This is a genomic window from Ensifer sp. ENS06, from assembly GCF_014852205.1.
Lineage (GTDB): Bacteria > Pseudomonadota > Alphaproteobacteria > Rhizobiales > Rhizobiaceae > Ensifer > Ensifer adhaerens.
The window spans coordinates 113,018-228,360 of the sequence record NZ_JACVBC010000005.1; the positions used below are offsets into that span (position 1 = coordinate 113,018).

The 115,343-nt window shown below is 61.9% G+C and carries 94 protein-coding genes (1 of these 94 cut by a window edge); 43 read left to right on the top strand and 51 right to left on the bottom strand.

All coding sequences use genetic code 11. The annotated features are described in order from the left end of the window. On the bottom strand, positions 1 to 259 hold the 5' end (the start) of the coding sequence (locus IB279_RS19715) for an NUDIX domain-containing protein (protein WP_060610594.1). 353 nt of this gene lie to the left of the window's left edge; the window shows 259 of its 612 coding nt (coding positions 1-259); it begins with the start codon at positions 257 to 259; the stop codon falls past the left edge of the window. Between the two features lie 193 nt (positions 260 to 452). Then, positions 453 to 1,439, bottom strand: coding sequence for a cyclase family protein (locus IB279_RS19720; protein WP_060583494.1), 987 nt, complete (start codon positions 1,437 to 1,439; stop codon positions 453 to 455). A 116-nt stretch (positions 1,440 to 1,555) separates the two neighbouring features. Here IB279_RS19720 and IB279_RS19725 point away from each other — a divergent pair, with 116 nt between their 5' ends. From IB279_RS19725 to IB279_RS19740, 4 genes are all read left to right on the top strand, one after another. Continuing rightward, a complete protein-coding gene (locus IB279_RS19725) occupies positions 1,556 to 2,452 on the top strand; it encodes a LysR family transcriptional regulator (RefSeq protein WP_113187725.1) in 897 nt (298 codons plus the stop codon). 297 nt (positions 2,453 to 2,749) lie between these two features. After that, positions 2,750 to 3,952 (top strand): HlyD family secretion protein, encoded by a 1,203-nt coding sequence (locus tag IB279_RS19730; RefSeq protein WP_060583493.1) that lies wholly within the window; start codon positions 2,750 to 2,752, stop codon positions 3,950 to 3,952. A gap of 70 nt (positions 3,953 to 4,022) precedes the next feature. Further along, positions 4,023 to 5,615, top strand: coding sequence for a DHA2 family efflux MFS transporter permease subunit (locus IB279_RS19735; protein ID WP_089044888.1), 1,593 nt, complete (start codon positions 4,023 to 4,025; stop codon positions 5,613 to 5,615). Positions 5,616 to 5,645: 30 nt separating this feature from the next. Then, on the top strand, positions 5,646 to 6,107 hold the full coding sequence (locus IB279_RS19740; RefSeq protein WP_060583490.1) for a MaoC family dehydratase: 462 nt from the start codon (positions 5,646 to 5,648) through the stop codon (positions 6,105 to 6,107). A gap of 163 nt (positions 6,108 to 6,270) precedes the next feature. On the opposite strand, the gene IB279_RS37270 is transcribed toward IB279_RS19740, so the two are convergent. Continuing rightward, positions 6,271 to 6,417: a hypothetical protein gene (locus tag IB279_RS37270; RefSeq protein WP_246802048.1), complete on the bottom strand. Its 147-nt coding sequence runs from the start codon at positions 6,415 to 6,417 to the stop codon at positions 6,271 to 6,273. Here IB279_RS37270 and IB279_RS19745 point away from each other — a divergent pair. From IB279_RS19745 to IB279_RS19755, 3 genes are all read left to right on the top strand, one after another. Continuing rightward, the gene (locus IB279_RS19745) at positions 6,409 to 7,809 is read left to right on the top strand and encodes an ATP-binding protein (protein ID WP_309142303.1); all 1,401 of its coding nucleotides are present in this window, start codon (positions 6,409 to 6,411) and stop codon (positions 7,807 to 7,809) included. The genes IB279_RS37270 and IB279_RS19745 overlap by 9 nt on opposite strands. Next, the gene (locus tag IB279_RS19750) at positions 7,806 to 8,414 is read left to right on the top strand and encodes a response regulator transcription factor (RefSeq protein WP_034790631.1); all 609 of its coding nucleotides are present in this window, start codon (positions 7,806 to 7,808) and stop codon (positions 8,412 to 8,414) included. Before IB279_RS19745 ends, IB279_RS19750 begins: the two co-directional genes overlap by 4 nt. A gap of 88 nt (positions 8,415 to 8,502) precedes the next feature. Further along, positions 8,503 to 8,985: a heme-binding protein gene (locus IB279_RS19755; RefSeq protein ID WP_192339595.1), complete on the top strand. Its 483-nt coding sequence runs from the start codon at positions 8,503 to 8,505 to the stop codon at positions 8,983 to 8,985. A gap of 197 nt (positions 8,986 to 9,182) precedes the next feature. Here the strand turns inward: IB279_RS19755 and IB279_RS19760 are convergent, their stop codons facing one another. The 8 genes from IB279_RS19760 to cyoA all read right to left on the bottom strand — a co-directional run bounded on the left by IB279_RS19760 (position 9,183) and on the right by cyoA (position 23,996). Beyond that, entirely contained in the window at positions 9,183 to 11,387 is a 2,205-nt protein-coding gene (locus IB279_RS19760; RefSeq protein ID WP_192339597.1) for a TonB-dependent siderophore receptor, read from the bottom strand. A gap of 173 nt (positions 11,388 to 11,560) precedes the next feature. Continuing rightward, positions 11,561 to 12,445 (bottom strand): AraC family transcriptional regulator, encoded by an 885-nt coding sequence (locus tag IB279_RS19765; protein WP_034790688.1) that lies wholly within the window; start codon positions 12,443 to 12,445, stop codon positions 11,561 to 11,563. A gap of 210 nt (positions 12,446 to 12,655) precedes the next feature. Then, the gene (locus IB279_RS19770) at positions 12,656 to 18,598 is read right to left on the bottom strand and encodes a putative Ig domain-containing protein (protein WP_192339599.1); all 5,943 of its coding nucleotides are present in this window, start codon (positions 18,596 to 18,598) and stop codon (positions 12,656 to 12,658) included. 388 nt (positions 18,599 to 18,986) lie between these two features. After that, positions 18,987 to 19,745: an SURF1 family protein gene (locus tag IB279_RS19775; RefSeq protein WP_060521116.1), complete on the bottom strand. Its 759-nt coding sequence runs from the start codon at positions 19,743 to 19,745 to the stop codon at positions 18,987 to 18,989. A gap of 22 nt (positions 19,746 to 19,767) precedes the next feature. Further along, on the bottom strand, positions 19,768 to 20,172 hold the full coding sequence (gene cyoD, locus IB279_RS19780; RefSeq protein ID WP_034790693.1) for a cytochrome o ubiquinol oxidase subunit IV: 405 nt from the start codon (positions 20,170 to 20,172) through the stop codon (positions 19,768 to 19,770). Continuing rightward, positions 20,169 to 20,789 carry a cytochrome o ubiquinol oxidase subunit III gene (gene cyoC / locus IB279_RS19785; RefSeq protein ID WP_034790695.1) on the bottom strand — a complete coding sequence of 207 codons (621 nt, stop codon included), beginning with the start codon at positions 20,787 to 20,789 and terminating at the stop codon, positions 20,169 to 20,171. The genes cyoD and cyoC overlap by 4 nt, the downstream gene beginning before the upstream one ends. 4 nt (positions 20,790 to 20,793) lie before the next feature. After that, on the bottom strand, positions 20,794 to 22,797 hold the full coding sequence (gene cyoB / locus IB279_RS19790; RefSeq protein ID WP_060521115.1) for a cytochrome o ubiquinol oxidase subunit I: 2,004 nt from the start codon (positions 22,795 to 22,797) through the stop codon (positions 20,794 to 20,796). A gap of 80 nt (positions 22,798 to 22,877) precedes the next feature. Continuing rightward, the gene (cyoA, locus tag IB279_RS19795; protein ID WP_060529189.1) at positions 22,878 to 23,996 is read right to left on the bottom strand and encodes a ubiquinol oxidase subunit II; all 1,119 of its coding nucleotides are present in this window, start codon (positions 23,994 to 23,996) and stop codon (positions 22,878 to 22,880) included. A gap of 294 nt (positions 23,997 to 24,290) precedes the next feature. On the opposite strand from cyoA, the gene IB279_RS19800 reads away from it, so the two are divergent. Continuing rightward, positions 24,291 to 25,616, top strand: a complete 1,326-nt coding sequence (locus IB279_RS19800) for an MFS transporter (RefSeq protein ID WP_060521113.1) — start codon at positions 24,291 to 24,293, stop codon at positions 25,614 to 25,616. Positions 25,617 to 25,724: 108 nt separating this feature from the next. On the opposite strand, the gene IB279_RS19805 is transcribed toward IB279_RS19800, so the two are convergent. The 4 genes from IB279_RS19805 to cmoA all read right to left on the bottom strand — a co-directional run bounded on the left by IB279_RS19805 (position 25,725) and on the right by cmoA (position 29,351). Continuing rightward, positions 25,725 to 27,041, bottom strand: coding sequence for a HAMP domain-containing sensor histidine kinase (locus IB279_RS19805; RefSeq protein ID WP_090297263.1), 1,317 nt, complete (start codon positions 27,039 to 27,041; stop codon positions 25,725 to 25,727). A 4-nt stretch (positions 27,042 to 27,045) separates the two neighbouring features. After that, complete coding sequence (locus IB279_RS19810) at positions 27,046 to 27,699, bottom strand: response regulator transcription factor (RefSeq protein ID WP_060521322.1); 654 nt, start codon at positions 27,697 to 27,699, stop codon at positions 27,046 to 27,048. A gap of 137 nt (positions 27,700 to 27,836) precedes the next feature. Then, the gene (locus tag IB279_RS19815) at positions 27,837 to 28,571 is read right to left on the bottom strand and encodes an isoprenylcysteine carboxylmethyltransferase family protein (protein ID WP_192339601.1); all 735 of its coding nucleotides are present in this window, start codon (positions 28,569 to 28,571) and stop codon (positions 27,837 to 27,839) included. Between the two features lie 12 nt (positions 28,572 to 28,583). Further along, positions 28,584 to 29,351, bottom strand: coding sequence for a carboxy-S-adenosyl-L-methionine synthase CmoA (gene cmoA, locus IB279_RS19820; RefSeq protein ID WP_034790738.1), 768 nt, complete (start codon positions 29,349 to 29,351; stop codon positions 28,584 to 28,586). Between the two features lie 236 nt (positions 29,352 to 29,587). Between cmoA and IB279_RS19825 the strand changes: the two genes are divergently transcribed. Then, complete coding sequence (locus IB279_RS19825) at positions 29,588 to 30,886, top strand: S41 family peptidase (protein WP_192339603.1); 1,299 nt, start codon at positions 29,588 to 29,590, stop codon at positions 30,884 to 30,886. A 26-nt stretch (positions 30,887 to 30,912) separates the two neighbouring features. Here IB279_RS19825 and IB279_RS19830 read toward each other — a convergent pair whose 3' ends face one another. Both IB279_RS19830 and IB279_RS19835 read right to left on the bottom strand, forming a co-directional pair. Then, on the bottom strand, positions 30,913 to 32,391 hold the full coding sequence (locus IB279_RS19830) for an aspartate aminotransferase family protein (RefSeq protein ID WP_192339605.1): 1,479 nt from the start codon (positions 32,389 to 32,391) through the stop codon (positions 30,913 to 30,915). 31 nt (positions 32,392 to 32,422) lie between these two features. Continuing rightward, complete coding sequence (locus tag IB279_RS19835; RefSeq protein ID WP_192339607.1) at positions 32,423 to 33,271, bottom strand: class I SAM-dependent methyltransferase; 849 nt, start codon at positions 33,269 to 33,271, stop codon at positions 32,423 to 32,425. 236 nt (positions 33,272 to 33,507) lie between these two features. On the opposite strand from IB279_RS19835, the gene IB279_RS19840 reads away from it, so the two are divergent. Then, entirely contained in the window at positions 33,508 to 35,316 is a 1,809-nt protein-coding gene (locus IB279_RS19840) for an ABC transporter ATP-binding protein/permease (protein WP_034797910.1), read from the top strand. Between the two features lie 132 nt (positions 35,317 to 35,448). Here the strand turns inward: IB279_RS19840 and IB279_RS19845 are convergent, their stop codons facing one another. Together IB279_RS19845 and IB279_RS19850 are read right to left on the bottom strand one after the other, a co-directional pair. Then, positions 35,449 to 36,276 (bottom strand): bifunctional allantoicase/(S)-ureidoglycine aminohydrolase, encoded by an 828-nt coding sequence (locus tag IB279_RS19845; RefSeq protein ID WP_060521106.1) that lies wholly within the window; start codon positions 36,274 to 36,276, stop codon positions 35,449 to 35,451. Positions 36,277 to 36,345: 69 nt separating this feature from the next. Continuing rightward, positions 36,346 to 37,032 carry a GntR family transcriptional regulator gene (locus IB279_RS19850; protein ID WP_060521105.1) on the bottom strand — a complete coding sequence of 229 codons (687 nt, stop codon included), beginning with the start codon at positions 37,030 to 37,032 and terminating at the stop codon, positions 36,346 to 36,348. A gap of 192 nt (positions 37,033 to 37,224) precedes the next feature. On the opposite strand from IB279_RS19850, the gene IB279_RS19855 reads away from it, so the two are divergent. Continuing rightward, a complete protein-coding gene (locus IB279_RS19855) occupies positions 37,225 to 37,869 on the top strand; it encodes a flavin reductase family protein (RefSeq protein WP_034797914.1) in 645 nt (214 codons plus the stop codon). A gap of 3 nt (positions 37,870 to 37,872) precedes the next feature. After that, entirely contained in the window at positions 37,873 to 38,604 is a 732-nt protein-coding gene (locus tag IB279_RS19860; RefSeq protein ID WP_060521103.1) for an aspartate/glutamate racemase family protein, read from the top strand. A gap of 65 nt (positions 38,605 to 38,669) precedes the next feature. On the opposite strand, the gene IB279_RS19865 is transcribed toward IB279_RS19860, so the two are convergent. The 8 genes from IB279_RS19865 to IB279_RS19900 all read right to left on the bottom strand — a co-directional run bounded on the left by IB279_RS19865 (position 38,670) and on the right by IB279_RS19900 (position 47,792). Then, positions 38,670 to 39,317, bottom strand: a complete 648-nt coding sequence (locus tag IB279_RS19865; protein ID WP_060529198.1) for a YceH family protein — start codon at positions 39,315 to 39,317, stop codon at positions 38,670 to 38,672. Between the two features lie 283 nt (positions 39,318 to 39,600). Beyond that, positions 39,601 to 40,581 (bottom strand): ABC transporter ATP-binding protein, encoded by a 981-nt coding sequence (locus tag IB279_RS19870; RefSeq protein WP_234798773.1) that lies wholly within the window; start codon positions 40,579 to 40,581, stop codon positions 39,601 to 39,603. Continuing rightward, positions 40,578 to 41,564 carry an ABC transporter ATP-binding protein gene (locus tag IB279_RS19875; RefSeq protein WP_034797922.1) on the bottom strand — a complete coding sequence of 329 codons (987 nt, stop codon included), beginning with the start codon at positions 41,562 to 41,564 and terminating at the stop codon, positions 40,578 to 40,580. Before IB279_RS19875 ends, IB279_RS19870 begins: the two co-directional genes overlap by 4 nt. Beyond that, positions 41,561 to 43,045 (bottom strand): amidohydrolase family protein, encoded by a 1,485-nt coding sequence (locus tag IB279_RS19880; protein WP_192339609.1) that lies wholly within the window; start codon positions 43,043 to 43,045, stop codon positions 41,561 to 41,563. Before IB279_RS19880 ends, IB279_RS19875 begins: the two co-directional genes overlap by 4 nt. Beyond that, positions 43,042 to 44,235, bottom strand: coding sequence for an amidohydrolase family protein (locus IB279_RS19885; RefSeq protein ID WP_090297411.1), 1,194 nt, complete (start codon positions 44,233 to 44,235; stop codon positions 43,042 to 43,044). The genes IB279_RS19880 and IB279_RS19885 overlap by 4 nt, the downstream gene beginning before the upstream one ends. Before the next feature lie 3 nt (positions 44,236 to 44,238). Next, a complete protein-coding gene (locus IB279_RS19890) occupies positions 44,239 to 45,189 on the bottom strand; it encodes an ABC transporter permease (protein WP_060529200.1) in 951 nt (316 codons plus the stop codon). Between the two features lie 10 nt (positions 45,190 to 45,199). Then, positions 45,200 to 46,171, bottom strand: coding sequence for an ABC transporter permease (locus IB279_RS19895; RefSeq protein WP_034797927.1), 972 nt, complete (start codon positions 46,169 to 46,171; stop codon positions 45,200 to 45,202). A 58-nt stretch (positions 46,172 to 46,229) separates the two neighbouring features. Continuing rightward, the gene (locus tag IB279_RS19900; RefSeq protein WP_060539346.1) at positions 46,230 to 47,792 is read right to left on the bottom strand and encodes an ABC transporter substrate-binding protein; all 1,563 of its coding nucleotides are present in this window, start codon (positions 47,790 to 47,792) and stop codon (positions 46,230 to 46,232) included. Between the two features lie 663 nt (positions 47,793 to 48,455). Between IB279_RS19900 and IB279_RS19905 the strand changes: the two genes are divergently transcribed. Next, positions 48,456 to 49,031, top strand: coding sequence for a nucleoside 2-deoxyribosyltransferase (locus IB279_RS19905; protein ID WP_060521100.1), 576 nt, complete (start codon positions 48,456 to 48,458; stop codon positions 49,029 to 49,031). A gap of 32 nt (positions 49,032 to 49,063) precedes the next feature. Here IB279_RS19905 and IB279_RS19910 read toward each other — a convergent pair whose 3' ends face one another. Together IB279_RS19910 and IB279_RS19915 are read right to left on the bottom strand one after the other, a co-directional pair. After that, a complete protein-coding gene (locus IB279_RS19910) occupies positions 49,064 to 49,756 on the bottom strand; it encodes a pentapeptide repeat-containing protein (protein ID WP_090297408.1) in 693 nt (230 codons plus the stop codon). Between the two features lie 241 nt (positions 49,757 to 49,997). Further along, positions 49,998 to 50,951 carry a LysR substrate-binding domain-containing protein gene (locus tag IB279_RS19915; protein ID WP_244546774.1) on the bottom strand — a complete coding sequence of 318 codons (954 nt, stop codon included), beginning with the start codon at positions 50,949 to 50,951 and terminating at the stop codon, positions 49,998 to 50,000. Between the two features lie 40 nt (positions 50,952 to 50,991). Between IB279_RS19915 and IB279_RS19920 the strand changes: the two genes are divergently transcribed. From IB279_RS19920 to IB279_RS19935, 4 genes are all read left to right on the top strand, one after another. Further along, on the top strand, positions 50,992 to 51,609 hold the full coding sequence (locus IB279_RS19920) for a LysE family transporter (protein ID WP_113187720.1): 618 nt from the start codon (positions 50,992 to 50,994) through the stop codon (positions 51,607 to 51,609). A gap of 102 nt (positions 51,610 to 51,711) precedes the next feature. Beyond that, positions 51,712 to 53,109: a PLP-dependent aminotransferase family protein gene (locus IB279_RS19925; RefSeq protein WP_090297240.1), complete on the top strand. Its 1,398-nt coding sequence runs from the start codon at positions 51,712 to 51,714 to the stop codon at positions 53,107 to 53,109. Positions 53,110 to 53,287: 178 nt separating this feature from the next. Beyond that, on the top strand, positions 53,288 to 53,695 hold the full coding sequence (locus IB279_RS19930; RefSeq protein WP_060521096.1) for a DUF983 domain-containing protein: 408 nt from the start codon (positions 53,288 to 53,290) through the stop codon (positions 53,693 to 53,695). Positions 53,696 to 54,199: 504 nt separating this feature from the next. Beyond that, a complete protein-coding gene (locus tag IB279_RS19935) occupies positions 54,200 to 55,249 on the top strand; it encodes a porin (RefSeq protein WP_090297235.1) in 1,050 nt (349 codons plus the stop codon). A 328-nt stretch (positions 55,250 to 55,577) separates the two neighbouring features. Here the strand turns inward: IB279_RS19935 and IB279_RS19940 are convergent, their stop codons facing one another. The 7 genes from IB279_RS19940 to IB279_RS19970 form a co-directional block, all read right to left on the bottom strand. Continuing rightward, positions 55,578 to 56,180, bottom strand: coding sequence for an alkylhydroperoxidase domain protein (locus tag IB279_RS19940; protein ID WP_090297233.1), 603 nt, complete (start codon positions 56,178 to 56,180; stop codon positions 55,578 to 55,580). Between the two features lie 18 nt (positions 56,181 to 56,198). Then, positions 56,199 to 56,816 (bottom strand): CMD domain protein, encoded by a 618-nt coding sequence (locus IB279_RS19945; protein ID WP_192339611.1) that lies wholly within the window; start codon positions 56,814 to 56,816, stop codon positions 56,199 to 56,201. 39 nt (positions 56,817 to 56,855) lie between these two features. Beyond that, on the bottom strand, positions 56,856 to 57,902 hold the full coding sequence (locus tag IB279_RS19950; protein ID WP_090297227.1) for a putative FMN-dependent luciferase-like monooxygenase: 1,047 nt from the start codon (positions 57,900 to 57,902) through the stop codon (positions 56,856 to 56,858). Between the two features lie 27 nt (positions 57,903 to 57,929). Then, positions 57,930 to 59,570, bottom strand: coding sequence for an ABC transporter ATP-binding protein (locus IB279_RS19955; RefSeq protein ID WP_090297224.1), 1,641 nt, complete (start codon positions 59,568 to 59,570; stop codon positions 57,930 to 57,932). Then, a complete protein-coding gene (locus IB279_RS19960; RefSeq protein ID WP_090297221.1) occupies positions 59,567 to 60,448 on the bottom strand; it encodes an ABC transporter permease in 882 nt (293 codons plus the stop codon). Before IB279_RS19960 ends, IB279_RS19955 begins: the two co-directional genes overlap by 4 nt. Beyond that, on the bottom strand, positions 60,445 to 61,389 hold the full coding sequence (locus IB279_RS19965; RefSeq protein WP_090297219.1) for an ABC transporter permease: 945 nt from the start codon (positions 61,387 to 61,389) through the stop codon (positions 60,445 to 60,447). Before IB279_RS19965 ends, IB279_RS19960 begins: the two co-directional genes overlap by 4 nt. Before the next feature lie 66 nt (positions 61,390 to 61,455). Beyond that, positions 61,456 to 63,093, bottom strand: coding sequence for a TIGR04028 family ABC transporter substrate-binding protein (locus tag IB279_RS19970; protein ID WP_090297217.1), 1,638 nt, complete (start codon positions 63,091 to 63,093; stop codon positions 61,456 to 61,458). 331 nt (positions 63,094 to 63,424) lie between these two features. Between IB279_RS19970 and galE the strand changes: the two genes are divergently transcribed. Beyond that, complete coding sequence (gene galE / locus IB279_RS19975; protein WP_060521088.1) at positions 63,425 to 64,411, top strand: UDP-glucose 4-epimerase GalE; 987 nt, start codon at positions 63,425 to 63,427, stop codon at positions 64,409 to 64,411. Positions 64,412 to 64,466: 55 nt separating this feature from the next. On the opposite strand, the gene IB279_RS19980 is transcribed toward galE, so the two are convergent. The 4 genes from IB279_RS19980 to IB279_RS19995 form a co-directional block, all read right to left on the bottom strand. Continuing rightward, positions 64,467 to 65,483 (bottom strand): acyltransferase, encoded by a 1,017-nt coding sequence (locus IB279_RS19980; protein ID WP_192339613.1) that lies wholly within the window; start codon positions 65,481 to 65,483, stop codon positions 64,467 to 64,469. Then, complete coding sequence (locus tag IB279_RS19985; protein ID WP_192339615.1) at positions 65,480 to 66,763, bottom strand: O-antigen ligase; 1,284 nt, start codon at positions 66,761 to 66,763, stop codon at positions 65,480 to 65,482. Before IB279_RS19985 ends, IB279_RS19980 begins: the two co-directional genes overlap by 4 nt. Positions 66,764 to 66,771: 8 nt before the next feature. Beyond that, on the bottom strand, positions 66,772 to 68,043 hold the full coding sequence (locus tag IB279_RS19990; RefSeq protein WP_113504484.1) for a polysaccharide biosynthesis/export family protein: 1,272 nt from the start codon (positions 68,041 to 68,043) through the stop codon (positions 66,772 to 66,774). Between the two features lie 65 nt (positions 68,044 to 68,108). After that, the gene (locus IB279_RS19995) at positions 68,109 to 68,789 is read right to left on the bottom strand and encodes a sugar transferase (protein WP_034797965.1); all 681 of its coding nucleotides are present in this window, start codon (positions 68,787 to 68,789) and stop codon (positions 68,109 to 68,111) included. Positions 68,790 to 69,540: 751 nt separating this feature from the next. Here IB279_RS19995 and IB279_RS20000 point away from each other — a divergent pair. After that, the gene (locus tag IB279_RS20000; RefSeq protein WP_192339617.1) at positions 69,541 to 69,819 is read left to right on the top strand and encodes an exopolysaccharide production repressor protein; all 279 of its coding nucleotides are present in this window, start codon (positions 69,541 to 69,543) and stop codon (positions 69,817 to 69,819) included. Between the two features lie 232 nt (positions 69,820 to 70,051). Then, positions 70,052 to 71,068, top strand: coding sequence for a glycosyltransferase family 2 protein (locus tag IB279_RS20005; protein WP_060521084.1), 1,017 nt, complete (start codon positions 70,052 to 70,054; stop codon positions 71,066 to 71,068). Between the two features lie 88 nt (positions 71,069 to 71,156). Here the strand turns inward: IB279_RS20005 and IB279_RS20010 are convergent, their stop codons facing one another. Both IB279_RS20010 and IB279_RS20015 read right to left on the bottom strand, forming a co-directional pair. Further along, entirely contained in the window at positions 71,157 to 72,104 is a 948-nt protein-coding gene (locus IB279_RS20010; protein ID WP_060529216.1) for a polysaccharide pyruvyl transferase family protein, read from the bottom strand. Positions 72,105 to 72,190: 86 nt separating this feature from the next. Continuing rightward, on the bottom strand, positions 72,191 to 73,156 hold the full coding sequence (locus IB279_RS20015; protein ID WP_113504467.1) for a glycosyltransferase family 2 protein: 966 nt from the start codon (positions 73,154 to 73,156) through the stop codon (positions 72,191 to 72,193). A 121-nt stretch (positions 73,157 to 73,277) separates the two neighbouring features. On the opposite strand from IB279_RS20015, the gene IB279_RS20020 reads away from it, so the two are divergent. From IB279_RS20020 to IB279_RS20060, 9 genes are all read left to right on the top strand, one after another. Beyond that, positions 73,278 to 74,762, top strand: coding sequence for a lipopolysaccharide biosynthesis protein (locus IB279_RS20020; protein ID WP_110819099.1), 1,485 nt, complete (start codon positions 73,278 to 73,280; stop codon positions 74,760 to 74,762). Positions 74,763 to 75,170: 408 nt separating this feature from the next. Further along, complete coding sequence (locus tag IB279_RS20025) at positions 75,171 to 76,286, top strand: acyltransferase (RefSeq protein ID WP_113504483.1); 1,116 nt, start codon at positions 75,171 to 75,173, stop codon at positions 76,284 to 76,286. A gap of 2 nt (positions 76,287 to 76,288) precedes the next feature. After that, positions 76,289 to 77,071, top strand: coding sequence for a glycoside hydrolase family 16 protein (locus IB279_RS20030; protein ID WP_060644388.1), 783 nt, complete (start codon positions 76,289 to 76,291; stop codon positions 77,069 to 77,071). A gap of 99 nt (positions 77,072 to 77,170) precedes the next feature. Further along, a complete protein-coding gene (locus IB279_RS20035) occupies positions 77,171 to 78,394 on the top strand; it encodes a glycosyl transferase family 1 (RefSeq protein ID WP_112983636.1) in 1,224 nt (407 codons plus the stop codon). Further along, positions 78,391 to 79,371: a glycosyltransferase family 2 protein gene (locus IB279_RS20040; RefSeq protein ID WP_113504466.1), complete on the top strand. Its 981-nt coding sequence runs from the start codon at positions 78,391 to 78,393 to the stop codon at positions 79,369 to 79,371. The genes IB279_RS20035 and IB279_RS20040 overlap by 4 nt, the downstream gene beginning before the upstream one ends. Next, positions 79,368 to 80,294 carry a glycosyltransferase family 2 protein gene (locus IB279_RS20045; protein ID WP_113504465.1) on the top strand — a complete coding sequence of 309 codons (927 nt, stop codon included), beginning with the start codon at positions 79,368 to 79,370 and terminating at the stop codon, positions 80,292 to 80,294. The genes IB279_RS20040 and IB279_RS20045 overlap by 4 nt, the downstream gene beginning before the upstream one ends. Then, on the top strand, positions 80,294 to 81,310 hold the full coding sequence (locus tag IB279_RS20050) for a glycosyltransferase family 2 protein (RefSeq protein WP_192339618.1): 1,017 nt from the start codon (positions 80,294 to 80,296) through the stop codon (positions 81,308 to 81,310). Before IB279_RS20045 ends, IB279_RS20050 begins: the two co-directional genes overlap by 1 nt. Positions 81,311 to 81,314: 4 nt before the next feature. Beyond that, complete coding sequence (locus tag IB279_RS20055) at positions 81,315 to 82,220, top strand: UTP--glucose-1-phosphate uridylyltransferase (protein ID WP_060610494.1); 906 nt, start codon at positions 81,315 to 81,317, stop codon at positions 82,218 to 82,220. 73 nt (positions 82,221 to 82,293) lie between these two features. Then, entirely contained in the window at positions 82,294 to 84,654 is a 2,361-nt protein-coding gene (locus IB279_RS20060; RefSeq protein ID WP_110819094.1) for a polysaccharide biosynthesis tyrosine autokinase, read from the top strand. Positions 84,655 to 84,682: 28 nt separating this feature from the next. On the opposite strand, the gene IB279_RS20065 is transcribed toward IB279_RS20060, so the two are convergent. Next, complete coding sequence (locus tag IB279_RS20065) at positions 84,683 to 86,137, bottom strand: TrkH family potassium uptake protein (RefSeq protein ID WP_113187715.1); 1,455 nt, start codon at positions 86,135 to 86,137, stop codon at positions 84,683 to 84,685. A gap of 354 nt (positions 86,138 to 86,491) precedes the next feature. Between IB279_RS20065 and IB279_RS20070 the strand changes: the two genes are divergently transcribed. After that, positions 86,492 to 86,734, top strand: a complete 243-nt coding sequence (locus IB279_RS20070; RefSeq protein ID WP_034798024.1) for a hypothetical protein — start codon at positions 86,492 to 86,494, stop codon at positions 86,732 to 86,734. Positions 86,735 to 86,784: 50 nt separating this feature from the next. Here IB279_RS20070 and IB279_RS20075 read toward each other — a convergent pair whose 3' ends face one another. From IB279_RS20075 to IB279_RS20105, 7 genes are all read right to left on the bottom strand, one after another. Then, a complete protein-coding gene (locus tag IB279_RS20075) occupies positions 86,785 to 87,858 on the bottom strand; it encodes a glycoside hydrolase (protein ID WP_162741170.1) in 1,074 nt (357 codons plus the stop codon). Positions 87,859 to 87,904: 46 nt separating this feature from the next. Further along, positions 87,905 to 89,077 carry a polysaccharide pyruvyl transferase family protein gene (locus IB279_RS20080; protein ID WP_060529226.1) on the bottom strand — a complete coding sequence of 391 codons (1,173 nt, stop codon included), beginning with the start codon at positions 89,075 to 89,077 and terminating at the stop codon, positions 87,905 to 87,907. A 142-nt stretch (positions 89,078 to 89,219) separates the two neighbouring features. Continuing rightward, a complete protein-coding gene (locus tag IB279_RS20085; RefSeq protein WP_060521073.1) occupies positions 89,220 to 90,398 on the bottom strand; it encodes a polysaccharide pyruvyl transferase family protein in 1,179 nt (392 codons plus the stop codon). Positions 90,399 to 90,436: 38 nt separating this feature from the next. Beyond that, positions 90,437 to 93,118 carry a glycosyltransferase gene (locus IB279_RS20090; RefSeq protein WP_060610486.1) on the bottom strand — a complete coding sequence of 894 codons (2,682 nt, stop codon included), beginning with the start codon at positions 93,116 to 93,118 and terminating at the stop codon, positions 90,437 to 90,439. Next, entirely contained in the window at positions 93,105 to 94,577 is a 1,473-nt protein-coding gene (locus IB279_RS20095) for a DUF6212 domain-containing protein (RefSeq protein ID WP_162251902.1), read from the bottom strand. The genes IB279_RS20090 and IB279_RS20095 overlap by 14 nt, the downstream gene beginning before the upstream one ends. A gap of 174 nt (positions 94,578 to 94,751) precedes the next feature. Beyond that, positions 94,752 to 96,005, bottom strand: coding sequence for a glycosyltransferase family 4 protein (locus tag IB279_RS20100; protein WP_192339622.1), 1,254 nt, complete (start codon positions 96,003 to 96,005; stop codon positions 94,752 to 94,754). A 46-nt stretch (positions 96,006 to 96,051) separates the two neighbouring features. Then, entirely contained in the window at positions 96,052 to 96,573 is a 522-nt protein-coding gene (locus tag IB279_RS20105; protein ID WP_375292956.1) for a MarR family transcriptional regulator, read from the bottom strand. Between IB279_RS20105 and IB279_RS37970 the strand changes: the two genes are divergently transcribed. The 10 genes from IB279_RS37970 (at position 96,504) to IB279_RS20150 (ending at position 109,679) form a co-directional block, all read left to right on the top strand. Then, positions 96,504 to 96,860 carry a hypothetical protein gene (locus tag IB279_RS37970; protein WP_234852794.1) on the top strand — a complete coding sequence of 119 codons (357 nt, stop codon included), beginning with the start codon at positions 96,504 to 96,506 and terminating at the stop codon, positions 96,858 to 96,860. The two genes, IB279_RS20105 and IB279_RS37970, sit on opposite strands and share 70 nt — an antisense overlap. Continuing rightward, a complete protein-coding gene (locus tag IB279_RS20110) occupies positions 96,857 to 98,602 on the top strand; it encodes a type I secretion system permease/ATPase (RefSeq protein ID WP_034798037.1) in 1,746 nt (581 codons plus the stop codon). The genes IB279_RS37970 and IB279_RS20110 overlap by 4 nt, the downstream gene beginning before the upstream one ends. After that, positions 98,599 to 100,017 carry an HlyD family type I secretion periplasmic adaptor subunit gene (locus IB279_RS20115; protein WP_060521067.1) on the top strand — a complete coding sequence of 473 codons (1,419 nt, stop codon included), beginning with the start codon at positions 98,599 to 98,601 and terminating at the stop codon, positions 100,015 to 100,017. Before IB279_RS20110 ends, IB279_RS20115 begins: the two co-directional genes overlap by 4 nt. A 312-nt stretch (positions 100,018 to 100,329) precedes the next feature. Next, entirely contained in the window at positions 100,330 to 100,989 is a 660-nt protein-coding gene (locus IB279_RS20120; protein WP_060521066.1) for a calcium-binding protein, read from the top strand. A gap of 66 nt (positions 100,990 to 101,055) precedes the next feature. Continuing rightward, a complete protein-coding gene (locus IB279_RS20125; protein ID WP_113189756.1) occupies positions 101,056 to 103,308 on the top strand; it encodes a glycosyltransferase family 2 protein in 2,253 nt (750 codons plus the stop codon). Continuing rightward, positions 103,305 to 104,150: a class I SAM-dependent methyltransferase gene (locus IB279_RS20130; protein WP_113189757.1), complete on the top strand. Its 846-nt coding sequence runs from the start codon at positions 103,305 to 103,307 to the stop codon at positions 104,148 to 104,150. The genes IB279_RS20125 and IB279_RS20130 overlap by 4 nt, the downstream gene beginning before the upstream one ends. Beyond that, the gene (locus tag IB279_RS20135; RefSeq protein WP_192339624.1) at positions 104,147 to 105,409 is read left to right on the top strand and encodes a glycosyltransferase family 4 protein; all 1,263 of its coding nucleotides are present in this window, start codon (positions 104,147 to 104,149) and stop codon (positions 105,407 to 105,409) included. The genes IB279_RS20130 and IB279_RS20135 overlap by 4 nt, the downstream gene beginning before the upstream one ends. Before the next feature lie 10 nt (positions 105,410 to 105,419). Beyond that, complete coding sequence (locus IB279_RS20140) at positions 105,420 to 106,151, top strand: hypothetical protein (RefSeq protein WP_192339626.1); 732 nt, start codon at positions 105,420 to 105,422, stop codon at positions 106,149 to 106,151. 10 nt (positions 106,152 to 106,161) lie between these two features. Next, on the top strand, positions 106,162 to 108,381 hold the full coding sequence (locus IB279_RS20145; RefSeq protein WP_192339628.1) for a hypothetical protein: 2,220 nt from the start codon (positions 106,162 to 106,164) through the stop codon (positions 108,379 to 108,381). Beyond that, positions 108,378 to 109,679, top strand: coding sequence for a glycosyltransferase family 4 protein (locus IB279_RS20150; RefSeq protein ID WP_192339630.1), 1,302 nt, complete (start codon positions 108,378 to 108,380; stop codon positions 109,677 to 109,679). Before IB279_RS20145 ends, IB279_RS20150 begins: the two co-directional genes overlap by 4 nt. Before the next feature lie 23 nt (positions 109,680 to 109,702). Here the strand turns inward: IB279_RS20150 and thiD are convergent, their stop codons facing one another. Continuing rightward, complete coding sequence (thiD, locus tag IB279_RS20155) at positions 109,703 to 110,578, bottom strand: bifunctional hydroxymethylpyrimidine kinase/phosphomethylpyrimidine kinase (RefSeq protein WP_192339632.1); 876 nt, start codon at positions 110,576 to 110,578, stop codon at positions 109,703 to 109,705. A gap of 577 nt (positions 110,579 to 111,155) precedes the next feature. Here thiD and IB279_RS20160 point away from each other — a divergent pair. The 3 genes from IB279_RS20160 to IB279_RS20170 all read left to right on the top strand — a co-directional run bounded on the left by IB279_RS20160 (position 111,156) and on the right by IB279_RS20170 (position 114,911). Continuing rightward, on the top strand, positions 111,156 to 111,500 hold the full coding sequence (locus tag IB279_RS20160; protein ID WP_192339634.1) for a hypothetical protein: 345 nt from the start codon (positions 111,156 to 111,158) through the stop codon (positions 111,498 to 111,500). Positions 111,501 to 111,939: 439 nt separating this feature from the next. Then, the gene (locus tag IB279_RS20165; protein ID WP_192339636.1) at positions 111,940 to 113,607 is read left to right on the top strand and encodes a type I secretion system permease/ATPase; all 1,668 of its coding nucleotides are present in this window, start codon (positions 111,940 to 111,942) and stop codon (positions 113,605 to 113,607) included. Next, on the top strand, positions 113,604 to 114,911 hold the full coding sequence (locus IB279_RS20170) for an HlyD family type I secretion periplasmic adaptor subunit (RefSeq protein ID WP_192339638.1): 1,308 nt from the start codon (positions 113,604 to 113,606) through the stop codon (positions 114,909 to 114,911). Before IB279_RS20165 ends, IB279_RS20170 begins: the two co-directional genes overlap by 4 nt. Positions 114,912 to 115,343 lie beyond the last annotated feature (432 nt).

The following is a 115,343-nucleotide window of genomic DNA, read 5'->3' on the forward strand; positions in this document are numbered from 1 at the left end:
CCGCCGGCGCCTCGACGAGCAGATCGTCATGGCCGTTGACGAAGGCTGGGTAGCGAAACTGTCGGGTCAGGATCACGGTGCGGCGGACCGGATCGTAGAGCAGGATCGTCGCGCCGTTGCCGCGATCGTAGGTTTCCCGTGACTGCCGCTGCCAGCTCCCGTCGCCGCGCAGAAAGGAAAAGGTGGTCTTCTTCAGGACGTACCAATCGTCCGAGAGAATAGTGACGCCTTCCACTTGAATTCGGTGTGCAATGCTCATGCTGCCCTCCATTGATAATGGCTGTGATGCGGTCGGGCAATTTCGTGCATTTTCGTGCAATGTCAAGATTTTTCGTGTACGGACGTCGCCCTGCGGCAGGGATATCGGGCGGCGTTTGTTGCGGAAACGGCGAGTGCCGTGGGGTCAATCCCGCGGCACTCGGGTCAGCCGATTATGGTCTATCGGCATCCGCCTATCGCAACGGGAAGGCGACCGGCCGGATCGGAGCTGCGTCGGCGCCACGGAACTTCAACGACGCGCCGACGAAGGCAAACTCGTAGACCCTGTCCTTGGACAGTTGTTCGAGATTGATGAGCTCAATGATCGGAGCGCCTTGCTGCGCGAGCAGGTAGGTGTGAACGGGAATGTAGTTGTTTTCCGTTTCGGCCGGGAAGGCTTCGAAGCTCAGGTTATCTGCGCCCACCACCATGGCGCCGCCGTCCTCGACGAGGAACTTTGCCGCGTCGATGCTGAGGCCGGGAGGGTTGCTCATATAGGCGGACTTGTCTTCGTAGTTCTGCATGCGACCCGTGCGGATCAAGGCGACATCGCCCTCCGCCAGCGTCACGCCCTGGCTTTTCAGCGCGTCTTCGAGATCCTTGCGCGTGATCCGGTAGTTGTCGGGCAGCATCTGCATGCCTTTGGCTGCCGCGACGTCGATCATCACGCCGCGCGCGACGATCGGCGGCAGCTTTTCGGCGCCGGTGATGGTCCAACCCTGGTCCCCGAGGTGATCGGCAGCGGCATAGCCATTCCAGATCTTGCCGTTCAGGCCGAAGTGATTGAGCGCGTCAATGTGGGTACCCATGTGGGCATACATAGAAACCGCCGAGCCGGTGTAGCTGACATGGGCGTTCATCTCCTTGCCGACCTTCATCGGATCGGAGACCAGGGTGCCATTCGGCGTGTGCGTCATCCACATCTGGTAGGGCGGGTCCCCGGCCGCCTCCCAGCTGGGCATGCCGATGAAATACTCGACCGCGAGGTCGTAGGACTTGCTCCCCTCGATCCGCGACAAAATGGCGGCGCGGGAATCCGGCGTGATGAGGTTGAGGCGCCCGATCTCGTCCTTCGGCCCCCACGGGCTCTTGCCGACCTCCTGCGCGAAGGCCGGGCCGCCGACGAGGCTGGCGACGAGAGAAGCGACCAAGACACGCTCCAGGACTGCGGTGTTGAACATGATGAACTCCTTCTTCTGGTCTTCCCGCGATATCAGGAAGCTGGGCTCACCTTATTGCTGGCGCTGAAGAGAATAATCAGCGATGAATTGAAAATATAATTTACTCTGGAGAAAATATGGATCTGCTGGCCGCCATGCGTTCGTTCCGCCGCGTCATCGAACTTCAGAGCTTCAACAAGGCGGCGGAGGAGCTCGGACAGTCGAACGCGTCGATCAGCAAGCAGGTCCGGCAACTGGAAGAACGGCTCGGGGCCGTGCTCATCGTGCGCACGACCCGGCGCATGAGCCTGTCGGAAAACGGACGCGCCTATTTTTCCGAATGCTGCCGGCTTCTCGACGAGCTCGATCATCTGGAGCGCACCACCTCCGGCGAGGCCGGCGAGATCAACGGCCGGCTCCGGCTCAATGCGCCCCTCTCCTTCGGATTGACCGTGCTTGCGCCGATGCTCGCGCGCTTCATGACACTTCATCCGCGATTGAAGGTCGACATGACGCTCGACGACCACGTGCTCGACGTCGTTTCGGAAGGCTTTGACGTTTCCATCCGGGTGCGCGCGGCTCTGACGGATTCATCGCTGATCGCCCGGCGGCTCGGCGACATTGGCCAAGTCATCTGCGCCGCCCCGGCCTATCTCGCAGACAATGGCACGCCCGCGACCGTTGCCGATCTCAAGAGCCACCATTGCCTCACCTATCGCCTGGCCGACCAGCCCGGCAGCTGGAGGCTGGAAGGGCCTGACGGCGCCGTCATGATCGACCTGCCGGCACGTTTCGTCGCCGACAACAGCCTGATGCTCAGCGAAATGATTCAGGCGGGCATCGGCATTGGCGTGTTGCCCTCCTTCATCGCCACGCCGTTGCTTGCCGAGGGCAAGCTCTGCCAGGTGCTGCCTGGTCACAAGCTCGCCGAACGCGGCATCTACGCGGTCTATCCTACCAATCGGCTGTTGCTGCCGAAGGTGAAGGCCTTCACCGAGTTTCTGGCAAGCGAGATGCGACAGGCCGGGCTTTAAGGGCTCGGCGTGACAAATACCTCAGAACCGGGTCGTGAGGTTCACGCGGAATATGCGCCCCGGTAGCCGCATTGAGATAGCGGTCATGTTCGGCCAACTGAAGATGGCGCGGGCGCCGTCGATCGCGAACGCCTCGTAATCATGTTACCTGGGTGACAGCTCAGATTATGGAACGGCCAAACTTTCCAAATTCGTTTGACAGCAATCGGCGGCGCGAATATTTTGGAAAGCATAAAGTTTCCTTATTTGGCCAACCGTTCATTTCGACGCGCGCCGCACCGGTGAAAGGAACCGGAAATGAGCCAGCAGTCATTCAGCATCGAAAATGCCCAGCCTATGAAAACGATGGAGGCCGTGCCCGGCGTGGAGGCACAGCGGACGCTGCCTGTCATCCCGACTGTGATCGCCACGAACGCTATCGGAACCCGCAGGCGCTGGCTTCGCAATGTGCTTTTCGCATCCGTTGCCATCGCCGCCGTCGCCGGCGCGACCGATTTCGGTTGGGCCTACTGGACGACGGGTCGCTTCGAGGTGTCGACCGACGACGCCTATGTGAAGGCCGATAGCACGACCATTGCCCCAAAGGTCTCGGGCCATATCGCCGAGGTGCTGGTCACCGACAACCAGCAGGTCAAGGCCGGACAGGTTCTCGCCCGCATCGACGATCGGGACTTCACAGTCAGCCTCGAACAGACCAGGGCCGGCGTCGAAGCCGCCGAGGCCAATATCGCAAACAAGCAATCGGCCCTCATCGCACAGCAATCCGTGATCGATTCGGCCAAGGCGACGGTCGAGGCCGACAAGGCCGACCAAACCTTCGCCGAGCAGGACGACAGGCGCTATTCGGAGCTCGCAAGGCAAGGCTTCGGTACCCTGCAGAACGCGCAACAGGCGGCCTCACGCATTGCCGCCGCAAGGGCCGCGGTGACGCGCGACACGGCAGCGCTCGCAAGCGCGGTCAAGCAGCTCGACGTGATCAAAGCCGAAGTCGCACAAGCAAAGGCCGCGCTCGACAGCGCGAAGGCGGCCGATCATCAGGCCGAGCTCAACCTCTCCTACACCGCGCTCGCAGCACCGATCGACGGCGTGATCGGCAACCGCACCTTGCGCGTCGGTCAATATGTGCAGGCCGGGACACAGCTGATGGCAGTCGTGCCCACGCACGCGGCCTACATCGTTGCCAACTACAAGGAAACACAGCTTGCCGATGTCGTTCCCGGCCAGACCGTGGCGATAGAGGTGGACACCTTCCCGGGCCAGGTCTTCGAGGGCCACGTCGACAGCATCTCGCCGGCAAGCGGCCAGGAATTTGCGCTGCTGCCGCCCGACAATGCGACGGGAAACTTCACCAAGGTGGTGCAGCGCATCCCCGTCAAGATCGTGATCAATCGCGACAGTCCGCACGACGTGGTGCTGCGGCCCGGCATGTCCGTCTACCCGACGATCGACACCCGAACCGCAGGAACGGCGGTGGCCGCCGTGTCGGCAAGCATAAACTGAAGGACGCTCAGGCGCCGTTCCCAGCTTTAAGGGCTGGCAGGAGGATGCAATGTCCACCACCACGATGCCCATGGTTTCGCCCGGCGTGCGTGAGCCCGCAGCAACGTCGCCCGACAAGGCAAGTACGACGGCCTGGATTTCCGTTCTTGCCGGCCTGATCGGCGCCTTCATGGCGATCCTCAACATCCAGATCACCAACGCCTCACTGCTCGATATCGAAGGCGGCATCGGTACCGGCGTCGACAACGGCGCCTGGATATCGACCTCGTATCTCATCGGCGAAATCGTCGTGATCCCGCTCACCGATTATTTGAGCCGCGTGTTCTCGTTCCGGCGCTACATGCTGGCGAACGCCGTCCTGTTTCCGCTGTTTTCGGCGGCCTGTGCGTTTGCCCATGATCTAGGCTCGATGATTGCGCTGCGCGGTCTGCAGGGTTTTGCCGGCGGCGTGCTCATTCCGATGGCCTTCACCATGGTGTTGACCCGCCTGCCCAAAGCGCAGCAGCCGCTCGGCCTGGCGCTGTTTGCGCTCTCGGTCACCTTCGCCCCGGCGATTGGCCCGACGATCGGCGGCTATCTCACCGAGAATTATGGCTGGCAGTCGATCTTCTTCGTCAACGCCCCGCCGAGCCTGGTGATGGTAATTGCGCTCTACTTCACCCTTGAGAAGAAGCCGATGCAATTGTCCCTGCTCAAGGAGGGCGATTGGGCCGGCATTATTACCATGGCCATCGGCCTTTCGGCGCTGCAGACGGTTCTGGAGGAAGGCAACAAGGACGACTGGTTCCAATCGCCGTTCATCGTCAAGCTCGCTTTGACGGCGGCCGTGTTCCTGATCGCCTTCATCATCATAGAGCTCAAGGTCGAAAAGCCGCTGGTGCAATTGCGCCTGCTCAAGCAGCGCAATTTCGGGGTCGGCGTTCTCGTCAACGTGCTTGTCGGCGTCGCCCTGTTCGGCACGGTCTACATCCTGCCGCAGTATCTCGGCCAGGTGCAGCGCTACAATGCCGAGCAGATTGGCCTCGTGCTTGCCTGGACCGGGCTGCCGCAGCTTCTCATCATCCCGCTCGTGCCGGCGCTGATGAAGCGGTTCGACGTGCGCTATATCGGTTTCGTCGGCATCAGCATCTTCGCGGCCAGCTGTTTCATGAACACGACGCTGTCGCTCGACAGTGCCGGCGACCAGTTCTTCGTCCCGAATATCGTACGCGCCATCGGTCAGGCGCTGGTGCTGACGCCGATCACGGTGATCACCACCGCCCGTATCGCCCCGAACGACGCGGCAGCCGCCTCGGGCCTGTCGAACATGCTGCGCAATCTCGGCGGCGCCGTCGGCACGGCCACCCTTGCGACGGTGCTGACCAAGCGTGAGCAGTTTCACTCGAACATCATCGGCCAGTCGGTGACCGTCTATCGCGACGAAGTCCGCGACCGGATCGGCGATCTGACGCGGCATTTCATGGCCCATGGCGTCACCGATGCCGCCGTCGCACAGCACAAGGCGATCGCCGTGATCGGTGCTACGGTTCGCCGGCAGGCGCTGATCCTCGGTTTCAGTGATACCTTCGCGGTGATCGGGATCGTGCTGGCGCTTGCAGCCATCGCGCTGCTCTTCACCCGCAAGATCCAACTCGGCGGCGCCGGCGCGGGTGGCGCACACTAATTCGAAGATACGATGGAAGGAGGAAGGCCCATGCAAGGTTCCAGACCGGATCGTCTCTATCTGGAGGATCTTCACGTCGGACAACGCTTTACCAGCGCGACGCATACGGTCGACGAGGCGCAGATCAAGACTTTTGCCGCACAGTTCGACCCGCAGCCGTTTCATCTGGACGAGGCGGCCGCCAGTGACACGCTCTTCAAGGGCCTGGCCGCAAGCGGGTGGCACACGGCGGCGGTCACGATGCGGCTGAACGTGGAGACCGGCCTGCCTTTCGCCGGTGGCCTCATCGGCGCGGGCGGAGACATCACTTGGCCGGCCCCGACGCGGCCCGGCGATACCCTGCGTGTCGAAAGCGAGGTGGTCGAGATCATTCCCTCGCGCTCGAAACCGGACCGCGGCATCGCCGTCGTCGTCAGCCAGACGATCAACCAGCGCAACGAGGTCGTGCAGATCCTCAAGGCGAAGCTCGTGATCGCGCGCAAGCCGGGCTGAAACGGCCGGCCGTGCTTGGCGATCCTTCGGGGTAGCGCCGCGCGACGCGCTCTGGATTTTCTGTCGTCGGGACCGTATTTTCCCCGGCAGGCGCCCCGCGCAGCCGGACAGCAGCAATGGAAGGCTGTGCAAGAAAGCCTGCAAATGACAAGAATGATCAATGTTACCGAACAACCGTCCGTTTCTTGAGCGGCCCTTTTTTCTTGCTGCCCTCTGGTGTTTTCTCTTGCTTGTCGGGGCCGTGGCTCTCGGCGCTCGTGAGCGACAGTCCCTCGTTGCCGAACTGGAGCAGGAAAGTACCGTGCTCCATGGGCTGGCCTCCCAGCGCGCCGATCAGCACGATGCCCATTTGACGGCACTTTCGGCCGTGGCGGTTGCGTCCGAAGGGCGCCGGCACGATCTCTTCCTGGATGTCGCGCGCACGATTACCCGCTTCTATCCGCGCATTGATGAAGTCCAGCTTGTCTCGCTTGATCCGGAGACAGAGACGATCGGGACCGGTCCGCTGGATGCGGCGACGGCCAAGCGCATTCGTGCGGCGGCCAAAGCTTCCGACGGCCGGATTGCGCTTCTGCCGCATCCGCAGCGCCCCGATCATTACATGATGGTCAAGCGCAGCCCCAACACGAACGAGGCGCGCTACGGGTTGATGCTCGCCATCGATGCCGGCAAGCTGATCGGCGATGGCGGGCCTTTCTGGTCCCGATCGAGCACGGCCGTCCGGCTTTCGCTGCCGGACGGGCACAATCTGCTTCAGCCGGCCACGCTGCCCAATGCCATCCGCTTCTCCAGGCCGCTCAGCAGCGCGTCACAACCGCTCTTGCTCGAAACCGGTATGGATATCGGTCTCTCCGATATGTTTCCGCCCCTACAGACTGGCCTGACGTTCGTCGCCCTGACGCTCGCCTATCTCGCAGGCTTGGCGGCCTTGCGCCAACGGGCGCGAACCCGCGCGGCGGAACAGCAGGCACGGCTGAGCGCGCTCGATTCGCGGCTTAGCCATGCCTCACGGGTCAATGCGCTTGGAGAGATGGCAAGCGGCATGGCCCACGAGTTGAACCAACCCTTGACCGCAATCCTCGCGCAGGCTCAAGCCGGGCGTCGCCTCCTCAACCAGGGGAACCACGCTGCCCTCGCCTCCGTGCTCGACGATACCGTCAGTCAGGCGCGCCGGGCTTCCGGTATTCTGGAGCGGTTCCGCAACTGGTCGCAGCCGAATGCGGTACCTGTGAGTGCATTCGACCTGCGCCGAGCGCTCGGCAATGTCGAGGCGCTGCTGGAGCAGGACGCCCGGTCCCGCAGCATCCTGCTGGAGTTCCACCTGCCGGAAACGCCGGTGATCGTGACAGGCGACCCGGTCGAAATCGAGCAGGTAGCCTTCAATCTGGTGCGTAATGCGATGGAAGCACTTGACGGTCACGCAGGCGAAGCGCCCGGCGTGGTCGTGACCTTGAGGCAAGAAGACTCCATAGTGGTTTTCGATGTCGTCGACAATGGCCCAGGTATTCCCGAAGCCTTGCGCCCGCGCCTTTTCACCCCGTTCATGACGACGCGGGCGGGGGGCACGGGACTTGGCCTCGCCCTCAGCCAACGCCTGGTGGAACGCGTCGGCGGCGAGATTACATTGGTGGCCGGCGACGAGGGCGCCACCTTCCGGGTGACACTGCCCAAGGCGCGAGCCCGTCTGGAAGAGACACAATGACCGTTCCCGTCTATCTCGTCGACGACGACGATGCGGTCCGCCGCGCGCTCGGCCTGCTGCTCTCGACGGTCGGCATCAAGGTCATCCCCTTCGCCGATCCGCAGGCTTTTCTCGGGCAATTGTCGCGCCTTGAGCCGGGTTGCCTGATCCTCGACATCCGCATGCCGGCGATCTCCGGGCTGAAGCTGCAGGAAAAGCTCCGCGAAAATGGCGTGGACTGGCCGACAATCGTCATTTCCGGCCATGGCGATATCGAAGCTTGCCGGCGCGCCTTCCGCAACGGCGCCATCGACTTTCTCTCCAAGCCCATAGACGAAGAGGACCTGATCGACGCGATCCACAAGGGGCAGGAAATACTGGTGCGTACGATGCAGGCACGGGCGGAAAAGGCGGAAACTCTTGCTCTGTTGGCAGCGCTCACGCAGCGTGAGCGCGAGGTTCTCGATCGCATCGCTGCAGGTTTCACCACCCGCCAGATCGCCGAGGGGCTCGGGCTCTCGCCGCGAACGGTGGAAAGCCATCGCGCGGCGATCGGCGCCAAGCTCGGCAGCACCTCGCAGGCGGAGATGACCCGCATCTGGCTCGAAGGGACGCAAACTCCGTAGAACTACGGATGGTGATGGAAGAGCTACGAATATCGATGGGCGGCGTCCCGCAATAACCTTTCCATATCAACAGGAAAGGAACCCATTGATGATCCGCAATATCGTGCTTGCAGCAGCTCTTCTCGCTCCCGTTGCCGCCACCGCCCAGGAGCTTCCGACCGCCGCCTACCTGCCGCTCGACATGGCCGTCAAGGCGGCCGACGCAGCGCTGAAGGCATGCGCCGCCGAAGGCCACAATGTCAGCGTCGCGGTCGTTGCACGGGACGGTTCGACCAAGGTGCTGCTGAAGGCCGACAATTCCGGTCCGCACACCGGAAACAGCGCCCAGGGCAAGGCCTTCACCTCGGCGGCCATGGGGCGCGACACGGCTGGCCTCGGCGAATTCATCGCTTCCAAGCCCGCCAATGAAGGTCTCCGCGACATGGACGCACGCATGGTCATCCAGGCCGGCGGCGTGCCGATCAAGTTCGGCAAGGCGCTCGTCGGCGGCATCGGTGTCGGCGGTGCGCCGTCGGGCGACGTTGACGCAAACTGCGCGATATCAGGCCTTGCTGCAATCGGCGCGAAGTAATTCGCTCCAAGGGGGGCTCTCGCCCTTGAAAAGGCGGCGGGCCTCTCCATTTAAAGGCCACTACCCGTTTCGAGAGCTCTCAGCCGTCGGCGCCTTTTGGCGTGCGATAGCGGCACTCCGGGTTAAAAACAGGGCGCTCCCCGGCACGGGTCGAGCGCCCTGTTTGCTTTAGCAGGTCATCGATCAGCCGAACGATCTCACCAGGTCTTGCTGAGCTTCAACGTGACCGTACGCGCATCGCCATATCCGCAAACAAGCAGGCCATTGCAGCCGCTGACATAGTGCTTGTCGAACAGGTTGGTGACATTGAGGGCAGCGCCCCAGCCGTCCTTCTCGTAGCGCAGTGCTGCGTCGAAGACGGTCGACGCCGGCACCTTCGCGGTATTTTCCTTGTCCGCCCAGCTCTCGCCGCGATAGCGCACGCCGGCGCCGAGGCTGAGGCCTTCCAGCGCGCCCTGCTGCACCGTGTAGTCGAGCCACAGCGAAGCCTGCGTATCGGGGACGAGATAGGGCGACTTGCCGATCAGCGCACGGTTTGCGTCCTCGGTCACCTCGATATCCATGAAATCGAGGCCCGCAATCAGCTTCCAGCTTTCGTCGAGATTGACCTTGCCCTCAAACTCGATGCCGCGGGAACGCACTTCGCCGGTCTGGGTCGAGATGCTGGTCAGCGGATCGGTGACGAGAGCGTTGCGCTTGGTCAGCTGGTAGATGGACGCCGTCAGCACGCCATCAAAAAAGGTCGGTTCGTACTTGATCCCGGCCTCGAACTGCTCACCCTCTTCCGGCTTGGTGTTGCCGGTCACCGTTACCGCCACGACCGGATTGAAGAAGGTCGCGGCGCTGACGTAAGGGGTGAGGCCGTTGTCGAATTCATAGGCAAGGCCGGCGCGGCCGCTAAGCGCGCCTTCGCTGTAGTCGAAACTCGAATTCTGGGTCGGCGCCCAGAAGGTCGGCCCGTTGTCGGTCTTGGTGTCGACATAGTCGTAACGGCCGTTGAGCGTGACGAGCCAGCCGTCGCCAAAGCGGATCTGGTCCTGCGCGTAGACGCCGATCTGCTGCTGTGTGATCACCTGGTTGATGTAGATGGCGTTCGCGGGTTGCGGCGCGCCATAGACCGGATCAGTAGCGCTGATCGGCGTTCCCGCCGACGACGCCTGGACGTGGTCCAGCCGGAAGAACTTGTAGTCGAGGCCGACGAGCAGCGTATGCTCGAGCGCTCCCGTCTCGAACTCGCCTTCGAGCCGGTTGTCGACGGCGAACGTATCGACCTTCGACGTCGCCTCGAAGCCGAGGCGATAAAGCAGGTTGTCGGGGGTCGCCGGCGTGTTCGAAACCGGAAAAGGAAGGCTCGGATCGTAGTAGCCGTAGGTGTAAGGCCCGTTCTCGTGCTTGTAGAGATGACCGTAGCGAAGGTTCTGACTGAACTGCCAGCCGCTGTCGAACTCGTGCTTGAATTCGTAGCCGAGCATCTGCTGCACATAAGTTCCGGTATCGATGTCCGGCTCGCCAAAGAAGGCATTGCGGTCGATCTTGCCGAAGGGCGCATCGACGACCGAGCCGACATAGGGCAGGAAGCCGCCACCGGTATGAACCTGATCGAGCCCCTGCAGCAGGCCGTAGACGGTCAAGCTGGTCGCATCGTCGGGCTGATAGGTGATCTGCGGCAGGATGAAGCCGCGCAGATCCTCCGAATGGTCCACATAGTTGTCGCCACCTGAGATCTTGCCGGTGACGCGATAGTTGATTGCGTCGTCCAGCTGCCGGTTCACGTCAATCCCGAGGAAGGCATTGCCGTTGTTGTTGATGCCGGTCTCGACATAGGCGGAGTTTTCCCCCGTCGGCCGCTTGCTGATGAGGCTGACGATCCCGCCCGGATTGGCGCCGCCATAAAGCACCGAAGCCGGACCTTTCAGCACCTCGACACGTTCCAGCATGAAGGGATCGATCTGGAACCCGCCAAAGCCGTAGGAGAAGAGGTTGAGGCCGTCGAGGAACACGCCGGTTTGCGTCGCGTCGAAGCCGCGGATGTAGAACCAGTCGGTATCCGGATCGACGCCGAAGGGCTCGGCCATCACGCCCGGCGTGTAGCGCAGCGCTTCGTCGACCTTGTTGACGACGCCGCGGTCGTCAAGCTCCTCGCGTCCGACGACGGAAACGCTCTGCGGGATCTCAGCGATCGGAGTTGCGGATTTCGAGCCGGTCGTCGTCGCCTTGGCGACATAGCCGTCGACCGGACCTGTGGCGTCGTTCTCCGTCCTCGCGCCGGTCGCCTCGATCGTTTCCAGCCTTGTCGCCGGCGCATCCTGCGCCATTGCCGCGCCGGTGGCCAGAACCGCAATGGCGGCGACCCCGCTTGCCAGCCACTCCGTCAGCGGTACTGCCTTGCCTCTTACCATCATCTGTCTGCCATCTCACCCGAACCACCGCAGTGCCTTACAGGCGGCGCGGCTTACACCCTCTAATAAGATGAGTGTTTATATCAACTATTGCGGTGGCTCTTGTCGCGATCAGCGGAAATTGAACGTTTCTGGGCTATTTGATGCGAACAACCGCCCTTCAAGATGGAACTTGCTCAGCTCAATCGGCTGCGTTTCCAAGACGCAGGCGTCGCGCCCACGACCTTGCGGAAGACCCGGGTGAAGTGCGCCTGGTCGGAGAAGCCGGTCTCGGCCGCAACCGTCGTCAGCGACGCCTCGTTCTTCAGCAACAGTTGCTTGGCTCTCTCAACCCGCGCATTGGTCTGCCACTGGTGCGGTGCCATGCCGGTCGACGCCTTGAAGGCGTGACTGAAGTGCGACTGCGACAGTCCGGCAAGGGACGCCAGCTCCTCCAGGCGGATGTTGCGCCCCCAGTTCTCGTCGATGTATTCGACCGCCCGGCGGAGTTGCCAGGTGGCAAGCGCGCTGCGTTTGCGGGCATCGCTGCGATTAAGCTTCATCAGGTCGATGAACAATGCGACCGTCAGGCCATCGCCGTAGAGATCGTGCAAGGGCTGCGGATTGAGGCACTCGGCGGCGATCAGCTGTGCAAGCTGCAGGAAGCGTTCGTCGTAAAACATCAGCCGTGGCGTGTCGCATCGCCCCGCATCGAGCTCCTCCTCCAGCCGTCGGCCGAGAACCTCGAGATTGAAATGCAGGTCGAGGTGGCGGATACGCCTGACATCGACCATGTCCGCCCAGATTTCCATGCCCGCCGGGATATAGGAAAGCGCCTGCTGGCGCTCGTTCTCGACCGCGCCGCGCCCATCGGGCGAAAGTCTGACGTTGCAACGGCTACCGCCTTCAGCGTCGAGCACGATGAACATGCGCGGATCATCCGAGAGGTAGTGGCCACCTGCCCTCGCCTCGCATTCGACGTCCCAGACGTCGGCGATGATCCCGTTCCATTCCCGCCGGTGGAGCCCGCCGATCACCTTGAACCCGGAAATTTTGTTCTGCATCCGCGGTTGAAACGACATCTAGGCGTATCCAATGCTCTAGGACGAGGCGACGCCTCCGGCTAATTCCTTCCTCCATTACTCATCTTTAATGTTTGACGGAAGCCCGTAATCTTTCCAACGCGATTTAAACGGTCAGAACGCACATGGACCGGTGCATATCCGGGAGCGGAAAGGCAGCGGTGGAGCGCCGGTTCGGGCAGCCTGCCTGCCCGAACCGGTTGCGCGCGATCAGAACCGGACGCGGGCGCCGACCTTGGCACCGGCCGACTTCGAACCGTCGCCCTCGATGTTGAAGAGCAGCGAGAAGTCGAGGTCCCAGTTGTCGTTGTTGCTGAGCGCAAGCCCGGCCGACACCCGCCCGAACAGACCCTCGCCGTCAAGCGAGGCAAAGCCGACATCGGCGCCGACTGTCGGCGACAGGATCAGCCCGTTTTCTAGCTCCAGGGTGCGTTCGACGTCGAAGCCGATGCTGAGACGGGCCTGTTCCTCGATGAAGCCCTTGAGATCGATCACCTCGCCGAGCGGGTTCTTGACGGTGTAGTCCTCGGTCTCTTCATTGAAGTAGACGGCTCTCAGCTTCGGCATCAGCACCGTCGCCTCATCCAGTTGCCATTCGCCGGTCAGCTTGACGTCCGCCATCCAGCGGGTGGTGTCGAACGTGCCGGTGAAGATGCCGGTGTCGATGTCGTTGGACGAACCGCCATAGAGCAGGTTGGCGTCGAGGAAGACGCCCTGGCCGATCTCGAACGAGGCATAAGGACCGGCCAGCCAGCCGTTGCCTTTAAGCTCGGCATCCGCGTCGGTCGGATCGGTCATGTAGTCGTAGTGGAACGACAGGCCGATGAGCGCCCGATCGCTTAAGAGATAATCGGCGCCGAGCGAGAACAGGGCGAAATTGCCCCACTTGTCGTTTCTGTCGTCTTCATCCTTGTGGAACAGGAAACTGCCGTTCACCCAGATGTCGAACGGCCGGTCGGTCGCCACGAAGGTTTGACCGGTTGCTGCCGCATCGGCGGCATCGCGCGCCGCCTGGATCTGCGACAGGCTGGAGGAGAAGCCGAGGCGGGCACCCTTTTCCGACGGCGTCACCGCCGTCGTCACCGGATCGGTGCTCATCGCCGCCCGCCGCCGTTCGATCAGGCCGGGCACCTTGACCGTCGACGACAACAGGTTCTGGCGATTGCGCACAAAATCGCGCACCAGCCCGTCGATCTCTTCGCCGGCAGCCACCCGATCGAGCGCGATCTTGTAGGTGACGGAGCCAATATTGGACGAGCCTAGCGAGCTCCTGAGCGTATAACTGACCACCGCCGAGCCGGAATAGGACGGGTTCGGCGTGAACTTCAGATAGAAGCCGACCGGCGTGAAGCTGGTGGCAGCGGCAAGCTCGCCTTCGATGATTTCGGCCGTGCCGGCAAAGGGCGGCGAGACCGAGGCAACCGATGCGTCGGTGAACGGACCGCCGGTGGCGCCACCGTTGAGATAGACATCCTTCGGCGTCGAACCGGCCGGAACCTCGACGACGACATTGGGCACCGTCACCGCACGAGCGTTCAGTTTCAGCGTATAGGCGGCCGAACCGCTGGCGCCGCGGCTGTCAGTCACAGCAATGGTGAAGTGATAGCTGTCAGGCACCGCATCGTCCGCGAGCGGTCCGGTCAATTCGCCAGTGGAGATATTCAGCACCATGCCATTCGGCAGGGCGCCGCTCTTGAGGCTGTAGACCAGCGCGCCGGTGCCACCGGTCGCCGAGACGCGTTGGGAATAGGCTTCGCCGACCATCGCGTCGGGAAGCCCGCCGGCCGACGGGGTAAAGACGAAACTGGCGGAGGCAACGGCGATCTGATAGCTGGCCTGGCCTGTCGCGCCATTGGCATCGGTCGCCGTCACGGTGAAGGCGAAATCGCCATCGGCCGAAGGTCGTCCCGAGATCGTCCCGCTTGAGGCATCGAGCGACAGACCGCCCGGCAGAGCACCCGACGAGACCGCGTAGTTGTAGGGGGCCGTGCCGGCGCTGGCTGAGATGTTCTGGCTGTAGGAAACGCCGGGCACGCCGTTGGCAAGCGCCCCGCCTGCCGGCGACAACAACAGCATCGGCGGCGAGACCGTGACCGAAACGGTTGAAGGCGCCGACGTGCCGGTCGCGTTCGTTGCCGTATAGGTGAAGCTGTCAGCGCCCGAATAGCCGGCATCAGGCGTGTAGAGGATCGTTGTCCCCGTCGCCGTAGCTGTGCCATGCGCGGGCGCGGTGGCGATCGCCACAGATGTTGCCGCCCCGCCCGTCAGACTGAGGCTGATAGCATTTGGGCTGGAGTTCGCAGCAACAGTCGCTGCAACCGGACCGGCCGATGGCGCTTCGACGGCGACCGCGAGACTATAGTTCGCGGTGCCCGTCGCATTGTTCGCGTCGGTCGCCGTCACCGTGAACGTTGCCGCTCCATCGGCGGTCGGCGTTCCGGACAGGCGACCGTCGGCAGCAAGCGTCAAGCCGGCCGGAAGTGCACCACCGGTGACCGCGTAGGTGTAGGGAGCCGTTCCGTTGGCGGCGATGATCGTCAGGTCATAGGCGTCTGCAACGGTCACGCCGGCAAGCGCACCCGCAGCCGGCGTGAAGGCGAATGTCGGCGGAGACACCGTCACCGTGACCGTCGCTGCAGCGGATGTTCCGGTCGTATTCGCCGCCGTGTAGGTGAAGCTGTCGGCGCCGGAGAAGCCGGCCGCCGGCGTATAGCTGAATGTGTTACCCGCGACCGTGGCCGTACCGTGCGATGGGGGCGCTGCGATAGCGACCGAAGCGGCCGTGCCGCCCGTAAGGTTCGGCGTAATCCCGTTGGCCGACGAGTTGGCGGCAACGGTTGCCGTCGTGGCGTTGGCGATCGGCGCCTGGATGCGAACCTCCAGGCTATAGCTGCCGCTGGTTGCGGTCGCGCCATGGGTATCGGTCGCCTGAACCGTAAAGGTGAAGCTGCCGTCCGCCGTTGGCGTGCCGGACAGCGTACCGGCAGCGTCGAGCGAAAGTCCGGCGGGAAACGCGCCGCTGGCCAAGGCGTAGCTGTAGGCCGCCGTGCCGCCATTGGCCGTGAAGCTCTGGCTGTAGGTCGTTGCCACGGTTGCGGTCGGCAAAGCGCCGGCCGCCGGCGTGAAGGCGAATATCGGCGCGGAGACGAGGAAGGACTGGCTCACATTGGACGCGGCCAGGTAAGCGCTGTCACCGGCTTGCGAGACTTCGATGGTGCAGGTGCCGCCATTGCGGAATGTGACATCGCCGGTTGACGTGACGACGCAGACGGGCGTCGTCAGAGACTGGAACGTGACCGGCAGAGCGGAACTGGCGCTCGCCGAAAGGGTCACCGGCGTTGCATAGTCCTGCGGGCCGGGATTGGCGAAGGTGATCGTCTGTGGCGCCTTGGGCGTCACCGCGTTCGACGCACTGGAGCCCGGTCCCGTGCCGACAGCGTTGGTCGCCGTCACCGTGAACGTGTAGCTGGTGCCGTTGCTGAGGCTGCCGACCGTGACCGGGCTCGACGTGCCCGTTCCAACAAAACCACCGGGATTGGACGTGACCGTGTAGCCGGTGATCGATGCGCCGCCGGCGCTTACCGGCGCGGTAAAATTGACGGACACCTCGCCATCGCCAGCGATAGCCGTGCCCACCGTCGGGGCGTCCGGAACAACCGCGTTGACGGTAAAGCTCTGGGTGACCGTCGTCGCAGGCAGATAGGTGCCGTCGCCGCCCTGGTCGGCAGCAATCGCGCAGGTCCCCGCGCTGTGGAAGGTCATGCTGCCACCCGGCGTGATCGTGCACACGGCCGCGGTCGAGGATGTGAAGGCAACGGGCAAACTCGCGTCCGACGATGCCGTCAATGTCGGCGTGGTCCCGAACGTCTGCGCGCCCGGATTGGCAAAGGTGATCGTCTGGGTTGCGCGCGGCGTGACGGCGTTCGAGGCCGCCGACGCTGGCCCCGTGCCGGCACTGTTGGTTGCCGTCACCGTAAATGTATAGCTGGTCCCATTGCTGAGACCCGTCAACACGACCGGGCTTGACGACCCCGTCCCGGTGAAGCCACCCGGGTTCGACGTCACGGTGTAGCTAGAGATCGACGCTCCACCCGTGCTCGCCGGCGCCGTGAAGGCGACGGACGCCGAAGCGACATCGGCGGTTGCGGTTCCGATCGTCGGTGCGCCGGGTTCGACGGCATCGACCGTGAACGTCTGTGAGACCGTCGGTGCAGCCAGATACGTTCCGTTGCCCACCTGATCGGCTGCGATGGTGCAACTGCCGGCCTGATGGAAGGTCAAATCGCCCTCGGGCGTCACAGTGCACACGCCGGCAGTCGACGAGGTAAAGGCAACAGCCAGGCTGGAGCTTGCCGTCGCCGTCAATGTCGGCGACGTGCCGAACGCCTGCGTACCCGGATTGGCGAACGTGATCGTCTGTGCGGATCGCGGCGTAACCGCATTGGAGGCGGCCGACGCGGTGCTTGTCCCGGCGCTGTTGGTGGCGGTCACGGTGAACGTATAGCTCGTGCCGTTGGTCAGGCCAGTCACCCTGATCGGGCTCGTCGTATCCGTGGCCGTCATGCCGCCGGGGTTCGACGTCACGGTATAGCCCGTGATCGTCGCGCCGCCGTTCGACGCCGGGGCGGTGAACGACACGTCTGCATAGGCATCCCCCTCCACGGCCGCACCGATGGTGGGCGCGTCGGGCACGGTCGGCGCAACGTCGACAGTGAAGACTTGGCTGCCGGTCGCGCCATAGGCGTCCGTTGCCGTAACGGTAAAGGTGACGGCGCCACCGATCGATGCAGTGCCCGACAACACCCCGTTGTTCGCCAGCGTCATGCCAGCGGGCAAGGCATTCTGCGTGACGGCGAATGTGTAGGGGCTTGCGCCGCCTGATGCCGCCAGGGTTTGTGAATAGGCGGTGCCAGCGGTCGGATCAGGAAGCGTCGCCGGCGAGAGCGCGATCGTCGGCGCAGCGATGGTGATGGAGAATGCGCGCGAGGCGGTCGAGCCTTCGGGATCGGTCGCTGTCACTGTGAAATTGAACGGACCGCTTGCCGTTGGGGTGCCGGAGACGACGCCGCCGCTCGAGATCGCCATGCCGGCGGGCAGTGCACCGGAGGTCGTTGCGTAACTCAAGGTGCCCGATCCCCCGGTGGCACTTAGCGTTTGCGCCGCATAGGCCTGGTTGTAGACCGGGTTCGGCAGCGTTGTAGTCGAAATCGCGATCGGTGCGTAGGCAACCGAATTGTCGGTGCTGGTGGATAGGTCGTTTGTAAAGCCGGCCGCGCTCATGGCCTTGCCGGCGGGTATGGACGCCACGACCGTGCCTGCCTGCGTCATTCCGCTGACTGAAACGGTGTAATTGGCGCCCGATCCCGAAACACTCGCCGTCGTCGCGCCGGCCGTGCCTGAAATCTGGACGTCGCCAGCGGAAAAGCCGGTGACGGACTTGCTGAACACCACATCGAACGCAACGGATGTCTTGGCGCTGGGATCGGATTGCGAGCCTGCCTGGTTGATCGCGACCGTCGGTTTGGTGTCGACCCAGTGGCTGGCGCCGGTCGCAGTGCCGGTGCTGCAGCCGCTGCCGCCACCGTAGCTGGCGGAAACCGCGTGCTGTCCGAGGGGCAGCGTCGATGTCTGGAAGGTCGCAGACGATGCCGTGCTGACGGGCCCGGTCGGCGTCAACCCAAGGGTCGTCGACTGCGATCCGATCGTGATCGTCACGTTTCCAGGCGGAGACTGTCCGGCGTTACAGCCCATCGACGATACCGTTGCCGTCACCGAAACCTGTTCGCCCGGCAGCGACGGTCTCGGGGAAGATACGACATCAACGACAACCGGTCCCCCTGTGGCCGCCTTGACGACGATGTTGTTGCTGTTGGCGGTGTAGTTGCCGCCCGTGCGCGTGCCCGTGAATGTGACCCAATCGGAAAACTGGCCGGACATCGCATCGAGGGAATCGACCTGATAGGAGCCTGTGCAGGTTACGGAAGACGTCGTGCCGCCGCCCGGGATTGCCGGGCATGAAACGACGACGCCCTTGTTCGCGGTGGTCGCAGGCGCGATGCTGAGAATATTGTAGGATCCGGGGTTCAGCACATAGCTGAAATTGATCGTGTCGCCAGCCGCATTGAAGGTCGCCGGGTTCGCCGAAATCGTCACAACCTGCGCCGAGGCACCAATGGCAGAAGCCAGAAGAATGCCAATCGCTGCGAAAAATGTCCTGAAATACAAACCCTGGAATGCAGACGAAAAAATCTTCCCGCCCGCGACGCTTCCGCACCGCAGCCCCATAAATACCCCCAATATATGCCGAGAAAATTAGCCCCATCTCCCAGTCGAGGCAGCTAATAAAGTGGAAGGTACTGAGTCAATCGCACAACTCACCATTGCCGGAGAAAATGCGGTCGGCCGTTGCCATGTGGCTTATCGATCACACTTTTTGGCGTCGCCGCCGACTGAACTTCAGCTGCGCCGAGTGACGGCCCCAAGGTCAGCAACTGCAGGAGGAGTGCGCGAAAATGGCGGCCAGCCGTCGCGAAGAGAATCGTTATTCCGCGCTTGGCCTCTTCCGGCTTCGAAAGACGAGGTATGCGCCCCCCACACTCATGGCCGCCAGCGCGAACCAGGTCAGCGCGTAGACAAGATGGCTGTTGCGGAAGCTGACGACTGTGAGACCGCCGATCGGTAGGCCGCCTGGGTTTGGCGTCGCGTCCGCGTCGATGAAATAGGGCGCGACATCCGTCAGCTGTTGTGCTGCCGCGATTGCCGCGACATCGCGGGAAAACCAGCGATCGCTAGCCGGATCGTTGGAGCGAAGAAAGGCGCCGCCGGGTTCGCTGATGCGCAAGAGCCCGGTGATCCCGGTGGTGCCGGGCGTTTCGCCTGCGGCGCGGGCAGTCCGATCGCGCCGGTCGGCGGGCACGAAGCCGCGATTGACGAGAACCGTCGTGCCGTCTTCGCGGCGCATCGGCGTCAACACCCAGAACCCGGCGCCCCGCTCGGTTACCGCCTGCACCAGAACCGACTTGTCGTGGCTAAAGGTACCCGTTGCCGTGACGCGAAGGTATTCGTCGTTCTCTCGGGTGATGCCACCCCAGTCCGGCCGCGACGGGGCCGGGACGGCGTCAGCGTGCACACGCGCATCGACGCGAGCGATCAGATCGAGCTTCCAGAAGAGCCGCTGGATCTGCCAGGTCCCAAGCGCCACGAAGATGGCGCAAAGAAACAGGAGCGCGCCGGTCAGAAGGAACCTGGCGCGAGAGGACGCTTTCGCACCCTCCCCTTTCACGTCGCGGCCGCCGGTCATGTTCGCGTCTGCCCGCCCCTGATCAGGGCATGTTCTTCATCATCTCGTGGGTCATCGGCATCATGTTCGTATTGAGGTGATGCATGACCCAGAGCGAGCCAGCGAGCGCGATGCCGACGATGATGATCGTGAAGATCAGCGCCATCAGCGTCCAGCCACCTTCCGAACGGGCGTTCATGTGCAGGAAGTAGATGACGTGCACGACGATCTGGACGACGCCGATACCCATGACGAGCACGGCGGTCAGCAACTTGCTGTCGAGCGCGCCGCTCATGACCAGCCAGAACGGGATCGCCGTCAGGATGACCGACAGGATGAAGCCCGTCATGTAGCTCTTGAGCGAACCATGCCCGGCAGCGTCGCCCGGATGGCTGTGCGCGTGGTGAGGCTCGAACGCGCTTTCGTGGCCAGGATGCTGCGAACTCATCCGAGTACTCCCAACAGATAGACGAAGGAGAAGACGCCGATCCAGATGACGTCGAGGAAGTGCCAGAACATGGAGAGGCACATCAGGCGGCGGCGGTTTTCCGGGTTCAAGCCATGTTTTTTGACCTGCACCATCAGCGTGATCAGCCAGATGATGCCGAAGGTGACGTGCAGGCCGTGGGTGCCGACCAGCGTGAAGAACGAGGACAGGAACGCCGAACGCGTTGGACCGGCACCCTCGTGGATCAGGTGGTAGAATTCATAGAGCTCGAGCGCGAGGAAGATCGCGCCGAACACGCCGGTGACGCCGAGCCAGAACAGCGTCTCCATCTTGGCGTTGCGCTCCATCTGAAGCATGGCAAAGCCGTAGGTGATCGACGAGAACAGCAGCATCGCCGTGTTGATGGCGATCAGGTTGAGGTCGAACAGGTCGGCTGGTGCGGGACCTGCCGCGTAGTTGCGCCCGACCACACCGTGCGTGGCGAAGAGAACGGCGAAGATCAGGCAGTCGCTCATCAGGTAGAGCCAGAAGCCCAGCATGGTGCTGTGCTCCGGGTGGTGCTCTTCCTTCAGGTAGAACTGCGGCTTTTCTGTTTCTTGGACTTGGGTTTGGCTCATCGTTTCAGATCCGTTCCGCAAGCAGTTTCGAGCGTGCGTCTTCGGTCGCCGCGACAGTTTCCGCGGGAATGAAGAAATCACGGTTGTAGTTGAAGGTATGGCCGATGGAGACCGCAATCAGGGCGATGAAGGATACCGCCGCCAGCCACCAGATGTACCAGATCAACGCGAAGGCGAGAACGACGCTGATGCCGGAGAGAACGATGCCAGTGCCGGTGTTCTTCGGCATGTGGATCGGCTTGAAGCCTTCGAGCGGACGCTCGTAACCCCGGTTCTTCATGTCGTACCAGCTGTCATGGTCGTGAACGACGGGCGTGAAGGCGAAGTTGTAGTCCGGCGGCGGCGACGAGGTCGACCATTCGAGCGTGCGGCCATCCCAGGCATCGCCTGAGGTTTCACGCAGTTGGTCGCGACGCAGGAAGCTGACGACAAGCTGGATGATGAAGGACGCGATGCCGATGGCGATCAGGACCGCACCGAAGGCGGCGATGATGAACCAGATCTGCAGCGAGGGATCCTCGAACTGGCTGACACGCCGGGTGACCCCCATCAGGCCGAGCACGTAGAGCGGCATGAAGGCGAAGAAGAAGCCGATCTGCCAGAACCAGAAGCTCATCTTGCCCCAGAAGGGATCGAGCTTGTAGCCGAAGGCCTTCGGCCACCAGTAGACAAGGCCGGCCATCAGCCCGAACAGCACACCGCCGATGATGACGTTGTGGAAGTGGGCAATCAGGAACAGCGAGTTGTGCAGCACGAAGTCGGCCGGCGGGATCGCCAGCATGACGCCGGTCATGCCGCCGATGACGAAGGTCACCATGAAACCGATCGTCCACAGCATCGGCAGTTCGTAGCGGATACGGCCGCGATACATGGTGAAGAGCCAATTGAACATCTTCGCCCCGGTCGGGATCGAGATGATCATCGTGGTGATGCCAAAGAAGGCGTTCACCGAAGCACCCGAACCCATGGTGAAGAAGTGATGCAGCCACACCAGGTAGGAGAGGATCATGATCACGCAGGTGGCGTAGACCATCGACGTATAACCGAACAGGCGCTTGCCGCAGAAGGTCGCGACGACTTCGGAGAAGATGCCGAAGGCCGGCAGTACGAGAATGTAGACTTCCGGGTGGCCCCAGATCCAGATGAGGTTGATGTACATCATCGGATTGCCACCAAGGTCATTGGTGAAGAAGTTGAAGCCGAGGTAGCGGTCGAGCGACAACAGCGCAAGCGTCGCCGTCAGGATCGGGAAGGTCGCGACGATGAGGATGTTGGTGCACAGCGACGTCCAGGTGAAGACCGGCATCTTCATGAAGGTCATGCCCGGAGCGCGCATCTTCACGATCGTGGCGATCAGGTTGATGCCGGATAAGGTCGTCCCGACGCCCGCCACCTGTAAGCCCCATATGTAATAGTCGACGCCGACGCCGGGACTATAGTCGGCACCCGAGAGCGGCGGATAGGCGAGCCAGCCGGTGCGCGCGAATTCACCGACGAACAGCGACATCATGATGATGACCGCACCGCCCGTCGTCATCCAGAACGAGAAATTGTTGAGGAAGGGGAACGAGACGTCGCGCGCGCCGATCTGCAGCGGCACGACATAGTTCATGAAACCGGTGACGAAGGGCATCGCCACGAAGAAGATCATGATCACGCCGTGGGCAGTGAAGATCTGGTCGTAATGGTGCGGGTTGAGATAGCCTTCGTTGCCGTTGAAGGCGATCGCCTGCTGTATGCGCATCATGATCGCGTCGGCAAATCCGCGCAAAAGCATCACGATCGCCAGGATGATGTACATGATGCCGATCTTCTTGTGATCGACCGACGTGAACCACTCGTTCCAGAGATAGCCCCAGAGCTTGTACTTCGTGATCAGCGCGAGGATCGCCAGGCCGCCGACGGCCACGGCTGCGAAGGTCACGACAAGGATCGGCTCGTGGTATGGGATCGCTTCCCAGGTAAGCCGCCCGAAGATGAATTGCGTGAGGCTGGTGTCACCAAACATGGGTCTTCCAATATGTCTCGAATTGCGGCCCGAAGGGCCCTGGCGCTCGCTGGATCAAGGCCGGCGAGCGCGCGAAAGTCCTAGTGCGTCTTGTGCATGTCGTGGTTCATGGGCTCAGCCGCGGGCCGCTCTTCCTTGACGCCCTCGGCCGGTTCCTCGCTCTTGGCGGGGTTACCGGTTTCGGGGAAGGTCGCGGCCGGTGCGGCCGCTTCGGTCACTCCGCCCGTATGGCGGTTGTCATGCTCGAGTTTGGCGCGGTTCTCATGGCTTTCGACGCCGGCTCCGCCCATCATGTCGATGTGCATCATATCCTTCATGCACATCTGGCCTTCGCGCACGCACATGTTGAGAACGGCTTCATAGAGGCCGTTTTCGACGGAAGCGTAGTAGCGCACCGGCTCCTTCACGCTCGGTTTTTCGAGCTTCAGGTAGGCGTCGCGATTGAGCATCGTGCCGTTCTGCTTGACGCGGGCAACCCAGGCGTCAAAGCCCGCCTGGTCCACGCCGTGGAACTTGAAGCGCATGTGCGAGAAGCCGTCGCCGCTGTAGTTGGACGAAAGGCCCTCGTATTCGCCTGCCTTGTTGATAACGGCGTGCAGCTTGGTCTGCATGCCGGGCATGGCGTAGATCATGCCGGCGAGCGCCGGAACGTAGAACGAGTTCATCACCGACGAGGCAGTGATCTTGAAGTTGATCGGCACGTCGACCGGCGCCGCCATCTCGTTGACCGTGGCAATACCGTATTCCGGATAGAAGAACAGCCATTTCCAGTCGAGCGCGACGACTTCGACCGTGATCGGCTTCGTCTCTTCGGTCACCGGGCGCGCCGCATCGATCCGATCGAGCGGTCGATAGGGGTCGAGCTTGTGGGTGCTGACCCAGGTGATCGCGCCGAGCGCGATGATGATCGCGAGGGGAGCCGACCAGATGATGACTTCGAGGCCGGTGGAATGGTGCCATTCCGGATCATACTTGGCGGCCGTGTTCGACTGGCGATAGCGCCAGGCAAAGAACAGCGTCAGGAAAAGGACGGGAACGATGATCAACAGCATCAGGACCGTCGAAATAACGATCAGATCCCGCTGCTGCGCGGCGATATCACCGGAAGGCGACATGACCACCATGTTGCATCCCGAGAGAACGGAGAGCAACAGGACGGCAATCGTCGATCGTCCGGCTAAACTGTATGGCTTCGGCATTGCGGCCTCAACTTGCGTTTTGTCTAGTCGGCATTACTCGGGCATGATCGGGCATGGAAGTGAGGTCCATCGTCGCAGCGCAACATTTTGCCGCAGTGCAGTGACGACCGTATCGCTCTATGCGCGTTTGTACGGGCGCAAAGGCATATTGTCGGTTCGATGCCGGCTGTTCCAGCGAACGTTAGGCACGAACTCGAATGAGGCATGTGCGCAGGTACGTGCACGGCATTCTTGATATCAGACGCCAATTGGTCAACACTCTAACGACAAGACGTTCGATCGTCGGAGAAATTCATGGTTTCGGTCGCTAACCCAACATCGTCTGGTCTCGAGCGGGATGCACGTCGCATTCACGAGGACGACAAGCCTCTGTCCCCGGGCAGCATCGCCATCGGCGTGGTCATTGGACGAACCTCGGAATTCTTCGACTTCTTCGTCTACGGCCTCGGCTCGATCCTCGTTTTTCCGAAGCTGATTTTCCCGTTCGCGCCCAATGCGGTCACCGCGACGCTCATGTCCTTCGCGCTGTTCCCGCTCGCTTTCCTCGCCCGCCCGGTCGGCTCCTTCGTCTTCATGTGGGTCGACCGCAACTACGGGCGCGGCACGAAGCTGACGATCGCGCTCGTCATTCTCGGTGGCTCGACGGCGTCAATCGCCTTCCTGCCCGGCTATGACACGATCGGGTATTGGGCGGTAGCGCTATTGGCGCTGTTCCGGCTGGGCCAGGGCTTTGCGCTCGGCGGCGCCTGGGACGGCCTCGCATCGCTGCTGAACCTCAATGCGCCGCAAAATCACCGCGGCTGGTACGCGATGATCCCGCAGCTCGGCGCGCCGATCGGCTTTGCGCTTGCGAGCATCCTCTTCGGTTATTTCGTCAGCAACCTTTCGCAGGAAGATTTCCTCGCCTGGGGCTGGCGCTATCCGTTCTTCGTCGCCTTTGCGATCAACGTCGTGGCGCTTTTCGCGCGCCTGCGCATCGTCGCCAGCAAGGAGTTCGGCGCCGCCATGGAAGCCAAGGAGCTTGAGGCGCGGCCGATCTTCGAGATGCTGAGCAAGCACAGCATCGACGTCGTGCTCGGCGCCTTCGTGCCGCTCGCAAGCTTCGCAATGTTCCACCTCGTCACCATCTTCCCCTTGAGCTGGGTGACGCTCAATGGCGGCCAGTCGGCGGCTGAATTCCTGTGGGTTCAGGTGGCAGGTGCCGTCGTCGGCGCCATCGGCATCGTGCTTTCGGGCGTAATTGCCGACCGGGTCGGTCGCCGCAACCAGCTGATGATCGGTGCGATCCTGATCGCGATCTTCAGCTTCTCGGCCCCCTTCCTGCTCGATGCCGGCGGCAAGGGCCAGGACGCTTACATCCTGATCGGCTTCGCCATCCTTGGCCTTTCCTTCGGCCAGTCCTCGGGCGCCGTCTCCTCGCGCTTCACCCAGTACTATCGCTACACGGGTGCCGCTCTGACGTCGGACCTCGCCTGGCTCGTCGGCGCCGCTTTCGCGCCGCTCGTGGCACTCGGGCTGGCCAGCAGCTTTGGCATCATCTTCATCGGCGGCTACCTGATTTCGGGTGCGATCTGCACGATCGCGGCGCTGAGCCTCAGCCGCGCGCTCGACCAGCAGTAAGATCCAGAGGCAGGCGGGGCGACAGGCGTCCCGCTTGTTCGTCCTTTCCTCGCGTGACCTTGATTGCGAGGAACGGAAACGCGACCGGATTGACCGGTCCTGCAGCCGTCAAAGGCGGACTTCGACCTCAAACCCCTGCGTCTTGCCGCGCGCCGGCGAAGCGATGAGCAATTGGCCCTGCATCTGCGCGACCAGCCGCTCAACGATGGCAAGCCCGAGCCCGGAACCGGAGGCCTCGGTCGGCCCGCGGACGAAGCGCTTGGTCAGGTTGGCGCGGACGTCCTCGGCGACAACAGCGCTTTCGTTCGTGACGCGGATTCCCATTGGGTCGACATGGAGATCGACCCGGCTGCCCGGCGGACTGTGGATCAGGGCGTTTTCAAGAAGATTGCGCAAGACGATCGCAAAGGCGTCCACGCGGATCGGCCGTTCAAGTACGGTGCCCTTGGCGACCTGAACGTTCAGGCGGTTGGCGCCGAGCGCGGATCGCTCCAGATCCTGCATCACGACCATCAACACCGGCAGCAGATCGTGCTGCTCGTCCGAAATGGCAATCTCCGCTTCGGCGCGCGACATCTGCAGCAACTTCTCGGCAAGCCGGCTCAGATGCACGAGCGCGCGTTCAATCTGGGCGGTTCGCGGTTGGTATGCCGGCGGCACCTCGCGCGCCAGCCGTTGGGTTTGCGCGAGCGCACCGGCAATCGGGGTCCGCAGCTCATGGGCGCTGTTCGAGGTGAATTCCCTCTCCGCCTCTAGGCCCGCCTTCAGCCGCGCCAGAAGCAGGTTCACGGAACGCGCGATCGCCCGCAGTTCGCGCGGCAGCGTCGCCTCGTCGATCGGCGCCAGATTACCGCTGTCCTTGGTCAGGATATCGTCGCGCAGCTGCGACACGGGCGACAGCGTGCTGCGAACGACGAAGACGATCGCAAGGATGCTGCCCGGTATCAGCACGAGCAGCGGCAAAAGCAGCGCCGTTCCGCCTTCCATGAGCGCTTCTGTGCGATGTTCGATCGCATCGGCAACTTGCACATAGAGTGATCCGTCAGTCGTTCCGGCCGTGTAGATCCGATGGGTGGGGGTCTGCGAGAAGCCGGTCGCAAGGGGAACCGCGAAGGGCTCCGGCGCGCCGTCGTCAAAGAGAACGCGGCCGTCGCGGTCGCGCACCTGGTAGGTAAGGAATTGCGAATTGAGCGCGGGCGCCACAACCGACGCCTGGGCCAAGCCGCTGGGCGCGTCCCTCGTCGTCTCGTTAGCCACGATCTGCAACAATCGTTCGGCGGTTTCCTGCACGCCGCTGTCGAAGATTTCGGTGAACTCGTCCTGCATCACATAGACGCCAAGCCCGAGCGCAACAAACCAAAAGAGGGCGACGACGCTGGTGAGCGCAATGGCCAGTCTGCGGGTCATGCTCCTCTTGTCGGACATGCGATCACCTGAGGCAGTAGCCGAGGCCGCGCACGGTCTCGATCCGGTCAGGCCCGATCTTCTTGCGCAGGCGGCTGATATAGACCTCGACCGTATTGCTTTCGATCTCGGCACCGAAGGCGTAAAGCGCATCGTGCAACTGCGCTTTCGACACGAGGGCGCCGGGATGCGCGGCCAGCTTGTCCAAAACGGCCCATTCCCGAGCGCTCAGGCTCTGGCTGTCACCATTAACGGCGATCTTGCGGTGAACCTGGTCGATCTCGATGCCGGGCAGCTTGACCGTCGGCGTCGCGTTGCCCGTATAGCGCCTGGAAACGGCCAGCATGCGGGCCGTCAGTTCATTGAGATCGAAGGGCTTGACCAGATAGTCGTCCGCCCCGCTGTTGAGCCCCTCGATCCGGTCGGATATCTGGTCGTGCGCCGTCAGAATGATTACGGGCGTGCCATCGCCGCGCGCGCGGAGAGAGCGCAGGAGCGTCAGCCCTTCGCCATCGGGCAATCGCAGATCGAGCAGGATCAGTCCGTAGGTTACCGTATCGGTCGCCGCCACCGCATCGAGGATGCGCTTGAACCAATCGACCGCGTGGCCGGCGGCGGCGACATGGTCGCGCAGCGCCTCCCCCAGAACCTGATCGTCTTCGACTAGTAGGACTCTCAAGATATCACCGGACACTTGTTCGTCCTTGCCTAGGGTCGATCGGGGATGGCCGTCAAGTCCTTGAGCGCCCAAGCGGCGAAATGCGGTGAGGCTGCCCGTCTCGGCCGCCGCATACAGGGCGCAAGAATGGGAGGATTTCAGGAGGCGACGGGATCGCGAAAGGCCCCGCGCCTCTTCTTGTAGCTGATCACCGCCGTCGCGATCCCGACCAGAGCCATCGCGCCGCCAAGAACGGCCAGGACGCCAACATTCCGGCCTGATGGCTCGTAGGTCGCGAGCTTGTACATCTCTGTCGCGAGCACCGCGATCATGGCCGCCGAGACGGTCGAATAGTCCTTGCCGACGACACGTCTGATGTTGAACGCCATGCCTTCCGTGGATTGGCTGAAGTTTGAAAGGCGCAGCGCCCAGCGCGGCACGTCACGGCAATAGACCTGATAGGCTTCGCCGAAGGTGCGAAGAAGAAAAGCCTCCTCCGCACAGACAATGCATTGGTACATGAAGGCAAAGAGCCCGATGCCGATCACGATGAGCAGCGGGTTGCCGTGCAGCAGGAAAACGCCGCAGTAGAGCAGCATGTTGCCGACATAGAGCGGGTTCCGGCAAACGCCGAACATGCCCTCGGTTACCAGGTCCTTGGCGTAGACCCTCTTTTTCAGGCCGCCACGCTGGATGTACTTATAGCCGACGACCGTCGCGCGAAGCGCCAGGCCTGCCAGAATGACGAGGATCGCGACCGCATCCTTGGCCAGCGTCAGCAGCGGGTTGTCCAAGACCAATGCCGGCGGCGGCATCAGCAGGAACAACACCACGATGATCGCGGGAAAAAGCTGGTTGCGGAAGCGGAAGAGAAAATTGCCGATCGCGATCATGGTCGGTCCGTCCTACTTGATCGCGACAATGCCGCAGAAATTATACCAGCGGAAAAAGACCTCGACGCTGCGGAAACCCACTTCCTTCAGCAGCTGGAAATTTTCTTCCAGGCGGTACGGAATGAGGACGTTTTCAAGCGCCTCGCGCTTCCTGGCGATCTCGATCTCGGAATAGCCGTTGCGGCGCTTGTAGTCGTAGTAGTGCTCGATGAACAAGCGGTTGAACGTCGAGTCTTCGCTGGTCAGCTTCTCGACGAGCAGCAGAGCGCCGCGCTCGTTGAGGCCGTCATAGATCGAGCGCATGACGCGCTCGCGGTAGAGGGGGCGCACGAACTGCAAGGTCAGAAGCATCAGGACGACGCTGGCATTGTGGATTTCGATGCCGTGGTGCAGGTCGCCGCCCCTGAGATCAATCGCCCGGTTGGAATTTGCCTGGACGATCTTTTCCTTCGCCTTCTCGATCATGTCGGGAGCGTTGTCGATGCCGACGAAGCGCACGGCGGGATCAACCATGGCGTCGAGCCCGAGCAGCGTCGTCGCGGTCGAGCAACCGATGTCGTAGAGGTTGGTATCGGCTTCGGCAAAGTCGCTGGCGAGTTCGCAAACCATCCGCTGGATTTCGCCGTAGTAGGGAACCGATCGGCTGACCATGTCGTCGAAGACGGCGGCCACGGTTGCATTGAAGGCGAAGTCGCCGACATTCTGGTCTGGTGCGGCGAAAACCTCGTCCCGGCGGTGGCTGTTGTCGTGCACGTGTAGATGCGGGGCCTTGCCAACCATTCGCACTGTCCTTTCTTTTCCGGAGCACGCCAAAGGAGAGGGCAATCGCCTCTGTCCCCGGAGCGATTGATGCACCACACAAGCCACCCTAACCTGACACGAACCTGAAAGGTTTGGCCGCAGTGGGTTCGGCAGATCGGGGTGCCGGGCGGGGATCACGGCGTGATCACGCGATTTTGCCGGCAGGTGCGCGCGCTTTTGTCGATAATCGGCGGCGCGAAACCGGAGCAACGACCATGCGGCCGAGACTAAGGTGTACAGCGTTGATCGCCAGCCTCGTCATGTCGATGGCCGCTATGGCGTGGGCCGCGGAGCTGCCACGCTCCGGCGAGCCCACATTCGACCGGGTGATCGAACTCGTGAACGCGAACTTCTATGACGGCAAGGCGCTCGACCGTTTCAATACCACCGCCCAGGCTGAGATCACGGATCCCGTGGCGGCACTATCCAGGACGAGCCCGTCTTCCCGCGTCGATGCGGCGATCGCGTCCGTCCTTGCAAGTCTCGGGGTTTCTCATACCGGACGTTTCAAAGCCGACACGATCGACTATTTCGAGCTCGCCGACATTTTTCGCTTCGCCATCCGTGACGATATGCGGCGTCTTTTTCCGCCGGATGGCGCCGCGCGCTATCCCGGCATCGGCATGGTGACGACGGTTAAGAATGGGCAGCGGTTCGTCAGCGATGTTTATGACGGATCGGCTGCAAAGAAGGCGGGCCTCGTCGTTGGCGACCAGATCCTTTCGGTCGACGGGCAGGCTTATCATGAGATCGGATCCTTCGAAGACAAGGTCGGCCGCACGGTCGAACTTCGGCTCCGCCGCCACCGCGATGCGGAGCCATTGTCGCTGCAGGTTCCGGTCGAAAGCTTACGACCACTTCAAATGTTCGAGCGCGCGATCGAAGAAAGTGTCGCGCTCATCGAGACCGGCGGCCGGAAGGTCGGCTATGTGCGGCTCTGGACCCTTTCCACGCGAAACGGGCTCAATCTCGTCGCCGAGGCGCTTTCGAGCGGCCGCTTGAAGGATGCGGAAGGCCTCGTCGTCGACCTGCGCGGCCGCTGGGGCGGCGGGCCGGCAGACGCAGCCGAGTTTCTGGTCGGTGGTACGCCGACGTTCCGGCTGATTCCACGCCGGGGCGAAGCCACGCTTGCCAATTTCCGCTGGCAAAAGCCTGTGGTCGCGCTGATCGACAACGGAACCCGCAGCGGCCTCGAACTCTTTGCCTACACGCTGCGGCAACACGGGATCACGCTCGTCGGCGAGCGGACGGCCGGTGCTCTGCTTGCCGGCCGTGCTTATGTGCTACCGGACGACAGCCTCTTGGAAGTGGCGATTTCGGACGCGGTCATCGGCGACGAGCTAAGGCTTGAGGGGGTGGGCATCGCGCCGGATGTGCAGATGGCCTTTCCGCTTGCCTATGCGGCCGGCAAGGATCCGCAGCGGGAAGCCGCGATCGCTGAGATGGTTCGCGTGCTCCAAGCCACGCCGGCGCCAGAAACCCTGCCGGCGCAAGAACCGGCCGCAACCCGGTGACGCTTGGAGTCTCGCAGAACTATGTGTCAGCCGATGCCGCCGCCTGCGACAATCTCCCGTCCGAGTCTAACAACTTCGCGCACAAACAGGTCCAGGTCCTCCCGTCGCGTCCGGTGATTGTTGACTGCCACGCGCAGGCAATGCTCGCCGTGTACCGTCGTGTCGGAGATGACGGCGGTCCCCTCGTCCTGAAGCCGCAGCATGATTTCCGTGTTCACTGCCTTCAATCGCTCAGCCGTCATTTCCTCCGGATGGTAACGGAAGCAGACGATGTTGATGTTGGTCGGCGCCACGAGCTCGAGTTGGGGCTCTGCCTCGACGAGGCCGCTCAGATAATGGCCTTGAGCAACATTCTGGTCGACGAGGCGACCAAACTTCTCGATGCCGTGCTCCATCAGCGACATCCAGATTTTCAGGGCACGAAAACCACGCGACGTCTGCAGGCCATAGTCATAGAGCCAGGGCGCCGAAGCGAGACCCCGCACGGTCGACTCCAGATATTCCGGCGTAACGGCGAAGGTGCCGCGGTGTGCGGCCGCATCGCGAACGAGGACGCAGCCTGCCTCGAAGGGCGCATGCAGCCATTTATGCGGGTCCAGCGCGATGGAATCTGCCCTTTCGATGCCTGCGACACGCCAGGCATTCTCGGGCGCGATCCGGAGCAGAGCGCCGATGCAGCCGTCGACGTGGAACCAGAGGCCAAACTCTGCAGCCAGATCGGCGAGAGCCTGGATGTCATCGATGGCGCCGGTATTCACCGTTCCGGCATTGGCGATGATGCAGATGGGCAGCCGACCGGACGCGCGATCCTGCTCGATCGCACGGCGCAAGGCCGCGATATCGATGCGCAACTCGGCATCCGTCGCAACGCGCCGGAGGGCCCGGTCGCCGAGGCCGAACAGTTCCACCGCCTTGCGATGGCAACTGTGGCTCTGGTCCGAACCGTAGAAGCAGAGCGGCCGATCGCCGATGCCATGCGCACGCACATCGATCCCGGCTTTGACGTTGCGGGCAACCGTCAGGCCGACAATGTTGGCGACCGAGCCGCCGCTGACGAGCGTGCCGCTGGCCGTCGTCGGAAACCCCAGCATTTCCTTGCACCAATTGACGACCTGTTGGTCCATGAGTGCGGCGGCATGGTTGCCGCCGCCGACGTTCGACCCCTGGACGGCAGCAAGAAATTCGCCAAGCGCCCCGGTGAAGTTTCCCGACCCCATGTACCAGGCCCAAAAGCGGGGGTGGATGTTGCCCATGGGATAGCCGAGCACGTTTTCCGCGACCGACGCGTAGATCTCTTCGAGCGGCTTTGGTGTCCTGGGAAGCGGGGTAGAAAAGCTCTCCCGCACCATATCGGGCATGTTGCGCCATGCCGGCCGTTCCCGGACCTGGCTGAGGTAGTCTATCGCATCGTCGACGATGCGATGCGACAGAGCCCGCAATTCGGCCCAGTCTTTCGGGTCGAGCGTTTCCTCCACCCTGCTGGACGCTGCCGATCGCTTGTCCATGGAAACCTCCCCTCCCCGTCGTTCCCTTCTGCTATCGTCGCGTGCCGGCGATGATCGTTGCCGTCGCGCGCAGTTCCACCTTGCCCGCCCGGATCGCTTGGCCTGCCAGATCGAGAACCTCGCTGCGGATGCGGTTGCGCGTCTGATCGTCCGCCTGTGCCAGTCCGGCGACGACGGGTGCGGCGATCTCGGTCATGAAGGCCCAGTAGTCCTCCGGAGTCTCGTGGACCATCGTGGTGGTGACCTCCTCCTCGTGGATGTCGTGCAATCCCGCATCCTCGAAAACGGTCTTCATCAGGCCTGCAGACGCGCAGCGAAACAGGCCGGGCGCGCCGGCCGGAGGCTTCGGCATGTCGACGTGCCGGGCGATCGTCGCCATGATCGTCGTTGCCCAGGCGTTCTTTTCCGGTGCACCCCACACCGCAGCGCATACACGCGACTGGGGCTTTGCGACCCTCGTCAACTGTTGGGCTGCCGCTGCAACGTCGGGAAAAAACATGAAACCGAACCGGCAGAGGACGGCGTCGAATGTTGCTTCCGGAAACGGCAAGGCGCCAGCGTCGCAGGCTCTCGTTTCGAAATTCGCAAGACCGCGATGCCTGGCGTTCTCCGTCGCCACCTGCAACATGCGCTCTGAAAGGTCGGTGACAGTCACGCGGCCCTTCGGTATCGACGCCGCCACCGTCAGGCCTGGTTCTCCAGTTCCCGCAGCGACGTCAAGCACCCGGTCGCCGTCCTTGATGGCCGCCTGCCGGATCATTGCCTCGCCGAAGGGGGCGAGCCATCCAAGCACCAGTGCGTCCCACTTCTTCCAGCCGGCGGAGAAGCGGTCCCAGGTCTCTCTTTGCTGATCGCGGATTTGATCGAGATGCGCCGACATGCAGGCTCCTCCCTCGGTGCCGTGTTCCGACCTCGCTCACGAAACTATGAACCCTCTGCGGAGGGTTGCAATTCAACTTTCCCGCCGCAATTCGGGCAGTGTGCCGCATTGTCACGGATTTTACGATCCGCGCTGTGACCGCGGTTACATGTGGGCGCAGACAATCCGCGCTAGGGAGAGAGGGTAAGGCAGGCTATATTCTACTCGAGGAGACCGGGAAGGAGAGATTCGCACCGATGTCGAACCGGACGAACGGCAAAAATAGCGGCCGGATAGAACCCAGCGACGAACAATCCCTCGGTGATCAATTGCGGATGATGCATCGGGCCTTCATGGCCTCGCCACTGCGCAACAAGATCATCTGGCTGAGCATAAGCATCATCGTTGTCATCGTTGTGACAGCCTTTGGTCAGATCATCCTCAACCGATGGTACAAGCCGTTCTACGACACGCTCGAGCGACGCGACCTTCCGGCCTTTCTCCATCAGCTCGTCGTCTTCGCCCAGATCGCCGGCGTGCTCCTCGTTCTCAATGTTTTGCAAACCTGGCTCGGCCAGGTCATCAAGCTGCGCTTGCGCGAAGGCCTGACCCAGGACCTGATCACCGAATGGATGCGCCCGACGCGCGCGTTCCGGCTGGCGAATGCCGGCGCCATCGGCATCAACCCGGACCAGCGAATCCATGAGGACGCGCGCCACCTGACCGATCTCTCGGCCGGACTTTCGATCGGCCTCTTCCAATCCGGTATTCTGCTGGTGAGCTTTATCGGCGTGCTGTGGTCACTGTCCGACGGTTTCGTCTTCCATGTCGCGAGCTATTCCTTCGACATTCCCGGCTACATGGTCTGGGCCGCGATCCTCTATGCGGGCACCGCCTCCTGGCTGAGCTGGCTCGTCGGCCGGCCTCTGGTGGCGCTCAATGGCGAACACTATGCCCGGGAGGCGGCGCTGCGCTTCTCGCTGATGCGCGTCAACGAACATATCGAGGCCGTTTCGCTTTCATCAGGCGAGGCCAATGAGAAAAAGCGGCTGCAGCGCGACCTCGCCTCGGTGCTCGAGATCAGCTACGGCCTGCTGCGTGCGGTTACGCGGCTCACCTGGGTGACCGGCGGCTATGGCTGGATCACCGTCGTCGCACCGATCGTCATTGCTGCACCGGTCTATTTCGCCGGCGACCTGAGCTTCGGTGGGTTGATGATGGCCGTCGGCGCTTTCAATCAGGTGCATGCGTCGCTGCGGTGGTTCGTCGACAATATCGGCGCGATCGCCGACTGGCGCGCTACATTGCTGCGCGTCGCCGCCTTCCGCTCGGCGCTCTTGATGACCGACGAACGGCATGAGGGCGACAAGCGCATCGACTTCAGGACCTCCGATACGCCGCAGATGAGCTTCGACAACATCGAAATCGTCTCGCCGACCGGCTGCATCCAGCTTCGCGAGCCGAGCGTCACCATTGATCCGGGCGAACGCGTGCTCGTCACCGGCGCGCCTGAGGTCGAAAAGGCGCCGTTCTTCCGCGCGATCGCCGGGCTCTGGCCCTGGGGGCACGGCCGCATTGCACTGCCGGTTGACGACGGCCTCGCCTTTGTGCCGAAGTCTCCCTATTTCCCGCCGGGCACGCTTGGAGAAGTGCTCGCCTATCCGAGCCCGCCCGATACCTACAGCAAGGGCGAACTCGCCGCCGTTCTCTCGAAGGTCGGCCTTGGCCGCCTGAGCGGCCGGCTCGACCAGGATGCGCGAAAGCAGATGAACCTCAGCGAGGCCGAGCAGCGCCTCCTCGCCATCGCTAGGCTCAGCCTGCACAAGCCGCGCTGGCTGATCATCGACGAAGCGCTCGATACCCTTGAGGACGACGCCTACCAGCGCGTGCTGAAGTTCATGGACGACGAGCTTCAAGGTGTTGCGATCGTCAACATCGGACGCACCGAACGCGGCAGCGACTTCTTTACCCGCGTGCTCCACCTCGACAAGAACCCGACCGGCAACACGCTCAGGCGTCTCCAGCCGCGCAGCCTGCAGCCGGCCGATCCGCAACTGGTGGACTGATAGTCCGGTCCACGGTTGGCAAACGGCGAAGCGCTGAGAGCCAGGATCTGGAAACGGCTTTATCTGGCGGAAAAAAAGAAAAACCGCGCAATCCCTGGAATGCGCGGTTTTTCTTGGCCCAAGGTGAACTACTCAGCGTGATTTCAGCTTCATGTGGCGGTTCACGTCCTTGTATAGCAGGTAGCGGAACTTGCCCGGACCGCCAGCATAGCAGGCTTGCGGGCAGAAAGCGCGCAGCCACATGTAATCGCCGGCCTCGACCTCGACCCAGTCCTGATTGAGCCGGTAGACGGCCTTGCCTTCGAGCACATAAAGGCCGTGTTCCATCACGTGCGTCTCGGCAAAGGGAATGATCGCGCCGGGCTCGAAGGTGACGATCGTCATGTGCATGTCGTGGCGCAGGTCCGTCGGGTCGACGAAGCGGGTCGTTGCCCACTTGCCTTCCGTGCCCGGCATCGGCGACGGGGTGATTTCGGCCTCGTTGGTGAAGAAGGCCTCCGGCGCGGGCAGGCCATCGACGTACTCGTAAGCCTTGCGCACCCAATGGAAGCGAACGATCGCTTCACTTCCGTTGCGAACGGTCCAGTTGCTCGCCGGCGGAATGAAGGCGAAGCCGCCCGGCTGCATCTTATGCGCCTTACCGTCGAGCGTGATGGTCAATTCGCCCTCGACGACGAAGATCGCGCCCTCGGCGCCTTCGTCGAGTTCCGGCCGGTCGCTGCCGCCGCCCGGAGCGATTTCCATGATATATTGTGAAAATGTTTCAGCAAAACCAGAGAGCGGCCGGGACAGTATCCACAGCCGGGTCTTGTCCCAGAACGGCAAATAGCTGGTGACGATGTCCATCATCGTCCCCTTCGGAATCACCGCATAGGCTTCGGTGAAGACCGCGCGATCCGAAAGGAGTTGGGTTTGGGGCGGGTTGCCGCCATGCGGCGCATAGTAACTACGGTTGGTCATATCTTCCTTCAGTCTGCTTGCAGGCACCGCCTCCTCTAAAGTGCGGTGCAATGGGTCGCGCGCGCCGCATCAAAGCAATGCGGTGCGAAGATCGCGGGGCTGGTCTTTCTCCTCGTCCAGGTCCAGCTCCGCTTCGACGTGGTTCAGGTGCTCGGCCATTTCCTTGATCGCGCTCGCGACGTCGCGTGACGCGATGTACTCGACCACGGCCAGATGTTCGTCCGGTCCGCAATTGTGCAGGTGGTTCGACCGGTACATTGCGGTGATCAGGGATGTCCGGGACACGAGGTCGCGCAGGATACCGAAGAGGAAGGCAGACCCCGAAAGCTCCGCGAGCAACAGGTGGAAACCACCGGAAAGCCGAACGATATCAGAGAGATTTCCGGATCGGCCGGCAATGCGCTCCTCTTCGATATGGGCGCGCAACCGGACGATATCCTTGGGATTGGCGCGCTCGCAAAGCCGCTCGACGACCCGCTGTTCGATCGCCCTGCGGGCAACGAAGACATCGCGTGCCTCGTCTACCGAAGGCTCGGAGACGAAGGCGCCCCGGTTCGGCATGATCGTCACCAGGCCATCGCGCTCGAGCGCGGTCAGTGCCTGGCGGATGCGAGCCCTGCTGACGGAGAATATTTCGGCAAGTTGTTCCTCTTTCAATCGCGTCCCCGGCCGTAGCCGACGCTCTGCAATCGCAAGCCAGATCTTCTCGCAAATGATCGCCGTCGGAGCACCGGCGACTTCGTCCGCGTTATACATGAAATCTCCCTTAGCCGTTCGCTTACTCTCGCCGTGCGGCGCTCAAAGTCAATTCCATCCGCTGCAGTTAGATATTGACTACAAAATTGTAGACAATATTGTGTACCGCAACTTGATGTGCAATGGCAACCGCTTAAACACGACCGTGCGACCGGCAAATAGACCGGGCCGCGGCGCCAATTGAGAGCTCCGATGGACTTCGATTTCACAGAACTGCCGGCCCAGGACCGTTACCGCCTGCTGACGAACTTCATCGGTCCGCGACCGATCGCGCTGGTCTCGACGCTCTCGCCGAGCGGACAGGACAATGCCGCGCCGATGAGCTTTTTCAATGTCTTCTCGCACGACCCGCCGATCGTCATTCTCGGTATCCAGACCCGCCCGAACGGGGAAGAGAAGGACACGGTCGCCAATATCCGGCGCACCAACGAGTTCGTCGTCAACATGGTGGACATGGCGATCGCCGACCAGATGCTGGTCTGCGGCCTGTCCTTCGAGCCGGATGTCGACGAAGTGGCAATCGCCGGACTGACGGCGGCTGACGGCCTCAAGGTCGGCGCCCGCCGTATCGTCGAGTCACCCTGCTCGATGGAATGCCGCGTTGAGCGGCTGATCGAATATGACCGCCGCGTCATCGTTCTCGGCGAGGTCGTGCATATGCACGTGCGTAAGGACTGCCTCGACGAGGAAGGCCGCTACGTCGACCCGTCCCAATACCAGCCGATCGCACGGCTGCACGCCAACAACTACATCACATCGGATCGTCAGTTCGTCATGCCGACGCCCGACATTACCGCCTATGCCCCCCCTGCAAACGCCATGCGGAAGACGAGCTGATCCATGCGTATCCTGCTGATCAATCCGAACTCCACCCGCTCGATGACCGAACAGGCGCATCGCAGCGCCGAGCGCGTCGCTGCAGCCGACACCCAGCTCGAATCGATCAACCCGACATCGAGCCCAGCCAGCATCGAAGGCCATGCCGACGAAGCGATGGCTGTGCCAGCGATGCTTGCGGAAATCCGCAAAGGCGAAGCGCGCGGCATCGATGCCTATGTAATCGCCTGCTTCGACGATCCCGGACTTGGCGCTGCACGCGAGATCGCTCGCGGTCCGGTCATCGGCATCTGTCAGGCGGCCGTGCAGGTGGCGATGAACATTGCGACCCGCTTTACGATCATCACCACCCTGCCCCGCTCCGTGCCGATCATCGAGGACCTCGCCGAGGCCTACGGTGCCGGCCATCGCTGCCGAAAGGTGCGATCGGTCGACATGCCCGTGCTGGCGCTGGAGGAGGATCTGGCCCACACCGAGGAGATGCTGGTTCAGGAGATCCTGAAAGCACGCCAGGAGGATGGCGCCGAAGCGATCATCCTCGGCTGTGCCGGTATGTCTGAGCTCTGCGACCGCCTGAAGGCGCGTACTGGCATGCCTGTGATCGACGGCGTGACGGCAGCCGTGAAGCTTGCCGAGGCGCTCGTCGGGGGCGGTTATGCCACCTCGAAGGTCGGTGCGTACGACTATCCGCGCGCCAAGGAAGCGCCGGCCTGCCGGCTGGTCGACGCCAGCTGAGCGCATCCGAATATGTCACCGGGCGCACATGGCGCCCGGGACATTTTGTTTCCGGCGCCGTGCTGTCAGCGCGTCAGGGCGTCAAGCTGTTCCTCGAGCGTCGCCACCTTCCGCTCAAGCGCTTCCAGTCGTTCTTCGAGAGCCGATAGGGCCGAACCGCTCGGCGCCGACGACACGGCCGCCCTTTCGGCAGGCTGCTCGACTTCACCACACAAGAGATGCGCGAAGCGGTCTTCGCGCTGGCCGGCACCCCGGTTCAGTTGAACGATGAGCGGCGGCCGGCGGCCCATCATCAGATCCAGATTGTCCTTCAGCTCCTCGATCGACGAGAACCGCGCCATGCGCTCGCTGCGCGCCCAAAGCTCGTAGGCCGTCTGCGGGCCGCGCAGAAGAAGCAGACCGAGCACGACGATCTGCGGCGACGTCAGCGAGAAGCGGTTGGCTGCGAGGTGCTCGTAGCGCTCGACCCGCGAGGCAAATGCTTGCCGGACCAACCCTTTCTGCCCCAGAGACGAGAGAGCGCGGTGGATCTCGACCTGCTCGAGCGCCATGACGGGATCGCGCGCCGTTTTCTGGTTGGCAGCCGAATGCGCCGAATTGAGCGTCAGCGGATAGACGTCGGGCGTCGTTTCCTTCTTCTCGATCAGGCATCCGAGAACGCGGGCTTCAACGGCATTGAGGACGGGGAAATCGGTGTCGGAGGTCGTGTTCATAAGCCAACTCTTCAAATCAACGCATTTCGATCCCGGCCGGATGTCCCGAGCGGGAAGCGGTCCGACCATTGGCCCCTACCCTAACGTGAGTGTTGGAGCCCGGGAATGGTCATCGGTCTATTTCGTTGAATTCCGGTTAGCAGCCTAGCACTTGCCCCACGACAGCGATGCGAAAGGGCATGCGAACTGCTTGGCGCAAATACTGAAAATCGCCGGCGGCAAAAAAAGAGGCTCCGCGACTGGTACGACACGGAGCCCAAGTCTTCAGGGAAAGAGGTGGGCGTTACGCTGCGTTGATCGCCTTCACAGTTTCTTCGATGCGGTGGCAGGCGGCACGCGAGCCGTCAGCGAAGCTGCGCATCTCCGGCCGCTCGCTCTTGCAGCGCTGGTCTGCAAACGGGCAACGCGGATGGAAGGTACAGCCGGACGGCGGGTTCAGCGGGCTCGGCACTTCGCTCGCCGCAATGCTGCGCCCGCGCTTTGGATGGGTAATATCCGGGATCGTCTCCAGCAGCAGCTGGGTATAGGGATGCCTCGGATTGGCAAAGAGCGTCTCGGTGTCGGCCTCCTCGACGATGCGTCCGAGATACATCACGGCGATCCGGTCCGACATGTGGCGAACCACGCTCATGTCGTGGCTGATGAACAGATAGGTCAGCCCCATCTCGTCCTGCAGCTTGCGCATGAGGTTGAGGATCTGCGCCTGGACCGACACGTCGAGCGCCGAGGTCGGCTCGTCGCAGACGAGGAACTCCGGCTCGCCGGCAAGCGCGCGGGCAATCGAGATACGCTGGCGCTGGCCTCCCGAAAACTCGTGCGGGAACTTGGCACCGTCCGAGGGCGCAAGGCCGACGATCGTCAGCAGTTCGCCGACCCGGTCCATGATCTCGGCTTCGGAGTTGCGCAGCTTCAACTCGCGCAGCGGTTCGGCGATGATGTTGCGCACCCGCCAGCGCGGATTGAGGCTTGCATAGGGATCCTGGAAGATCATTTGGGCCGAGAGCGGCTCGCCGTTCTTGCTCGGTGCAAACCGCACCTCGCCTTCGCTGGCGCGATAAAGACCTGTGACCAGCCGCGCCACCGTCGACTTGCCGCAGCCAGATTCGCCGACGAGGCTCAGACAGCCGCCCATGGGCACGCTGAAGCTGATGTCGTCCACGGCGCGCACGAACTGCCGCGGTTTGCGCTCGATGACGCGGTTCAGCCAGGGTGCCGAAACGTCGAAGTTGCAGGTCAGGTCGTTGACCGTCAGGGCATCACTCATAGCACTCCTCCTGCATTGAGCCAGCATGCGGCGACGCCGGTCCCGACCGGCGCCGGTTCGGGCCTATCCTTGCGGCAACGCGGCCCGGCATCCGGGCAGCGCGGGTTGAAGGCGCAGCCGGCGGGGATCGCGTTCAGCCGCGGCATGGAACCGTCGATCTGGTTCAGCCGCTCGACGCGGCGGCCAAGCGCCGGGATCGAGCCCATCAGGCCCCGCGTATAGGGATGACGGGCGTTTTTCAGCACCTCGGCGACCGGGCCGATTTCGACGAGCCGCCCGGCATACATGACCGCGACGCGATCGGCCGTCTCGGCAATCACGCCCATGTCGTGGGTGACGAGCATGACCGCCGTTCCGTGATCATCGCAAAGACGGCGAAGCAGCGAGGTGATCTGCGCCTGGATCGAGACGTCGAGCGCCGTCGTCGGTTCGTCGGCGATGATCAGCTTCGGTTCCGCGGCAAGTGCCAGGGCGATGACGACGCGCTGGCGCATGCCACCCGAGAACTGATGCGGGTAGTGGTCATAGCGTGCCTCGGGCGCCGGAATGCCAACTTCCTTCAGGAGCTGGATCGCCCGCGCCTTGGCATCGGCCTTGGAAAGCTTCAGGTGAAGGCGGATGGTTTCAACTAGCTGCGCCCCGACGGTGAAGAGCGGGTTCAGCGAGGTCAACGGGTCCTGGAAGATCGCCCCGATCTGCCGGCCGCGCACCTGCTGCATCTGCTTGTCGTCGAGCTGGTCGATGCGGCGGCCGCCGACCCAGACCTCGCCGCCGGAAATGCGGCCAGGCGGCTCCAGAAGACCCTGGACGGCAAGACCGGTCATCGACTTCCCGGCGCCGGATTCACCAACGACGCCAAGAATTTCGCCGGGGCGAATGCTGAGCGAAACGTCGGATAGCGCCTGCACCGTTCCATGGCGGCCAGGGAATTCGACGCAGAGACCGCGCACGTCGAGCACGGCCGATGAGGTATGTTCAGTCATCGCTGCACCTCCAATGGGTAGCTCGGCGGGAAGATCTCGCTGACAGGCGGGTGACCGAAGCTCCGCTCCGGATACTTGGCAATCAGGCCATCGAACTGGACCTGTGCCTGCGCGCGTGCCGCGTTCATGTCGAAGCCTGCCACCTCGCCATCGCGCATCGACAGACGGCCATCGACGAAGACCGCCTTGGTGACGCGTCCGGAACCACCGACGACGAGCGTCGTGATCGGATCGATCGCCGGCGCCATGTGATGGTCCATGAGATCGAACACGGCAATATCGGCACGGGCGCCCGTTTCCAGGCGACCGAGATCCGAGCGACCGAGGGCCTTGGCGCCGCCAAGTGTCGCAGCATCAAAGAGATCGGCGCAGCTGACGGCTGACGGGTCGCCTTCGACGACGCGGGCAGCGATCAGGCCGACGAGTAGGTTCATCAGCATGTCCGGCGGCGTCGTATCGGTGCCCATGGCAATATTGACGCCGCGGGCCTTGACCGAGCGGAACGAGTTGAGCGTGCTTCCGCCGCGGGCCGAAACCAGCGGGCAGTGCACGATACTCACGCCGTTTTCGGCATAGAGACGCAGATCGTTGTCGGTCGCCTGGGTCGCATGCGGCGCAATCAGCCGGTCGCTCAAGAAACCGAAGCTCGCCAGCCATTCCGGCGCCGTCTTGCCATGCAGGCGGCGGACGGTGTCGACCTCCATCGTGCCCTGCGCAGCATGAAGCCGGATCGGGCAATTGAGGTCGCGCGCCGCATCGGCGGTGCGCACCAGCAGTTTCTCGGTGCAGGTTTCCACCCGGTCGGGAGCCAGCAGGCCCTTCACCAGGCCACCATGGCGACCTTCATGGTCACGGATGAAGCCAATCGCGTCGTCAAGGCCCTTCAGACCCCTTGCCTCGTCGAAGATCGCTTCGAGCTGACCCGGCGCCGACACCATCATGCCGCCGGCGCGATAGGCCGGGCTCAGATAAACGCGAAGACCCAGGTCACCTGCGGCGTCGGATGCGGCGGCGAATTCAGCAACGGTCTCGCCCCATTCACGATAGAAAAGCGAGGCGATCGGCGCTGCGGTGGTGATGCCATTCAAGAGAAGCTGCGCGAAGGCGAAGCGCTTCTGGAACGCCAGCTCCTCCTGCGTGTACATCTCATAGGGGCCGCGCTCGATGTAGCTCAGCGGCCAGACGCGACCCTTGGCCCAACCAGGCTGATGGTCGATCGCTAAGATCGTCGTGTCGAGATCAGACAGCGCATCGAGGTCGATGAGCCCGGGGCTGATCATGGCTGCGCCGAGATCGATGCGGCGTGCCACCTCTCCTTCGAAACGTGGGCCGACATAGAGCAGCGTGCCGCCCTCGATGACGACTTCGCCGTTCGGGATCAGCCGGTGCGAACCGTCGCGGTGCCCGAGCACCCATTGTGCTGTCAGAAGCGTGCGTCCTTCGGCTCGCTCACCGAGCGTCAAATCCTTGATGTTGGTCATGGGATCGCCACCTCCGCAACGCCGTTGCGGGCGACGACGCGGCCACGCTTGACGACCAGCGGCCGCGGCGCGACGTCGACGACGGCATGCGCCAGCGTCTCGCCGGTGAGCAGGGTGAAATCGGCATCGCAGCCAACATCGAGGCCATATCCCTTGATATCCATGACGTCGGCGCCGCCCTTGGAGCAGACGTAAAGCGCATGTTCGAGATCGACGTCGCGGCGCAGGCCGTTCTTCATGCCGAGGATGCGGGCACGATCCATCATGTCGGGTTGGCCCCACGGACCCCAGGTGTCGCGGATACCGTCGCAGCCGGCAGCAACCTTCACGCCGGCATCCTTCAGACGCAGGATCGAAGGCACGGTCGAAGACGGAGAGCCTGTCGTGACGATACGGATATCGAGTTCGGCGATCTGTTCGATGAGACCGCCGACGCGCAGATAATCCGGTGCGCCGAGCGCAAAGGCGTGGCTGATTGCGACCTTGCCCTGCATGCCGAGCGCGCGGATGCGCTCGAACATCATCTCCATGCTGAAGGCGCCGAGTTCGCCCTGCTCATGCAGGTGAATGTCGATCGGCTTTCCATGTTTTTCGGCAAGGCCGAAGATCGCGTCGAGATGGCCCTTCGGGTCGCGATCGATGCCACAGGGGTCAATGCCGCCAAGGACTTCCGCGCCATTGCTCAGAGCCTTGTCGAGCAACTCGACAGTGCCGGGCCGCGTGACGAGGCCCGACTGCGGGAATGCGACGATCTCGATATCGATGACATCTTTCAGCACCTGGCGGGTCTCGATGATGCCTTCCATCAGCCGAAGGCCGTGGGTGGTGTCGATGTCGACATGGCTGCGGATGTGGCTTGCGCCATTGGCAGCGAGCATGATCGCCTGGCGCATGGACTGACGGTGCGGGTCGATGCCGATTTCCAGCCGCTTTTCGCGTTCGAAATCGATGCGTTCGCGCAGCGTTGCGGTCTTGGCGTTGACGTGCCAGGGCATGCCCCAGACCGACTTGTCGAGATGGGTATGCGCCTCGATCAGACCGGAGATCACGATATGACCGTTGCCGTCTTCCACGGCCACGCCATCGGCGGCGAGGCCCTTGCCGAAGGCGGCGATCTTGCCGTCGCGCACCAGGATGTCGGTCGCTTCGCCGGCGTTGGGCCTGACGTTACGGATCAGGAGATTGGACATCATTCACCTCAATTTCGGATTGAGCGCATCGCGCAGCCAGTCACCGAGAAGGTTGACCGAAACCACGAGAAGGCAAAGCTGGACGACGGGGAAGAGCACCACCCACCATACGCCCGAAAACAGGAACTGGTTGCCGAGACGGATCAGCGTTCCAAGGCTCGGCTGGCTCGGCGGCATGCCGATACCCAGGAACGAAAGCGTCGCTTCGGTCAGGATCGCCATGCCGAAGTTGAGGGTCGCAGCAACCATGATCGGCGTCAGCGTGTTCGGCAGGATGTGCTTCAGCATGATGCGCCGCGCTGGCGTTTTCAGAAGACGCGCCGCCTGAACGTATTCCTTGCCGCGCTCGACGATCGTCTGGGCGCGCACGGTACGGGCATATTGCACCCAGGCGCTGAGCGTGATCGCCAGCACCAGAACGGCGGCAGAGCCGACGTCCCGCAGTTCCGGCGGCAGCATCTGGCGCGCGACGGCACTGACGAGAATGGCGATCAGGATCGTCGGGATCGACAGAAGCACGTCGCCGATGCGCATCAGGAAATTGTCGATGAAGCGGCCGAAATAGCCGGCAACGAGGCCGAGGCTAAGGCCGACGGCGAGCGAAAGCACGACCGAGGCGACGCCGATCAGGATCGAGATGCGCGAGCCATAGAGAATGGCCGAGAGCATGTCGCGCCCTTGCGTGTCGGTGCCGAGCACGTAAGGCCATTGGCCGTCGGCCTCCCAGATCGGCGGCAGCTCGGAGTTCCAGAGCTCGAGCTGAGCCGGATCGAAGGGGTTCTGCGGCGCAATCAAAGGTGCTGCAAAGGCGGTCGCGATCAGGAACGTAAGGATGATCGCGCCGATGATTGCCGAAGGCTTGTGGGTGAAGGACCACCAGAGATCGCTCTGGCGCCAGCGGGCAAGCCGCGAAGGCTTGCGCGCCGGTGTGGTTTGCTGGACGTGATCTGTCATGGCAACGACCTCAGCGGGTTGCATCGCGCAACCGCGGATCGATGACCGCATAGGCGATATCGACGAGCGTATTGAGCGTGACGAAGATGAAGGAGACGATGCAGAGATAGCCCGCCATGACCGGCATATCGAGGAAGGTGACCGCCTGGATGAAGAGCATGCCCATGCCCGGCCACTGAAACACGGTTTCGGTGATCAGCGCGAAGGCGATCAACGAGCCGAAGTTCATCGCCGTCATGGTGACAACCGGCATCAGACAGTTCCTGAGCGCATGTCGGAAATAGATCCGCCACCGCGGCACGCCACGGGCGCGTGCGAACTTGATGAAGTCCGAGCGCAGCACTTCCATCATTTCTGCGCGCACCAGACGCATGACCAGAGTGATCTGGTAGAGCGCGAGTGCGAGCGACGGCAGAAGCAGCGACGCGCGGCCCGACGACGTCAACAGGCCGGTGCTCCACCAGCCGAGCTGCACCACATCGCCGCGCCCGAAAGCAGGTACGAGGCCGAGCGTTACGGCGAAGACGAGGATCAGAAGGATACCGACGACGAAGCTCGGCAAGGAGACGCCGATGATACTGACGAACTGCAACCCCTCGGAATACCATCGCCCTCGGTGGATAGCGGTCAGGACACCAAGTGGAAGACCAATCAGGAGAGACAGGACGGTTGCGACCAGCGCCAGTTCCATCGTTGCCGGGAAGCGCTCGGCAATGAGCTTCATCACGTCCTGGCCGTTGCGGTAGCTGATGCCGAAATCGCCCTGGGCGGCATTGCCGACGAAGCGACCGAACTGGGTGAGGAACGAATCGTTGAGCCCGAGCTTTTCGCGCAGCTCGATACGGTCGGCCTGCGACATCTGCTCGTTGGCCATCAACTCGACCGGATCGCCGGCGAAGCGGAAGATCAGGAAGGCGAGCAGCGCGACGGCGAGCATGACCAGCACGGCATTGGCCAGCCGCTTGATGAGAAAGACAATCATTGGGTTTCTCGCTGAATGAGGAGCCCCGGCAAAGCACGCTCTGCCGGGGCAAGAAAACTCAATCGCCGATACGGGTCAGCCAGTGACGCGGCTTGTTGTCGGCCCGAATGGTCACATCCGTGACGTTCTTCGACATTGCCCAGGCCATCGGCTGCTGGTGCAACGGGATCATGATGACCTCATCCTTGGCGAACTTCAGCGCCTCGGTTTCGATCGCCAGACGCTTGTCGTGATCCATCTCGAGCGCGGCCTTCTTCACCATCGCGTCGAGTTCCGGATAGGACCAGCCGCCATAGTTGGCGACGCCGGCCGCGCCTTCACGGGTCGAGAGAACCTGAACCAGGATCGAATAGGCATCGAGCGTCGGCTCGTTGGCCCATCCGATCATGTAGGCGTCGGACTTGCCGCCGGCGCGCTTCGGCGCCTGCACGGCGCGCGGACCGATGTCGAGGGTTGGCTTCAGGCCGACGCGCGACAGCATAGAGACCAGTGCGCTGCAGACGTCTTCTTCGTTGACGCTTTCGTCGTTCATGCAGACGAGCGTGAACTCCTTGCCGACGGCGCCTGCCTCTTCGAGCAGCTTCTTGGAGAGTTCCGGATCGTAGGCGGTCGGCACATCGAGTTCGGCGCTGTAGCCCGGGATTTCCGGAGCAACCATGGTGCCGGCGACATGCGACTTGCCGCGCATCACGCGCTTGAAGATCAGTTGGCGGTCGATGGCATGGTCAATCGCCTGGCGCACCTTGATGTTGTTGAAGAAGTTTTCGCGACCGTCGGCGAAGGTCTCGTGACGGTTGAAGACCATGTGCACGGTGCGCAGGTCAGTGCGCTCGATGACCTTGATGTCCGGCGAGCTCTTTAGGCGCTCAAGATCCTGCACCGGCGCACCATCGGTCAGATCGATTTCGCCCGAAAGCAGCGCTGCAACGCGGGTTGCGGCCGAGGTAATCGGCATGAATTCGATGCGGTCGAGATTGTGCTTCGGCGTATCCCACCAGCCGTCGTTCTTGATGAGAACGGTCTTGCTGTCGGGCACGCGCGATTCGACCTTGAACGGGCCGGTGCCGTTAGTGTTGTAGGTGGCGTAGCCTTCGACCTTGGCGCCGACATCGGTCGGCAGCTCGGACTTGTTGTCGACCAGCCAGTCCTTGTCGAACATGAAGATGTTGGTCATGTCGTTGAGGAAGAGCGGGTTTGGCGAATTGACTTCGATGTCGACCGTGTAATCGTCGACCTTGGTGGTCGAGACATAGGCCGGAATGTTGCCGCGCAGCGGCGAGGTCGGATGGCTGACGCGGGCCATGGAGGCGACGACGTCGTCAGCGTTGAACTCGGCGCCGTTTTGGAACTTTACGCCCTTGCGCAGATGGAAGCGCCAGACCTTGTCCTTGACCATCTCCCAGCTCGTGGCGAGGGCCGGCTCGACCTTGAACTCCGGCGTATAGCGGGTCAGGCCTTCGTACACGTGGTTGAGGAAGGCCAGGTTCGAGGTGCTGCCATAGGAATAGGGGTCGAGCGAGAAGATATCCCGCGGGCTACCCCAACGCAGCGTTTCGGCGGAGGCCGAGGATGCGAGAAAGGCAAATGCCAACCCCGCGAGGAGATGCTTTCTCAGTTTCATGTCGTTCCCTCTGTTTTCTCATCAGTCGCCATATGCAGGCGCCCTCACCCACTCGTGAGCAAGTTGCCCTAGATTTGAAGCTGTCGGCGACAATGTCAACTATTTTGTCGACAATTTTGTATGCATGATTGTTTAAAGTCGCATGCGGCGGTGAAAACGACGGCCCACCAGCGGACCAGGGCATGGGAAAAATAAGGGGGAAGCGGCAACCATGGAGCGAATCGAAACCGGAGAAGCGCCCTTGCAAACCGGCGGCGGGCATCCTGGCATGTCTGCGTGCAAACAGGATTCGTTAGGAAACACCCGTATTTATGAGTGTTTCCGCATGTGAACGTGGCGGAGACCTTGCCACCAACGACCCGCGAGCCTTCCCGTGGGATGGTGCGCGCGCCGGTGGCGGCGGTTGCGATCGCAGCCCCCGCTGACATCGGCTGCAGATTTTGACACGTCCGCATGTCCAGCTCGCCCGCGTGGCATGCGCAAATCTCCGGAATTGGCCGAAGGTGGCACATGGCGGGCCACGGGCGTCTCCACCGGTGGGGCAATGCGCTCAGCCAGCATACCTGCTTCCCACGCTCCAAAAAACCGTGGGCAAGCTGAAGTCCATGGCTAGGCTCGGCGCTGCAGCTCTCCTAGATTGGCCGCTCGAAAATGTGAGGAGAAATGCGCGTGAAAGTCTATCTCGCTGGCCCGGAAGTGTTTCTGCCCAATGCGGCGGAGATTCAGAAATTGAAGGCAGAGTTGGCGCGTGCAGCCGGGTTCACACCGCTCGTGCCCGGCGATCTTGAGATTCCGCCGGCTCCGACCAAGCATCAGCGCGGCCTTGCGATCTACGCCGTCGACGAAGGCATGATGCTTGCCGCCGACATGATCATCGCCAACCTGACACCGTTTCGCGGCATCAGCGCCGATGTCGGCACGGTCTTCGAACTCGGCTTCATGTGCGGTCACAGTAAGCACGTCTATGCCTATACGAACACCTCCCGCAGCTACTACGAGCGCATCTTGCACGACCACTACGGCGGCAAGGCCGGCTTGCGCCTCGACGGCCGCATGGCCGGTCCGGACGGGCTCAGCATCGAAGACTTCGATATGGCCGACAACCTGATGCTCGATGGCGGCGTTCTGCGAAGGGAAGGCAGGCTCGTCCAGCGCGAAGTGCCTGAGGCCGATCGCCTGACCGACCTGCAAGCCTTCAAGGAATGCCTTGCGATTGCCGCAAAGCGGCATTTGGCATAACGACCGATTGGGCCGCGGCTTTGTGACGGCGATCAGTCGCTGGCGCAGGGCCAGCCCGCCGGCGTGCTCATGCCGGCGGGAAGCTTGGTCGAGCTGTCACCGCAAGTCATGTCGACCTGCTCCTGTTCAAGTCCGGTTGCCTCGGACAGGTCGACGCCCTCGATACGTGTCAGGAACATGAACGCCCCCTGGAAATCGATCGGGCCGGAAAAACTCGTGCTGGTCAGGTCCGCGCGCGAAAGGTTGGCATGGGTAAACCGGGTTCCGGTGAGCTCCGCCTTGTCGAAATTCGCCCGGCCGAGTTCGGCCTTTTCAAAGCTTGCCCCCGTCAGGCGGGCACCGCCGAAATTGGCCCGCTGCAGCTCGGAATTGACGAACGATGCCTTCTCGGCGGAGACGCCTGCGAAATTGCACCGATAGGCTTCGATTTTGGAGAAGTTCGCGCCATTCGCGGTAGCCCCCGCAATCGAGGATCGAACCAGAGTTGCCTTTTCCAGATTGGCTTCTGTCAGGTTCGCACCGCGCAGATCCGTCAAGGTGAAGTCGGTGTTGACGAGATTGGCACCCTGAAGGTCGCTGCCGCCGAGCATAAGCGCTTTCTTGTTGCAGTCGGTCCAATCGGCTCCAGGCGATGCGGAATCCTTGCAACTGGCGGCATGCGCCATCGACGGCGCTGCGAACGCCACTAGGCCTATAGCCGCCGCCGGAACGACCAGTGCCTTCATGACGTCGGCCACGATCCTCGATGCCTTTGCGCTAGCCGGGCGCAGCGTACCCCGCTCCTGGCCGAGATTGATTTTGAGGATGTTCATGGCGCCGCTCCAGGACCCGAGGGTCGAATCGATTGCATATCAGGTGCTTCGCGCGCCTTTCCGCCGACTGGCATCGCCGGTCATGCGCGCGTATTCGTTAAACGTATGACGTTGCTCGCCTTTATGCAAATGACAGAAATGAAAACGGTCCGTTTCAGATCGATACGGCCAGCAGCCAGTCACGCAACGCCGCGCTTGGTCCATGGTCGCCGATCGCTGACGGCGACAGCAGATGATAGGCCGTACCGTCTTCGATAAATCCGCATGGCGCGGCCAGGATGCCATTGTCGATATCGTCGCGGACGAGTTGCCAAGGCCCGATCGCCACGCCGATCCCGGCGATGGCCGCCTGAAGGCTGATATAGAAATGCTCGAAGACTTGGCCGCGCTGTTCGGGTGCGGCGCGGTCTGCCGTCGTCCCCCAGGTCTCCCACGCATTTGGCCGCGTTCGCGTATGCAAGGGGATCGCGTCCTTGCGCAATTGAGGCAAAGAGCCGGCCTCAGCCTCGTTAAAAAACAGGGCGATTTTGTCCGTTCGGCAGACCGGACCTATTCGCTCCGGAAAGAGCGGCACGGCATGCGTGCCGCCCGCTCGAGGAAAATCATCGCGTCGGATCGCCAGATCGATGCCACGGCCCAAGGACACCGGCCCACCTCCGGCAACGAGATGGATAGACACCTCCGGATGCCGCGCCTGGAAATCAGGAAGGCGCGGTATCAGCCAGCGCATCAGAAGGGTCGGCTCGCAGGACACCACCAGCGCCGGCGTTCGCGCCACGTCCCTGATCTCCCGGACGGCACTCTCCACCAGACCGAAACCTTCGCGCACGGCCGCCGCCAGCTTTCGCCCGGCTTCTGTCAGGAAGACACGCCGGCTGCGGCGTTCGAACAGCGCCACGCCGAGTTCATCTTCGATAAGCCGGACCGCGCGACTGATCGCGCCGTGCGTCAGATGGAGCGCGTCCGCGGCGCGACTGAAGCTCTCGAGTCTGGCCGCCGCCTCGAAACAGCGCAGCGCCGCCAGCGGCGGAAGCCGCGTCGCCGACATCTGTGAGTGCAGCTCACCAAAATGGTCAGAACTCATCGTTAGTCGCTTCTCATCGATCAAGTTATTTAGACATTAATGAAAGAGACGAACGGGAAAGACAATGACTGAACTGTTAGCTGTAGTAACCATTACAATCTTTGCCGTCATCAGTCCGGGACCGGATTTCGCGATGGTGACACGCAACAGCCTGCTTTTGTCGCGGCGGGCCGGCGTCCTGACGGCGCTCGGTATCGCCGCCGGCGTCTGGGTCCATGTCGCCTACACTTTGCTCGGCGTCGGCCTCTTGATTCGCCAGTCGCTATTTCTCTTCACAGTCCTGAAGTTCGTCGGCGCCGCCTATCTGATCTGGCTTGGCATCAGGATGCTACGCACCAAGCCAGCCGAAACGACGGGCTTGGCCGTGCATCCCGCACTCTCCGACATCGGTGCGCTGCGTGTGGGGTTTCTCACCAACGCGCTCAACCCCAAAACGACGATCTTTGTCGTCAGCCTGTTCATGCAAGTCGTCGGGCCGACCACGGCTCTGCCCGTCCAGATGGGTTACGGCGCGTTCATCTCTGCCGCGCATCTGATCTGGTTCGCAATCGTTGCCCTGTTCTTTTCCTCCGGCACGGTGCGGCTTCGTCTTATCGCGCTTCGCCATTGGATCGATCGCACCTTCGGCGCCCTGCTCGTCGGCTTCGGCGCGTTGCTGGCAACGGCAAGCGTGACACGCTAGGCGACGCTTGGTCGCGGGCGTGCCGCTGCATTCCCACTGTTAACACTTGCCCTCAATCGGATAACCATGCAATATCCATACAATTAGCATGAGGTAATCGCGATGACGGACGTGCGCTTGGGAATTTCGTGGCAACCGGTAATCCGTAAATCGGATGGACCGCTTTATCTCGCGATCGCCGACGCCATCGCTGCCGATATCAGCGAAGGGCGCCTTTCCGAGGGGATGCGTCTGCCGCCGCAACGCACGCTTGCCGAGGCGCTGGGGATCGACTTCACCACCGTCAGTCGCGCCTATAACGAAGCCCGGCATCGCGGCCTCGTCGAGGGCCGGGTCGGCCAGGGCACCTACGTGAAAACGCGACGCATCCGAACCGGCCGTACGCCGGCAGGCGGCCTCATCGACATGAGCATGAACCTGCCGCCGTTGTTCGACGACCCGATGCTCGCCGCTCGGCTCTGGGACGACATGGCGGCGCTGCAGGCCGAGCATGGGCTCGAACTCCTGATGCGATACCAGCCGCCGGGCGGCACCCTGCACAACCGTGCTGCAGGCGCCGCATGGCTGAAACCCAGGCTGGGCGAGGTTCCGGCTGAGCGCGTTCTGATTGCCGCTGGCGCGCAAGGGGCTCTGCTTGCCACGCTTGGCAGCCTGACCAAGGCCGGTGACATGATTTGCGCCGAGGCAATCACCTACCCCGGCCTCCGCGCGCTCGCAGCACATCTCGGCATCAGACTGCACGGCCTCGCCATGGATCGAGAGGGCCTCCTGCCCGAAGCATTCGAAGAACTCTGCGCGAAGGAAACGCCGAAAGCGCTCTATTGTAATCCGACGCTTCACAATCCCACGACAACGACACTTTCGCTCGAACGGCGCCAGGCGATCGTCACAATTGCCCGGCGGCACGACGTAGCGATCATCGAAGACGATGCCTATGGCGCCCTTCCCGTTTCGACGCCGCGCCCGTTGGCGGCGCTGGCGCCTGACCTGGTCTACTATGTCGGCGGCCTTGCGAAATGCCTGTCGCCGGCCTTGCGCATCGCCTATCTTATCGTGCCGGACAGCCGAAGCTCGGTCCGCGTCGAAGGCGCGATCCGGGCCACTGTCGGCATGGCGTCCCCTCTTGCGGCCGCTATCGCCACGCGCTGGATCGAGGACGGGACGGCTGACGCCGTGCTCGCAGCCATACGTAGAGAGACGGCGGCGCGACAGCGCATCGTCTCCGAGCTTCTTCCAGCCGGCGTCGCACAAACGCATCCGCACGCGTTTCACGCCTGGCTGCAGTTGCCGCCGCCCTGGACACGCGGCGAACTGAGCGCGCGATTGCAAGCAGCCGGCATCAGCGTCGTTGCAAGCGACGCCTTTGCGCTCGGCGCGCCACCGGAAGCCGTCCGCCTCGGCCTCGGCGCCGCTGCCGGCCACGCGGAGCTGCGACGCAGTCTTCTTGTCATCAACGACCTCATCGGCCAGCCCCCCGCCGCCTCAAGCTTCGTGGTGTAAATGGTCGGCGGGCGAAATTGTCGCAGACATGTATGCATACAATAAATTGACAATGTATGTTTTTCGGCGCCTAATCTTGGCGAGCCTGATGCGGCCCCAAGAAGAAGAAGCGGCCGCATATCCAGGCAATCTCGGCGCAAAACTCCAGCGCCAACCGGAACGCCTGAAAGGAACAAACATGTCTTCCGATAGTGATTGGCCGCCGATCCCGCCCATGCAGACTGGCTTGCGCGGCCGCTGCCCGCGCTGCGGGCAAGGGCACCTGTTCAACGGCTTCCTGAAGATGCGCAAGGAATGCGAAGTCTGTGGCCTCGATTACTCCTTTGCCGATCCGGCCGATGGCCCCGCTTTCTTCGTCATCTGCTTTGCCTGCGTACCGAGTGTTTTCCTTGGCGTCTGGCTGGAAGTTCAATACAGCGCACCGCTCTGGATACACCTACTGGTGACCGGGCCCTTCATGCTGCTGACCTGCATTCCGCCGCTTCGCCCCCTGAAGGGCTGGCTCGTCTCAAGTCAGTTTTTCTACAAGGCTGAGGAAGGCAAGGTCGTAAGGCGAAACGCCGAGCCGCCGGTGGCGACGCAGTAGATCTTCGAAGGCTCACTCCTGAGCGAAAGAGAAGCCCAAAGCCTCCGTGTATACCCCTAAAAAATAATTGCGCCGCCAACTGTTGATAGTTGACGGCGCTTTCACCGGAAGCCTCTCTTCTCAAAGGCCGGCTCTACGTAAAATAACAAAATCAAGACGTCAACGTGCAAACTGTGAAGTTTTTATGAGAGCATTTTGTCATATAAAGGCTTCGCTTTTAATATAGTTCGGATTCATTACTATCATCTGTAAGATAAACTTATTTTAGAAATATATGATAGTTGCCGAAGTGCAACAGTTTATAGTAATAGCTGTTCACAAACGCTCGAAACGCGTTTGTTGCGTAACTGTCTTGTTTTTTGTGATAGCGGTGTCGCCGCTGCCCGCTGCGAGTCATCGCAGTGGTTCATTTCGTAGCAGCGCGAGCGAGGTAACCGATAAATCTCTGGGGGACACCAGGGGCGGGCCTTGTTGACCTTGATAACCATTAGAGAGATCGATCGAATGACTATCAAAAGCCTTCTTCTCGGCTCCGCTGCTGCTCTCGCAGCAGTTTCCGGCGCTCAGGCTGCCGACGCCATCGTTGCAGCCGAGCCGGAGCCCATGGAATACGTTCGCGTTTGCGACGCTTTCGGCACTGGCTACTTCTACATCCCGGGCACCGAAACCTGCCTCAAGATCGGCGGCTTCATCCGTTTCCAGACTTCGTTTGGTCGTGACGCCGCTGATAGCCGCTACAATCAGGAAAAGTTCGGCGGCCAGTCTACATCTGACTGGGATTCCTTCTCGCGCGCTTACATCTCGTTCGACGCCAAGAGCGACACCGAATACGGCACGCTCACTGGCTTCTTCGCTGCTGAATTCAACGCCGACAACGACACCGACGCTGGCGACAGCCTGATCGACGTTGATGAAGCCTACATCCAGCTCGGCGGCCTCAAGGCCGGCTTCTTCTACAGCTGGTGGGATAAGGGCCTGAACGGCGAAACCGACTCGATCGGCAACGTCACCGAATTCAACTCGATCGCCTACCTCTATGACGGCGGTTCGTTCCAGGCCGGTATCGCCGTTGACGAACTTGAAGGCACCTCGACCAAGTCGAACGGCGTTGGTGTTGAAGCCATCGTTTCGGCTACGCTCGGTGGCGTTTCCTTCGACCTGCTCGGCGGCTACGACTCTGAATACGAAGAAGGCGCAATCCGCGCTCTGCTCTCGGCCGACCTCGGCCCGGGTGTCTTCCAGGTCGCCGGTGTTTGGGCTTCGAACCCGAACGCATACTGGAACGCTTCGGAGTGGACCGTTGCTGCTTCGTACGCCTTCAAGGCAACCGACAAGCTGAAGATCACCCCCGGCGTTCAGTACTGGGATAGCCTGCGCACGGGCAACGACTTCAACAACGACCTCTCCAAGTGGCGCGCTGGCGTAACGCTCGACTACGCGATCACCGAAGGCCTCGCGACCCGCGTATCGGTTCAGTACGAAGACACCGACAAGGTTGGTGGCGGTTCGGACGACCAGGTTCTCGGCTTCGTCCGTCTGCAGCGTAACTTCTAATCCGAATAAAACTCGGATGAAAGAAGCCCGCAACATCGTAAGACGTTGCGGGCTTTTTCTATGGTGGAAGTAAAATTGGCCGCTGTTCTTGTGCCACTCTTCAGAAAAGCCGAATTACTTCGATCGAAGCCGGCATGAGCGCTTTGCGCGATTGCAATTGTTCTGGAGTGCCTGCCGCTTTCTGACCGCAAACAATCACCGCGGGTTCTGTTTCGGCCGCTCACAGGTTCGAGATGCGTCAGGTGACGCGCATGCAAAAGCCCGCAAGATCTCGATCTTGCGGGCTCGCCTATGTCTGGCGTCGGTTGCGACCGACCGCGTGTGCGGCTCAGTTTGCCGGCGTTGGCTCTCCAAGTGAGAGCATCAGCCGGTTTGCCCAATTGAAAAAGGCGGCACCATGGATGACGTCGGCGATCTCCAGTTCGTCTAGGCCCGCTGCCGAAAGTCGGCCGATGTGCTCCTCCCCAAAGGTAGGCGGGGTCGCCGTCAACGCCACGGAAGCGGCGACGATTGCATTCCAGCGTTCGCCGAGATCGGTTCCGACGCCCTCGTCGAGGAGCTTCTGCACATCCTCTGTGCGCTTTGAGTGATGCGAAGCGAAGCGCGAATGTACCGAGGCGCAGAAGATGCAGCCGTTATATCTAGACGCGGCGGTCGCCGCCAGTTCGCGCTCGGCGCGCGGCAGGCCCGAGCGGGTGTTGTAGAAGATGTCCTTGTCAGTTTTCGTGCGCGCTTCAAGCACTTCCGGATCGCGCACGAGCAGGCGGAAGTAAGGCGACTTTGCGCGCCCAGCCTCGACCAGGCCTTTGAGGTGACGCTCCGTCAGCTCTTCCTCAGGCAAGGGCTGCAGCCACGGTGTCCAGCCGATCTCGGCCTGCGTGAAGGTAACAGGCGGATTTTCAACGATCGGGATGATGGCATGTTCGGTCATTCGCATGTCCTTGAGTTCTTAAGCCGCAGCGCGCTTCGTGGCGGTCGACAGCAAGCCAAGACCGGTGATGACGCGGATCTGAAACGCAACGAAGGAAATCAGCTGCGACAGGGTCACGACACCATTTGTCGTCCAGCCAGCGTCGAGCAAGGCTTGCAACGCCTGCGGGCTGGCATCACGCAAATGGAAGACGAGCAGGTGGGCGTGCTCCAGCGCGGCGGACAGCTTACGGCCGAGCACCTCGCGGCTTGACCGTGATACTTGATAGAGTGGGCCGACTTCATTCTCTCCATTAAGGGGCCCGTCCGGATAGTTGCCGTATGGCCCTGTTGCCCGTCCTACCCCGATCTCGGCCTTGATAACCTCGATCAACCAGCGATCGTTGTCGCTATCCTCGAAAGGACTGCTGTAAAATTCGAAAATGTCCGGCTGACGGTGCAGGCCGGCAACGAAACTTCCGACCGCATGCCGCTCCGCCGCCGACACGTCGCCGAAATCCGCGGGCTGAAAGAGTGCAAGATAGCTTTTCTGCGCCTGTTCGCGGGTTTCCGGCCGTTGGGCGCGAATGCGGTCGAGCGCCGACCCGGCGGTGATGCCGGCCAGCAGATCGATGATATCCGGTGACGTGGTGGTCATGACGTCGTCTCCTTTGAAAAATGGAACCAGCTGTCCGTTTCAACCGACGGCGCCGAAACGCCGGGCATGGAATTTCTCCTGCGGCGACCAGCCGAGCGCCGGAGCGACCTTGGTGGCGATGAGCTCGATGGAGCGCAGAATCAATGGGTGCGGCGGATCAACGGAATGAACCTGGAACACCAGATCGGTGACACGCTCCAGCGTTTCATCTGCGCTGAGACTGGCAATGACGTCGTCAACGGAGCCGACATGCACGTCGAAGGCCGCAATCAGATCGGCAAGTGAATTGCCGGGAACTGTATGACCGCTAGCGATCAGTCGTTCCGCACCCCGTCTCAACCCAACCTCGGCAAGCCGCAACGCTTCGGCACGGCTGTCGGCAACGAACAGGCTGCGAGAACCGAGGATACGCGGCGCGCGGCCGGAAGGAAGCGCATGCAGATAGGCGTCGATGATCGGGTTTTGCAACGCCGCCAGCGAAGCGTGCGGATTGTCTTCTGGCCGCGGTTGGGTGCGTGACAACATCAGGCCGTCGCCGGCCCGCCCTGCCCGCTCGCCACCCGCCACCGAAAAGGTTGCCTGCCAGATACGGCCGAGCAGTTGCGGCGCTGACGGGTAGAGGCGATCTCCGCCTGGAAGGGCCCGACCTGCCCAAGCGTCGAGAACCGTTTGGAGATGCCTGCCGAAGATCGCGCCGCGATCGGCGCTTTCCAAGCCAAAGGCCGTGAAGGAGGACGGCGTGCCGCCGGTCCCGAACCCGACCTCCAGTCGCCCGCCGGAGAGCAGATCGAAAACGGCGGCGTCCTCGGCCACCCGGATCGGATTTTCGAGCGGCAGCGTAATGACACCGGTCCCGAGGCGGATGCGCGTCGTCTCCGCGGCGACATGAGCAAGGAAAACCAGAGGCGCCGGAAGGCCGCCTTCGTCCGCGTGGAAATGGTGCTGCGCGACCCAGGCCGTGTCGAAGCCGAAACGCTCGGCGGTGACGATCTGCTCCTTTGCGTAGTAGTAGCGGGTGCCCGCCTGAACGTCGTCGAGCAGCCGGGTAAAAAAGCCAAGGCGTTTGCGTGGCGTCGTCTCAATCATGGTCGGTCCTGTCTGTAGTCCGCTGCTTCAGGCCGCAGCCCGGCGGTTGCGTCCGGGAATGGCATTGATCAGCTCACGGGTGTAATCGCTGCGAGGGTTTTCGAAGACGTCGGAAACGGTTCCGCCGTCGACCAGCCGCCCATCCTTCAGAACCGAAACGGTGTCCGAGATCTGACGCACCACGGCGAGGTCGTGGGAAACGAAGAGGTAGGTGAGCCCGAGGTCGCCCTGCAGTTCGTCCAAGAGGTCGAGAATGCGGGCCTGCACGCTGACGTCGAGTGCGGAAACCGCTTCGTCGAGCACAACCAGTTGCGGATCGAGCACGAGCGCCCGGGCGATGGCAACACGCTGGCGCTGGCCGCCGGAAAGCGCATGGGGCCGCCGTGCAAATGCGTCCTCAGGCAAACCGACGCGGCCAAGGATCGCCCTTGCCTTCTCCTCACGATCAGAACGTAGAAGTCCCGGGTAATTCGTCAGCGGCTCGGTCACGATCTGCAGCACGCTTTGACGCGGGTCCAGCGAGCCGTAGGGATTCTGGTAAACGAGCTGGACCTTGCGGCGGAACTGCCGAAGCCCTTCTCCGCTCAGGCCCGAGACATTGGTGCCGTCGATCTCAATCCGGCCGGCCGTCGGCCTGTCAAAGCCGACGATGTTGCGGATCGTCGTCGTCTTCCCAGAACCGGATTCCCCGACGATCGCATGTGTCGTTCCGCGCCGGACGCGGAAGCTCAGGTCGTCGACGGCGCGTAGCGGGGATCCGCCGTCCTTGCGAACGAATTCGCGGACAAGGCCCTCGACGACGACGATATCGTCCGGAGCCTCCGCAACGGGTGGTCGAACCGTTGCCAACCTCGGGGGGGCGGTAAAGGATGGCGCGTTCGAAAGCAGTTGTTTCGTGTAGGGACTGCGTGGTGCGGCCAGAACAGCGCCCGTTGCGCCCTGCTCCTGAATCCGGCCGCCCTGTAGGACGACGATCCGATCGGCCCGGTCGGCGGCAACACCGAGATCGTGGGTCACCAGAAGCACGGCCGTACCATACTCCGTTCGCAACTCGTCGATGAGATCAAGAATGCGCTTCTGGACTGTGACGTCGAGCGCGCTCGTCGGCTCGTCGGCGATGATCAGCTGCGGCTTCAGCGCAATCGCAATCGCAATCAAGACCCTTTGGCGCATGCCGCCCGACAGTTCATGCGGATACTGCCGCGCCCGAAGTGCCGGCTCGCTCAAGCCGACGCGGGCCAGAAGAGAGAGCACCTGGGCCTCGATCTCGTCGGATCTCAGCGCACCATGAATCCGGAACATCTCGCCGAGTTGCGAGCCGATCGTCTTGACCGGGTTGAGCGAACTTCCCGGATCCTGAGGCACGAGGCTGATCCTCGCGCCGCGCACCGTATCCAGTTGCCGATCCGTCCAGCGGGCAATGTCGGTGCCATTCAGCTTGATGGTTCCGCGTTCCACTCGGCCATTCGCAGCGAGCAGACCGATGATCGACTGTGCGGTCGTCGTCTTGCCGGAACCGGATTCACCGACAAGGGCCACAACCTCGCCTGGATTGATGCGAAACGAAACGTCATGAACGGCGCGGCGTTCGCCGCTGCTGTCAGCGTAGGCAATGCAAAGATCCTCGACCTCGAGAACGGGGGGAAAAGGTCCAGGTATGACGGTCATGCTGCGGGCCTCCCGAAAGATTGGCTGACGCGATTGGCAGCCAGCACGACGAGGACAACCACGATGCCTGGCGCGGTGGTCAGCCACCAGGCGGTAGAAATGTAATTGCGCCCCTCGGCGATCAGCAGCCCCCATTCCGGGGTCGGCGGCGGCGCGCCGTAGCCGAGAAATCCAAGCGTCGAAATCTGCAGTACGGCCGATCCGAATTGCAGCGCGGCAAAGGCGACGACCGAGGTTAAGGAATTCGGCAGAATATTGCGCCACAGAACCGAGGCGAAGGTCCCGCCACTGCCGAAGGCCGCCTCGACATAATCGCTGCGACACACGCGCACGACTTCCGCCCGCGCCAGCCGGGCAAAGCCTGCCACCGAGGTGACCCCAACAGCGATTGCCGCGTTCACAGTTCCAAAGCCGAGCAGGATAATGATGCTGAGCGAAAGCAGCAGCGGAGGGATCGACAGGAGCACGTCGACAACGCGCATGATCGCATCGTCGAAGCGACGCCGCACCGAACCAGCGACGACGCCGAGACCGGTGCCAACCGCAAGTCCCAGCCCAACGGCGACAAAAGCACCTGTCAGGGAATGAACGGCCCCGTAGACGATGCGCGCATAGAGATCGCGCCCGAGCGCATCGGTTCCGAGCAGATGATCGGCGCTCGGCCGCTGCAACTGCGCGCCACCGACGCCCTCAAGCGGGTTGTAGCCTGTGAAGAACGAGGGGGCGACCGCCCAGAGGAAAACAGAACCGAGGATAAGCCAGGAAAGGGCCAGTCCTACGGGTACACGGCGCAGCCGCGATGCCGCGCCAGAACGCCGCTCGCTCTTTGCCCTTGGCGCCGCAATAGCGTCATCGCGAAGCGTATCGAAGGTCGTCATGCAACGGCTCCCGTTTTGGTCCTGAGGCGTGGGTCGAGCACCGGATAGAGCAGGTCCACAGCGAGATTGATGATCACGAAGGCCAGCGCAGACAGAACGACGATCGCCTGAAGCACGGCTGCGTCCTGGCTGCCCACGGCGCGTTCGGTCAGCCCGCCAATGCCGTTCAGCCCGAAGACGGTCTCGGTCACCACGGCCCCGGCAATCAGTTCGCCGAACAACACGCCGGCAATCGTCAGCGTCGGAAGCAGCGCGTTCTTCGCGACGTGCCGCCAGAGAACCCAAAGGCGAGTGGCGCCCTTTGCCCGCGCCACGGCGACGAAGGGCCGCGTCATCACCTCGTCGATATTGCGAACGAGCACCTGCGCCAACGGCGCGGAAATCGGCACGGCAAGCGTTGCAACCGGCAGGATCAATTCCTGCCAGGGACCAGGGTTGATGACGGGCACGAGTTTCAGGCGGAAGGAGAAGATCTGGATGAGCATGATGCCGAGCCAGAAGGTCGGGATAGAAATGAAGAGCGACGGAACCGACTGCAGCGCGCCACGCAGCCACGCAAACGGCGCGAGACTGGAGAGGAAAGCGATGACGGTCGCCAGGATCGCAGCTAGCAGGAAGCCGAGCCCCGCGAGCTTCAGCGTTGCCGGCAGATGCGCAGCAAGCAGACTTGAAACCGGAACACCGGCTTGAACCGAGTAGCCGAAGTTGCCGGCCAGGAACTTGCCGATAGTCCGCGCGTATTGGACCGGCACGGAGCTATCGATCGCATAAGAGGCGCGGATTTCGGCGACCTGTTCGGCGGTCAGGCCGAGATCGGGGTTCTGGAACTTAATGAGGATCGCATCGCCGGGCATTGCCTGCAGCAGCACGAAAGAGATCGTGAATGCGGCCCAAAGCACAAACAGAGCCTGAGCAACACGATTGAACAAATAGGCGGACATGATCCGTTCCTCGCAGGCGGATTTCAGAGACGACGGCCACCGACGTTGCGGTGGCCGTCGAACCGATCAATGTTCAGCAAGCCAGGTGCTGTAGAAGCTTGGACGCCCGACGGCCTCGAATGCCACGCCCTGGACGTAGGGCGCACCTGCATAGGCCTGCGGCTCCTCGAAGATCGGGATCGCATAGGCTTGATCGACGACGTAATCCTGAACCTCGCCGGCAATCGCGAGGCGCTTCTGGCGATCCGGCTCGGACGCGAGCGCATCGAGCAGACCATTCAGCTTGGTATCGACGAAGCTCTGGACCTTGTCGCTAAGCCCGCCCTTCTGGCGCAGCACATCGCGGTTCTTCGGATAGTACTGGCTCTTGATCACATCGGGATCGGCACGGCCGACCATGGCAGGCGACACCGGCGTCTTCAGCGGATCGAGATCATCCACCGTCTTGCTGCCGCTATCGCCGGCAAGAACGCTCAGCTTGACGCCCACCTTTCCCCACTGCTGCGCGACCAGTTGCAGCGTTTCCTTGTTCTGCGGCTGCGGCAGCGATTCATAAGCCGTCAGCACCAGTTCCTTGCCGTCCTTCTGGCGCAGACCGTTGGCGGCGACCGACCAGCCCGCTTCATCGAGCAGGGCCTTGGCCTTCGCCGGATCAAAAGCGAGCTTGGCCGAGATATCCTTGTAGCCGAGGGCCGACGACGCGATGATCGAGGTTGCCTGCGGATAATTGGCAGAAAATAATGTGGTGACGATTTCCTTGGTGTCGGTCGCATGCAGCAGCGCCTGACGCACCCTGATGTCGGACACCAACGGGTTGTCTGGGCGGAAGACGACACTGTTGTTCACCCCGCGGGTGGAAGGCGCGTAGATCTGATAGTCCTGCGCCTCGACTTGGCCCTCGTCATAGGCCTGGACCTGGCGGATGAAATCCGCCTGCCCTGCGAGCAGTGCACCAATGCGCACGCTGTCTTCACCGGTGATGATGTACTTGATGCCGTCGAGATAGGCGCGGCCCTGGTGTTCGAGCTTGGCCGGGCCCCAGTTGTATTCGTCGCGCGCCTTCAGGTTCAGTTCCTTGCCGATCGTCTCGCTCTCGACGACGAATGGGCCGGAGCCGATGATTTTCGTGGCGTCGCCGAGTTCTTCGAAGGGCAGTGCCAGCGTGCTTGTCGCGACCAGGCCCGAACCGATCACGGACGTTCCCTGAAGGAACCCCGGCGACGGCTTCTTGAAGTAGAATTTGACCGTCAGCGGATCGACGACTTCGCTGCGCTCGTAGTTGTTGATGACCTCGGAGACCGGCTGCTTCAGGGCTTTGTTGCCGAGGCCGAAGACGTCGTAGTTCTTGGCAACGGCAGCCGCGTCGAGCGGCGAACCATCGGAGAACGTCACGCCGGGACGGATCTTGAACGTATATTCGGTCGCATTCGCGTTGACCGTCCAGGATTCAGCGATCCAGGGCTCGATCTCCAGCGTCTTCGGGTTCTGATAGGTCAGCTTGTCGGTGATCTGGTTGAGGATGCCACCGTTCGGATAAAAGCCGCCGGCCGGCGGGTAGAGGTTCGTATGGGCCTGCTGCTCAAGATAGATCAGCGTACCGCCCTTGACCGGATCTGCCGCTTGCGCCTGCGCGTCGCTCAGAGCCAGGCCAGTGGTCGCAAGTGTGGCGAGCGTCAGTGCCAAGCGTTTCAGTTTCGTCGTCATGAGAGCCTTCCTTCAGAAATCTGGAGGCTATGGTACGACTGCGGCCGGCGTAATCAATTAAATCTAGTAAATTAATATGCTATATGTTTTACCCGAACCGAAAGAAGCATCTAGCGCGCCGTCGCCGGGGAGATAATTGTCCCTTCCCGCATTTTTCCCACCAATTTTGAAGGGCCGGGATCGACGGAAGTGTGGAAAGAAGCCCGCTGGTAACCACCGCCACATACGCGACATGGACACGTGCTTGATTGCGCGCGGCATTGACACCATTGTCGTCATCCGTTGAAAAATCTTGGCAATTTCTCTGAACCTCCCAAGGATCGTAAGCATCATGGAAAGCAATAAAGTCCTCGTCGTCGGCGGTGCCGGCTACATCGGCTCGCATACGTGCCTCGAACTCGCCAACAAGGGTTTCGAGCCTGTCGTTTACGACAACCTTTCGAACGGCCACGAAGAATTCGTCAAATGGGGCGTGCTGGAAAAGGGTGATATCCGCGACCGAAAGCGGCTCGACGAAGTCCTTGCCCGTCACAAGCCACGCGCCATCCTGCATTTTGCCGCGATGATCGAGGTGGGTGAATCGGTGAAAGACCCGGTTTCCTTCTACGACAACAATGTCATCGGCACGCTGACCTTGCTTTCGGCTGCCCTTGCCGCAGGCGTCGAAGCTTTCGTCTTCTCTTCGACCTGTGCCACCTATGGCCTGCCGGAGAGCGTGCCGATCGACGAACAGCACCGCCAGGCGCCGATCAACCCTTACGGCCGGACCAAATGGGTGTGCGAACAGGCATTGAAGGACTACGGGCAGTACAAGGGCCTGCGCTCGGTGATCCTGCGCTACTTCAACGCCGCTGGCGCCGATCCGGAAGGCCGCATCGGCGAGTGGCACGAGCCGGAGACGCATGCCATCCCGCTCGCCATCGACGCGGCCCTCGGCCGACGCCAGAGTTTCAAGATCTTCGGCACGGACTACGACACCCGCGACGGCACCTGCGTGCGCGACTACATCCACGTGCTTGATCTTGCCGACGCCCATGTGCGCGCGGTCGAACACCTGCTTTCGGGCGGCGACAGCGTCGAGCTCAACCTCGGAACAGGTACCGGCACGACCGTCAAGGAACTCTTGACGGCGATTTCCGAGGTTTCGGGACGCGAATTCCAGGTCGATCTCGTCGACCGCCGCGAAGGGGATTCGACCACCCTGGTCGCCAACAACGACAAGGCGCGCGACATTCTCGGCTGGGTTCCGAAATACGGTCTCACCGACATCACGCGCACGGCCTGGAACTGGCATTCCCGTCGTAATCAGGGTGTCTGAGATATAGACCACGTCTGGCGCGGCGGTGATCGCCGCGCCAGACGGCTCCGATTTGTCAGGCCGTGCGCTGCACCGGCCTTGAGAAAAAGCCCGAGCGCAGCCGTGTGGCCAGCGGCTTCTCGATCAGAAGATAGGCGAAAACGCCAAGCGCAGTCCCCGCAATGACCGCCAGCAGCGCCGATGTGAGCAGCCCTATACCCATCATTCCACAAGCCTTGACCACGACCGAAATCGCAAAGGTGTGCCAGAGGTAGATCGAGTAGGATGCGTCGCCAAGCATCATCGGCAGCCTGCTGGGGCGGAACCAGCCCTGCGCTTCGAGCGCCAGCGTTCCCAAGACGAGCATGACGGCCAAAGGCCCGAGGATGAATTCGTCGAAAGGCAGGCGAAGCACGGCGACCGCCGCAAATCCTGAAAACGCGCCGGCGACAAGCATAAGGCCGGACTTTGCGCCGGGCACCCTGCCTCTCAGCCACAACTCGGCGACGACCATGCCTGCCACAAATTCAAGAATAATCGGCCGCGTATAGGTGACGAAGAGCGCGTTGTCGCTGTCGACGGCAAAGCCGATGGCAACCACCGCCGAGAAACAGCCAGCGATCGCCGGCAACCGGCTCGACCGCGGCAACAGCAGTGTCAAGGCGAAGATCGCATAGAAGAACATCTCGTAGTTCAGCGTCCAACCCTGCACCAGCACTGGCCAGATTTCGCCGCTGCTTGGCGATCGCATGGGAATGAACAGCAGCGAGGAAAGCACATGCGCGTTGCTCAAGACAAGATTGGGAAACAGGCCAACAAGGCCGCCGATGACCATGACCGCGGTTGCGAGCCAGTAGATCGGCGCGATCCTCTGGATGCGATCGCGGAGGAAGGCGAGCGGTGACACCGGCCGCCGTTCGCTGATCACCCACATGATGAAGCCGCTGATGACAAAGAAGACGTCGACGCCGGCAGCACCAATTGCGAAGTGGTGCCCGGTGCGCTCGGCGGCATGAAAGACGACGACCCCGAGCGCTGCGACGGCCCGCAGATACTGAATGCCGTAGATCGTTGTCGTCGGGGCGCTGATCATTGATACCTCAGTCGTAGCGGGATCTCCGATACGGCCGGCGCCGGACGATCTTCGACGCTCTGGTGCGTGCGCGCTTCCGGTAAAGTCAGCTTTCCGGCGGCGAAATAGAGCAGGAACGAGCCGATGTGATAGGGGTTCATGATGTCGATTTCGACGAAGGACCGCACCAGCAGAAGCAGCGCTATGCCGAAGAGCACGGAAGATTGCGTGTCATGATCCTGCGTCAACAACCGCTTGGTATGCCCGAGCACGGTTATCAGAAGGATGCCGGACAGAAGCACGAGCCCGATCGCGCCGGTCTCCACCATCGCTTCGATAAAGGTGTTGTGGAAGTGGAAGCCGGAGCGCGTGGCAATATAGAACTCTTCCCACAGGCGTTCGGGCTCCGAGAAGCCCTGGACCCAATAGGCCTGATAGCCGACACCGACCAGCGGTGACGACATGGCCGCCTCGATGCCCTGCTGCCACAGATAGGTCCGTCCGGTTAGGGTGGAATCCTTGCCGAAAAGCCCGAGGACAAGATCGACGCCCCCACCATAGATGGCCGCAACGGCGACCATGACGCCACAGACGGCGGCGGCGAGGAAGAGCCCCTTGCGGTGTGCCGGCGACAATAGTCCGACCAACCGCATGCCCAGCCACACCCCGATGATGACCACTGTGGTCAACACCGACGTCGCCGATTGCGAGGCAAAAAGTGAATAGGCCGACAGCAACGCGACCAGGCTGGCTGCCGCGAACCACAGGCCGCGTTCGCCAAGCGCGATCGGCGCGACAAAGGCGAAATAGATGCCGAGCGAGGCGTAGAAGCCCAGCTGGTTCTTCGAGGCGAAAGCGCCGACGAAGCTGTAAGTGCCGTCGAGAGGATCGAGGTGGTAGACGCCGAAGAGGAGTGAGTAGACGAGAACGACGCCGGTTCCGGCAATCGCGCCGCGCACCAGGGTCCTGATGTCGACAACCCGCATGGCAATCAGGGCGCAGATCACGTGGGAGAGATACTGTATCCCCGTTCGCGCCGTCATTCCGGGCGCCGCCGACCAGAAGACCGACAGGCAGGCGAAGATCGCAAATCCTAAGATCCAGAGGCGGATTCCGTAATTGCCGAGCACACGACGATAATCGACCAGCACCAGCGGCAGCCACAGGCCATAGTAGAGCAGGATCGACGCCTGTCCGAAGCGCGAGGAATAGGCGAAGACGAACAGCGATAGCGCGATCGCAACAGTGCCATAGACACCATTGCGATCGGGAGAAATCAGGCTCGCCTTCGAAATTTTCACAGCCGTTCCTACTGCGTTGCCAGGTTGGCTTCGACCTTGATCACGTCACCGGGCAATACAGGCGTATTTTCGTCGGCGGAGATCTCTGTCGGCTTTCCGTCGCGCTCGCGCATGATCGAATAGGCGATCGTCGCCTCCTCCGTATTGTCTTTCGACTGCGCGGCTTCGGCCGATTGCAGCAACGCTTCGGCCATCAAGTCGCGGCTGGTGCCGAGCTTGATCGAAAGCGTGTCGAGTTCGGCCTCGGTGTTCTGCAGGTCCTGCGCCAGCTGAGCGTCCCAATCGTTGCGAAGATTGGTTTCGTCCTGGCCCGCCTTGCTGACATCCTGTTTCGCCTTCAGCGAAGCAGTATCGATGTCGAGAAGGGCGGCCTGCAGTTCGGCTACGCGCTGCTCCAGGGACAGCTTGCGCTGGCTGAGCGCCAGGCCCTTTTCGGCGAGGCTTTCGACCTTCTCGCGGTCTTCAACGACGAGCTCGAGCTGGCGGTTCTGGGTTTCCGTCTTCTTTGCCAGCGACTGGATTTCGCTTTCGAGCAAGGACTTCAGATCGGCGAGCGACTCCAGTTGCAGCTTCTGCTTCCTGTCACGCGAGGCCATCAATGCGGTCTCGTTTGCGAGAAGCTTGTCGATACCGGGAACACCCTGAAGGTCCTTCGGCAGTTCGATGCCATCCTTTTCGGCGATCTCGGCCTGAAGGCGGGCGCGACGGATCAGCAGCCGGTTGCGCTCGGATGTCTGGACGCTCGAATCGCCATGCGCATTGATGTAGTCGCGCGCAAAGCGCTGGCCGCTTTCCGAACGGCGCAATCCGCCGCCAAGGCTTACGGCCTTCAACACCGTCAGATTGGGGGCAAAAGGATATTCGCCGGGCTTCTGGACCTCGCCCGCGAGATAAACCGGGCGGTACTGCGCGAGTTCGACGGAGGCGGACGGCCGATCGCGCAGACCGAAGAGCGTCTGCATCTTCTCGCCGATCGCTTCACCAACTTCGGTCGTCGTCTTGCCCGCCGCCGGCAGGTCGCCGATGAAGGGCAAGGATAGAGCACCCGAAGGACCAACGGTGTACTCGCCGCTGACGACCGACCAGTCGCGGACAGCCCCCTCCGCGGTCTGCCATTCGGCCACGCGAATTCTCAGCCTATCCATAGTGCCGAGCTGATACTCATCGGCCCAAGCCGGAAAAGCACAAGTGAGCGCCGCGGCGATGAAAACCGCCCGGCGCAGGAAACGGGGTAGCGTGCGCGGCATGCGCGACTTTCCCGACAGATGATGTTCTCTCATTTGGGCTTCCCGAATGAAGGCGCCTTCCCGCGACCGGTCGCGCGGGCTTTCCAGGCGCTGTTTCGTCAGTAGCTGCCGCGCGAAAGGCAAACGGCGGGAATGGTTCTGACAACGATGGAGAAGTCCTTCAGCAGCGACCAGTTCTGGACGTACTGGGTATCGAACGCGATGCGGGTTGCGTAGGATACGTCGTTGCGCCCGCTGATTTGCCAAAGGCCGGTAAGACCGGGTCGGGATTGCAGGTAGTAGACGGCGGCGCTGTCGTAGAGCTCCAGTTCGTCCTCCACCACCGGGCGCGGGCCAACCATGCTCATTTCACCGCGCACGATGTTGACGAGCTGCGGCAGTTCATCAAGGCTTAGTTTGCGCAGGACACTGCCGACGACCGTAACACGCGGGTCGTCCTGCAGTTTGCGCGTCGCGCGCCATTCCTCGTAGGCGGCCGGATTGGCCTTGAGGTAGTCCTGCAGGATCCGGTCCCCATCAGGGCGCATGGTGCGGAACTTAAGGCAACGGAACGACTTGCCGTTGTGGCCGATGCGGCGGTGGCCGTAGAAGATGCTGCCGCCGTCGGAAAACTTGACCAGCGCCATGAGCATCAGGAACAGCGGGCTTAAGAAAACGAGGGCGAGGGAAGCGGCAAGCACGTCGAAGCCACGCTTCGAAACGCCACCCACGGGTGGGATTGCCGCAAACTCTGCGGCACTGAAAAACGGCGAATTGGCCGATCTGGTCGCAGACTTCATAGAGGTGACTCCATTTACGTTTGGCGATTTGTCGGTCTCCCCAGGGGGGCCTACAGCCCACACTGGGGCGCGCTCATCGTGAATAATGAACGTCCGGTAAGGATTTGCTTTTTGAAGGCGAAATAAAGGCGAGTATCCGAGAAGGGGCCAAAATGCGTATATCACCACTTTCGAATATGAAATATTTCTCGTGACAGGCGCTGTTATATTATTGCGAGAAACAGTATCACCTCGCACGTATTCCTGTATTGTTTCTGGCGAGCCAAATTACATTTCCGGAGAAGTGGCGATATCTTCGCAGGCCGATGTTTTCCTTGAGCTTCGGGAGCGTGATTTCCCCTGCTCCAAAATTATCGGTCGTCCGTATTTCCCAAATTTTGCTGCGTCGCACCAAGTCTTCGCGGCGCACACAAAGACTCGCAACATCGTTCAAACTTGTAATAAAAGTTGATCAGCACGTGAGTGTGGCGGCAACCATTGGGCGACGCGGAGTGCGTCTCCCGACGGGAGGTGGAAAATCAGCTGCCGAGCGCAGGCTCGCGTCACAATGGCGTTCGAGGCCAATCAACTGATTTTGATTCGATCGACGCTGCCCGAAACGCGACATAAAGATTTGCCTGTTTCTATGTGCCAAAGCGGCGGCTATTGCCGGTTGCAGCCGATGTCCGTCGCCAATATATTAACATTTGCAGAGGAAAGGCCGATTTTGCGATGACGTCTGCAGCGATAGAACCGATTGCGAGCTAGTGTCATGTACGCACCACGCGTCTTCGTGAGTATGATCGGCGCCCTGACGGTTTTTGCTGTCGTCACCTATTTCCTCAATGGCTCTCTCACATCCACGCTGATCCAGACGGCGATCTGTGCGGTCCTCATTCAGATCGGCTATTTCCTCGCGGTCGTTTTCCTAATCTGGAGGAAAGAGCGCGAGCGCGGAAAAAAAGCGGCTGAAGTGCTGCAATCGGCCAATGACGACAAGCCGGGCAGCAATAGCCACCGCCTGGACCGGCCCGGTCACTTCAATCGTTGACCGCACGGCCGGACAAGCCTGCCTCGCCATTCTTCAAAAAAATCGCCTTTGACGCGGTTGCGACATGATCGCCCTGCATGGTGCGGCCCGTTACGGCAAGATTCCATGCCGGGCTGCATGATCTAGCGGGTTGCCAATGACCCGGCTGCGTCATGCAGCGATCGAGAACTGGTGCAGTCCACTTGGCCCCTAGGCGCCGCGCTGCCCGCGAGACACGATACTGGAGGCCCTCATGACCACAGTCGCCCGGACAGATGTCTGCGTCATCATTGCTGCGAAGAATGCCGAGGCGACCATCGCCCGCGCGGTCGCGTCGGCGCTGGCCGAACAGGAAACCGCCGAAGTGATCGTGGTGGATGACGGCTCCACCGATCAGACCGTCGCCGCGGCGCGATCTGCCGACGATCACAGCGGACGGCTGACGATCGCACGCTTTGAAAGCAATCGCGGTCCTTCAGCAGCGCGCAACCATGCGATTGCCATCAGCCGCGCCCCGGTCCTGGCGATCCTCGACGCCGACGATTTCTTTCTACCGGGCAGGCTCGGCAGGCTGCTCGCAGTAGAGGAGTGGGATTTCATCGCCGACAATATCGCCTTCATGGGCGAGGCCGCAGTGACTGGTGCGGCTCCAAGGGTCGATGACTTCCCGCCACGGCCGCGCCTTCTCGGCCTCATTGATTTCGTCGAGGGCAATATTTCGCAGCCGGGCGTGAAACGTGGCGAGATCGGCTTCCTGAAGCCGCTGATGCGCCGCCGCTTCCTCGATAAGCATGGCATCCGCTATCAGGAGGCGCTTCGTCTGGGGGAGGATTATGACCTCTATCTTCGCGCACTGGCCAAAGGTGCACGCTACAAGGTCATTCAAAGCTGTGGCTATGCGGCGATCGTGCGCGGCAATTCGTTGAGCGGCAGCCACCGGACCGAGGATCTAAAGCGCCTCTACGAGGCCGACCGCGTCATACTCGCGGCAAACGACCTCGACGGTGAGGCAGCGGCTGCCGTGCGACGGCATGAGCGTCACGTGCGTGGCCGCTACCAGCACCGCCACTTCCTCGACCTCAAGAAAGAGCGCGGTGCTATGGCTGCGATCGGTTACCTCATGCGGCGCCCGGGCGCCGCGCCGGCCGTCACCGCCGGTATTTTCGCCGACAAGACGGAGCGCTTCAGGCCGCGCCAGGATGCGGCACCGGCGGGCGGAGGCGCGGCAGTGCGCTACCTTCTGCCCATCGGCGCGGAGCACGCGCGCTAGCACCACGCGTTGCGGCGTCGGCGCCACGTCGAACCATCGCGAGCGGAATACGCTCCGGCATCTCGTCCGGAGCGTCGTTTGTCACGTCCTAGAAGTAGGCGCGCCGTACGGCGGCCAACGCATCCTGGAAGCGTTCCTTGCGTTCGGCGAGCCGGCTGTCGCTGCTCAATTGCGGCTCTGCGCGAGTGGCCTGCCAAAGTGCAAGCGTCGACGGCGCCGCAAGCACCTGCTTGGCCGCGCTGCGCAAGAACGTCTGACGCGGTTCTCTGGCCGCGACGATCACCTCGCCGTCGGCGGATCGCAGGTTCGCAGCCTCCGGCACGGTCTGCGCCTCGAAGCCCATGCCCCAGAAACGTGCGCCCTTGATCATGGCTTCGGTGCGGCTGGAGACCGGAACATGGCGGGGACGGTATTCGACGCCGACGGTTTTTGCCCAGTCGTTCCACTTGAAGCTGTTGATGCTGTCCGACGTCGTCACCGCCACCCAGGGAACGCGGAATGCATCGGCGAGAATCGCCCCATGCATCGATTCGGCGACAATGAACTCCGATTGCGCGATCTCGCGGATCACGCTCTTGGCCTCGCCGCGCGGGTCGATGTAGTGCAGGCCGACGGTGCCGCAGGTGACGGGCCACATACCGGCGATCGCACTTTCCCAATGGGGAATGAAACTGCGCTTGTATAGCTTAGGCAGGTTCCGGAATTCCGGCATGTCGGCGACCATGACCGCGGGATCGACAATACCGCGCTCCGGCGCAAGGCCGATCTTCTCGGCTGTCAACGGCCCGCGCACGCAGCGAAGGTCCCATTCGGCGGCATCCCGCATGTCCGGCAAGCTGCCGTAGCCGAAACCGCTGCCGATAACGAGCTTGCGGACGCCATCAGGCAGAAGCGCGCGGTTGAGCACCGTGCCGACGCCGACAAGGAGGATGTCGTCATGGACATCGCGAAAACCCGGCAGCAGGAAATCCCAAAGCCAGAGGTTGAGGTCGTCGCCGAAATTGCCGTGCTGAGATTCCCAGTAATAGGGCTTCATGGGCGGTCCCTTCTTTCAAATGCGAGATAGGTTCGATGCCGCGCCTGGCGGGCTTGTTCTTCCTCCAAAAGGAGTTTCTGTCCGGATCAGCGTGAACGGGAAAACTTGCCGACGGCAAGCTCGAATGCGCTTTGCAACAGCTTGGGATCGCGCAGGACCCAACGTGCCAGCAGTCGAAACTGCGGCGACTTCCGCCGCTTCAGCCGGCGCGCCTGGCTCCAGAGCGCCTGACGACGGGCCGTGTGCTGGTAGGACTGGATCGACGCGACGGCCGATGGCTTGCGCGAAAGCCGGTGCTCAAGCGTCTCAAGGGCAACAAAAGTGTTGAACTGCTGCTGCAGGAATTGCGGCGAGTCGTTGTCGATCGAGTGGAAGATGTTGATGCCCTCCCCGCGCACGGCACCGGCTGCATCGCAAAGCACGACACGATTTGCCGCCAGAATGCAGTCGCAGAAGAACAGCACGTCCTCGGCCGCGAGACGCAGCTCGGCATCAAAGCGCACCGTCTCGAAAAGCCGGCGACCAACCACCATGCAAGACAGGTGCAGGAAGCTCCAGTTCCGCAGCATGACATTGGAAAGATCGGGAACTTCGACGACAAGCGGGCTTTCCTGCAAGCGCACGACCGTATCGCTTGCCTCGAGATCGGCGACGCCGAAATGGTAGTAGAACGCCTCGCCGCCTGTTATCGACGCCCAGTAGCAGTCGGCACCAAAGCGGCTCATGCTGTCGACGGCATTCTGGAGATGATCGGTGGTCCAGATGTCGTCGGAATCGAGGAACGCGGCGAACGCGGCGTCGGCCGGAACGTTGTCGAGCCCGGTGTTGCGCGCGCCGCCTGGACCCTTGTTGTCCTGCCGGATCACCGTCACGCGCGCCCGCTCGCCATCGGCAAGCGGCCTCAACTCCTCGTCGATCGAGTAGGGAGATTGATCGTCTATCACCAGGACATGGAAGTCTTGATAGCTTTGGGCAAAGACGGACGCGAGCGCGCGCCGAAGAATACCCGGCTCCTTCTGGTAGTAGGGAATAATAACAGTCAGCTTCGCCATCTTTTCGCCCCTGCGGTTTCTCTAAAAGAGTATTTCGTGGTCTCCTCCCACCGGGTCGCGACCTCAAATCTAGCGCTTGCCCTTTGTCGGAAATCCTTCAAAGGCATCACGGGATGCTCACATGCCTTCAAACGTAAATGCCAAGTCTGTGACTCGGAACGTCGGCTGGAGCGTCCTTTCAAAGACAGGCACATTCGGGCTGAAGTTTGTCACCGTGCCGATTCTTGCCCGTATCCTGACGCCCGAGGAGTTCGGAACGGTCGCCGTCGCGCTCACCGTCGTGCAGTTTCTGGCGATGATCGGCGGCGCCGGTCTTGCCTCCGCTCTGATCATCCAGCGCGACGAGGACATGGAACTCATCCACTCCGCTTTCTGGGCCAATCTGGTGGTTTCGCTGATGATGGCGCTTGGGCTTTTCGTCTTTGCCGGACCGCTGGCGAGCCTGCTGGGTGCGCCGGAGGCAAGCCATCTGCTCCAGATCATGAGCCTGCTCATCCCGTTGCAGCTTGCCGGCGATGTTGCCTATTCACTGCTTGCCCGGCGGATGAATTTCAGCAAGGACGCGGTCTGGACCATGCTCTCCGAAATCCTCGGCGCGCTCATCGCGGTCGGGGCGGCGCTTCTCGGCTTTGGGGTGTGGTCGCTGCTCGCCCAGCTTTTCGTTTCTGCATTCATCCGTTTGGCCGGTCTCTACGCCGTCTCCGGCTATGTCCCGCGTTTCGTGTTCTCGGCACGGCGCGTACTTTCGCTCTGCCGCTTCAGCTTTGGCATGATGGGCTCCGAGATCGCCAACTTCGTCACCTTCCAATCGCCGATGGTCGTCATCAGCCGTTATCTCGGCCTTTCGGATGCCGGCGCCTATTCGGCGGCGAACCGCTTTTCCAGCATTCCGAACCAGATCGTCCTTTCAGCAGTCATGGGCGTTCTCTTTCCCGCCTTCAGCCATATGGGCGAGGATCGCCAGCGGCGCTCGCAAGCGCTGATGCTCAGCACGCAGGTCACCACCGTGCTGCTCGCGCCGATGATGTTCGGCCTCTGGGCGCTTGCCGAGCCGGCGATGCTCGTGCTCTTCGGACAGCAATGGGCCTCAGCCTGGCCGGTGCTCGGCCTGCTCGCCCTGTCGAAGGGCCTGCTGACACCCTGCAGCACCTACATTCCCTATCTCAAGGGTATCGGCCAGGGCACGACCCTCTTCTGGTGGGCGGTGATCCGGGCAATCGCCACCACTGCCGCCGTCGCCTATGCCGCGATCGGCGGATCGCTCGTCGAAGCGATGATCGCCCTCTGCCTCGTGAACCTAGCGACGCTTGTCGGCTATTCCTGGGTTGTCTTTCGCGCCGACCAGCTGCCCTTCCTGCGCGGGTTCCTGATTTCGGTGAGGCCGCTGGTCTCGGCTTTCATCATGGCTGTCATCGTAAGGCTGCTGCTGGACCACTACGGCACGCTTCTTCCAAGCGCGGTGCTCCAGGTTCTTGTTGGCGCCGCGATCGGTGCCCTGATCTATCTGGTGCTGGTACTCGTTACCGAACGGTCGCTGCTGGCAAAGCTCACCGATATGGTTCGTTCCCGTGGTGCTTCGAGCTCTGTACCAGCCGCCGCCGAGTAACGGCTGGAATAGCGCTAAAGACTGCCCCACCCTTGCCGCATTTCGGCGAGGAATGAGATCCGCGGCATTGTCTCAACTGAAAAACAGAAGAAAAAGCGCACAACTTTTCGGCGTTACATATGCACTTTAACAAGCAGAGGTATCAGAAAATCAGCGGCCGTTAATATTCCGCAACTGACGCCCACGTCATGGTTTTTTCCCAGTCCAAGTGCGGGGATAGGCCTATTTTCCTAGTATTGTCGCAAATTCTAATGCTGCACCGCAGCAAACCAAGGCCGATTCGTTTGCTGCGGCGCCATATTTTGATCCGTGCCCGAGCCTAATCTTCTGGGTGCGGGCTCTGGTCTGCTCTGTTGAAACGGCCGCTTCTAAACGCGCTGCCAGATGGGGGTGACGGATATCGTTGATGTGAACGCGAATATCTCCTCGCGGATCAATCTGATGCGCATCGTGCTGATCTCAGGCATTGTCTTTGTGCATGTGCCTTATGATCCGGCGACCAGTCCGTATGTCGGCACCTATGGCGGCATCGACTGGTTGCGCATTTTCCTGGGCGACAGCCTCTTCCGTGTCGGCGTCCCCTGCCTCAGCGCAATTTCCGGTTATCTCCTATTCCGTCGCGGTCTCGAAAATTTCGACTATGGCCGGACGCTGAAGACCAAGGCTCGCACGGTACTTTTGCCATTCCTGTTGTGGAACCTGGCGTTTCTCGCGCTGGTTTTCGTCGCGCAGAGCAAGGACATCAGTTCGGGCTATTTGCCGAAGGTCATCGGAGCCAGCCCCATTGAGTGGCTGAGCTTTGCCTTCGCGCTCGAGGATCTACCAATCAATCTGCCGCTCTATTTTCTGCGCGACCTCCTGCTTTGTATCGTTCTTTCGCCAGCGCTCGCGTGGCTGATCAAGCGCTATCCGGCACAGACGCTCGCCGTTCTCTTCGCCTATGCGGTGCTGCCCGTTCCGAACGGCATCTTCTTGAAGAAGTCGATCCTCTTCGGGTTTAGCGCCGGCATCTACATGAGCCTGCATCGCATCGATGTCCGCAGCTTCGATCGCTTTTCCTGGCCGATTACCATCGCGTTCCTGAGCGCAGCCGTGCTCCTGTCCATCCTGCTCTATCAGTTTGGCCCGAATTTTCCGGTGTGGCTCGAAATGCTGCGCAGTCTGATTGCGATTTCCGGCATCGTCGGTTCCTGGGCGGTTTCGGCACTTCTTGTGCGAACCAACATCGGCGCTCAGCTTTCGCGCGGCAGCGGTCTCAGCTTCTGGATCTTCTGCACGCACTTTCCGCTACTCGTGCTCTTCTGGATGATCTGGAACCGCTCGGACATCGGCTACTACCCGGCGTTTTACTGCGCGGTTCCGCTCATCACGATCGCCTTCCTCGCCGGCGCCTACGCTCTTTCCGCGCGCTGGCTGCCAGCCCTCACCGCTATTCTCACCGGCAGCCGGACCGGCTCCGCCCGCGACATGCGTGCGCGGACAGGGGCTGTTCGCGCCGGTCCCTCCCCCCAGCAAAGGACCTGACCATGAGATCGAAACGACCTCACCGCCTCGCCCTGCTCACCCTTGTCGCCGTCGGCCTTGCCGGTCCGGCCCTGGCCGAAGAGACCACGACGGGTGCGTCTTTCATCGACAACTTCGATACACTCGACACCGCCGTCTGGTACGTCTCGGACGGCTGGAACAATGGCGCGCATCAGAACTGCACCTGGTCGAAGAAACAGGCGAAGGTCGTCAACGGCATCGCCGAACTGACGTTTGCTGAAGGAAAACTCGGCGAGCGCAATTACGCCTGCGGCGAAATCCAGACCCGCAAGCGCTTCAGCTATGGCACCTACGAGGCGCGGATCAAGACGGCCGACGGCTCGGGGCTCAACTCCGCCTTCTTCACCTATATCGGGCCGGCCGACAAGAAGCCGCATGACGAGATCGATTTCGAAGTGCTCGGCAAGAACCCGGCAAAGGTCCAGATCAATCAATACGTCTCCGCCAAGGGCGGCAACGAGAAGCTGGTCGACGTGCCGGGCGGCGCCAACCAGGGCTTCAACGACTACGCTTTCGTCTGGGAGAAGGAGCGTATTCGCTATTACGTAAATGGCGAACTGGTCCACGAGGTCACCGACCCAGCGAAGATCCCGCCCAATCCGCAAAAGATTTTCTTCAGCCTTTGGGGAACCGATACCCTGACGGATTGGATGGGCGCCTTTGCCTACAAGGGTCCCTCGATGATGCAGGTCGACCGGGTCGCTTTCACCGCGCCGGGAGACGAGTGCCAGTTCCCCGAGTCGATTGCCTGCAAAATAAACTAGCCGACGATCGGGAGCCGTGCCGGTGGGCGTGGCTCTCGCCGCTGCAAGGCGGAAAATTTGAACCATGTCCGGCGCAGCCGGACAGAAAACTGGATGTTCATGCTGCAGATACTTTACTTCGCCCAAGATCTTGCCGACCCCGCCGTTCGCCGACGCGTGCTGATGTTACTTACCGGCGGCGCAAAGGTGACGCTTGCCGGGTTCAGGCGCGACGCAAATCCGCTGGCGGCGATCGAGGGCATCGTACCTGTCGAGCTCGGCAACACCCATGACGGCCGGTTCGTCCAGCGCGTCGGTGCGATCGCGAAGAGCTGTCTCTCGCTGAAGCAGGCGCTGCGCGGCGTCGAACGTCCAGACCTGATCATAGCCCGCAACCTCGACATGCTGGCCATCGCCAGGAAGGCCGTCAGCCTCTTCGGCGGCGACGTCCCAATCGTCTACGAATGCCTCGACATTCACCGCCTACTCCTTTCCCCCGGCATCGCTGGCAAGGCGTTGCGGACAAGCGAGCGCCTGCTCGGCCGTGACGCGCGCCTTTTGATCACCAGTTCTCCCGCCTTCGTCGAGAACTATTTCCGCCCGTTATCGGGTATCTCGGCACCGACCATGATGCTTGAGAACAAAGTGCTCGAGCTCGACGAAACCGATGCGCGACCATCGGTGACCGCTGCCGCCGCACCGACACATGGCCCATGGCGGATTGGCTGGTTCGGTGCTCTGCGCTGCCGCAAATCACTTGCGCTGCTGGCGGCCTTCTCGCGCCGCATGGAGGGTCGCTTCGAGATCGTGCTGCGCGGCCGGCCGGCCTATCGCGAGTTCGACGACTTCGACGGCTTCATCCGCAACGAACCTTTCATGACGTTCCACGGCCCCTATCGCAGCCCGGAAGAGCTTGGCGCGATCTACTCCGACGTGCACTTCACCTGGGCGATCGACTTCTTCGAGGAAGGTCAGAACTCCAAATGGCTGCTCCCGAACCGGCTCTATGAAGGCTGCCGCTTCGGGCGGGTGCCGATTGCGCTTCGCGGCACCGAGACCGCGCGGTTTCTGGCCATACGTGGCCTTGGCGTGCTGCTCGAAGAAGCTGATGCCGACGCGCTTGCCGCGCTCATGGGGTCGATGACCTCCGAGATTTACGACGCCACATCCCGGCGGATCGCGGCCTGCGCGCCGGAAACCTGGATCTTCAATCGCAGCGATTGCGAGGGCCTCGTGCGCCGTCTGTCGGCCGTCACGTCCGCCGCTCCGCCGCGCATCGCGCTGGACTTCCCGCAAGCACATCAAAACACCTCAACGCCCCAAAACGAAGGTGGATTGTCATGAGCATACGTGTCCTCATCGTCATTCCCTGCCTAAACGAGGCGGAACATCTGCAGGGCCTCGCCGAAGCCTTGCTACCCGCGGCAAGGCGCCTCAACGGCGCCATCCTGATCGCCGACGGCGGCAGCACCGACGGCACCCGTGAGATCGCGGCGCGTCTCGCCGAGAAGGATCCGGCCGTGCTGGTGCTCGACAATCCGAAACGCATCCAGAGTGCTGCGATCAATCTCGCCGTCGCACGCCACGGGGCCGGCTTCGACTACATGATCCGCATCGACGCGCACGGCACCTATCCGGATGATTATTGCGAGCGCCTCGTCGAGGAGGCTCTTCTGACCGGCGCGGACGCGGTTGTCGTCGCCATGCAGACGGTTGGCTTCACGCCCTTCCAGAAGGCCACGGCCTACGCCCAGAATTCCAAGCTCGGCAATGGCGGCGCCAAGCACCGTCTCGGCGCGGCGAGCCACTGGGCCGATCACGGTCACCATGCGCTGATGCGCATTTCCGCCTTCCAGGCGATCGGCGGCTACGACGAGATCTTCAGCCACAACGAAGACGCGGAGTTCGACTATCGCTTCCGCCAGGCGGGCTATCGCATCTGGATGACCGACCGGACCAGCATGGTCTACTACCCCCGTGCCAAAGTCGGGCCGCTCTTCCGCCAGTACTTCGCCTATGGGCGCGGACGCGCGCGCAATGTGTTGAAGCACCGCGCCTGGCCGAGCCTCAGGCAGTTGCTGCCGCTTGCCGTCGCTCCGGTCGCTGTCGGCGCACTGCTCGCGGTCGTCAGCTGGCTTGCGGTCGTTCCGGTCGTGCTCTGGGCTGTGGCCTGCATCGGCTACGGCATGTGGATGGCGCTCGGCCAGAAGAACCCTTACGGCCCGCTCGCGGCCATCTCGGCAATGGTCATGCATTTTGCCTGGTCGGCCGGCTTCTGGCGGGAATTGCTCACCACGCGCAACCGGAGGATGGCACCATGACCAACACCGTCGCCCGGACACAGATCGACATAGCGGTGTGCACGTTCCGCCGGCCGGAGCTTGCAGAAACGCTGCATTCTCTCGCGCTCATCACCGTGCCTGCCGATGTGGCGATCCGCATTATCGTGGCCGACAATGACGTGACGCCGAGTGCTGAGGCGCTCGTCAACCAGATGCGCCCGACCATGCCTTGCGAGATCCTCTACGTGCATTGCCCGGCGTCGAACATTTCCATCGCCCGCAACGCCTGTCTCGACAACAGCACCGGGCACTATCTCGCCTTCGTCGACGACGACGAGACGGTGTCGAGGACCTGGCTTGTGCAATTGCTCGATACCGCGCTAACGACCGGCGCCGATGTCGTGCTCGGCCCGGTTCGTGCCGAATACACGCTGTCTGCCCCGAACTGGATGCGCCGCGGCGATTTTCATTCAACCCGGCCGGTCTGGGTCGATGGCGAGATCCGCACGGGCTACACCTGCAATGTTCTGATCGATCTCACTCGCCCGGTCGTCTTCAACAGGCGGTTCAATCTGACGCTCGGGCAGACAGGCGGTGAGGATACGGAGTTCTTCCGCCACATGCATGCGGATGGTGGGCGTCTGGCCTATGCGCCCGATGCGCTGGTCTTCGAACCGGTACCGGAGAAACGCGCGCGACTTGCCTGGCTTGCAAAGCGTCGTTTCCGTTCCGGCCAAACCCATGGCCGGCTCTTGAGTGAACCGGGCCAAGCCGGCAGCCGAGTTGCCGAAATTGTGCGCGCGACGGCGAAATCAGGCTATTGCGCCATCGCAAGTCTTATGCTGCTCGGATCGCCGGTCGCTCGCTCGCGCTACGCGCTTCGCGCAATCATGCATGCGGGCGTCGTCAGCGGCCTCATTGGTGTGCGCGAACTCCAGCAATACGGAGCGGCGACCGCTTGATGACGCAACGCGCCCCCGACGTCAGCTTCGTCATCGCGGCCTATAATGCTGCCGACACGATCCGACGCGCCATCGACAGTGCGCTTGCGCAGAAGGGCGTCGACGTCGAGGTGATCGTCGTCGACGATTGCTCGAAGGACGAGACCTGTGCGGTCGTCGAAGAGCTCGCTGATCCGCGCGTGCGGCTGCTGCGACTTGCCGAGAACCGCGGGCCCGGCGGCGCGCGCAATGCCGGTCTCGAAGCGGCCCGTGGCGACTGGATCGCCATTCTTGACGCGGACGACACGGTTAGCCCTCAGCGGCTGTCGCGCATGATCGGCCTTGCTTCCTCGACCGAAGCTTCGATTGTGGTCGACAACATCGACGTCCTCAATCTCGATGGGCGGCTGGAGCGCATGTTTCCCGAAGCCGAGCTTGAGCGCCGTCGGACGCTGACGCTTGCGGCCTTCATCGGTTCCAACGTGCTTTTCCGCTCCACCTTCAATTTCGGCTACATGAAGCCGATCTTTGAGCGCCGGTTTCTGAACGAACATCGCTTGCGCTTCGAGGAAACGATCCGCATCGGCGAGGACTACATCCTGCTCGCCTCGGCGCTTGCCCATGGCGGCCGATGCGTCATCGATCCCTCGGCCGGCTATTGCTATCACATCCGCGAGGGCTCGATTTCGCGCGTGCTCGAACTGCGCCACATCGAAGCGATGATGACGGCCGACCGGGAATTCCTTGCCAGGCACACGCTCGATGCCGAGGCGCTGGCTATGCAGCGCCGGCGCGACAAAAGCCTCGTGGAGGCGCACGCCTTCCTTCGCCTTGTCGAACACCTGAAATCCAGATCGTTGGCCGGAGCCACCCAGGTGGCTCTGACCAACCCCAGAGCGCTTCGGCACCTCAGAATGCCGATCGCCGTGCGATTGCGCCGGCTACTTGCGCCAATCGCACGCATGAAGCCTGCCACCTCGACGGTGGCGGCCGAACGACCCACCTCGGGCGAAAGCCCACACGTAAGTAAAGGATAAGACCATGGACCGTATCAGGACCGTCAGGAAAGCTGTGATCCCGGTCGCCGGCAATGGAACGCGGTTTCTTCCCGCGACGAAGGCGATACCGAAGGAGATGTTGACGATCGTCGATCGTCCGGTCGTGCAATATGCGGTCGATGAAGCCCGTGAAGCGGGCATCGAGCACATCGTTTTTGTGACCAGCCGCAACAAGCAGGCGATCGAAGACCACTTCGACGACACGCCTGAACTCATCTCGTCGCTGACCCGCTCCGGTAAGAACGCCCAGATTTCCGAACTGGAGCAAATGCTGCCGCGCGCCGGTTCCGTCAGCTTTACCCGCCAGCAGGCGCCGCTCGGCCTCGGCCATGCCGTCTGGTGCGCCCGCGATCTCATCGGCGACGAGCCCTTTGCACTGCTCCTGCCGGACATGCTCTGCCACGGCGGACGCGGCTGCATGGCCGGTCTTGTCGACCTCTACCGTCAGACCGGCGGCAACGTTGTCGGCGTCGAGCAATGCGCTCCGGAAGATACCTCGAAATATGGCATCGTCGGCAAGGGTGCTGCCGTCCCCTATGGCTTCGAAGTCACCCAAATGGTCGAAAAACCGCTTATGGGCGAAGCCCCGTCCAATTTTTATCTGAACGGTCGCTACATCCTGCAGCCGCAGATCTTCGACATACTCGCCCATCAGCCGCGCGGCGCCGGAAACGAGATCCAGCTAACCGACGGCATGCTGAAACTCTCGCAAAATCAAGCGTTTCACGCTCATCCCTATGATGGGCGCACGTTCGACTGCGGCTCCAAGGAAGGCTTCATCGCGGCCAATGTCGCCTTCGCGCTGGCGCGTTCCGATCTCGGCGACGCGGTCTATGCCTCGGTCAAGGACATGGTCCTGTCTCACGAAGGCCGCATCCGCGCCGCATAACTGGCTTCGGCGCCTCTTTTGAAAACAAGAGGCGCCAGCCTTCGGACCAAAGGGAAACGGACAGAGCGACCCAATGAACCAAAGAAGTCTCCCCTTCAACAGTGTCGTACCGCGCAACGTGGAGGAGCCCGACGGCTTCATCGACCTCGATCGTCTGTTTTCGGTCGTCTTGCGTCGCGCCAGAATGGTCGGCCTGTTCGTGGCGCTCTTCATCGCGCTCGGTGTCGCCTACCTGGTCTTCGCAACACCGCTCTACACATCGGCAACGCAGGTCCTTCTCGACGAGAACCTGTCGAAATTTGCCGAAGAACAGGCGCCGCCGCAAAACAGCGCCCTGCTCGACACCCAGATTGCCAGCGCCGTGGAAATCCTGAAATCCGGCGAACTCGCCCTGCGTGTCGTCGACAAGATGAACCTTGCCGACAACGACACCGTCCTCAATCCACCGCGCTCGCCGTTCGACGTCGTCAAGGACGGGTTGAAGTCCGTTACGGGCATCTTCTCGAGCGGGCCGGAGATTTCCGAGGATATGGCCCGCAACGGCCGCAGGCAAAAGGCGGCGGCACTGCTCCAGCAGGGACTGGCCGTCGAACGCGTGACGCGAAGCTCCGTCGTCTCGCTTGCCTATCGCTCCAGCGATCCGCAGCTTGCCGCCGGCATCGTTCGCACCTATGCCGACGCCTATCTCAACGACCAGCTCAACGCCAATTTCGAGGCGACCGAACGGGCCTCGGTCTGGCTGCAGGAGCGTCTTGCAGACCTTCGGCAGCGCACGCAGACCGCGTCCCTAGAGGTCGAAAAATACCGCAGCGAAAACGGCCTGACGCTTGCGCGCGGCGAACTCATGTCGGAACAGCAGCTGGCCGATCTCAACAGCCAGCTGATCATTGCCCAGGCCGATAGCGCAAGCGCTTCGGCGCGCTACAAGCAATTCCAGGCGATCGTCGACCAGGGACCGGAGACGGCCGTCAAGAACGCCACGATTTCCGCTAAGGAAGGCGACAACTCGGTCATCCGCGATCTACGCACGCGCTACCTTGCGGTCAGCAAGCGCGAACAGGACGTGAGCCAGAGCTTCGGCGCCGACCATCCGCAGGCCGTGTCGCTGCGCAAGGAGAAAACCGATGTCGGCCGCCAGATCTTCCAGGAACTGCAGCAGCTGACGGCAAGCTACCGCAACGAATACGAGGTGGCGCGCTCACGCGAAGCGTCGCTGCGCGAAAACATAGAAGGCACCACCGGCCGCAACGCAAATGCAAATGTCTCGCTCGTGCACCTGCGCGAACTGGAGCAGCGGGCAGCCGCGCTGAAGACGCTCTATGAGACCTATCTGAACCGCTACGAGCAGGCCTCGCAGCAGCGCTCCTTCCCGATCGCCAAGGCGCGGGTGATTTCCAGCGCCGGCGTCCCGGCCTCGCCTTCGAGCCCGAAGAAGACGATGGTGCTGGCCCTTTCGGCGGTACTCGGCCTGATGGCGGGCGGCGCGTTTGCCGCCTTCCAGGAATTTCGCGAGCGGACATTCCGGCTCGAAGGCGACGTGCGCGCGATCCTCGGTCATCGGTCGTTCGGCTACATTCCGTTGGTCGGCCCGCGTCACCCTGGAACGACGGATCTCGTTCGCGCCAAGCTGATGAAGAACAAGATGCCGCCACCGGTAACGCAAGGGGCGCCGTCGTTCGAGCGCCTCAGCCGCATCGTGCTCGACGCTCCGCGCTCGTCCTTCACAGAGACCTTCCGCAACGCCAAGCTCGCCTGCGACCGGATGCTGACCGGCAACGGTTCACGCGTCATCGGCATCGCTTCGGCGGTGCCCGATGAAGGCAAGTCGATCATTGCCGCGAATTTTGCGGCCCTCCTTGCCGCAAGCGGCAAGAAGACCCTTCTGATCGATGCCGACATCCGCAAACCGGGTTTGAGCAAGATGATCAATCCGCCGCCGAAGGCGGGTCTGGTGGAAGCGTTGACCGGGCAGGCATCCTGGCCGGCGGGCATCAAGATCGACCAGCAGACGAAGCTTGCGATCCTGCCGGTCGGCGGTGAAGCAGTGGACGGCAACGGCCCGTATGACAGCCATGAGCTGCTTGCGTCGCCGGCCATGGCCGAGCTCATCGACAATGCACGCAAGTCCTTCGACTATGTCGTCGTCGATCTCGCGGCACTCGCCCCGGTCGTCGATGCCAAGGCCTTCGCGCCGCTTGCGGACGGCTTCCTCTATGTCGCCGAATGGGGCCGGACGCCGTCGCGCCTGGTGCGCGACCTCTTGCATTCTGAGCCGCAGATCAATGCCAAGATCCTCGGCGTGATCCTCAACAAGACCGACATGCAGGAACTGGCAAAGTACAGCGACTTTGGCGGTGCCGAGCATTACCGCCACCGCTATGAGAAGTACTACATCGAAAGCGCCGGCACGCGCCGCAAGACCGAGGCCGCCTGACAGGGCGCGCCTCGTTTCGACCTGTCGCTCAGTCCCTCCAGAAGAGCGGTGTCAGGATGACCAGGACCGTCAGGATTTCCAGACGGCCGAGCAGCATCATGAGCGACAGGAGATAGAGCGCCGGGTCGGTCAGCGTCGAGAAGTTGCCGGCCGGCCCGATGATCGGGCCGAGCCCGGCGCCAACGTTTGAAAGCGCCGTTGCGACCGCCGACACCGCCGTGACGAGATCATAGCCCATCGCCCCCATGGCGAGGCTCCCGAAAGCCCAAATGAACATGTAGGCCGTGAAGAACATGAACACGGTGCGCTGCACGTCTATGTCGACAAGTGTCTTGCCGTAGCGCACCGTGTGGACGGCGTTGGGGTAGATCAGCTTGAAAAGACCGGCGCGGATTGAATTGAAGATGATGATGAAGCGGTAGGCCTTCATGCCGCCCGCCGTCGAGCCGGAGCAGCCGCCCATGAAGGTGGCGGCAAAGGCAAGTGCGACGATGAACTCACCCCAGAGCATGTAATCGTCGCTGGCAAAACCGGTGGTCGACAGGATGGACGAGACGGTGAAGAAGCCGTGCGCCAAAGCCTCGTGCGCCGAGACCCCGTTCACGATCCGCTGATAGAGGCTTGCGGCGAGCGCGAGTGCCGCCAGATAGGACAGAAAGACGATGATCTGCGGATCCTTCAGCGTATCGAGCCGGCCACGAACGATGAAGAGGATGAGCACCGAAAACGGCAGGCTGCTCAGCGTCATGAAAAAGGTTGCGACCCAGAGGATCGGCAGGCTGTTGAAGTAGCCGAGCGAGGCATCGTGGGTGGAGAAGCCACCGGTCGCGACCGTCGACATTGCGTGGTTCATCGCGTCGAAACGGCTCATGCCCAGATAAGAGAAGATGATCGTGCACGTCACCGTCATCACGACATAGATCAGGATGAAGGCGCGCGTGAAGGTGACGATGCGGGCGAAGGGCTTTTCGGTGGTGTCCGAGGACTCCATCTTGAAGAAGGACATGCCGCCGACCCTGAGATAGGGCATGACGAAGAGCCCGAGCGCCACAATCCCGATACCGCCGAGCCAGTGCAGAACCGAGCGCCAGAGAAGAATGCCCGGAGGCGCATGGTCGAGGCCGCTGATGACGGTCGAGCCCGTCGTCGTGATGCCGGAGACCGATTCGAAGAAGGCCTTGGCGAAATCGAGCTTCAGCGACGACAGCCAGAAGGGCACGGCGCCGACGAGAGACACGACAATCCAGAGAAGATTGACGACCAGAAAGCCCATCTTGCGGCTGAACAGCGGCGAGCCGCCCTGCGTGGCGGCAATCGCCAGAAGCGACAGACCGCCAGTCGCAAAGGCCGAACCGGCAAACACTCTCCAGTTGGGATGACCATAGAACAGATCGACTGCGGCCGGCAGCAGCATCGCGAGCGACAGATAGAACGCGGCCTTCGCGGCGATGTTGATCGCGGTCTGATAGAGGGGTGCATGCAACGGTTGATCGCCTCAGCGCTTTGTCCAGGACCGAATCGGTCCTCTGGATTTGCGGCCATTCAACCTCAAAGGCGCGCGATTCGCACCGGCTAGGGGCAGAGAACCCTCTGGAGTGCGACGGTCAGTCCCGTATTTTCGCCGATTTTGTCGCATGGGCGCGGCAATCGTGTCCAGGCGTTCCCGGCAAATGCCGCGTGAAAGGCGCCATTTCCATGCTGCACTGCGGCATTTTGCCCAATCAATTCTAACTCACGAAAAGATCACGACTTTTGGCCGCGGCAAGTCATCACCTTGACTTATTTCCACGTGTAAAGCCTGCTTCATCCATTCCACATGCAACCTTGAGCACAACCGATGACCCCCGCCCGTTTCACCCAATGCCTTCTCGTTCTTCGTTGGACGCCGATCAATCTGGCAAGCGCCCTCCATTGCAACCTGGCATGGATCGAGGCGATGGAGACCGGGGACGAAATGGTCCCGGAGGAGCTGGCGACCTGGCTGGAAACGCTGGCGCGAACCCACGAGGAACTCGGCATTCCCGTCACCTACCGCGGCAAGGGGCTTGAACCGGCGACGAGCCGCGCAACGCGGCGCTGATCGACAAGGGCGCTTGGCTCCATCCAACTCACAGCCAAAAATGCCTCGCATCAATCACCCTTGGCCGGTTCGATCGCAAGCGCGCCGGCCGGGCTTAGAGCACCGCAGCGCCATAGCCGGTAGTTCTGCTGGGTGTCCCAGTCGTAGTAGTAGGCCGCATTCAGGCGATTTTCTTCGGAAAAGCGCTCGAAGACCGTCCGCATGGCGGTCATCGCCCCTTCGCGCTCGCGATCATCGACGGGGCAGCTGCGCGCCGTGTTGGCAATCCCCCATTCCGTCACCCAGCAGGGCCGCCCTCTGTCGGCAGGCGCGCAGAAATCGAGAAGTCTGGTGACGATCGACGTGATTGCAGCCTTATCCTTGCGCGCCGGGTAGATGTGAATGCCATAGGCATCGACGAGCGCGTCCATGCCCCGCGCCTTCAAAAGGGCAATCACCTCGCCCGGATCCAGCCGCTCCATTCCCTGGCGGTCCGCTTCCTTGGCCCCCATGTCGGAAAGCCCGGCGGAGACGATGATCGCCTTGCTGTTGGCGCTCGCTCTTACGGCGTCGCGGGTGATCTTCAGCGCCTCGACGTAGTTGTCGAGACCTTTTCCGAATGCCTGGGGATCCCTGAGTTCGCCGAGATGTCGCGGCGTCGCTCGGCCCGGCTTCTCGTAGACGGCGAGGTCGCCGTTATAGCCGGCGAGGTTGATCTCGTTTCCGGGTTCTACCGCGTCCAGACGGATGCCAAGGGCATCGATGCGCTGCAGTGCTGACGCCAGGCCGACGCGGTAACGATCAAGGTCCAGATCGGACAACCGGTTGATATCCCAGATGCGCCCGAAGCCGGTGCGCGGGCGAACGCTGTCCGGATAATAGCTTTTGTTCGACAGCTGGATTTCGAGCAGGATCCGCAGACCCAGCCGGTTGGCAATCTCCAGCGCGTCGATGCTTTTGTCGACAGGGCGCGACAGCGATAGCCGCACATGCGTCGCGCCGCTGTCGGCGATTTCGCGAAGGATGCGTTCCTGATCCGTGCGCTCCAGCCAGGCGAGATTGAGCCGATTGACGCCGTAGCGCGCAGCCGCAGCCTCGCCCGCGAACGCCGGAGCGCCACGCGAAAGCGCCGCCCAGGAGACCAGGGCGGCAAGGAGCAGCGCCAACGGCGCTGCCCGGGTCAGGGGCAGATTAAATGCCAACCTGTTTAAGCGCACTTTGGAAGTTCGCCTCGCATGCCGAATAGCGTTCGGTAACCGCCTGCGCATCGATCTTCGACAGGAAGTTGGCGAGATGCGCCTTCTTGTCCGCCTCACGATTCCAGACGCCCGCCTCGATATAGGGGAAGCCGATGAATTCGAGCATCTCGCGCATACGGTCGTCGACGGCGATCATCAGCGAAGGCGTGCCCGCCTGCATGCCAATGACGCAGCCATGGAAGCGCCTGCCGATGCAGAGGTCCCGGGTCGATGACCAGGCGCGCCACTGGTTGGTGTCGAAGAACACCATCAGTTCATTCTGCCGCTGCCATTTTTCCTGATGCTTGTATTCGGTCTTGCCGGTGATGCGGCCGCTGGAGCGGTCGTAAACCGGCGCGTTGTCATCCACGGGAAGCGTCAGGTTATAGGCGACGATTTCGTCCTGGATGACGTAGCTGGCCACGCTCTCCGGCTTCAGCAGCGCGTGGGCATCGACGATGGTGTCGGCGACGCTACCGAGATAGCCGCCGAGCGCGAGCTTCTGTGCCGAGGCAAGGTCTGCGTTGGCAAGCGACGTCAAGGAGTGGCGCATCTCGTTGGGAGCGAAGAAGAGCGAGGGGCAGCCGGTCGGCTTGACGAACTTCATGCCCTCCGCGCGCAGGAACTCGGCGGTGAAGTAGCCGCGGGTCAGGAAGAAGCTTTCCTTCTGCTTCAACACCTCCAGGAACCGCAACGTGCCGGCCGGCAGGTTTTCCTTCAGACCTTCGCGCTTCTGGATGCCGATGCCCATTACCAGAACCGGCATCTTCAGCTTCTCGAACACATCCGCTTCGAGATCGGCCGAGTATCCCGGACGCAGCAGGTTCGCCGAAGCGAACACGCACATGTCAAATTCCTTGTTCAGGGCATCGTAGACGTCGTTGGCGCCGCGGCTGTTGACCAGATGCCAGAACGGCACATAGGTCACGTCATGACCGCGCAAGGCATAAGCTGCGCCCTCGCCGATCAGGTAGTTGCCGGTGTTGGCGATCTTCTTGACCTGGTCGACCAGATCCTTCTTGCTTCGGATATCGTCGAAGTAGGGTTTGTGATGCACCGTCGCACCGGAAACGCGCGCCACGGTACGCTGGAGGTAGGAAGGGATTCCGGTGAGCAGGATACGCATCGATACACCTGGTTTGTGGACTGGCCCACAGAGTTGAGGAAAAGGGAGGGCGGCACGAGGAAGCGGATCTTCAAACCTCACCGTGCCGCCCGGACATCATGAATTGAGCGCCTCGGATCGAACGCGTCCGAGGCATCACGGTTTAGAGGCCGATGCCGATCTCGCGCAGCACCGTACGGAAATTGCGTTCGCGATCGGAGTAGCGGTCGACCAGTTCAGACGCGTTCAGCCCGGCCAGATGGCTGGCAACGAACTCCGCCCGGTTTTCCGCCTTTTCGAGTTCCTGGACGTCAACCGACGGGAGGCCGGTAAAGCCGAGCATTTCGCGCATGCGGTCGTCGACGGCCACCATCAGGCTCGGCACGCCTGCCTGCATGGCGATGATCGAGCCATGGAAACGACGGCCGAAATTGAAGTCCATGTGCGAGGCCCAGGCGCGCCACATGTTGGTATCGAAGAAGGTGCGCACATCGAAGGGGACCTTCTGGCGCTCAGCGCCCGGAAAAGCCAGTTCGCCGAGCATCTTGCCCGAGCAGGAATCGAAGACCCTGCCATCGGCATCCGGCTCGACCTTCATGTCGAAGTGCAGGAATTCGTCCTGGATGATGTATTGGGGCTTGGCGCCTTCCGGGTTGAGCGCGATCGCATCGACGATGCAATCGTGATTGGCGCCGAGATAGCCCGAGAAGATCGTCTTTGCCTGACCGATCTTGACGTCAGGCAGCTTCTTCATTGACGCGCGCATATTGTTCGGCGCGAAATAGACCGAGGGGCAGCCGGTCGGCCGGACGTATTTGAATCCCTGGTCCTTCAGGTAGCCGGCGGTTTCGTAGCCGCGGGTCAGGAAGTAGTGCTCGCGGTCCTTGAGAACATCGAGCAGGCGCTTCGTCCCCTCCGGCAGGCCTGTTTCCAGGTCCTTGCGGTTCTGGTGGCCGATACCGAGCATGACGATCGGCATCTTGAGCTTGCTCAAGACATCAGCCTCGGCATCCGCAGAAAGCCCCTTGCGCAACAGATTGGCGCAGGTGAACACGCAGATGTCGAAGTTGTTGTTGAATTCATCGAAACCGGTGCCGTTCTTGTGGGCGTTGTAAAGATGCCAGAACGGAATCTGCTTGGCGTGCGGCGCGATGGCGCGCAGAGCCCCCTCACCGATCAGATAGTTGCCGGTGTTGCTGATGTTGCGAAGCTCCTGAAGAAACTCGTCCTTGGATTCGGGCTGTTTTTGCCGTTCCGAATAGGAAACCGACAGGCCATTGGCGCCGTTTGCGAGGCGCGTGTAATGACCAGGAATACCCGTCAGGAGGATTCTTGGACGCATGCGTAAGTCCCTTCTCTTTGAAAAGTCGTACGGGTCGATCAGCCTGCAGCTGCGACGCCGGTATTGGATGTCTCACGCGCCCGGATGACCTTGGCGCGCGAAAGCGAGGAATTGTTCACGGCGCCGTCGCACCAGCCGAGGAACTCCGAAAAGGAGTTCGCCCAGCCGCGACGCGCCGCTGTTCTCAGGCACCCTTCCATGATCGGAGCCAGCAGGTTGCGATCGCGGGAAACCTCGGCGATCGCCTTGACCATGTCGCGCACCACCTGGGGATCGGAGGAGGCATCGATCAGGATGCCGTCCTCGCGATCGACGATCAGTTCGTCGACGGCGCCAACCGCGGTTGCGATCGGCACGCAGCCGAGCTGTTGGGCTTCGGCGATCATCAGCGGGGCACCTTCCCAGCGCGAAGGCATGATCAGAACATCGGCCCAGCCGAGCGCCTTGATCAGGTCGCGGCTGGCAAAGACCGGTGGGCGCACGTCGACGCCCAGTTCCTTGAGCCGGTCCGTCCAGGAGAACGAGGCATCCGCCAGGATCTCGCCACCAATCGCCCGCGCGTCGAACGACACGTGCGCCGCACGCAGCTCTGCAATGGTCGCGGCCAGGCGGTCGATGCCCTTCTGCTGGTCAAGACGACCCATGTAGAGCAGCCGCAGCCGGTCGTCCTTGCGCTCGATCCGCCGCACCTGCAGCACGTCTGCAAGCACCTTGGGCGGCACGGAGAAACTTGCGCCGTTCGGAACGGCGAAGATCTTTTCCAGCGGCACGCCGAAGCTGTGCAGGTAGAACTTCAGTTGTTCCGAGCAGGTGAGGAAGGCGTCGTAGCAATGCTCGTGGGCGATGGCTGCAAAGGGCTGGCCGGCCGGGCGCTTGAACGGCGTATTGTCGACGACGTGCAGATAGCACGCCGTGCGTGTCCCTTCCGAGCGCAGCCGCGCGATCAGCGGATGCATCGCCATCACGTGGTTGTTGATGACGAGATCGAAGCCCGAGAGCTGACCTTTAAGCGCACCCCAATCGACTTCATGATGGTCGGCAATGAAATCCTGGCCGAGGAACGAGCCGGAGCCGCCCCAGGCCGGGATGCCCTGATCCCAGAAGTGAACATAGTCGAAGCTCGAATCGAACTCATCGATCACGTCCATCCGGCTGGTGCCGAGCACGAACAGATGCGTCTCGTAGCCCGCGGCCCTGAGTTCACGCGAGGCGGCGTAGATGACCTTCTCGGCGCCACCAAACGACGCGTTCGGCACGAGAAGTGCTGCAGTCTTCTTACCGGCTTCGCTGTGCCCGAGCGGCAGCACCGGCGAGCCGCCGATTTCCGTTCGCAAGGCCTTGTGCAGGTCGGAATAGGGCATGAGCCGCGCGGGCCGCCAGGTCCAGCGACGGCCGGCCGTGCGGCGAAGCGGACTGGTGGCGATCGCGTTGACGCAGTTGATCATCACCTGTTGCGGCGTGATCAGCGTGCGGCGCGGCAGGGCGCGCGGGAACGGGAAGCGCACATTGAGAACCGCCGAGGTCGGCCAGACCTGCTGCGTGCCGATAGAGGCAAACCAGTCGAGCGCATTGTTGCGGATGACGTCGCGCAAGAGCGCCGTCGAAATGAAGATGAGATCCGGTTGGCCGAGATGCTGGGCGCCGGCGTCGAGGAAGGTCGGCTCGATCTTGCGCTGCGTCGCGTCGTTGCCGAGATGCACGAAAACGACGTTGGCCTTCTCACTCAGGCGCTCCAGGTGGCAAAGCACGTTGGGCAGCATGCGCGAGCGCAAAAGCAGATCGATCGTCGCACCGCTGCCGGCCATGACGAAGGGCGGGAAATGCACGTTGTCGGGCTCGCCGGTGCTTGCCCAGAAGGCTGGGATGATGTCGTCGAGGCGCAGCCGCTTCGGTTGCTTCGTCGGATCTGTGAAGAACGAGATCGCCGCGTCTTCGGTGCGCGCGAAGAGATAACGCGGGCACTCCTCATGCTCGAAATCGACGAGCATTGGCCGCTGGAACAGAGCCTTGTGGCGCTTTCTGAGGAAGCTCACGGATGTCGCGCGGTCGCGGTTGGCTTCCTTGAAACGGCTTTCGGCGCGCAGGCGGTATTCGAACGTCGTGTCGTGGCAGGGGGTTCCGACAAAACCGTGCTCGACGCAGGAAAGCCAGAACTCCCAATCCTCAAAACCGTTCTGCCGGTCGTCGTTGAACCGAACGCCTTCCTGGAAGACCTCGATCGAAATCATCGAGCCGGTGTCGCAGATGTTGTCCGTGATGCAGTGGACGAGCCGCGAATACTGGTTGCCGTAATGCGCTCGCCAGCTCACCGAGAAGGTGTCAATGTTGGTATAGACCCAGCCGGCGCCGCTTTCGTGCAGGCGCCGATAGAGGGTCTCGATCGTTCCCGGCAAGACTCGGTTGTCGGCATCGAGGAAATAAACGGCCTTCGCCTCGGGCAGATTTTCGAGCACGTAGTTGATGGCGCGGTTGCGCGCGCCGCCGGGGCCGGCGTTACGCCCGAAGACCACATGGATATCAGGGTGGGCCGCGGTATAGAGCAACAGCTGATCGAAGGTTTCCTGCCGCGGGTCGCCGTCGACCGAAACGACGATGGCAATACGGCAGCCCTCGAGATCCGATGCAAGCGCGGATTCGAGCGCTTCGAGCGCCAGCGCCGCGTGGCCATAGAGCGGCATGGCGATCGCAACGAGGTCCCTTGGATCGCTATTGCTGTGCATGAGACGCACCACCCGACTGCTTGACCATCCGGAAGCCCGACACCTTGAGCCAGGAGAAATCGACTGAGTCGGTTACGGCGCGGCTGAGGATCATCAGATCCATGGGCTGGCGCACCGGCTCGTCGAGTTGGAAGTTGATGTTGATCGGCTGCTCGTTGGTGACCTCGCGCCAGCCGCTGAAGAAGGCGGACGGCTTGACCACCCCCTTGCGAGCCAGTTCCGCCACTTCGGAGCGCGCGTTCGAGCCCGCTGGAGCGAGCAGGAAGCTGACGGCCGCCGGGGCGCCCTTGGGATGATCGACCACTGCGCTTGCGGAGAAGGATATGGTGCCGGGCTCGACAGCGCGACCGACGGCGCCGGCCGATACGCCATTTGCAAGCGGATGGCAGACGACGGCGTGTTCGTGTTCGAGAAAGCGTACCGTCTGGAATTCCGGGACGACCGGCGTCACCGATACGTCGACGATCTGGCTGAGAAGATCGACCGACAGACGATAGTCCTCGATGAAGTGGCCGTCGAGCAGCGCTGTCGGCGCGATCATGTTCGGCATGCGCGTCGGCTTGACGCCGGGCAGACCGGTATAGACGCGGAACGCTAGAGGGCGCAGATCAAGGTCGGCATGGCGGGTCTCGGACCGAGCCGTATAGTGTTCACTGGCGATGGGATAGCCGAGCGAAAGCCCGATCGTTTCACTACCGGTCGTCGAAACGCGCAGCCGCAGGGTCTTCGCGCCACCCCCGCAGGTGCGCGGCAGGGCAAAGAAGTTCCAGCCTGGAACGAGCTGCGAGAATGGAACGGCCCACTCGGCAACCCCCTCGCCGCTCTCGACATAGCTCAAGACAACGACCAGTTCGCCGCCATCGCGCGGGACCGAATTGAAGTGAAGCGCGATACCGGCGACGCCATGGCTGGAGACCGGCAGGAGCTGTTCGACAAAGGCATTGGCAATCAGATGGCCGATGCCCTCGTCCTTGGGATCGACATAGGGGTCGTGCGCAAAGACTTCGGCGACCGGCTCCCAGTTGCGTGCCTGGAACGCATCTTCGAGTGCGCGATAGTTTTCAAGTAGCGTTTCACGCTCGCGGCGAAGCAGCGCAAGCTCGGATGTGATTGCCGACGAAAACCGGGCAAGCCGCCCGACGCCACCGTCGACCAATGCCTGGATGAGCCCCGCACTTTCGCTGACGGCCTCGGCGCTCAAGCGCTTGATCGGAATATCCGGGACGGTGCCAAGCGCCCGAAGCGAGACGATGCCGTCGGCCAGATCCGCCTCGCCCTCCCTTGAAAAGGCGAGCCCGATCAATGGAAACACGTTTTCCAAGGTCGCATCAGGCCGATCGCCTGCCGGAAGAAAATGAACCAGGTGCTCGATGCCACTGCCCTGGACACTCGCCCTATCGTGATCCGAGGCCAACACCAGCTTTCTCTTCGCCTGCGAATACCTCACGCCAGAAGACACCAACCCTTGCACGCGCCACCCTCAATACAACCGAATTCTCTCTGTAGTTGAATCCGCCGATCCGAAATAAACCGGCGAATTCAACGACCTAGAGAAAGCATATCAAGGTTATTTGCACTGCACAATAAGTTATATTTGCGTTTTTCGTGAAATAATACTTCGGGTTTTGAAGTATTATGCAGATGAGACCCGTAATATTTGAGTGGATCCGGGATTTCCCATTGCCTTGTCCAGCAATGTCATCTGTCGTGCAATGCAATCACCCAGACGGAACCTTTGCTCGACGGTGCGGCGGGCGGCTGCACGCAACTCGGTATACTTCTCCGGTTGCTGCATGGCCCCGGAGATCGCCTCCGCGAGCGCATCCGTATCGAAGAACGGCACGAGGAGGCCGTTGCGGCCGGAGCTCAACACCTCCTGCATCGGCGCCGTATCCGACCCGATGACGAGCGCGCCGCAGGCCATGGCCTCGAGGACCGACCAGGAAAGAACGAAAGGATAGGTCAGATAGATATGGGCGGCCGAAATCTGGAACAGCTGCTTCAGGACGCCATGCGGCACCACGCCTGGAAACAGGAACCGGTCGGCTGGGATATCCAGGGACTGAAGCAGGTAGTCTTTCCAGGAGCCACCACCGGGCGGCGGCGCGCCGTAACTGACGCCGTCGCCACCGACGAAAACGAAAAGCGCATCGGGATGGCGCTTCGCGACCTTTGCGGCGGCCTCCAACGCCTGCGGGAAGCCGCGATAGGGCTCGAGATCGCGGGCGACGAAAGTAACGATCGGCGGATCACCCGCCTTTAGCACCCGTCCGTCCGGAAGCTTCAATGATGCCGACGGATCGGGACGGAAGACGCGAGTGTCGACGCCCTCGTGGCAGACGCCGATACGGGCGCGATGCTCCGCCGGATAAAGGCTCCGTTGCCATTGGGTCGGGCTGAAGCCGCCATCGATCGCGTCAAGCGTCAGGAGTTGCGCCATGTTGCGCAGCCGCAGCCGCTTGCGCGTATCCTGGTCGGGCTTGTCGTCGGGGGCAAAGCCGATATCGGCCCCTTCGGCTCGGTAGAAAAACTCGCAATAGCCGAGTGCCGGGACATTCGGCAGCACATCCTTGACGAAGGTCATGCCGCCCCAGCCGATGTGCCCGACGATAACGTCGGGCACCTGCCCCTGGCGGGCCATGGCATCGAAGGTTTCGGCGACCCGGTGACCGATCCGGACATGATGGTCAGGCACACCGAGGTGCCTTGCCATCTGCGAATTGGCCTGCGGGCCGGGTTCTGCTCTGTGGCGAATGACGCGCGTTGCCGGAATCCGCTGATCCACGGTTTCCGTCACGAGTGTCACTTCATTTCCCGTCTGCGCCAAATGAGACGCGAGAGCGGCGAACTGGCAGAAGCCGCGCCGGTGTACAAATGCTACGTGCATATTCCCTGCCTATAGCCGTTGAAAGGACAGCCTGTGCGCGGGCATCTCAGATGCCGTAGCGCGTTGCATTCCCCCAAACCAGCTCGAGCCGGTGCAGCGTTTGAAATGCGGTTTCGAGATTGCGCCGGTCCTGCTCGCCGTGACTGAGGACACGTTCATAGGCGCCAGCCGCCTTGCGCAGGGCATCGCAGAGTTGCTTACCCTTCTCCGAAAGCTTGATGCGGGCCGAGCGCCGGTCGCGCTGGGAGGCGGCCCTGTCGATATACTCCCCGTCACCCAACTGCTTCAGGTAGTAGGAAACGTTGGAGCCGACATAGTGGCCACGGTCCAAAAGCTCCGCCACCGACACTTCCGCATCGCCGATCGCCAGAAGGACCATCGCCTGGGCCGGGCCGATATCGTCGACGCCAAGCTTCGTGAGCTCGGCACGCAACAGGCCGGTAAAGCGCCGGCTGGCCCGTTCCATCATCCGTGCCAACTCGAAATATGTGACCACGGATGCTTCGCTCTCCTGGTCAATATTGTCATGTTCAGGGGCACTTCCAACTGCGTCATCCCCGGGGCGGATGGCAACAGCGCCGCCAAAATCTGCGAACGGATAGAGAATCCTTTGATTCATCCCTCTCTCCAACTGAGCATTACTACAATATTCAAAAATTACTTCAAATTTTGAAGCAATTTTTCGCCCCCTTTACTCCCCCCGAATACGACTATCTTGAGCATTCCACCATTATTGTGTCACACTTATCACGGCAACACTGTGATTTAAGTGATAACAAACAAAATAGCTTCCTCAAGACCCCAACGAACTTATCCAGAAAATCGCCACGCGTGACAGCAAACGAGGCAATATGATTAGCAAGAACCAAATTGGGCCAAAGAAGGCGCAAAATGGAGCAAACGATCCGCGGCTGCTTATTTTGAAGGCACGCCGCGTGTTCGTTTTGGCACTTATTTATGCAGCCCTGCTGAGTGCTTGCATCGGCATATTGCAGCTCTCGACACCACTCTACATGATGCAAGTTCATGACCGCGTTTTGAACAGCCAGAGCATGGACACGCTGACCATGCTGACGATTCTCGTCATCGGCGCGCTCGTGATCTACGGCGTGCTCGAATACATCAGGGCTTTGACGTTCCAGGCGATGGGTAGTGCGGTCGTGCGCTGGCTGAACCTGCCGGTGCTGACCGCCGCCGTTCAGGCGGCCGCCGATCAAGGGCTGACCCGGGCGACCCAGTCGCTGCGGGACCTGGCGGAATTGCGCAGCTTCCTCACGACGTCTGCCGTCAGCGCTCCGCTCGATGCCGCCTGGTCGCCGATCTTTCTCGGGGTGCTCTTTGCGCTGCACCCGATGTTCGGCCTTCTTGGCGCCATTTCCATTGCCCTGCTTGTATGCTGTGGATTGCTGACTGATTTGCTGACTCGCCGGCTGATGAAAGAGGCCAATCAAGCCAATATCGAGGCCGTTTCGAAAATTGGTTCAAGCTTGCGCCATGCCGAGGCGATCGAAGCGATGGGCATGCTGCCAGCACTCGCCCGCCGCTGGCGCACCGCACAGCTGCACGCGCTCGATGCTTTGGAAACAAGCGGAAGCCGCAGCAAGGCGATGGCTTCGATCACCCGTTCGCTGCGTTTCATGATCCAGGCGGCCGCACTGGCAACAGGCTCTATCCTCGTGATGAAACAGGAGATTTCCCCCGGTGCGATGATGGCGACGACCATCCTCGTCGGACGCCTGCTCGCCCCGTTTGATTCGATGATCGAGAACTGGCGTCAGTGGGTGCTCGCCATCGCAAGCTGGCGCCGGATAGAGACTGCACTGAACCAGGATCTGGCCGTACGCCAGACCATGCCGCAGCCGCGCACGCAGGGCGATCTTGTTGTGGATAAGCTCGTTTACGCGGCGCCCGGCCTCGATGTGCCGATCATCAAGGGCGTTTCCTTCTCGCTCTCGCCCGGCGAAGTTCTCGGCATCGTCGGCCCCTCGGCGGCGGGCAAATCGACACTGGCCCGGCTCCTCGTCGGAATTCAGAAGCCGACCACCGGCGGCGTCTTCCTCGACGGCAACAATGTCTATCTGTGGGAACGCGCTTCCTTTGGCCAGATGACCGGCTACCTGCCGCAGTCCGTTTCGCTGCTCGAAGGAACAATCCGCGACAACATCTCGCGCATGGAGGAAGGCGAACCCCAAAAAGTGCTCGAAGCGGCTCGGCTTGCTGACGTGCACGACATGATCGGCCGCCTGCCGCTCGGCTACGACACCCCGGTCGGCGATGGGCATCTGACGCTTTCGGGCGGCCAGCGCCAGCGCATCGCTCTTGCCCGCTGCCTTTACGACCATCCTCGCCTGATCGTTCTCGACGAGCCGAACGCCAATCTCGACGCCATCGGCGAGCGCGCATTGATCCGCGCGATCGAGCGGGCGCGCAACGACGGTGCGATCGTCATCATGATCGCCCACCGGCCGACGATCATGCAGGCCGCCGACAAGCTGCTCGTTCTTGAAAACGGGCGCATCACCCAGTTTGGCCCGCGCACCGACGTGGTCGCATCCATGACACCCGGCGAGCCGAGACGGGAAGGCGTATCCGCATGACGAACAAACAGAACCTGCCGGCCTCTCGCGAGGCGCGCACACTCGTGGCCAAGGACGACCGCGCGAACCTGCCCGCGATCCCTGACCGGCCCCACCCGCTGCACGGGCTGGATGCGGACGCAGAAGGAAGCGCCACCGCGCCGCTGCGCGGCGTGGTCCTTGCGGGCCTGACGACGATCCTCGTCGCCTTCGGCGGCTTCTTCGGCTGGGCGTTTTCGACGGAACTCAGCAGCGCGTCGGTCGCAAGCGGCACGATCGTGGTCGATTCGAAGCGCAAGACCGTCAGCCACTTCGAAGGCGGCATCCTCGACCGCCTCCTCGTCCAGGAAGGCGATCGCGTCACGCTCGGCCAGCCGCTGGTCAAGCTTGCCGACACCCGCGCCCGATCCGACCTTGAGGCACTGCAAAGCCGGCGCCTTGGTCTGATCGCAAAGCTTGCCCGCCTCAGGGCGGAGCAGACGGAGGCCGCGCAGATAGACTTCCCCGACGAGCTGATGGGCACCGCGGAAACCGCTGCCGACGACGCGGTGAAGGCGGAGACAAACTTCTTCGACCGCCGGCGCGAAGCAAAGGCCGGCCGGCTAGAGGTTCAGGGCAAGACCATCGAAGAGTACTCGGAAAGGGCCAAGTCGCTTGCCGAGCAGATCAGAGCGACCGACCGCCAGATCGAACTGATCACCGAGCAGCGCACCGCGATCGCGACGCTGGTTGCAAAGGAATTTGCCCAGCGCTCCAAGCTGATCGAGATCGATGCCAAGCTCAGCGAACTTGCCGCTTCGCGCGGTGAGCTTGCCGGCAACAAGGCCCAGGCCGAAAAGGCGGAAGCCGGAGCGGAACTCGGGCTGACCGGTATCGAGAACGAATTCCAGTCGGAGATCGCCGGCGAAATCACGACGGCCCGCCTCGAACTTGCAGATGTGGGACAGCGGCTCGTCTCGGCCAAGGACGTCTTGAGCCGCCTCGAAATCCGCTCGCCGCAGACCGGCATCGTCACCAACATTCAGTTGCGCACACCCGGCAGCGCGGTCTCTGCCGGCCAGCCCTTGCTCGACATCGTCCCCGAGGACGAGCCGCTTCTCGTCGAGATGCATGTCGGCACCCGAGACATCGATAGCATCGGCATCGGCTCAAAGACGCAGATCCGGCTGACCGCCTACAATCAGCGCTCGCACTTGCCGCTCGACGGCGAAATCAGCTACGTCGCCGCCGATCAATCGGTCGATGACAAGTCGAACGTCTCCTACTACGTGGCGCGCGCCCGCATTGCGCCGGCGTCGCTCACCGCCAACCCGGACATCCGCCTTTATCCCGGCATGCCGGCGGAAGTGCTCATCGTCCACAAGCCGCGCTCGGCGATTGATTACATGGTCTCGCCGATTGCAGAGAGCCTCAATCGAGCCTTCCGCGAAGACTGATCCAGGAGACTCCAGCACTACCTGCGCCGGCGAAATTCAATTTCGCCGGCAATTTGTTTCTAATTTTGAATTTATTTCTAAGTAATAACAAAACTATCTCCCCTTAGATCTCAGGGATAATCATCAAACTGATACAAGATATACATCGTAGGTAGCAGATAATAATACAGTACAGCTGTTTTTATTTCTTTTTTGCTGTTGCCATATGTTTTTTTGCAGTGCAATGTCGCCGCGCTCGCCACCGGTTTGAGACCGGGGATGAGCGCAAGCAACAACCAAGATGACGTAAGCAACAACTAAGAGGAGTAGCATATGGCCACGTTGGAAGGCGGCGCGTATGATGACGCCCTTTTTGGCTCACGCTTCGACGACTTCATCCATGCCCGTGCTGGCGATGACTTCGTGAACGGAGGCAATGGCGACGACACCATTTTCGGCGACGAAGGTGATGACATGCTGTTCGGCGGTAACGGCAGCGATACCCTGTTCGGCGGCTGGGGCGACGATGTTCTCCATGGCGACAACGGGAACGATGTCCTGTTCGGCGGCCAGGGCAACGACCTGCTCTACGGCGACAACGGCAACGACATTCTCATTGGCGGCGACGGTAGCGACCTGCTGATGGGCGGCCGCGGCAGCGACATTCTGTTCGGTGGTGCCGGCAACGACATCATCAACGGCGGCCACGGCGACGACGTCATGACCGGCGGTGAAGGCAGCGACGTGTTCGTGTTCGACGGCGGTGGCGGCAACGACGTCATCCTCGACTTCACGCCCGGCGAAGACCTTCTGCAGATTTCGAAGGACATCAACGGCCTCGACATTTCGTCGCCTGAAGATCTGGCATCGCGCGTCACCCAGGTTGGTGGCAACGTGGTCATCGACTTCGGCCATGGCGATACGCTGACGCTCGTCAATGCGGACGCCGACGACATCCAGGCGAACCCGAACCACTACTTCACGATCCATTGAGATTGACTGGCGCGCCCCACTTCCTCCCGTGGGGCGCCCTCCCTTTTCGTCCTTCAGGAGTAGCGCGTGACGGCAGACGACCGTATCAGAAGCTTCGGCCTCGACTTCACAAGCGCCGCAGCTTTCAGGCTCGGCTTCGACGTTGCTGTGCTGATCTGGGACGCACCTTCCGAACTCTCGGCAAAGACAAAATACGCCCTTTCTGCGTCGCGTTCCCTCGTACCTCTCGTCAGCATGGCGCTTCCGCGCGCCCAAGGGGGCCAACGGATCTTCTGGGCGATGCGCCCCGGAAACGACCGCGAACTCGGCGAAATCGCGGCGGACGGCGAGATCTTGCAGACGGTGGTTCTGGAACCGACCGCCAAGCTCCCTTTCCTCGATCTGGCGGCCCAGCTTTCCGATCTCCAGCCCGAAGGTCGTCTCAAGTTTCTCAACAATCTGCTGACGGTCTGGCGAAGCGCGTTTCGCCTGTCTCGTGACGAATTCTTTATTGGCCTCGTCGATGACGTGATCCACGCCCTGAACCTTGGGCAGCGCCCCGCAACCATCGCCTGTCGGCTCGCGCATGGACGCTATCTGGCAGAGACGACCGTCAATGCCGAGCTCGGCGAGATCAACGCCATCTATGCGCTCGGCGCCGAGGCAATTTTGCCGCTGCCGCAGCAATTCGCCGTAACCGGCCGAACCGAGCGCGGCCAGCGCCGCTGCCATTTCGTTCTTGAATCGCCGCGCGCGCCCCAGGCGCTCTCACTCATCATCATGGGAAAGCGCGGTATCGCCGTGCGTGAGCTTTCGCCGCGCGGTTCCCGATATCCCAACCTCCAGCAATGGTGGCCCGAGCACGGCGCAGCGCCGGGCCTGCGCGAGTTCGTCGTGCGGTCCTTGAGCGAGGTTCCGGAAAGCGGGACGGCCCTTGCGATCGACCTGCAGCTTCGCTCCGCCCTGCCGGCAAAGCAGGCGGGCAAATCCGCACTCCATCCGGGTGCTGAGATCGACCTCGCCCTTGCCATGTCGGAAGGCCTGCTCATCGGCGGCTGGACGCGGGACGCAAACGGCGTTCTTGCCGGCATCGACTATCTCCAGGAAGACGGCACCGCCTTGCCGCTCGATGGCAACTGGTATGAATTTCCGGGCTGGGCCCGCGGCACCGAAGAAGGCTCCAAGACCGACGTGACCGGTTTTGTAAGCTGGCTGCCGATGCGCGATCCACTTGGTCCCCTTCTTCAGCCGCGCTTCCAGTTGCGGCTGGCGTCCGGCGCAGTCAAGCCGCTGGTGCCAAAACCGCAACCCTTCGATCCAGCAACGCAACGCAACCGCATCCTGCGTGCCGTTCCGCCCCAGCACGCCAACGATCAGGCATTCCGCACGATCCTTGCGCCGGCGCTGAGAGACGTGGAGCAGCGACTGGGCAAGACGATCAGGGTCGACCAGACCAAGGACTTCGGCCCGATGATGGCCGCGCCTCTCATCTCTATCGTCGTTCCCCTCTACCGCGTGCTCGACTTCCTGCGCTTCCAGCTGTCGGGACTTGCGACCGACCCTTTCGTCGCGGCCAACGCCGAGATCATCTACGTGCTCGATTCTCCCGAGATCCACGACGAGACGGAGCACCTGCTCGGTGGCTTCCATCTGCTTCATGGGCTTTCGATGAAGCTCGTGGTGATGAACCGCAACGGCGGCTATGCCCGCGCCTGCAATGCCGGCGCACGCTTTGCCCGCGGTTCTGTCATCGTCATGCTCAACTCGGACGTCGTGCCCTGCGGGGCCGGCTGGCTGGAAAAGCTTGCGCTGCCGGTGCTGAAGGAAAAGTCGATCGGCGCCATCGGCCCGAAACTGCTGTTCGAGGACGGCTCGCTGCAGCATGCGGGCCTCTATTTTGCCCGCAACAAGCAGGACATCTGGCTCAATCACCATTTCTACAAGGGCATGCCGGGCGCCTATGCGCCGGCGCAAGAAACGCGCAGCGTGCCCGGCGTCACCGGCGCCTGCCAGGTGATGCGCAAGGAGGTGTGGGACCTCGTCGGCGGCTATGCCGAGGACTTCGTCATTGGCGACTACGAGGACAGCGATCTCTGCCTCAAGATCCGCCAAGCCGGCTTCGACATCGTCTATGAGCCGGCAGCCTGTCTCTATCATCTGGAGCGACGCTCGATCAGCCGCAGCCAGGATTACACGCGCGGCGTCGCCAGCCAGTACAATGCATGGCTGCATACCGAGCGCTGGAACCAAGACATTACCACCCTGATGCCATCCTACCTCGGCGCCGAAGAGGCGGCAGCGCCGAGCACCCGTAAGCCTGCCGCCAGGAGCGCCGCATGAACCAGCCCGCACTTCGCCACGCAGACAACCGAGAGCCGGCCTGGCAACAGAACGAAGACCGTATCGAAGGCATGCTTCAGACGGTTCTCACCAATCGTTTCCTGCCGCAGCCGGACCAAAACAGCGTCTTCGTCGGAGATGGCAACTACCGGGCTGTCGGCGCGGAGTTTCTCGGCCACTTCATCCGCATGGGCGGATTACAGTCGAAAAGCAGCGTGCTCGACATCGGCAGCGGCATCGGCCGCATGGCAGTTCCGCTGACGCAATATCTCGATAGCGATCACGGGCGCTATGTCGGTATCGACCCGGTGGAAGGCGGCGTCACCTGGTGCCGTCAATCCGTCACGCCGGTCTATCCGAATTTCACCTTTCAGCATGTCGACATCGCCCACGAACTCTACAACCCGTCAGGCAGGATCAACGGCAAGGCGCTGAAGCTACCCTACCCGGATCGACAGTTCGACTTCGCCATCATGACGTCGATCGTCACCCATCTGCCGCCGGACGAAGTGCTCGTCTATTTCAGCGAGATCAACCGGATGCTGAAGCCGGGCGGACGGCTTTTCGTTACCGCCTTCGTGGTCGACGGCATCGCCGCGAAGGATGAACACGGCCGGCGGGACCCCCGTCTCGCCTTCGTTCGCAGCGGCGACGGCCCCTGCTGGTTCGTGCCCGGCCTGCCGCCGCTTGCCGCCGTCGGTTTCGACGACGGCTTCCTCGACCGGGCGCTGGAGCGGGCAGGCTTCACGACGGTCCTGAAATCGCTCGGTCACTGGCGGGGCCAAAGTGCCGGTCACTACCAGGATGTCTTCGTCGCCGAACGTCGGAGTGTGAGCGGATGAAGAAGCGTATTCTGGTCGCCGCGCACAACCATCCGGCGCTTCACCCCGGCGGCACGGAGATTTTCGCGCACGACCTCTTCCGCGCCTATCAGCGGGCCGGTCACGAGGCGCTCTTCCTCGGCGCCACCAACCAGACCCACCGCCAGGTGCGGCCCGGCACGAGCTTTCAGGCGATCGGCCCCGAAGGCGACGAGGTGCTGTTGTGGTCCGGCCATTTCGATCGCTTCTTCATGAGCCAGATCGACCTCTATGGCGTCGTGCCTGACGTTACCGAGCTTTTGCGCGATTTCCGGCCGGATGTGGTTCACATCCACCATCTCCTGCTGCTTGGCGCCGAGTTTCCGCACATCGTCCGCCGCACCTTGCCCGACTGCCGGATTGTGATGACCCTGCACGACTACTATCCACTTTGCCATCACGATGGCCTGATGGTGCGCACCAGTGGCAAGGAGCTTTGTCACAAGTCGAGCCCGGACCGTTGCCATAGCTGTTTCAAGGACATTCCCCTCGATCGTTTCGTGTTGCGCGAGCAGCACCTGAAAGCGTTGCTCAGAACCGTCGATCGCTTCATCTCGCCGAGCCAGTTTCTGAGGCAACGCTTTATCGACTGGGGTCTTAACGGCGACCAAATCGACGTGATTGCCAATGGCCTACCGCCACGAGACGCGCCGTCGCGCAAGGGCCAGCCGGAGAACGATCGGCCGGTCTTCGGCTATTTCGGCAATCTCAATCCGTGGAAAGGCACGTCCGTGCTTCTCGAGGCTGCGCGGCAGTTGATCGACGAGGGCCTGCGTTTTGAGCTGCGGGTGCACGGGGGCGCGCCCTTCCAGGCCGACAGTTTCAAGGACGAGATCGCTCGGCTCTTCAAGAAGACGGCGCCTTCCGTCCAGCAGCGCGGCGCCTACAGGCGCGAGGACATCGGCGACCTTATTGCCGCAGTCGATTGCACCATCGTGCCTTCGATCTGGTGGGAGAACGCACCGCTCGTCATCGGCGAGGCCCAGTCTCAGCGCAAACCGGTGATCGCCAGCAATATCGGCGGCATGGCCGAAATGGTGCAGGACGGCGTCAACGGCATCACCGTCTCGCCAAACGATCCGCGTGCGCTGGCCGCCGCCATGCGCCGCATCGCAGAAAGCCCTGACCTTCGGCGCCGCCTTTCGGCCAATGCCCGCAAGCCCAACGATATCGATACCACTGCCCGGCGCTATCTCACGCTCATCGACGCGATCGAGCCCCGAGAAACCGTCGCCGCCTAGAGGGAAGACCATGTCTGTAGCAGCCGACAAACCGGACGTCGCACCGGAACAGAACAATGCAAAGCCGCTGAAGGGCCGCGTGGACGCGATCGACCAGGGCCGCGTCTTCGGCTGGGCCTTTGACCCGGAAAACCCGGAAAAGCGGCTTGCCATTCGCGTGCTTCTCGACGGCAAGGTGATCGCCGAGGCGCTCGCCGACCGCAACCGGCCCGACCTCAAGCGCAACGGGATTGGCGACGGCAACCACGCGTTTGAAATCGCGTTGCCTGAGATGGCGAGCGCGCGCAGCGGCGAACTCGTCGTGCTTGCGGCGACCGGCAAAGGCGGCGAACTGCCGCTTCGTGTTCCCAAACCCGATGAACAGGCGGCCGAAGCGCTGATTGCAGCACCGCTTGCAAAAGTGCTCGACAAGCTCGACGTGCTGATGGCAGCGCAACGGCAATTGCAGGTCTCGCAGCGTTCCGCCCTGCGGTCGAAAGTTGACGACGGCGATGAAGCCGAAAGCCCCGGACTTGCAGCAATCAGCGATGATGTCGCGAACCTCCGCGGAGAGATCACCCAACGGTTGACCGATCTCGACGTCCACCTGATGCGGCTCGACGGTGTAATCGCGGGCATGGAAAAGAGCCTCAACGCACTGAAGCAGCGCTCGAACGGCGATTTGAAGCCCGCGTTTCTGCTACTCTTCGTGCTTGCGGGCTTTGCGGCAGGCGCGATCCTTTCCGTCTTCCTTCGGACCTGAGGCGCATCTCATGCCCAGTTCGGAACTCAGCCTTTCCGCAAGCCCAGCACCGCTTGGCCGCATCGCGCGTAGTGGACGGATCATCGCCTGCCCGATCGACGAAACACTGTTGCTCGTTATCGGAACCGGTGGCCCGATGGCCGATCAATTGCCGGTCGAGATCAATGAAGATGCGTCAAGCCAGGTCATGGCGTCGGTCGTCGGCTGGCGGCTGGCGGCACCCCAGTCTTCCACCACGCATGGCTTCGCCGCGCTGTTGCCGGTCGAAGGCTCGGAGCAGCTACCGACTACCCTCCGCTTCGGCAAGACGGGTAACGGTAAGCGCTATATGGTTGCGCCACGCACCGTTTCGATCGGTGAAGTGACCGCGATGCTGAAGGATTTCGCCGGTCCGCAGCTGGTACACGTGCTCGGCCGCCTGGTCGACGTGCTGATCAAGCCGCCGGATGCCGATCAACGGCTCACGGCCATTACAACCCTGCTTCAAACCGGAGCGGCAAGCGACGGATACATCGAACTGCTTGGCGAGGGCCATGACGGGACCATCGCCCTGAAAGGATGGGCGCGCGACCTGCCCGCCGGCGTCTGCCGGGCGATCGTCAAGGCTGACGATACCGTCCTTGCCGATTGCAACGTCGCCATTTTCCAGCGCAACGACGCCCCTGACGGTGCGGCTGGCTTCGTCGGCCTCCTGTCCGCAAACGATCTGCCCCGAGCGCGCGACATCAAGGGCATATTCTATCGCGGCCGTGGCGCCTGGCGTTATGTCGGGCTCCACGAACGCCGGGTCGTGACAGGTCCACTCGAGACACCCGGCCATATCCGCGCGATGCTGCTCCAGAGCCAGAGCTCGCCCCAGGTCATGCTTCGCCTGCGCGATGCCGCGAGCGGATACGATGGCACCGAGACGATCTCAAGCCTTCCGGTTCCTGTCCGCCTTGGCGTGGATGCACTCTACCAGGGTGAGGATGGTGCCTTCCTGATTTCGGGCTGGCTTTTAGACCCTGATGGGCATGTTGAAAGCGCGCGACTTTGCCGACAGGGCGGCGGAGCGCGGCTGGACGCAGCCTGGACCCGTACCGAACGATCCGACGTCGAAGAGGCCTTCGTCGATCGGCCGGAGTTCAAAAGCGCGATTTCCGGCCATCGCCGGTCCCATGGCTTTATCGGTCGCGTCGAGGCGCTTGGTGGCGAGGCGGAGGGACCAGTTCACCTCGAACTCACCCTCAGGGACGCCCGCCGCGCCTACATGCCACTTTTCCCGGTCCGGCTGCCCGCACGCGCCGCCGCCCTACGGCTTCTTGCCTCGATCGATCCGACAAGCTGGGCCCTGCCCGATATTATCGACCAGCAGATCGTCCCTTTCCTGACGGCGGCGCGCAGCACCGCACCGACCATCGAGACCGTTGTCGACATGGGCCCCTTCGAACAAGCCGAGGGTACCGCCATCCTTCTTGTCGCCGGAGAAACCGAAACGGATTTCGCGCCGCTCCTGGGGCTGCTCGCGCTTGATCCCCAGACCCGTCGTGCGCCGATCGCGCTCGTGCTCCAGGCCGAGCGGTTCCGAAGGCACGCGGTCCACATCCGTCAACTCTCCGAATTCTATCGCCTGCCGCTGCGGCTCGTATCCGTCGAAGGCGCCGGCGATGCATGCGACCTGGCGCAAGCGGCCGCCGAAAGCGTAAACAGCGACGCGGTCGTTCTGCTTTCCGCGTCGCTCACGCCAGCCAATGCCAGGTGGTATCAGGCACTCGTTGCCGCTTACGAGACAAAGACGGGAAGCATCATTTCGCCGACCCTTGCCTACGAGGATCACTCTATCCGCTGGGCCGGCAGCACGTCGCTCGATCGCCCCGACCATCTTCAATCGAGCCGCTACGCCGGCTATCCTGTCGGCGCCGTCAATCGCCTGAAGCTGACCCGGGTCGCAACTGCATCGCTCGATTGCTGCATCCTGCCGCGCGAAGCGCTTATGGAGGACGCAGGTTTGTCGCCGACCTATCTCGGCGCAGCCCTGAAGGGCCTCGATCTCGCCCTTCGCCTCAGCGGAAAGGGCTACGAAGCCTACTGGCTTCCTTCCCTGCAGATGGTCGGATCGGACGAGGTGCCCGGAGCGGGCTCTGCCGCCACCGCCCGGTTCGTGGAGCGTGTCGACCGGACGCTCTTCCGCGCCCGATGGATGCCCGCCTCCGAAACCGCCCAAACATTCTTCGAGGAGACTGACGCATGAGCGAAAAACTCCGCGTACTCGTGGTCTCCCATGGCCACCCGACCCATTCGCTTGGCGGGGCGGAAATTGCTTCGCATGGTCTTCACAAGGCGCTGAACGGCCTGTCGGGTGTGGAATCGATCTACCTCGCCCGCGTCGGCAATCCGGTTCCGCGCCATGGCGCCTCCGCGCTGATGAGCCTGCGTCTCGCCATGGACGAAGTGCTCTACCACGCCGAAGACTTCGACCATTTCTTCCTGTCGAACGGCGATACGGACGCCATCCGCCGCGACCTCTTGCGGTTCGTCGGTGACATCAAGCCTGATGTCATTCACTTCCATCATATTCTCGGCTTCGGCCTGGAAGCGCTCTATGCCGTTCGTGATGCCCTGCCCAAGGCACGCATCGTCGTGACGTTCCATGAGTATCTGCCGATCTGCCACAATCACGGGCAAATGGTGAAACGCCCCTCGGGCCAGCTTTGCAACGGCGCCTCACCGATCAGTTGCCACACGTGCTTCCCCGAAATCCCGGTGTCGCGCTTCGTTCGCCGCGAACAGTTCGTGCGCGGCATGCTCAATCTCGCCGATGCCTTCATCGCGCCGAGTGCCTTTCTCGCCAACCGCTATGTCGAATGGGGTCTTGAAGCCGCAAAGATCTTCGTCATCGAGAACGGCATCGTCATGGGCGACAAGGCGCCAGCCCGCGAATTGCCGTCGCCGACGGCGCGACGCAACCGCTTTGCCTATTTCGGGCAGATGACGCCATTCAAGGGCGTTCACGTGCTGATCGACGCGGTATCACGCGTGCCCGACGACATTTGGGGCGATGATTCCTCGCTGATGATCTTTGGCGGGAACCTCGAGCGTCAGCCAAAGGACTATCAGGAGAAGGTGGCGAAACTGATCGAGGACGCAGGACGCCGTGTGCGCTTCTATGGCGCCTACCAGAACCAGGACATGCCGCGGCTGATGCGCTCGGTCGACTGGGTGGTAATGCCCTCGGTCTGGTGGGAAAATTCCCCCGTCGTCATCCAGGAGGCGCTGCATCACGGCCGGCCAATCCTGTGTTCAGACATCGGCGGCATGGCCGAAAAGGTTCGCGACCGCCTGGACGGCTATCACTTCCGCACCGGCAGCGCCCAGGATCTGGCCGACCGCCTGATCGACGTTTTGGGCGCGCCACGGGCATGGGACAATCTGCGTGCGACACTTCGGCGACCGACGAGCCATGTCGATTGCGCGCGGGAACATGTGGCGCTCTATCGGAAAATGCTCAAGGGCGAGCAACCGGCCCTGCCGAGCGCGGCAGTGGCCTGAGGTAAGCCCGAAGCCCACACTGCTCAGCCAGATCGCGAAGCACGGCCAAGAGCGCCCTGGGCTTCGGCTACGTTCGATGCCGCGGCGCCCGACCCTTTGTCGTCGCCCCACCAATGATGAAAATGATGCACCGGCCCCCGCCCCTGTCCGATGGTCAGACGATCGGCAGCGACCAACGCGTCATGCAAGTAGGCCTTGGCAGCGACGACCGCATCCTCGATCGGCCTGCCCTTGGCAAGACCCGCAGCGATTGCGGCCGAGAGAGTGCACCCGGTGCCATGATCATTGCTGGTTTCGATCCGTGGTCGCGACAGGTTGAGGACACCCTCCCCGCTATAGAAAATATCGATAGCATCCCTGCCCTTGGCATGTCCGCCCTTCATCAGCACCGACCGCGCGCCGAGTTTCAGAAGCATCTCGGCCTGGCGCGCGATCTCGGTTTCGGTTTCGGCGATCCCGCGTCCGGTCAACAGCGCCGCCTCAGGCAGGTTCGGCGTCAGAATGAGCGCAAGCGGCAACAACTCCCCCTTGAGCGTCGCGATCGCGTCCGGCTGCATCAAATGATCGCCCGAGGTCGCCACCATCACCGGGTCGATGACAGCCAGCCGGCCATAGCGTTTCAGACCGGCCGCAATCACCCCAATCGTCTCCCGACGAGATACCATTCCGATCTTCACCGCACTGACGGCGAGATCGGAAAATACGGCATCGATTTGAGCCGCAACGACGGTCGGGGAGATATCCTCCACCGCAGATACCCCGCGGGTATTCTGCGCGGTGACCGCGGTGATCACGCTTGCGCCATAGACACCGAGCGCGGAGAACGTCTTCAGATCCGCCTGAATGCCGGCCCCGCCGCCGGAATCCGAACCTGCGATGGTAACTGCGATCGCGGTCATAGCCCCACCTGCATGAGCCTTGAGCCTTTTTGGAATGAGTCAAAAACAGACACGAGCGAAGCGACCTCCCGGAAATGGACGGAGATCCGATCGGTATGCGCAATGACGGCTGGTTAGCAGAAGGGCCCTTGCCGTTCCTACGCCGGTATGATCCGGATCAGATCATGCAAATAGGCGAAAAATCCAATGAAATCAAGGGATGGCGCAAATCTTCTAATGGAATGCCAATGTATTGCTAATAGATTCAAGGCATCAAAACAAACAACTCAAAACATAAAATCAAATCAACTTCTGCAACTTCAAAGAAGTCATCCGACGATTCTTGACATAACATCGTTAGAATGTCTAATATCGATTGTTTTTCTGACAATATATATTTTGACTACCTTTCTAAGCGGATTATTTATTTTGGTTTTTAATTATGAAGATAGAAGCTGACCAGAAGCACTTGTTCCGTCGCAATAACGGATATTATTACTTCGTTATGAACGTGCCCAAGCGGGCGAAGCTAATTTTTGGATCAAATTAGGTCTGGATATCGCTTGAGACAAAAGACCCGGTTATCGCGCTTTCGAAGGTGGGTCCGCTGGTAGACGAGTACAAACGGAAGTTCGCGCTCGGCGACCAGCCGCAAGCCGCCAACATCAACATTGATCTGGTGAAGGGGATAGTCGCGCAACTGTCGATGCCTTCCTACCATTCGTCCCAAGAAGTCATGCAAACGCCTATCCGGGAACGTATCGAGATGCTGTCCCCGGCGATCACCGCACGGCAGGAAATGAAGAACCCAACGCCGGACGTTGCGGCGTCTCTTGGCGGCGCTATCGAAATCCCTGCCCTAACCTTCGCCAAGGCATTCGAGCGCTTCAAAATAATCGCGGCGAATAACGTCCGCATTCCGCGACTGCCCTGCTACGGGTAAAACTGTCCCCTACCTGGTGGAATCTTGCCGAGTTCATCTGAGTGATCGGCCAAGCTCGATTACAAACAGGGGGAGAGCGGCGGGCAGGGCATCGAGGAACGTTAGAAGAATCCTCTGGGAAGTTGCCAAAAGCCGCGACGAGATACAGCGAAGGGCTTACTATGGTCCACGCGGTTCTTGGAACGACGGTGACTCAGGCGTGCAGTGCTAGGTCGAGTGTACTGATGTGGGCACAGCCTCCGCTCGATCTCCAGCGCCTACGAAATGCAATTTCGGTTTGATTGCATGAAGAGCTTTGCAACTCTTTGCACGGCTTGATATCGATTTGCCGATATCAGTTCGTGCTGCAATCAAAAGGCCGAATTCACTTTGTCCCAACACGGTTTTTCACGTGGTCTCCAGATCAACTAATCGCCAGCACCCGATAGTTTCCGCCGCTATGTGTTCTACCCGACGGGCCTTTTTTGGCGTAGTGGTTCTCAGCGCCGTCACCAACCTCCTGATGCTGACCGGCCCCTTGTTCATGATGCAGGTCTATGACCGCGTGCTAGCAAGCCGCAGCGTGCCGACTCTGGTAGCACTGTCTGTTTTGGCGCTCGGCCTCTATCTTTTCCTTGGCTTGCTCGAGGTTTTGCGTGCCCGGGTGTTGACGCAGATCGGCCAGCGACTCGAGGAACAACTCGGTGGCCCGACTTTCGATGCAGTCCTGAAGCTGCCGCTTCGCACGTCGAAAAAGGAGGCAATTTCCCAGCCGCTGCGCGATCTCGACCAGATCCGACAGTTCATGGGCGGCCAAGGCCCGATCGCAATTTGCGACATGCCTTGGCTTCCGGTCTATATGGCGATCCTTTTTCTATTCCATGCCTATCTCGGCTGGTTGGCGGTCGCGGGCGCGGTAGTCCTGATCGCTCTCACGCTGACCAGCGAATTTGTCCTGCGCGCGCCGATGCAGCGACTGGCCCAGTTGGCGTCCATGCGGGCGGAATTCATCGAGGCCGGACGTCGCAATGCTGGAGCGGTTCGCGCGATGGGCATGGTAAGCGCCTATTCGGCCAAATGGCATGCAGCCAATGCGGACTATGTGGACATACAGCGGCGAACGAGCGACACGACCACCAGCTTTGGCACGCTATCGAAGATCTTTCGCCTAGCGCTTCAGTCGGCCGTACTCGCGTTAGGCGCCTGGCTGGCGATCTACCAGTTGGCCTCCCCCGGTGCGATGATCGCAGCCTCGATCCTGACGGCGCGGGCACTCGCTCCACTCGAGCAGGCGATCGGTCAATGGCGGGGATTCGTCAGTGCCCGTCAGGCGCGCCGCCGGCTCGAGGACATCCTTGGTGCGTTCGCGGAAAACCGTCGGCCGATGCCACTGCCGGCGCCCAAGCGTGCGCTCGATGTGTCCGCCCTTGCCGTTCTGGCGCCGGGGACAGCAGCGCCGATCGTGCGTGACATCTCCTTCACGCTCTCCGCCGGACAGGGACTCGGTATCATCGGCCCGAGCGGATCGGGAAAGTCGACGCTCGCGCGAGGGCTGGTCGGCATCTGGCCGCCGGCCCGTGGAACCATCCGTCTCGATGGCGCCGAGCTCAACAACTGGGATCCGGAAGCGATCGGCGCATCGCTCGGCTATCTACCGCAAGGCGTCGAACTGTTCGACGGTACGATCGCAGAGAACATCAGCCGCTTTGCCGCTAATGCGAGCCCTTCGGCAATCATCGAAGCGGCGACGCAGGCTGGTGTACACGAGCTCGTGCTCTCGCTGCCGGATGGCTACGACACTCGCATCGGTGCTGCAGGCGCAATTCTCTCGGCCGGTCAGCGCCAGCGCATCGGGCTTGCGCGCGCCCTCTATGGCAACCCGTTCCTGATCGTGCTCGACGAACCAAATGCCAGTCTCGATGCCGAGGGTGAGGCCGGCTTGACGAGTGCCATCATCACGGCGCGCGAGGCCGGCGCGATCGTGGTCGTCATTGCCCATCGTCCCAACGCGCTGGCGGCAGTAGACCAGGTTCTGGTTATGGCAAAGGGCGGTATGGTAGCTTTCGGTCCGCGGGATGAAGTCCTGCGCAAAACCACGGTGCGCGCAGTTCCGGAGAGGGCAGGATGACGGGTGAGACAAGCAAAGCATCGCGCGCGATCTGGCGCTACATGCTGATCAGCGGTATATCGATCGCCATTCTTTTGCTTGGCGCTGGCGGCTGGGCTGTCACCAGCAAGCTATCGGGTGCGGTTGTCGGCATGGGCACAGTCGTCGTCGAGGGCAATGTCAAACGCATCCAGCACCGGGAAGGCGGTATCGTCAGCGAGATCCGGGTGCGAGATGGCAGTGAGGTGAAGGCAGGCGAGCTCTTGATCCGCCTCGACGATACTGTGACCCGGGCCAACGTCGCAATGGTGAGCAAGCAGATCGATCAGCTGACTGCCCGCTCAATGCGACTGACGGCCGAGCGCGACATTTCGGCGGTGGTCGTGGTTCCGGGGGAGCTGAAGAAGCGCCTGGATCAGCCCGAGATCGCCGATTATGTCGAGTCCGAACGCGCGCTATTCGTTGCCCGTCGGGAAACGATCAACGGCCAGAAGGCGCAGCTGCAGCAGCGCATCGGCCAGCTGCAGCAAGAGGCGGATGGCCTGACGGCGCGCCGTTCGGCTAAAGATGATGAGCTTCGCCTGATTGAGCAAGAAGTTGCGGGCATATCGATCCTGCACGACAAGGGCTTGATGCCGTTCTCCCGTCTGGCAGAGCTGCAGCGCATGCGAGCACAGTTGTCGGGGGAGCGCGGACAGCTGACCGCCGAGATAGCGCGGGCTGCCACTCGCCGAACCGAGACAGAGCTGCAGATCCTGCAGCTTGATCAGGATCGCCGCTCCGAGGTACTGACCGAACTGCGCGATGTCGACAACAAGCTGGCCGAGCTCACCGAACAGCAGATAGCAGCGAAAGACCAGTTGAAGCGCGTCGACATTCTGGCGCCTCAGGATGGAATCGTTCACGAATTGGCCGTGCACACAGTCGGCGGAGTGATTGCGCCAGGCGAGACGATCATGCACGTGGTGCCGGTCAATGACAGCCTCGTGGTCGAGGCGAAGGTGCAGCCGGCCGATATCGACCAGCTTCATATCGGCCAGAGCGTGGTCTTGCATTTTTCCGCGTTCAATCAGCGCACGACACCGGAGATCAGCGGCACTATCACCACAATCGCCGCCAACCTCAGCAACAATCCGCAGACCGGCGAAACTTGGTACAGCGCCCGCATCAAGATACCGAAGCCCGAGCTCAACCGGCTCGGAGAGTTCAAACTGCACGCAGGCATGCCGGTCGAAGCGTTCATCCAGACAGGGGAGCGCACTGCTTTATCCTACCTCGTCAAACCGCTCACAGACCAAATGAAGAGGGCCATGCGAGAGGAGTAGCAGGGATGAGCAGAAACAACCATGCCTTTTCAATGTTCCCAAACGAGGTGAGGCAATCGAATCTTTTTGCATCAACGGGTGCAAAGTTACCAATTCCAATCGAATAGGAGCGAAACCCTGTTTTTTTCCGCGGGAGGGTTTGTCTTCCCTGGAGTTGCGTGCCGCCCTGCTCACACCCGGGGCAGAGCTCGTCTATCGACGCGCCTCGCGGAGCAAGTATGCAACTCAACCGCGGTCATAGACGCTTTCGGAGAAAAAAGCGGTCGTTGGGAGCCAATGGCGAAACTCTGCGCTTCCTACCACTTAGGAAACCTCTGATATTAGCGTCGTGGCTAAACACATGACTGCTGCTGGCTTCAGTATCAATTATGGAATCCGTCAGCTCAGACCACTCCGCAGCGTGAGTTCCATGTCGTCGATCCTACGAGGCCC

Bases quoted from the DNA above. Each gene is read 5' to 3' on its own strand.
- IB279_RS20055 (WP_060610494.1), top strand. From the start codon at position 81,315: ATGGACCGTATCAGGACCGTCAGGAAAGCTGTGATCCCGGTCGCCGGC.
- IB279_RS20080 (WP_060529226.1), bottom strand. From the start codon at position 89,077: ATGCGTATCCTGCTCACCGGAATCCCTTCCTACCTCCAGCGTACCGTG.
- IB279_RS19940 (WP_090297233.1), bottom strand. From the start codon at position 56,180: ATGACCGAACATGCCATCATCCCGATCGTTGAAAATCCGCCTGTTACC.
- IB279_RS19955 (WP_090297224.1), bottom strand. From the start codon at position 59,570: ATGACCGTCATACCTGGACCTTTTCCCCCCGTTCTCGAGGTCGAGGAT.
- IB279_RS19960 (WP_090297221.1), bottom strand. From the start codon at position 60,448: ATGACGACCTTCGATACGCTTCGCGATGACGCTATTGCGGCGCCAAGG.
- IB279_RS19900 (WP_060539346.1), bottom strand. From the start codon at position 47,792: ATGAAACTGAGAAAGCATCTCCTCGCGGGGTTGGCATTTGCCTTTCTC.
- IB279_RS19905 (WP_060521100.1), top strand. From the start codon at position 48,456: ATGCGCGTGAAAGTCTATCTCGCTGGCCCGGAAGTGTTTCTGCCCAAT.
- IB279_RS19750 (WP_034790631.1), top strand. From the start codon at position 7,806: ATGACCGTTCCCGTCTATCTCGTCGACGACGACGATGCGGTCCGCCGC.
- IB279_RS19800 (WP_060521113.1), top strand. From the start codon at position 24,291: ATGGTTTCGGTCGCTAACCCAACATCGTCTGGTCTCGAGCGGGATGCA.
- IB279_RS19925 (WP_090297240.1), top strand. From the start codon at position 51,712: ATGACGGACGTGCGCTTGGGAATTTCGTGGCAACCGGTAATCCGTAAA.
- IB279_RS20100 (WP_192339622.1), bottom strand. From the start codon at position 96,005: ATGCACGTAGCATTTGTACACCGGCGCGGCTTCTGCCAGTTCGCCGCT.
- IB279_RS37270 (WP_246802048.1), bottom strand. From the start codon at position 6,417: ATGGAGCACGGTACTTTCCTGCTCCAGTTCGGCAACGAGGGACTGTCG.
- IB279_RS19840 (WP_034797910.1), top strand. From the start codon at position 33,508: ATGTCGAACCGGACGAACGGCAAAAATAGCGGCCGGATAGAACCCAGC.
- IB279_RS20135 (WP_192339624.1), top strand. From the start codon at position 104,147: ATGAAGAAGCGTATTCTGGTCGCCGCGCACAACCATCCGGCGCTTCAC.
- IB279_RS19845 (WP_060521106.1), bottom strand. From the start codon at position 36,276: ATGACCAACCGTAGTTACTATGCGCCGCATGGCGGCAACCCGCCCCAA.
- IB279_RS20070 (WP_034798024.1), top strand. From the start codon at position 86,492: ATGACCCCCGCCCGTTTCACCCAATGCCTTCTCGTTCTTCGTTGGACG.
- IB279_RS20115 (WP_060521067.1), top strand. From the start codon at position 98,599: ATGACGAACAAACAGAACCTGCCGGCCTCTCGCGAGGCGCGCACACTC.
- IB279_RS19910 (WP_090297408.1), bottom strand. From the start codon at position 49,756: ATGAAGGCACTGGTCGTTCCGGCGGCGGCTATAGGCCTAGTGGCGTTC.
- IB279_RS19895 (WP_034797927.1), bottom strand. From the start codon at position 46,171: ATGATTGTCTTTCTCATCAAGCGGCTGGCCAATGCCGTGCTGGTCATG.
- cyoC (WP_034790695.1), bottom strand. From the start codon at position 20,789: ATGAGCCAAACCCAAGTCCAAGAAACAGAAAAGCCGCAGTTCTACCTG.
- IB279_RS19930 (WP_060521096.1), top strand. From the start codon at position 53,288: ATGTCTTCCGATAGTGATTGGCCGCCGATCCCGCCCATGCAGACTGGC.
- IB279_RS20120 (WP_060521066.1), top strand. From the start codon at position 100,330: ATGGCCACGTTGGAAGGCGGCGCGTATGATGACGCCCTTTTTGGCTCA.
- IB279_RS20140 (WP_192339626.1), top strand. From the start codon at position 105,420: ATGTCTGTAGCAGCCGACAAACCGGACGTCGCACCGGAACAGAACAAT.
- IB279_RS20170 (WP_192339638.1), top strand. From the start codon at position 113,604: ATGACGGGTGAGACAAGCAAAGCATCGCGCGCGATCTGGCGCTACATG.
- IB279_RS19730 (WP_060583493.1), top strand. From the start codon at position 2,750: ATGAGCCAGCAGTCATTCAGCATCGAAAATGCCCAGCCTATGAAAACG.
- IB279_RS19980 (WP_192339613.1), bottom strand. From the start codon at position 65,483: ATGATCAGCGCCCCGACGACAACGATCTACGGCATTCAGTATCTGCGG.
- IB279_RS20165 (WP_192339636.1), top strand. From the start codon at position 111,940: ATGTGTTCTACCCGACGGGCCTTTTTTGGCGTAGTGGTTCTCAGCGCC.
- IB279_RS19805 (WP_090297263.1), bottom strand. From the start codon at position 27,041: ATGTCCGACAAGAGGAGCATGACCCGCAGACTGGCCATTGCGCTCACC.
- IB279_RS19970 (WP_090297217.1), bottom strand. From the start codon at position 63,093: ATGACGACGAAACTGAAACGCTTGGCACTGACGCTCGCCACACTTGCG.
- IB279_RS19860 (WP_060521103.1), top strand. From the start codon at position 37,873: ATGCGTATCCTGCTGATCAATCCGAACTCCACCCGCTCGATGACCGAA.
- IB279_RS19735 (WP_089044888.1), top strand. From the start codon at position 4,023: ATGGTTTCGCCCGGCGTGCGTGAGCCCGCAGCAACGTCGCCCGACAAG.
- IB279_RS20015 (WP_113504467.1), bottom strand. From the start codon at position 73,156: ATGGCGAAGCTGACTGTTATTATTCCCTACTACCAGAAGGAGCCGGGT.
- IB279_RS19815 (WP_192339601.1), bottom strand. From the start codon at position 28,571: ATGATCGCGATCGGCAATTTTCTCTTCCGCTTCCGCAACCAGCTTTTT.
- IB279_RS19965 (WP_090297219.1), bottom strand. From the start codon at position 61,389: ATGTCCGCCTATTTGTTCAATCGTGTTGCTCAGGCTCTGTTTGTGCTT.
- cyoB (WP_060521115.1), bottom strand. From the start codon at position 22,797: ATGTTTGGTGACACCAGCCTCACGCAATTCATCTTCGGGCGGCTTACC.
- IB279_RS19720 (WP_060583494.1), bottom strand. From the start codon at position 1,439: ATGTTCAACACCGCAGTCCTGGAGCGTGTCTTGGTCGCTTCTCTCGTC.
- IB279_RS37970 (WP_234852794.1), top strand. From the start codon at position 96,504: ATGCTTCGCTCTCCTGGTCAATATTGTCATGTTCAGGGGCACTTCCAA.
- IB279_RS19920 (WP_113187720.1), top strand. From the start codon at position 50,992: ATGACTGAACTGTTAGCTGTAGTAACCATTACAATCTTTGCCGTCATC.
- IB279_RS19890 (WP_060529200.1), bottom strand. From the start codon at position 45,189: ATGACAGATCACGTCCAGCAAACCACACCGGCGCGCAAGCCTTCGCGG.
- IB279_RS19870 (WP_234798773.1), bottom strand. From the start codon at position 40,581: ATGAGTGATGCCCTGACGGTCAACGACCTGACCTGCAACTTCGACGTT.
- IB279_RS19950 (WP_090297227.1), bottom strand. From the start codon at position 57,902: ATGATTGAGACGACGCCACGCAAACGCCTTGGCTTTTTTACCCGGCTG.
- thiD (WP_192339632.1), bottom strand. From the start codon at position 110,578: ATGACCGCGATCGCAGTTACCATCGCAGGTTCGGATTCCGGCGGCGGG.
- galE (WP_060521088.1), top strand. From the start codon at position 63,425: ATGGAAAGCAATAAAGTCCTCGTCGTCGGCGGTGCCGGCTACATCGGC.
- IB279_RS20150 (WP_192339630.1), top strand. From the start codon at position 108,378: ATGAGCGAAAAACTCCGCGTACTCGTGGTCTCCCATGGCCACCCGACC.
- IB279_RS19945 (WP_192339611.1), bottom strand. From the start codon at position 56,816: ATGACCACCACGTCACCGGATATCATCGATCTGCTGGCCGGCATCACC.
- IB279_RS19995 (WP_034797965.1), bottom strand. From the start codon at position 68,789: ATGAAGTCTGCGACCAGATCGGCCAATTCGCCGTTTTTCAGTGCCGCA.
- IB279_RS20020 (WP_110819099.1), top strand. From the start codon at position 73,278: ATGCCTTCAAACGTAAATGCCAAGTCTGTGACTCGGAACGTCGGCTGG.
- IB279_RS19740 (WP_060583490.1), top strand. From the start codon at position 5,646: ATGCAAGGTTCCAGACCGGATCGTCTCTATCTGGAGGATCTTCACGTC.
- IB279_RS20010 (WP_060529216.1), bottom strand. From the start codon at position 72,104: ATGAAGCCCTATTACTGGGAATCTCAGCACGGCAATTTCGGCGACGAC.
- IB279_RS20060 (WP_110819094.1), top strand. From the start codon at position 82,294: ATGAACCAAAGAAGTCTCCCCTTCAACAGTGTCGTACCGCGCAACGTG.
- IB279_RS19880 (WP_192339609.1), bottom strand. From the start codon at position 43,045: ATGACCAACATCAAGGATTTGACGCTCGGTGAGCGAGCCGAAGGACGC.
- IB279_RS20030 (WP_060644388.1), top strand. From the start codon at position 76,289: ATGAGATCGAAACGACCTCACCGCCTCGCCCTGCTCACCCTTGTCGCC.
- IB279_RS20130 (WP_113189757.1), top strand. From the start codon at position 103,305: ATGAACCAGCCCGCACTTCGCCACGCAGACAACCGAGAGCCGGCCTGG.
- IB279_RS19935 (WP_090297235.1), top strand. From the start codon at position 54,200: ATGACTATCAAAAGCCTTCTTCTCGGCTCCGCTGCTGCTCTCGCAGCA.
- IB279_RS19775 (WP_060521116.1), bottom strand. From the start codon at position 19,745: ATGACCGGCGGCCGCGACGTGAAAGGGGAGGGTGCGAAAGCGTCCTCT.
- IB279_RS19850 (WP_060521105.1), bottom strand. From the start codon at position 37,032: ATGTATAACGCGGACGAAGTCGCCGGTGCTCCGACGGCGATCATTTGC.
- IB279_RS19725 (WP_113187725.1), top strand. From the start codon at position 1,556: ATGGATCTGCTGGCCGCCATGCGTTCGTTCCGCCGCGTCATCGAACTT.
- IB279_RS20000 (WP_192339617.1), top strand. From the start codon at position 69,541: ATGTACGCACCACGCGTCTTCGTGAGTATGATCGGCGCCCTGACGGTT.
- IB279_RS20090 (WP_060610486.1), bottom strand. From the start codon at position 93,118: ATGCACAGCAATAGCGATCCAAGGGACCTCGTTGCGATCGCCATGCCG.
- IB279_RS19755 (WP_192339595.1), top strand. From the start codon at position 8,503: ATGATCCGCAATATCGTGCTTGCAGCAGCTCTTCTCGCTCCCGTTGCC.
- IB279_RS19885 (WP_090297411.1), bottom strand. From the start codon at position 44,235: ATGTCCAATCTCCTGATCCGTAACGTCAGGCCCAACGCCGGCGAAGCG.
- cmoA (WP_034790738.1), bottom strand. From the start codon at position 29,351: ATGGTTGGCAAGGCCCCGCATCTACACGTGCACGACAACAGCCACCGC.
- cyoA (WP_060529189.1), bottom strand. From the start codon at position 23,996: ATGCCGAAGCCATACAGTTTAGCCGGACGATCGACGATTGCCGTCCTG.
- IB279_RS19830 (WP_192339605.1), bottom strand. From the start codon at position 32,391: ATGGACAAGCGATCGGCAGCGTCCAGCAGGGTGGAGGAAACGCTCGAC.
- IB279_RS20110 (WP_034798037.1), top strand. From the start codon at position 96,857: ATGATTAGCAAGAACCAAATTGGGCCAAAGAAGGCGCAAAATGGAGCA.
- IB279_RS20085 (WP_060521073.1), bottom strand. From the start codon at position 90,398: ATGCGTCCAAGAATCCTCCTGACGGGTATTCCTGGTCATTACACGCGC.
- IB279_RS20145 (WP_192339628.1), top strand. From the start codon at position 106,162: ATGCCCAGTTCGGAACTCAGCCTTTCCGCAAGCCCAGCACCGCTTGGC.
- cyoD (WP_034790693.1), bottom strand. From the start codon at position 20,172: ATGAGTTCGCAGCATCCTGGCCACGAAAGCGCGTTCGAGCCTCACCAC.
- IB279_RS20040 (WP_113504466.1), top strand. From the start codon at position 78,391: ATGAGCATACGTGTCCTCATCGTCATTCCCTGCCTAAACGAGGCGGAA.
- IB279_RS20005 (WP_060521084.1), top strand. From the start codon at position 70,052: ATGACCACAGTCGCCCGGACAGATGTCTGCGTCATCATTGCTGCGAAG.
- IB279_RS20045 (WP_113504465.1), top strand. From the start codon at position 79,368: ATGACCAACACCGTCGCCCGGACACAGATCGACATAGCGGTGTGCACG.
- IB279_RS19825 (WP_192339603.1), top strand. From the start codon at position 29,588: ATGCGGCCGAGACTAAGGTGTACAGCGTTGATCGCCAGCCTCGTCATG.
- IB279_RS20050 (WP_192339618.1), top strand. From the start codon at position 80,294: ATGACGCAACGCGCCCCCGACGTCAGCTTCGTCATCGCGGCCTATAAT.
- IB279_RS19835 (WP_192339607.1), bottom strand. From the start codon at position 33,271: ATGTCGGCGCATCTCGATCAAATCCGCGATCAGCAAAGAGAGACCTGG.
- IB279_RS19875 (WP_034797922.1), bottom strand. From the start codon at position 41,564: ATGACTGAACATACCTCATCGGCCGTGCTCGACGTGCGCGGTCTCTGC.
- IB279_RS19855 (WP_034797914.1), top strand. From the start codon at position 37,225: ATGGACTTCGATTTCACAGAACTGCCGGCCCAGGACCGTTACCGCCTG.
- IB279_RS19865 (WP_060529198.1), bottom strand. From the start codon at position 39,317: ATGAACACGACCTCCGACACCGATTTCCCCGTCCTCAATGCCGTTGAA.
- IB279_RS19760 (WP_192339597.1), bottom strand. From the start codon at position 11,387: ATGATGGTAAGAGGCAAGGCAGTACCGCTGACGGAGTGGCTGGCAAGC.
- IB279_RS20035 (WP_112983636.1), top strand. From the start codon at position 77,171: ATGCTGCAGATACTTTACTTCGCCCAAGATCTTGCCGACCCCGCCGTT.
- IB279_RS19990 (WP_113504484.1), bottom strand. From the start codon at position 68,043: ATGAGAGAACATCATCTGTCGGGAAAGTCGCGCATGCCGCGCACGCTA.
- IB279_RS19765 (WP_034790688.1), bottom strand. From the start codon at position 12,445: ATGTCGTTTCAACCGCGGATGCAGAACAAAATTTCCGGGTTCAAGGTG.